Below are 114895 nucleotides of genomic sequence, written 5' to 3' on the forward strand. Positions count from 1 at the left end.
GCATTCGGCGTTAAAGGCAGCCACTCTCGCAAAGCAACCTGCCTGGATAACGCATGCATCGAATCCTTCTTTTCGCATCTCAAAACAGAGAAGTTGTACCTCAAACAGTGTAATTCAGGAGCGGAAATTCAGCAAGCGGTGGAAGAATATATTTACGATTACAACTACCACCGTTTTCAAGCCAAATTAAAACAACGCGCACCGATTGAATATCGATGCGCGTTGGCAGCTTAGCTTTTTTCATCTGTCTACTTGACAGGGGTATGACCAGTGCAGTACCATCAAGGGCTTTTTTTCTATTTGGCGTGCTTAGAAAATCACGTATCTTCTAGTCATTGAAAATTCGGTCGCAGGAAGGACTGAGTTCTCCGAGTTAGGACTACTTACCTATGGTGAAATCCGTACATAAAAGCGTATCGAAAAAAGTACCTGTCGGAGACAGGGTGAAATGCCAGACCTAACATAAAGTGAATCCTACCACGTCATTAAAAAGCCTCGCCAGAGGGAACAGAGGAAGTTGATCCCCATATCGACGAACTAGGGAAGCTACAAATTAGTTGGGGCGGAAGCGAAGAATCCACCGGCTTAAGGAGAATCAACCATTATTAAACTAGTCCAAACTATTAGTGTGTTCCAAAAATATTTTTCAAGCTGATATCAGACTTTGAAGGCCTAGTTTGATAAGGGAATAGCCTTTTTTCCGGCTTGGAAGAAGTGCAAAATCAAACTGTCTTTTTCAGCGTTTCTATCAATGTCTTCATATGGGGGGAATTCTGGTTTTTCATCTGGTACGCCAAGTACAGGTTGTTATAAACGGTACAAGCCGGGTACATTATCTTTACCTTGTTCCTAAATAAATGGTCATCCAACATGAATGTAGGAAGCAAGCTGATTCCTGCGCCGTGCTCGATGGCCTTTAGCACGCTGTGCAAATCGGGCACGGCGTGTGTTGGATGCGTTTGTGGACGCTTATGGAAATGCTCCCGCCAAAAGCGGCGGATGATGGGTAAATCCAAGTCATAACTGATCCATGGCTGGGAGCATAACCACGCTTCATAAGACTCCTTGTCGTCAAAGACTGGTTCCGCGTAATCAGGAGGTGCCACTAACGCAAACTCCTCTTGCATGTACGGGATATATTCAATTCCAGGGGCAGTAAGCTTTTTCGACATGATGATGATGTCTACCTTTTCCTCAAGCAGCCATTCAAGCAGCTTGGAAGCGACTCCGAGATAGGCAATGACACGCATCTGGTAGCTGCCGATATGCGGAGCGATATGTTCCCGAAAAAACTCATGCGCAGACCCAATTCGAAGTATGGGTAAAGAAGTGAACGTGTTCGTCTTGAGGGTTTGCGAGGTTTCCTCCAACGCTTCGATAAGCGGAACCACCTGTGTGTATAGTGCTTTGCCTCTCTCCGTCGGAATCATTTTCCGGGGAGCTCGTGTAAACAAAGGTTCACCCACCTCTGCTTCCAGGGAAGCCAGATGCTGACTCATGGCTGGCTGGGTCATCATCCTTGTTCTTGCGGCTTCCGACACGGAGCTATGCTTGTAAATGCTTATAAAGCTTCGATACCATTCAAAGTCCACCATGTGCGCGATCCTCTCTTAACTGTAACGTTTCTGTTGCTTTCCACCCCATATCGTAAACAAAATTCCTATGACTGTCACGAGCGAGGCAACCCAAGGTACGGCAGGGAGCCCTTCAGCAAAGCCTGAATCAATGACGATACCCCCGATATACGCTCCAAGTGCATTACCCAGATTAAAAGCCGCAATGTTCAATGTCGAAGCCAGTGTAGGGGCTTCCTTCGCAGTGTTCAGCATGTGGAGCTGCAGACCAGGGACGGTGCCGAATGCTGCGACTCCCAATATGAAAACAGTGATCAAGGTAAGGATCTTATTTTGATCCGTGAAACTAAATATGGCCAGTATAATCGCCAGCGCGACAAGTGTCCCAATCAGAGAGGGGAACAGGCGGCGGTCGGCCAATTTGCCTCCATAAATATTCCCGATGGTAATCCCGACGCCGAACAGGACGAGGATGTATGAAACAGAGCTAGGTGAGAAGCCCGTGACATCTGTCAGGATTGGCGAAATGTAAGTAAAAGCTGTAAATACGCCACCAAACCCGAATACGGTCATCAGCAATGCGACATGAACCGCCGGACGTTTGAGCACTCCGAGCTCTTTTCGCAGATTGGAGGTTGCACTGGCGACCTTCGGAACGAGTAAGACAATCCCGACCAGTGCAACGATCCCAATGATCGTGATTGCCCAGAAAGTAGAGCGCCAGCCGTATGCTTGTCCCAGAAACGTTCCCAACGGTACACCCAATATATTAGCCAGTGTCAGTCCGGTAAACATGATAGCGATGGCACCTGCGCGTTTTTCCTGGGGAACCAGCTCAGCAGCAATGACCGAGCCAACTCCGAAGAACGATCCGTGGGTAAGTGCAGCCAAGATGCGAGCCAGCATCAAAACCGTATAATTCGGTGCGAGAGCGGCAAGCGCATTTCCCGCGATAAATAAAATCATGAGGAATAATAAAAGTGCTTTGCGCGGCATTCGGTGGGTAGCGATCGTGATAAAGGGGGCACCGATGGCAACTCCCAACGCATAGCCCGTAATAAGGAAACCGGCCATGGGAATAGAGACATTCAGACTGGTTGCCACTTCAGAGAGCAGCCCCATAATGATGAATTCGGTCATCCCGATAGCAAATGCCCCAAGTGTAAGCGCGTATAAGGCGAGATTTGATCCTTTGCGATCGGCCTGTACTTGTTCAGAATGAAAGGCCCTATTTTCTGTTATCATGGTATTCAATAGCCCTCCTTTTGTATAAAGAAAATAATAATTGAATATGGAAGGATGCTGATAGACTTCATCTATCAGCATCGAGTAATTTTAATTACCTAATTTGTTCAATACTGCTTTTGTGACAGCGAGCGTAGATTGAGGATTTTGTCCGGTAATCAGGTTGCCGTCGACTTCTACATGTGTGTTCCAGTTTGGCGCCGCTACAAAAATGGCACCCAGATCACGGATTTTGCTCTCCAAGAGGAATGGTAGGTTAGAGCCCAAGCCTGTCGCTGCTTCTTCTCTGTCAGTGAAAGCATTCACGCGCTTGCCTGCGATTAGCGGCTGTCCATTGGACAAAGTCGCGCCAACGAGACCGGCAGGACCATGGCAAACAGCGGCGACGGTTTTTCCAGCTTCGTAAAATTCACGAAGCAATTGCTGGAGCTTTTGGTTTTCTGGCAGATCGAACATTGTGCCATGACCGCCAGGAAGGAAAATCACCTGAAATCCTTCCGCCGTTACATCATCCAGCTTTTTGGTGTTTTCCAGATGCTTGGCAGCGTCCGAGATTTCTTGCGGTGTTTGGTCATCCACGCCGCTTGGGTCGATCGGGGCAGTTCCTCCCTTTGGGCTTGCTACTGTGACTTCATAGCCGTTTTCTTGGAAAGCCAAATAAGCCTCCGCGAACTCCGATAGCCAGATTCCTGTCTTCTTGTCTTCCTGCATATCTGAATGACTGGTGACAACCATTAAGATTTGTTTTCCCATTTATATTGCCTCCTATTCTTTTGAACTTTGGTTACAGGTGTTATTCTACGACCGTAGTATCGATAAAACAAATTATGTTTTATGTGTATATATATAAATAAATTTATATCGTGGATGCGGAATAAAAGAAGTGGCGTTAGGAGACAATGCGAAACTAGCTGTCAAGGAGCTTTGGATACCAACTAACTGAAGTTTCAGCAGCTACAGCTGACGCATTGTATCGGAAAACGAAGGATCTAGTCTCACAGTGGCAGAATGAAGAGTGGCATTGTGTTCGACATGCAAAGGACATTGGGAGAACTTACTTCAGAAAGAAAGCTGTTTCATTCAGAAGCGGACTTTCAGCACGCCTTGGCCATGAAAATAGACCAATTATACCCTACTGCGGCTATCCGGTTCGAAATTCCATTGGAAATAGAACATTCACGGATTCACCTGGACATTCGAGTTGCATTAGAGGATCAGATTATCGCTATAGAGTTGAAGTACGGTACTACAAAGCTTGCGTTGATAGATAATAAAGAAAAATATGACCTTCGGGATCAGAGTGCTGACGATAATACGAGGTATGGTTTTTGCAATGATATAGAACGAGTAGAAAAGATGATTGACCTTAAGCATTGTACTGAAGGCTATGCAGTTATCCTAACCAACTATTCGGCGTTTTGGAAGACTTGGAAACCTAATTTAAGCAGAAAGGTAAACGATGAGGATTTTCGTATCCACGAAGGAAGAAGATTGCATGGCGAACTCAAGTGGGGTCCTAACACAAAGCCACTTTAACAGCTGGGTTTTTCTTTTTTTTCCTACCGTTTAGCTAATCGACAAGCTCCGGCTCATGTACCTGCAGCCGCTTTTTGCGAAACTCGGACGGCGTGCATCCGTTGTACCGTTTGAAAATGCGTATGAATTGGGTGACGTTCTGAAAACCAGATTGAACGCCAATGTCCGCAATGCTAAGCGACTTGGTCAGCATCAAACGCTCGGATGCTTTAATCCGCCTCACGTGCAAATAATCGACGAAGGTCATGCCGATATGCTTCTGGAAATATTTGATAAAGTAATGGTACTCCAAATGGACAAGAGGGAGCACATCCTGAATGCGAATCGGCTCGGAGTAATGGGCCTCCACATAATCCAGCACCGGCTTCAGTCGTTGCCAATCCGGCGGCGACATAGGCGCGGAGGAGACCGTGTGGCGTACGATCAGGGCAAGCAGCTGCTTGAACGCTCCGCTGACCGCCAGCTCATACCCCATTCCCATTTCGCTGGCTTCCTCGTAAATGCCGAGCAGTAGACGATACATCGTCTCCTTCACCACCGTATTGCCGCACAAAATCTTGTTTAAACGATCGAGCGGCTCCGATAGCTCCAATAAGACAGGCGCAAATTCCTTCGTGTACGAATCCATCTGCGCCAGCATGTCGAATTGTAGAACTATTTGCTTGACATGCGAATTTCGTTTGGTACGATGCAACCGTGACGAACCGAGCAACAGCAAATCCGGACCTTTTAGCTCATACACTTGATCGACTGTTTCAACCAGCATCGAGCCCTCCAATAAGAGTAAAATTTCCACCTCTTTATGATAATGCCAAGTGTTCCATGGAGCTGACGGAAAAGTCGGAAACTCCAGGTCCCATATTTTGTAGCGCAGCAGCGGATGGTGGTAATTTACTTGTTCATTCCGAGCTCTTCCTTCCACAGTCAGTCTCCCTCCATGTCCTTAGAGACAGTTTTGTACGATTATAAGACAGTTCTGTATCTGGAGCTTCGGCTGGGGTGGGGCTTACAATGAAGAAGTACGAAAGCGCTATCATTATAGGCTTTCATTGGCATGACCTACTTAAAGGGGGAAGAGTTGTGATTAAAATAGGTTTAATGGGATGCGGGGTCGTAGCCTCCTACGGACATATTCCTGTCATTACGGCATCGAACGAATTTGAACTGACAGCGATTTATGAACCCGATCCCGCCCGAACGGAATCGTTGCAGTTGAAATACAACATCCCGGTTTTTACGGATGCGGAGGCTTTTTTTCGGGCTGATTTTGAAGCAGTTGTTATAACTTCTCCAGCCCCATGCCATTACGATAATGTTATGCGTGCGGCCCGTTACGGCAAACATGTTTTGTGCGAAAAGCCGCTGGCTACGAATGAGCGTGAAGCCGCCGAAATGATCAATGTCATGAAACAAAACGGCCTGCTGTTATTTACCGCGTTCGACTACCGTTTCAGCCCGGCTGCCCAAACGATCAAAAGAATTGTAAAAGACGGCCTTATCGGCGAAGTCCGCTCCATGAGATTGAGCTACATATGGAACCTTCACGGCAAGTATACCAACTCGGAGGAGCCGCTCCAGCTGAATATGAGACGGTCCAACCGAATGCTGGAGGGGGGGCCGATGGTGGATTGCGGCGTACATCAGATCGACCTGGCCAGATGGTGGCTCGATTCCGAAGTGACAAGCTATCGTTCGGAAGGCGCTTGGGTCGATGAATATGAAGCCTCGGATCATATGTATCTCCATATGAAGCATGCAAATGGAGCCCATACCATGGTGGAAATCAGCTACTCCTATTGCTTTACAGCCAAAGAGCCTGTATCCCATTTTACCTATCATCTAATCGGTACGGAAGGCATCGTGTATTACAATCGAGAAGCAAAAATATTTGAAATGAGAAATTCTACAGGCACTACCCCGTTTCCTTTTGCCAAGGAAAAAAATTTCCCCGGCATGTACGAAGCTTTTGCCAAAGCTCTAGAAAGCGGTTCGCCGAAAGATGTCCCTACCGGTACAGACGGACTGATCGCAACCTGGATTGCGCGGACGGCAACGGAGGATTTGATCGGAAGGCGCGGCATGCCTGAAAGAAGCCTTACCGCTATCAATGACCCTATGCTCCAAAACCAAAACCAATCGTAGGAGGATCTCTATGAACAAAAGAAAAGTGCTGGTGCCCTTCCTAAGCTTGTTAATGATCCTCTCCGGCTGTTCGGGAAAAGAGACGAACTCTTCGCAGCAGGAGTCTCCCAAATCGAAGGACATACCGGCATCCGTCACGAAAGACCCGGTAACGATTAAGATGTATCATAAGGGGGGGACAATCTCCGACGAAGAATTTAAAAATTATTTCGTTGAGCCGGTCTCCAAAAAATATCCGAACATTACTCTCGAATTGGTTCGAGACAGCGCGAAAGGAAACAGCCCGGAAGAGCTGCTGACCAGCGGCAATTTTCCCGATCTTATTTATACCAGCAATCCCAGCATTCCAATCTATCAGGACCTGGACATTATTGAGGATTTGAATCCACTGATCAAAAAGAACGGATTTGATTTGAGCAGGTTCCAGGATACGGGTTTGGAAATGATGAAAGGATATGACTCCAAAATTTTGGTCGGATTGCCCTTAACGATGAATATGGCGGCGATGATTTACAATAAAGACATTTTTGATAAATTCGGCATCCCTTACCCGAAAGATATGATGTCCTGGGATGACGCGATCGCGATCGCCAAAAAAATGACGGTCGTTGACAACGGAACAAGTTATATCGGGATCGACCCGTGGAGGGTGGAATCCGTCGGAAGCCAAATGACGCTCCCGATTGTCGATCCGAAGACGAATAAGGCAACAATTAATATCGAAGGCTGGGGCCATGTGCTGAATCTATTCAAGCAAGTGACGGATATGCCCGGATACGTGAACAACGGTAAGTTCGACTACGATTTCTTTAAAGATAATTTGGCGATGGCTCCGATGTGGGCTACGGATTTGGTAGGCAAACTAACGGATCCGACCATCGCCAAGCTGAAAAACTGGGAGCTCGTTTCCATTCCGTATGTGAATGGCTATGAAGGAAAAGGAAGGAACGTGGATACCCACATGCTGATGATAGCCAAAGTGAGCAAACATAAGGACGAAGCGTTCGCCGTCATGAAGGAAGTACTTTCCGACGAAGTGCAGATGGCGATGGCCAAAGCAGGAAGAATCAGCCCGCTTAAGGATGAATCGTTCAAGAAAAATTACTTGCAATCCAACGCATCCTTCAGTGGCAAAAACTTAGAGGCCTTATTCAAACTGACGCCGACTCAGCTTCCAGCGCATTCCAAATATGAGAATCAGGTACGAATCATCATAAGAGGGGCTAAACAAAAGCTGGCGGTAGACCGCAAGGATATCAATACGATATTAAGAGAGCTTCAGGAAGAGGCCGACAAGTGGATCGAATCGCATCCATAAAATAAAACGCGGTGAACCAGTGTGTCGAAGGGAGCAACAAACGATGATATTCGATGTTGTACAGTTCGGAGCCAAAGGGAACGGCACCGAGCTCTCGCATGAAAACATACAAAAAGCGATGGACGCGTGCGCTGAAGCGGGCGGCGGAATGGTCTATGTTCCGGCAGGCACTTACTTATGCGGCACGCTTCACCTAAGGTCCAATGTAAACCTGCATCTGGAGCAAGGGGCAGTCATTCTCGGAGCGGATGATGAAGAGCTCTATCCTGAAATTTGCAAAACGCCCTACGGCAATCTGCCCGGGCAAATTCAGGCGCTGCTTTGGGCTGACAATGTTTCGAACGTGACGATTACGGGTCAAGGCATCATTGACGGAGGGGGTAACTCGCCGCTAGCCCCGAAGGATGCGGTTCACGTTCGGTTCCGGCCGGCGCTGGTCTTTTACCGCAATTGCGAAAAAGTCAAATTTTTGGACGTTACGCTGCAGTATTCCTGCTTTTGGACGCTTCATTTGCTGCGCTGCAGCGATGTTCTCATCCACGGAGTAACCATCTTGGCACATCAGGATCGGACCAATACGGACGGGATTGACCCGGACGGCTGCCGCAATGTCATTATCAGCGACTGTCATATTAAGACCGGGGATGACTGCATCGTAATCAAGAGCACTGAGGGTGACACATGCGAGAATACGACGATTACGAATTGTATCCTAAGCTCAAGACACGCAGCCTTAAAGCTAGGTACCGAGGCCATCGGAGCGATTCGCAATATAACGTTCAACAACTGCATTATCGACCATACCAATGTAGCGCTAGCTCTCTACATGAAGGACGGAAGCGCCTATGAAAATATTATTTTCAGCAACATGGTCGTCGAAGCCTATAATGAATTCCCGATCATCATAGACGTGACACCACGTTACTACAAAGAGCCCACGATCGGAAAAATCCGCAGTATCACATTTGATAATATTATCGTAACCGGAAAAGGCAGGCTGTATATCGAAGGTACCAAGGATGTGCCGGTATCCGATATATCACTTCGCAACATGACTTGGAACATTACCGGTAAGTGTAAGGCAGACAATATCAAGAAGCCGGACGGGGCACGCCGGATCGAAATGGACCCGAACCGGGCCAATTATGCTGTAAATCCGTATCAATTGATCGCCGTACATGTAGACGGACTTCTCGTCAGCAATTGGAAGGTGTTTAACCGAAGCGGCGAAATTTTGTGTGACCGCGGGCAGTTTTATTTGCAATCGGTTGATCACCTTACCCTGGAAAACATCCGGCATCCGAAAATCGCGTCCGGACTCGAACCGGTGAAGCTGATTGACTGTATTATGCAAGAATAGGCTTCATATCGCAGCCCTCTCATTCAGACCTTGGCAATGGAAAGGCCGTATTCTTTTTCCAACAATTGACCGAAGACGGCAAACCACCCGCAAATCAAATGTGGGTGGTTTGCTTATCGGCCATCTCGGGCATATTCAGCGAGTTAGCTGGGTCAACATAATCCATTTTAATGGCATCCGTTTGGTGTTCCATTGTCATAACAGTCACCTCAATTCAAGCAAAGCGTATTGTATTTTAATTCAATAAAGCATGATATCTGTATAATGAGTAAAATAAAAAGCAGCCCCTGGTAAAGGTGAATGAGTAATTTATTTTCAAAACGTACTAAGCCGTAGTTCATAAAAATACTGCACAATTGGATGCTTTAACTTCATCTTCTCGGTCATATTTAAAATTCGCTTTTTTCCAACTCGTCTGTCCACCAAAGCTAGAATATTCAATAAGATATCATTGCTCTCTATGCTTTCCTCTATAGAAATGGATAAAAACTTATTAGCTATAACGATAAAATCTGATTTGCTTAATGATGACTGTGCCGACAAAAGCTCCTTTGCATATTCTGATTTTTTTCTACTTCTTGCAATTACTACTAGACGATCCTCCGGAACGATCCCCTTGGTATCTTTTCTGACTACTTCAATTTCTTCATCGTTGATAGGAATTTGGATATCTGAATCATTCTTAATTTCCAGCTCCGTCTGATACCATCTGATTAAGCTTGTATCACTCATATTAAATACGTTCTTTTTATCTACTGCAATATAACAATGCCCTGCTTTATCGGGTAAATAACGGTAGCTCGTTGCACGGTATTCGACCCTTCCATTTAACGCAGGACAGAGAAAACTCTCCAGATTTTGTTTCAATTTGCTCCAGGTCATGTACTACTCCTTGTTCTATATTAATAACTACCTAATGAGGCAGTTGTCCCATTACTCATAATACTATAACCAGCACCCCATTCTCTATGTTCCAATGAAAATAACTCCACCGCTGAGGGGAAAGCTCAACATAATGCTTGCTATCAACGTGGTTACCCTTCAACACTTTGTCCTATTCTGGTGTCGTAAATAAATTCAACTTCTTTCATTTTAACTACTAACTATTCGATATCCCAAAATCGCGGTCCACAATTCATCGAATTCAGGTCAAAAATGACCATCTCCCCATTCGTATTAAATCCAATATTGCCTTTATGAAAATCATCATGGATGAGACCAAAATTAAGGCTTTTAGGTTAATGCTTTAAGCAATGATCAGTCGCCAAACACCGACAAGTCGATCTGGCGTATGCGTATAGGGTCGGAAATCAAGTCTACCTCGGCGATCTTTCCGCTCCTTATTGTAAATTTGAGCACATAGAGCAATCTTCCACGAGGAGCCGCAATGACTCCTACTGATCCGTCCACAATGGCTGATTGCGCAGCCTGTGCACGTCCCGAAACTTGTTCGGCCAGTGCTCTCGCGCCTCGTGTTACCCTTGAGACTCCTGTCTGACGATCGTCTCGCAGCACAACGTCAGGATCGAGCGCCGCCACCAGCGTATCGAAATCGCCGGCGTATGCCGCTGCAAGGAAAGCGTCGACAAGTTCGCGTTGACGAGCAAGATCGGCTTCTGGCATTGCCCCCGCCCCGTGCACACGTTGGCGTGCCCGGCTAGCAAGTTGTCTGGCTGCGATCTCGGACCTTCCTACAATGGGGGCAATTTCGGTGAAAGGCATAGCGAATATGTCATGTAAAATGAACGTGATGCGTTCTGAAGGATTCAGTTTGCTGAGCACGACTAGCAGCGCAAGACCGACAGAATCAGCCAATATGGCTTCTTGTTCGGGGTCACTTCTATCCTCAAGACTAGCAACCGTTTCGGATAAATACGTTTCGATCGATTCCTCTCTTCTTGATTTTCGTGACCGCAACATATCGAGGCACACTCGCGAGACAACAGTGGTTAGCCATCCCCCCAGGTTCTCGATAACGCTCGTATCCGTACGGCTAAGACGTAGCCAAGACTCCTGTACAGCGTCCTCCGCTTCACTCAATGATCCAAGCATTCGATAAGCCACCGCCTGCAGGTGATTCCGATGCGCTTCGAATTTCCTCACCAACCAATCATGTTCGCTCATCATTCAACTTCCTTCTTAAAATAAAATTAGTCTCTATAAGTAATGACGAACGAAATCCAGTCAATGTGACAAGATGCTAAAGATTCGTTATTTCCCCGCTTCTCTTGCATACCAGTCACATACCCGAGATTCGATCCGTCAATGTAGTGAAGGGGGAATATTGGGCTTCGATCAAAAAATGAAGGAGTGTTTCACTATGTAATCAAACGTTCAGAAAAAACAGACGCCCCTGAGCCGGACGCTATTCCATGCCTATCTTCAGGCTAGGCCGGCTGGGGCAATAATATTCGGCGCTTTCTCCCTTCCAAACTTTTTTGCTATTCAACAAAAAAAATTGAAAGTAGGTAAGTTAATTATGGCAACAGTATTATATATAACAGCAAATCCGAACGATCATGAAAAATCTTATAGCCTGGCAGTAGGTAAAGAATTTATACAGGTTTACCGCTCCGCAAATCCGTATGATGAAATTATTCATCTGGATCTGTATAAAATGGATATTCCGCAGCTTGATGCCGATGTTTTTAGTGGTTGGGGCAAGCTCGGTGCAGGCACTGTTTTTGAACAATTGACCAATGCAGAGAAAGCGAAAGTAAGTCGTCTCAGTGAACTGGTGGATCAATTTGCTGCTGCAGATAAATATGTATTTGTAACACCGATATGGAATTTTTCATATCCGCCCGTTATGAAAGCATACATCGACTCCGTTTGCGTTGCAGGCAAAACTTTCCGATATCTTCCAGATATAGGTCCGGTAGGCTTATTAGGTGATAAAAAAGCCGTTCACATTCAAGCTAGCGGAAGCGTTTTGTCTTCAGGTTCACCTTATGCAAACTCTGAAATGGGTCATCGCCACCTGGGTGCCATTATGAAGTTCTTAGGGATACTTAGCTTTGAAGGAATTTTTGTTGAAGGTATTGCCGCGACTCCTGACCAAGCACCAGCGATTAAAGAAAATGCGGTTCTACGTGCGCACGAAGTTGCCCAGAGCTTCTAACGACTCTACAATTCTATAAAAATAGCCGCAGCCGGAACATGATTCCCATGTACCGGCTGCATCGGTTCTGTATAAGCAGACCGCCCCGGGCAGTCTGCTCAATTAAACTATCGTACCCGATAGTTTAATTTCATTGCTGATTAATCTATAGTTGAAAAGTTACGGTACAAAAGTAAAATAGTTATTATTTGCTAAAAAAGAACTCCAATATTACAATTAAGTGCCAGTCTATCTTGTTTTAATACGGTCAAACTTATGATTATGCCTATAATCTCTGAAAAGAATCCTATAAAACCAGGAAGAATAATGGTGCTCACAAAAGAGAAAGTAGCTAAAATTTATTCGTTCTGTTATCACCTCACGATTCTCTTCACTCAGATGATAAGGTATTATCCCAGATAGTTCCTTTATTTTATCAATGCTCGGATGGCTGTCCACACAAATTGTCCCTAAAATAATATGTTTAGAACTTGAAATTACTTCATGGATCATTGTTTCAAATGGAGCGGATAACATTTGCATGAAGCCGATCTCATCAATAACTGTAATCTTCTTTGTATTTAACGATAAGTTCACTGCCTTTAAAGCAATATTTTCAAAAGCATCTATATCAATCCCGTATCTCCCTACTCGAACTGAACTTTCACTATCAACACTTGCAATGCATACAGTCTCGCCTTTAAGTGTGATGCAATTAAATCCAGTACGATTTGTGGAATTGCGTATTTCTTCAGTGTAAAAACCACCAAAATATTCAGGACCAATTTGTTGAATAATTCGCTTTATCGCTTTTGATTTTCCTACTCGAGGTTTCCCGGTTAACAAGAAACATGTTTCCACCCTCATCACTCTCCCTGTATCTAAATAAAAAAAGCATTCGTTAAATGGCTAAATTATCCTGCCAGTTAGTTGAGAAAAGGTAACCGACACTAAGCCAGCTATTTTTACAGAGTACTAAATTGAGCTATCATACCCATTCGTTGAATACACGAAAATTGGATGAAGTGGGTTGTTTTTGAAATAGTTATTTATGATACAATAATATTGACTCTTTAAAAAGGATTGGATCTAATGAAGAAAGCAGACAAGTCAGCCTCCTAAATTCACTTTAGACAAAAATTTAGGAGGCATATCAAATGAACTTTAATAAAATTGATTTTGACAATTGGAAGAGAAAAGAGATATTTAATCATTATTTGAACCAACATACGACTTTTAGCATAACCACAGAAATTGATATTAGTGTTTTATATCGAATCATAAAACAAAAAGAATATAAATTTTATCCTGCATTTATTTTCTTAATGACAAGTGTGATAAACTCAAATACAGCTTTTAGAACTGGTTACAATAGTGAGGGAGATTTAGGTTATTGGGATAAGCTAGTCCCACTTTATACGATTTTTGATAGTGTATCTGAATCATTCTCTGGTATTTGGACTACTGGAAAGAATGATTTCAAAGAGTTTTATGGTTTTTATCTTTCTGATGTAGAAAACTATAATGGTTCGGGGAAATTGTTTCCCAAAACACCTATACCAGAAAATACTTTTTCTATTTCTATTATCCCATGGACTTCATTTACTGGATTTAACTTAAATATCAATAATAACAGTAATTATCTTCTGCCTATTATTACAGCAGGAAAATTCATTAATAAAGGTAATTCAATATACTTACCGTTATCTTTACAAGTCCATCACTCTGTTTGTGATGGTTATCATGCAGGATTGTTTATGAACTCTGTTCAGGAATTGGCAGATAGGCCTATTGGTTGGATTTTATAAATTTTATAATAATAGACAAAACCGACTGTACTTTTTACAGTCGGTTTTCTAATGTCACTAAACTGCCTGTTCGTATAATGAAGTCACCAGATCTTTCTGGTCGACCTCTATTTTGTACGGTCGTAAGATAGCGGTTAGCCGGGGATCGAACGTTTCTGCCTGTGGGATTTGGATCTCGAGAGCTATTCAGTTCATCCCCCCACTTGTTTAACCATGGTTAGGCTACTCGGGACATGAATCCCCTATACCTTAAAGACGATAGCCGTTTTTATAATAACTTTATTATTTTTAGTTCTTAAAACGACAAGTTATAATCAATTTTTAAATTCTTTTTTTAAAGCTGAACGATAACTGTGCCATAACACTATCATTTCAATTATATTTACTCAGAATATAAAGAAAGCCCGTTCCATCAAGGAACGAGCCTACGACATTTATGTTCAAACCAGCGATATTTTTAATTACAACTCACAAAATTGTGTCGCGAAAAGAAAGAGAGGTCTCCCCTCTCTTTTCTCTTAACTACATCTGCTATAACCGCAGTTGCTGCAGTTTTTGCAGCCTTCACTGTTGATCAGCGAGGCGCTGCCGCAAGATGGGCACAAGTCGAGCGAAGTAGCCGACTGGCGGTTCACTGCGTACTGAGCCGTCGTCTCCATGACGACTTCTTGTGTAGCCGTGACGTAAGCATCCGCTTCGTCGGAGAAATCACCGTGCATCTCCAACGCTTTGGCAACGGCATCCGCAATCGATTCGACTCGGTTAGCGCCAAATCCAATTGCACCGGAGCCTCCAATTCCTTTGAGGTGCTTCGTCAGAAGCTGTACTTTATTTCCGTGGTCACCATAACGCAGGAACAAGGAAATAACTCGACCTAACGCTTCGGACATTGCGAACACATCGGAGCCTGCTTTGCCTACGTTCAAGAAAATCTCACTCGGTGTACCATTCATATCATTGATCGTAATATAAGCCATTCCGAACGGTGTGTTGAATTTATAAGTAGCGCCACGTAATATTTGCGGACGGCGTTTGTATTCTTTGTCGAGTACTGGGCTCGGCTTCACATCGGATGAAACGGCCATCGATTGAAGCACACTGCTCACGGCTGTAATTTCTTCACTGATCTTAGCCGTTTCCGGCTGAGCTTCCGCTTTTAATGTCTCGGCGGCAGCGGGAGAAGCGGATTTATCTTCTTTCTTCTCCGTGGAAAGCACCTGCACATCGCGGCTGCCGTCGCGATAGATCGTAACCCCTTTGCAGCCAAGGTCGAAGGCAAGTTCATACAAACGTTTCGTCTCGTCAACCGTGAAATCGGAAGGACAATTTGCCGTCTTCGAGATGGAGCTGTCTACCCATTTCTGAATGGCCGCTTGAGCCCGAATATGATCCTCGGCCGACAAGTCCATTGCTGTCACAAAGTGCTCCGGAAGCTCTTCATTAGGATGTGCATCCTTCCATTCCTGTGCAATCGGAACATACTGCTTATCGAAGCCTAGTCGGCTTTGACGGTAGTACTCAAATGCGAAGTAAGGCTCGATACCTGTCGAGGTTCCTACCATCGTTCCGGTGCTGCCTGTCGGCGCTTGGGTAATAACAGTGACGTTGCGCATGCCATTCTTCTGAATGGCTGCTCCAACCTCAGGATATACGCTAGTCATGTTCTTCATGAATCCGCTTTGCAAGAACGGCTCCGCTTCGAATTTTTGGAAGCTGCCCTTTTCAGCTGCAATATCAGCAGATGCCAAATAAGCTTCTTTCGCCATAAATCCGTACAGCTGGTCAAGGAATACTAGCGATTCCGGGCTTCCATAACGGATCTCCAGCTTGATCATCAGCTCCGCCAGACCCATGGTACCTAACCCTACTCGGCGCTCACCTTGTTGATTAACCCGGTTTTCTTCGAAATGATAAGGTGTTTTGTCAATAACATTATCAAGAAAACGTGTAGAATAGCGAACGACTTTACCGAGTTCATCCCAAGCCACATCGTGCTTTTCCTCATCGTAAAAACGAGACAAATTAACGGCAGACAGATTACACACGCCCCAAGCCGGCAACCCTTGCTCCCCGCAAGGGTTAGTGCAAATGATTGGATTGAAGTACCAGCTGTTGGACATCTGGTTGTAATATTCCATAAAGACGACGCCGGGCTCCGCCGATTTCCAAGCCGACTCAATGATTGTATGCCACACCTCACGCGCCTTCACCGTGCGGTACACGTTCACTTGCTTGCCAAGCTTCTTCCACTTGTCCAGATCTCCGTCCCACAGCTCATCGTACTCCGAGTCTGTCGTATCCGGATATACAAGCTCCCAGTCCAGGTCTTCCTTGACGGCCTTCATAAACCCGTTGCTTACGCAAACGGATAAGTTGGCATTCGTGATTTGTCCCATGCTTTGCTTAACTGTAATAAAATCGACAACGTCCGGATGCCAGTCGTTCATCATCAGCATTAATGCGCCGCGACGACTTCCTCCCTGTTCGATCAAACCGGTCGTATAGCTGAACAATCCTCCCCAAGATACAGCACCGCTTGAAGAGCCGTTCACTCCTTTAACAACCGCTCTACGCGGACGCAAAGAAGACAGATTAATGCCGACGCCTCCACCACGCGCCATAATTTCCGTCATCTCGGAGAGCGTGCTCATTATACCGCCACGACTATCATGCGGGGACGGGATAACATAACAGTTAAACAGTGTCAGCTCATCGCTCGCATCAGCCCCTGCAGCAATCCGCCCACCTGGAACAAGCTTCCAATCATCCAATATATATCTGAATTTTTGAGTCCATTCTTCCTTTTTCTCGGGTGTTGCTTCTACTGATGCCATGGCTCCAGCTAACCGGTCCCAAAGCTGCTCAGGTGTTTTTTCCAATGTTAAAGTAAGCTTCTCTACTGCAGATTCAACAATGTCTCCACTGCGGAGCTTGACGCGTACCTGTTTTCCATCCCTCGATACTACCTCGCCGACTTCCTTGGCAGGGAATTTGGGATCATCCTTCGTTAATACCAATACGGTATCCCCAACTTTTGTATGGCTCGTGTCTGCGTTTTTCATCGCATAACGGTCAAGAAATATTTTTTCACTTAATCCATCGAGTTTATTGCCGTTTACCGTGTTCAATACAACAACCTCCCGAAATTAAACTACAACAAGTATCACAACATCTGGTATGCGATTTCCATTATACAATACAATATATAGTGTTTCTAATAGGTGAGTAGCGGAATTTGGTAATTAGGACAAGACGGTATGCCGAATGCTCTTATTTGCTCCAGAAATCGCTTTATTTCGTTAACAGCAGCTTCACTTTTTTCGACAAAAAACAGTACTTTCAAGCAGGCGAAATAGTGTAATTAGAGACTTGAGACCTATTGGCATCAGTCTCGAAAACGTAACCCTATCCTCGGACAAACCATCGGTTTTTTGACATCCATCCTTTTCATTGTTAACCTAGTTGAGTAGCTAGTGAACCATCTGCCGGACATCCGCTGTCTAAAGATATTATATCATAATCAAAACAAAAATAACAAACATATGTTCTTGTTTTTGTCCAACAAAAGGAGGCCACTTACATGTATTTATATCAGAATGAATTTGTTCCTAAGGATCAGGTTCATATTTCACCCGACGATCGTGGCTACTACTTCGGAGACGGTGTGTATGAGGTCTTTCGCGTCTACAACGGCACCTTGTTCGAAGCCGAAGGACACTATGATAGACTGGAGAAAAGTGCGCGCGAAGTTCGGATTCCACTCCCCTATTCCATCGAGCATTTGGATGAACAGCTGCGGAAATTAATTAGACTTAATGAGCTGACGGAAGGTACGGTTTACATGCAGATAACCCGTGGCGCCGCACTCCGTTCACATCCTTTTCCCAACCAAGCAGAGCCGGTTCTTATGGCATACTGCACCGAGATGGCAAGACCTTTGCAGAATATGAAGCAAGGCATAACCGCTATTACTGTGGACGATATCCGTTGGCTTCGCTGTGATTTGAAGACATTGAACCTGCTGCCGAACGTTATGGCCAAACAGCATGCACTGGACCAAGGAGCTCATGAGGTCATTCTCCACCGTAACGGAACGGTTACCGAATGCAGTGCTTCCAATATCATGATAGTTATAAACGGTGAATTGCACACCCATCCCGCCAACCATCTCATCCTGCATGGTATTACACGTGCTGTGGTGTTGAGTCTGGCACGAAATCTTAACATCCCTGTAAGGGAAGAAGCCTTCACTCTTGACGATCTACGAAGAGCGGATGAAGTCTTCATCACCGGAACAACTACAGAGATCACGCCAATCATCTCCATTAACAAGGAGGCCGTAGGGCAAGGCACACGAGGAATGGTAACTGAGAAGCTGCAAGCAGCATTTGAAGAGCATCTCCTTCAGCCCTAGTCATAGCTTCCTTCTTCATCAAAAAAACCTTCGGAGAATTATCTCCGAAGGTTCCATGTATCATTAGCGTATTTATCCGCAATCAGCTGTTCCACAAGCGTCTGCTCATACTCGGTCAGTCCACTTTCCTCGAACTCCACGTTCAAGCCTTCCGCCATTCCCTCCCGGAATGCGTGTTCCACTTCGGACAATACCACAGTCGACCTGCCCAATTGACGGCAAATATCATTGATCGCCACTGCTTTTTGCGAAAATTGCTGTTTGAGTCTCTCTTGTATCCGTTCATTCTTGAACTTCAACACTCGAAACAATTGATCCGTATCCATATCGAGGAGAATGGACCCATGCTGCAGTACAACCTGCTTCTGCCTGGTTTGCGCACTCCCCGCAATTTTACGTCCTTCCACTACAAGCTCATACCATGATGGGGAATCAAAGCAGGCCGAAGAACCCATTGATGCATATTTGCTTTTATCTTCTTCGCTGGCAAGCTGTACCATTTGCGCGTCCAACCCTAACTTTTGAAATCCTAACAATAGCCCTTCGCTAAGGACTCGGTAAGCTTCCGTCACTCCGCTTGGAATACCGGGATAGCTCTCAGAGACAATGATGCTGTAAGTCAATTCCTTGTCATGCAGCACGGCACGCCCCCCCGTAGGTCTGCGAACAAAGCCGAGTTGTTCTTCACGGAGCTGTTCAAAATCAACTTCCTCGGATTTTTGAAAATAACCTATCGATAAAGTCGGAGGGTTCCATCCATAAAAACGGACTGTAGGGACCGACTTCCCTTCACTATGTGCTATAAGAATCGCTTCATCAACCGCCATATTATAGGAGGGATCATGCAATCCCGATGAAATAAACCGCCAAGTTGGCTTCATGCTGTCTTCCCGCCTTTCATCTTTTACCGCATATTTCTTTGCCTGCTGTTATTTCTTCAATTTTAAATTCACGCAGCGGCTTGTCCGAAGCATCGATCCCAACTAAAGCAATGGTACCGTCCTCGGAAAGAACAGCAAATTGATCTCCGAGCGGCGTGATGTCCACCGGACGGTGATCCCAAGCCAACTGCATTTGCTTGTGGCTTTTTAAATCAAGCAGTGCCAAGGGCTTCTCAATGTCCAACGCGTTGTTCGTCACATCGTAACGATCAATGAGCATTTTACCTTGTAACGCAGACATTGTATAGGAATAGGGTCTTGTATTGGAAACAAAATTGCTTGTTAATTCGTATGGCACCTGCTGGGGATCAAACTTGAATATTTTATTGGACCATTCCGTCTTGTTCCGCTGTGAAATCATCATATACACATCACCGTTGGAGTCAATGCTGACTTGATCGAGAGGATATCGTCTAGCTTCCTGAATCAATTTGCCCCAATCCCCGCTTTGCAAATCGGCTTTATACACATTAGAGCTTGTCTCCGCATTGTTGGAGGTTACGAAGAATACATCCTTGCCTACGCCTTTTACATCCTCCACGCCACCGGGTACGAGCCATTCCTTTACCCATTTATGATCCTTCAGCTGGTAAATACCTACCTTCGTCATGTCGACGCCTTTTTGTGCCGTTTTTTCTGCTGATGAGACGAACATCAGGTCGCCGTATACGTAACTAAATTTAGGAGACAGCTGAGGAGTTGCATACTGTGCAAACTTATCCGATTGCTTGTCCCTTATATAAAAGCCCTTGAATGCTTTAGTATCCTCTGGGTTGTACACCGTAACAACCGTATGCTCCGAGGTGTAATTCACGCTGCTGATTGGCTGGGACGTTTGCAATATCAGCTTACTGTGCTGTGTTTTGCTGTTCACGGTAAACACCTGAGTGTCATCGGTGACCAACAAATCTCCAAGCTCATCGATAGCTAGAGTAGCCTCGGCATCAATTGCCGTCAGCTTCGGTTTTGCATCCTTACTCACGTAATGGAATATACCCAGGCTCATCAGGATTAGCGCAACAAGCGCCGTAAGCCATACCTTCAATACCCATCTTCCTTTCACACCATGTATTTAATCATCATATAGCATTCATGCGGGTTATGAAAGTAGTTCTTTTCGTCCATACTAATATTTAACGTTTTACCTTACGTTTGCCAGCTTTCCTTTCCTTAGGAGGGCGCAAAAAGGAGTGGCATGCCATGCAACCAACAGAGAAACAAGAACACGTGCGGCCTTTTAACGAACATGTGCAGCTGCATTTTGACAGGGAATGGTTCGAGCAATTAAACGATAAAGCGCTGCGTAACGGTCCATGGGACGATTGGACATTGTATCAGCTTGCCTATGAAGCGGAGCAGGCCAGCTTGATTTCCAGCTTTGATCAGCTCCAATCACTGGTCCATATTCAACATGTGACTCCAATGCCTCATCAAATTGACACGGCTAAAAGAGTTTTGACCGAAATGCGCGGAAGAGCAATATTGGCCGACGAGGTAGGTCTAGGCAAAACCATTGAAGCCGGACTTATTTTAAAAGAATATATGATTCGGGGTTTGGTCAAAAAAGTGCTGATCCTCGTCCCCGCCTCCCTTGTGCTGCAATGGGTACGGGAGCTGAATCAGAAATTCGGCATCTCCGCCGTAGCCCAAAAAAAAGAATACATGTGGGCTCAGTACGATATTATCGTCGCTTCCATGGACACCGCCAAGCGCGATCCTCACCGGGACATTGTCCTCGGAATGGAGTATGACATGCTGATCGTCGATGAAGCCCATAAGCTCAAGAACAAAAAGACAACTAACTATCAGTTCATCAACGAACTTCGCAAAAAATACTGCCTGCTCCTAACTGCAACGCCGGTTCAGAATGACTTGAGCGAACTATACAATCTCATCACCCTGCTCAAACCAGGCCAACTCGGGGGCCAGGGCAGCTTTCAAGCTAATTTTGTGGTCGACAAGCGTATTCCGAAAAACGAAGAGCAGCTGCAGCAGGAGCTGTCCAAAGTTATGATCCGCAATCGTCGGAGTGATGGCAACGTAAATTTCACAAAGCGGATCGTACGCAACATTCCTCTTACCCTTTCACCAGAGGAGCAAGCGCTTTATGACGGAGTGACCAATTTCGTGAAAGGCCGATATGAAGAGGCAGGCGGAGATCTTAGCAGTATTTTATCGCTAGTCACCTTGCAGCGTGAAGTATGCAGCAGCCGCGACGCCGTATTTATCACACTGGTCAACATGTTTAAGAAGACCGCAGAGGACTCCCCCGTCCGCCCACGGATATGGCAGCTGGTTGAGCTTATTCGAAGCATCAAAGCCAACACAAAAGCCGAGAAGGTAATGGAGCTTGTACAGGAGATCAATGATAAGGTCATCATTTTCACGGAATATCGAGCTTCTCAGGAATATTTGATTCAGTATTTGAAGGAGCATAAAATTTCAGCCGTCCCTTATCGCGGTGGGATGAACCGGGGTAAAAAGGATTGGATGATGGATTTATTCCGTAATCGCGCACAGGTGCTAGTTGCAACAGAAGCCGGTGGCGAAGGGATTAACCTTCAGTTTTGTCATAACATGATCAACTTCGATCTGCCTTGGAATCCGATGAGGGTAGAGCAGCGCATCGGTCGCGTTCACCGTCTCGGGCAGCAGGACGACGTGAAAATATACAATTTATCCACCAACGGAACGATAGAAGAATACATTCTGTCCCTGCTGCATGAAAAAATCAACATGTTCGAGCTGGTCATCGGAGAACTGGATACGATACTGGAGCGCTTTGAGCAATCCAATTCATTAGAGAAGCATTTGGCTCAAATGATCCTCTCTTCATCCGGTGAGGAGGATATCCGACGTCGGATGGATGATCTTGGACGCTCTTTCTCTTCCATTCGTTCCGAAGTAGAAAGAGACAGCAGAACGCACGAAGAAGCTCGATTAACTTCCATGCTGGATGCAGTTGGCCAATCGATACCAATCTCAGGGGAAACAGAGGTGTCTCCATGAAGACGGATCAAATACAGAGCTTTGTCATGAGATATCTCGAAGCTGAGAAATGCGACATATTGGAGAAGCATCCGGCATATGTCACCGTTAAGCTTTCTCCCTCGGCCGATAGAGAGCTCACTTATCGGCCCTACTACTGGACCTTAGTGGAACGCACTGGGGCGACTCCCGAAACCATGACCTGTACCTTTGTCTTCGATCCCGAAGCGCACAAGGCATCCTTGACATCGGCAAATTCCACTGCGACTTCACCCGTATCTAGTGACCTGCAAGCAGCCGGTTCAACCGCAGCGCAGACTACGGCCAATCCCACAGGGACGACGGCTCCAGCAGCTCCCGGAGCTCCTGCACAGCAAGACAGTATACTAGGGCGGTACTTCGGGTTTGTACCGACCCAAATGACAGCCCGCGTTCCCAAGGACGAGGTGACCTTCGGCAGCAGACGGCTGGAGCAAATTTTCCAGGCTGTTCGCAATAAAGGCCGATTCGTTCATCTATACGAGCATTATAAGCCTGAGCACCAGCCGAGATCTTCTCCTATGTCCACTACTGCGTATGAGACCTGGTTGCAGGTTAACTTTAAAGTAGAGTTTGCCTGTGATATGAAGCGAAGTGAAATTCACTCCCTAGGGTTTCATATGGTTACCGGTGAAATTTGCGAGAATTTTCAGGAGCGGCTGCTTAACAAACGGTTATCGCCAAGGATTCCCGCCCAGGTCTATATGATACCCGACAAGTTTACGTTGCCTCGGGCAGTTATTTACCTGGAGCAGTATTTGGAGACTATTCTTAGAAACTATGATCACTCTTGGGCGGCGGAAGCCAAGCTTCGTCTTGAGGATGAGCTTCAACGCATACGTTCCTATTACGAGCCATTAATTCTTCATGCCGAATTAGAAAAAAAGCATGAAATCGATACACAATATTCGAAACGCCGGCAAGAAATCGATTGGCAGTTCCGCCCGCGCATCCAAATATCCGTCATCAATTGCGGACTGTTTCATCTTCACACGGGAAATCCGGCTATGAACTGACGAAATCTGCTAAAAATAGAAGCTAACTTTTTTTTGCTGCGCTACAGGTTCTAACAAACTTTTCAAGGCATATTTTATACAATAAGGGCATAGCAATTCCTTCAAGCGACAACATCCGTGCCCGATACCCAAGACAAGCAGGTGAATGGATGAAAAGATCGATTGTATGGCTTTCCTGCCTTTTTCTATGGACAAGCCTGCTGGTTGCACGGCCACTTAGTTCGGCCGCCGTTCCTGACAACCCGCCGATTCCGGCACAAGCACTTGCACCCGCTTCGACAGATCTTACAGTCACTACACCGACCTTCATGGATGCAGTGAACCAATGGATGAAGCGGATCAGTAGTGAACAAGGGTTTGAAGCCTGGAAGCAAGCCTCTTGGACAAGCTATCCGCTGGGTCCAGGCACTCACGGTTGGATCGTTTTGCTCAAAGCAGGCGGAGCCGAAGTAGGCTACATGGTCATTTATGCCGAGGATCCCAAGGATCCGAACAAGTATCGCCTTGCCGAGTATGGCAGAGGCAGCACCCCCCTCTTCAGCTTAAACACTCTGTACCACTCGCTGGTGCAGCTTGAACTCATTCATTCGTCTTACACGGCTGAACGGTGGTATTCCGGCCCTCTCTATGCGGTCTGGAAAGTCACCTCCGGTACGGAGCAGTATTACATCGATGCAAAGAGCGGAGAAGTGCTCCCTCTGAGCTCCGCTGCACAGCTTGAAGCTGTCCATGCGGAAGAAGAATACTCGTCATCCGTGCTTCCCAAGCATTCTATTACTTCCAGCCTTCAGCTTGGCACATTCGACCCCTATGACCGTCTACCATGGGTCAAGGGCACTCCGGTTTCCTTGGAAACGTTCGAGAAGCTTGCAACCGCTCTCAACGATCAGAGCAGGCTAACTTACGTGGCAGAGCTATATCATGGTTCCGTCACTGTACCGCTTGCCGTTACCGGATACCAGCTATGGTCGAATGAGGAAGCTTTCCTGCTATTAGAGCAGGACGGTATAAGGGCCATCCCCTATTCCGCTGCTTTCAAGCAAGGCAAACTATTCCCTTAGGTTTTTCTCCTCCTCTCCCTATATAGAAAAGCTTCCCATCTCTTAAGCACGAATCATTTCGCGGCTAAGGAGAGAAGCTTTTCATTTTTTTTTGCGCCAATGCAGTCCCCCCATCCACATTCGGATGGCCAGCGGCAGCATACCGAACCAGCGATATTGCCAATGCTCCCGCACCTCTCTTTGACTTGCTCTAGTCTGTTTGCGTACTTCCCTTGGTGTTTCCATATATCTCACAAATTGCTCGGTAACGTATTTAACGAGCTCATCTCCTTTCGCAATAAGCTCCCCACCTCCCAACATTCTATGTTATCATTGTTGCCAACTTCCACCATGTCCAATCGTTCATGTTCACCTGTCTTAAGAAATCCATCAGCATTGAACCTATTGCACAGCCGACTTCACAATAATGCTGTGAGACAATCCCTTCATCCTAGCGTCTCATGCTTCGAACAAAGACCCGCAAGTATTGACGCCGTTTCCGGCAAACAAGTGTATAAGATGACCTTCTGATCAACCTCACCAGGAACTTGGAGAGTGACATGTTCAAACTCAAGAATGCCCAGCTCTTCATGCTCCATCCGTTTGTGCCCATCAAGTACGCTCTTTACATCGTGGAGGGACCACCATAAATTGAACTCCTCGCTCAGCAGTTTAAGTTCCTCTATTAATTCTCCGAACCATGGATCGCCGGGATAACGAGCGCTATCTGCACGAAATTGGGCTGTAAGGCTTTGTGCCAGCAGCGACCAATTACGATGCTTGCGCAATGCCGGATTCGTAAAGCTCCTCCATATGAAGTTCTTAGAATGTGGGGGATGAATCCTCGAAAAAGAAAAAACAAGCTCCGCTGCCTGATTCCATGTCAGTAAATCCCAGCGTCTGCCCAATACATAGGCAGGATGGGGATTAAGAGCCTGCACTGCCAGTTCAAGAGAAGGGCTCACCTGCTCTTCGGGTCCTTTCTGCTGGTGAACCATCGCATGAGGCTGGGCCAACAAAAAAAGATGTCGACGTTCAGCAGAAGTCAATCGGAGAGCCTGTGACAGACTTTCCAGCACTTGCTCAGAAGGATTCACATCTCTCCCCTGCTCCAGTGACACATACCAGGATGTGCCGATATTGGCCAACTGGGCAATTTCCTCACGCCTGAGTCCAGGCGTACGACGACGGCTCCCTGTTGGAAGCTGCACATCGGATGGGGAAAGACGAGCCCTGCGCGTCCGCAAAAAATCAGCTAAAGCCTGCCGGCGTTCGGCATCATTCATTTCATTGCCTCCTTATCCTGACACTCTCCATCCTACGATAAACGAAATCTGGTTCCCCGTTCCAAAAAATATCATACTGAGATTGTATCACGCGAACCGCTTGGTTCAAATCACGAATAAATGAGAGGTGTATCATATGAACATTTTGGTTACAGGAGCTACTGGGCGCGTAGGAAGTCGTCTTGTTCCCCGTTTGCTGCAGCGCGGCCATTCAGTTAAAGCACTTGTCCGTCAACCGGAAAACGCTCAATTTTTGATAAATCAGGGAGTAACCCTAGTCCAGGGTGACCTGCTGCAATCGGAATCGTTAACTGAGGCCATCGCCAATGCAGATGCCGTCATTCATTTAGCCGCTTTCTTCCGAGGTGCAACCCCGGAAGAAACGCATGCGGTCAATCTGGAAGGTACACTTGCATTAGCTTCCGCCGCTATTCGCGAAGGTGTTTCCAGGTTTATTTTCGCTAGTACAAATTTGGTATACGGTCCAGGTAAGGACAAACCTTTCAATGAGGAGGATCTGCCGAAGTCGGAAGCACCTTATCCGCAAACCAAAGCTGCTGCGGAGCAGGCTCTGTTGGAACTACACCGATCCCACGGACTTGGCTTACATATTCTTCGATTTGCTTTCGTATATGGTGAGGGCGATCCCCATTTGTCCGAAGGGCTGCAATGGTTTCGTAAATGGAATCCTGAGCAGACCATTCATATGGTACACCATGCAGATGTTGCACAAGCGATAATACTATCAGTAGAAACTCCACATGGCAGCGGACAAATATATAATGTTGCCGATAATGAACCGGTAACCGCTGCCGAAATTATGAATAGGCTTAATGAACCTATACCAGAAAATGCGGATCGTCGTCCGATAGACGCTTCATGGCTACAGATTGTAGATACGCATAAAATTCAAGAGCAGCTTGGATTCAAGCCTACATATCCTACATTACGACATGCAGCATCAGCCGGTGTGCTTTAATAGCTCCTACCTTTGCTGCCTAATCAGACAATCTGATATATAAAAAAATCACCCGATATCTCTCATGCCATGAGGACATCGGGTGATTCCAATATTACATTTTTTCCGGTGCTTCCAGCCCGATTAAAGCCAAGCCGTTGCGAATGGTAATTTGCGCACTCTTCACTAATGCCAAGCGGGCTTGGCGAAGCGCTGCATCATCAACCAGGATAGGACATTCGTGATAGAAACGGTTGAAGCTTTGGGCAAGATCCACCAAATACCGGCTTACAATCGATGGCTCCAGCTTGTACATAGCCTGCTCAACTCTCTCCTTGAACAAATACAATTGCTTCAGGAGTCCTTGAGATTCAGCATTTGCCAGCAACGAAGCATCCACTTGCTCCGCCTTCACATCGAAATCGATGGAAGTGCCTCCGTTTGCTTTACGCAATACGCTGCATGCGCGTGTATGGGTATATTGCACATAAGGACCTGTTTCGCCCTCGAAGTTCAAAGCAACATCCCATGAGAACACGATGTCCTTAATGCGGTTATTGCTCAAATCATTGAAAATGATAGCTCCCACGCCGACTTGGCGGGCAACTTCATCTTTATTTTCCAAATTCGGGTTCTTCTCGTCGATAATCGCTTTCGTTTTCTCAATCGATTGTGTGAGAAGCTCTTCAAGACGAATAACATTCCCTTTTCGTGTCGACAGCTTAGCCCCTTCCAGGCTCACTTTACCGAACGGCACATGCACAAGGCGGTCCGCCCAATCATAGCCCATCAGTTCAATTACTTTGAACCACTGTTGGAAATGCAGGCTCTGTCCCGCATCCGTAACGTAGACGCATTTGTCAAAATCGTATTTGTTCTTCCGGTAGATCGCAGCCGTCACGTCACGTGTATGATACAGCGTGCCGCCATCCTTCTTAATCATCAAGGCAGGAGGCATATTGTAATCGTCCAAGCGAACGAGCATCGCTCCTTGATCCTCTTCCAGCAGGTTCTTCTGCTTTAGCTCGTCCACTACAGCCGCCATTTTATCGTTGTAGAAGCTCTCGCCGGCATAAGAATCAAAATGAACGCCGAGCAAGTCATAAATTTTTTGGAACTCCTTCAAGCTGATTTCCACGAACCATTTCCATAATTGCAGCGCTTCTTCATCGCCCTGCTCCAACTTCACGAACCAAGAGCGAGCTTCATCTTCAAGCTCCGGTTTAATATCCGCCTCATCATGGAACTTCACGTACAGCCGCTGCAGCTCGTCGATTCCGTCGGCTTCTACTACGCTTTTATCTCCCCACAGCTTATACGCTACGATAAGCTTGCCGAATTGGGTTCCCCAATCGCCCAAATGGTTGATTCCAACACAGTTATAACCTAGAAATTCATAAATTTTGTAAATGGCATTCCCGATCATCGTTGTACGTAAATGTCCGATATGGAATGCTTTGGCAATGTTAGGCGAAGAGAAATCCAGCGCAATGTTCCGACCTTGACCAATATTTTGCGAGCCATAGCGGTCGCCCTTCTCCAGAACCTCGCCAATCACACTGGATGCGAAGCTGGAAGGCTCCAGAAATACGTTGAAATAACCGGAAACTGCCTCAACCCGCTGGAATGCAGGATGATCCTTCCATTGCTGCTTCAGCTCCTCTGCAATAGCTTGAGGTGCTTTGCGAAGCTGCTTACTTAGTTTGAAGCATGGTAAAGACAGATCTCCCATTTGCGGATTAGGAGGGTATTCAACTAACTCTGCAAGCGATTCCTCTGTCACTCCTTCCAATTGGGAAGCAAGCTTGGCTGCTAATATATTCTTATAATTCATCATCATAGACCCCTTTCAATCCGACCAATAATCCTACTATTCGTTTCCGTATATTCAAGCAACAAAGCACCCCAAGCGGGGTGCTCGCCATACGTTCAGTGAGTTTGCCATCATTTACATATGTCCATATTATATCTATCATGAAAAATCGAGTCAAGCGCCATAACCCGGCAATTCCTTACGAAATTCGAAATCTTCGCACAAGCATGTTCAACTCCTGGCACATCTCCTCAATCGTATGTACCGATTCTGTAATTTGACGCATAGATTCAAGCTGACCTAGCGATAATCCCGCCGCATGAGCCGATTGCTCCGACGAATTTTTCGCTATGGAAGCCGTTTCCAATACGGAAGCGGACACCTCTTGCGATCCTGCTGATATTTGCTCGGAAATGGCGGAAATTTCGGTAATTTGTTCATTCGTCTTTTGAGCCTTATCTACGATGCTATGGAAGCCTCCAGCCATCTGATTGACATAGCTCTTCCCTAATTCCATTTCCTTGATTTCTCTCTCCATAGCCGTAACCATGTGGGCCACTTTACCTTGGACCGCTTCAATTAACTCGGTGATATGCTCCGAGGACATTCTCGATTGCTCCGCCAGCTTGCGGATTTCTCCTGCTACAACAGCGAAGCCGCGTCCTTCTTCTCCTGCTCTCGATGCTTCAATGGAAGCGTTAAGCGCAAGGAGGTTGGTTTGTGCCGAGATATCCCGCATTACCTTCACAATTTCACCGATTTCCTCCGAGTAAGCCGACAGCTCGCGCACTGCTCCCGAAGATAATTCGACTGATTCATGGATGGAATCCATTTGCATCAGCACTTTATCCAAAGTCTCGCTTCCTTGTTCTGCCGCTTTTAATGTGTCGTACATCATTTCCGCCATAGCCATCGAGGAGTCGGCAATTTCACTCATTCCTTCTGATATTTCTTCCATCGCTTTCGCACTCTCATCCGTTCCTTTCTCCTGCGCTTCAGCTCCGGATGCAATTTGCTGCATAGTGGATGTCATCGTATGGATCGAGGTAACCGTGCGGTCTGCGTCACCTGCCAACAATTGGGTCGTCTTGCTTACTTCCCGTGATGTTTCGTCTATTGTATGAATCATTTCTTTAAGATGCGATGTCATTTGGTTCACCGATTGCACCAAGCTGCCGATTTCATCCTTGCTTTTTACAACGATAGGCTCTCCGGTCAAATCCCCGTCGGCAATACTCTTCACTCTGGCACTAATCGCTTCAATCGGTTTAATCATTCGGCTGATCAGCAGAAATGCGATAAATGCAGCCACAACAGGGAAAATCCCGCCTGTTTGCAGCGTAAACATCAGCATGTTCCAGGTACGTTCTTTCATAATGCCAGCGTCAAAATCTATAGCCATCAGCGCAACAATCTTCTGAGAAGAATCATGATCCGCATAGATTGGAGCGTATCCTGTTTTTCTTTCCCCGTCTCCGAACGTATAGGTGGAAGAAGCCATCGGATGCTTCTTGTCAACCAACATATCAATGGCTTCACGATCTATGTAAAAGGAATCCCCTGCTTTAAAGCCTTCCTTCTCCAAACGCTTATCAGGTACGAGGAGCTTCCCGTCAAGACTCATAATCGATGCGTTTTTAAAAATGGGCTTGTGATCCACAATCCAGTTCACTTTATCCTTTAAGGCTTGGCTTGCTTGTCCGTTGGCCAACTCTTTGATTTCAGCTACCGTAAGCAGCCCGGATGTAATGCTTGCGCAGCCTATCAACTCATCGCCTGCGGCCTCATCAATTTGCTTGTAATTGACATAATAACCGATGACGAGTAAGGACAGTACACTTGTTAAAACAGCGATAACAACGAGCCAAGTTACTTTTCCTACGATTCCCAATCTCATAGAAGACCCCTCTTTTCTTTTTAGCCAAGATGTATGTGTGATATCATAGTAGCCTTAACATATAGAGCCTACTGTGATTTTTATCACACCGGCCATTTTTTCCATAACCTTCCTATCAAAATGTAATGAGTTTGTTACGCTTTGTCAATTCATTAGCTGATATAATCGAATAAATTAGAATAACTATAAGGTGAACCATTACATGATAAAGGTAAGTTGCAGAAAGTAGGCGATAGTATTTTGTTAGTCAAATCTTGGTTTCCCCTTCTTCTATTCATCCTAATTTCCGTTATAGTTAGCGGATGTTCTTTATCCAACGATCCGCAATCCTATATGCGAGTGCCCAAACTTCCCGACGAGAAGGAAAGCTTGAAACAGTTGATCCAGCAAGCGATGCCGAGCGGAGCATCAGTTATACACCCCAAAAACTCAACTGATTCCGGTTCCATCTATTTGAAGGATCTGAACAATGACGGCACTCCTGAAGCTATTGTTTTCTACCAGACTCCGGATAAGGAAGTCCGTATCAAAGGCATGCTCTGGCAAAAAAGCGGCGATAGCTGGGTGCTTCTGAGCGAGATCGAAGGGGAAGGCTACGAGCTGGAAACGCTTCTGTTCGAGGATGTAACCAACGACGGCAGCACCGATATATTAGCCGGTTATTCCGGTGGACCCAAAATAAATAAAGGACTTGTCATTTATCATCTGGATGGGCAAAAGCTGAACAAATTATTTCAAGCTCCTTATACCGAATTGGTCGTTGATGATTTAAATCAAGACCAGATAAAAGATATTACTCTCTTGACGCTAGACCGTAACGTTTCCGCCAAAATATCGACAATCCAGTATAAGACGGAATTTCAAACTATCGGGACCACCACATTGGATCCATACGTTAACGCTTATTACAATCTTGCTGCGGGCTATGTCACCGAATCCAAAAGAGGCTTGCTTCTGGATGCCAGTGTCGGCGCCCATTCCTCGAACACGCAGTTGATCTATTTTGACGGGGGAAAGCTTGTCAAAGCATTTCCGGATGATAAGTTGCCTTTCAATCCGGGTTCTACTAAGAGCGGGGACTTCAATGGCGACGGTATTCTAGAAATTGGGATCTCCGTGGCCCCGAAGGGGTCGGAAGAGGAGGCCTACGCCTACACACCATGGATTACGCAATATTATCGCTGGGACGGCAAACAAGGTTTGGCGAGTCAACCGATATACAAGAGATATTACGACTATACCAATGGCTTCTATTTCGATATTCCTTCCGAATGGAATGATTCCTTCCGAGTCATAAGAGATATTGAAGGAAATGCCATTCATTTCTTAGCGTTGGATCAAGATGAGACGCTCGTTGAATGGAGGACGATACCGATCGAAAGCCGGGATGCTGCCGATACTGAATGGAAAGAAATCGGTCGTACCGATAAAACGATCACTGTCCTGCACATGACCGAGATGAGCCGTGAATATGCCAATCAGTTTCATTCCATAATGGAGCTTGAACAGAAGGAGGATTCCCATGAATAAGGTACTCATTCTTGAAGACGAGGAATCCATTCGTAGTTTTATCGTTGTTAATTTGAAAAGAGAAGGATTTCATATCATTGAAGCGGCTACGGGGGATGAAGCGCTGCAGCAGTTCCAACAGCACCCTGACATAGGCGTCGCACTGCTGGATGTCATGGTTCCGGGCATTGACGGATTCGAGGTCTGCAGACAAATCCGTGAAGCTAACGAACGCATCGGAATTATTTTTTTAACGGCCAAGGTTCAGGAGAAAGATAAAATTTTTGGACTTTCCCTGGGTGCCGATGATTACATTAGTAAACCGTTCAGTCCCGGCGAGCTTATGGCCAGAGTGCATTCTCTGCTGCGCCGGGTTCAGCTTCAAACTACAGCACCTGTTCACAGTCCGGTGCTTCGTTCTGGCCCTTTCGAGCTTCATACGGAGCTGCGAGAGTTCAGAAAAAATGGTTCGGCTATTGATGTTACACCAACGGAGCTCGCTTTGCTCCACCTGTTTTTAGAGCATCCCGGAGTACCGTTAAGCCGCGACAAGCTGCTGGATGAAGTATGGGGAGAGAACTATATCGGCGACCCGAAGATGGTTGACGTTAATATGCGACGCGTTAGACAAAAAATTGAACAGGATCCTTCCAAACCGGTCTATATCGAAACGGTATGGGGTTTCGGCTACAAGTGGAAGGACTCCGACCAATGATGCGTAAAGGTATTAAAAGACTCGTCGTCTCCCACTACGTTCTCGTCGTTTTGTTAACCTTGATCCTCGCCGAAAGTGTATTTCTGTACTCGGTCCGGACCTTTTATTACAACAGTATAGCGAGCAATTTGAGCAATCATGCTCAAGTCTCTGCATCCTTTTATAACAAGTTCCACAACAATTTGAACGTCTTGATGTTCGACAGCCAGCTGCCTGAAGTGGTCGAATCGTTCGCCCATGATAACGCGGAGCTTCAAATCATTAACAATCAGGGTACGGTGCTCGCAAGTACTAGCGGATTCGCCGTCCACGAGCTGATTAAAACCAAAGATGTGAAGACCGCAGCACAGGGCGGCACCAGTCGTTGGATCGGCACCAATGCAACTACCGGTGAAAGAGTGATGGCCATTTCCACTCCTCTTGAGTGGAACGGACAGCCCATCGCCTTGCTCCGCTATGTTACTTCATTGGAGGAAGTCGACCGTGCCATTAGCAATTTGGCTAACATCGCCCTTCTAGTCGGCTTGATTATCTTAGCTACCGTGTCGCTGATCAGCCTGGGACTCGCCAATTCGATCGTCAAGCCGATTAACCGCATTACAGCTGCTTCTGCAATGATGGCTAAAGGCCGACTGGATACTCGTGTAGACGAGGGCTTCCGTTACGAATTGGGCGATCTGGCCAAGACACTGAATTATATGGCGCAAGAAATCGTAAAAAGCGATCAATTGAAAAGTGACTTTATCTCTTCGATCTCCCATGAGCTTCGCACCCCGTTAACGAGCATCAAGGGCTGGAGCGAGACGATCCTGCTTGGCAATATGCAGGATAAGGAAGAAACCAGGATGGGATTGAAAGTGATTTCGAAAGAAACCGATCGCTTGGTTGGGCTGGTGGAGGAGCTGCTCGATTTTTCCCGGCTTGAGCAGAAGCAGCTTGCTTTAGACATCCGGCAGGTTGATCTCCCTCAGCTCCTTAACGAAGTTGTTCTACAACTGGCAGCCAAAGCCAAGACCAAAGGGATTTCATTCCTTTATGACCAACAGGGAGCAAAAGAACCGATCATGATTCCAGGAGATGAAAATCGTCTAAAACAGGTATTTCTGAACATCGCCGACAACGCGGTTAAGTTTGCACGTCAAGACACTACTATAGATGTGAGAGTGACGGAAGATTCGGACTTCCTCTCTGTAAGCATACATGACGAGGGCATAACCATTCCCCAAGTGCATTTATCGAGGGTAACGGAGAAGTTTTATCAAGTGAATCCACAAGGTGAAGGAACCGGTCTTGGACTCGCGATATGCACTGAAATTATCGAGCTTCATTCAGGAACACTTACCATTAACTCAAATGAGCTGGGAACCGAGGTTATTGTGCTGCTTCCGTTAGAGCGCCCCGGTAAGGAAGAATGCATATAAAAAAGCCACCTTGCGGTGGCTTTTTTGCTAAAGCATCTTCTGCATAACGATGACGTCCAGCATTTTATCAAATTTGAAGCCTACTTCACGCATAACGCCGATATAGTCGAATCCGAATGTGCGATGAATATAGATGCTGCTGTCATTGCCTTCTACTATACGTGATAATACGGTATGAAGCCCGGCATTTTTGCCCGCCTCTAGTATCCGTTCCATCAGCTGCTTCCCGATACCCTGACCGCGAAAATCATGATGGATATATAAAGATAACTCCGTTGTGCGCTCATAAGCCAACCGATCCGAGTAGGCATTCAGAGAAGCCCATCCAACCACAGCTCCACCAAGCTCTGCAACCAGTATGGGATTGCGCTCACCATGCTGCTTAAACCAAGACTCCTGCTGCTCCAATGTACGCGGGACCGTGTCAAAGGTAGCCACCGTATTTAGAATAGCTTCATTATAAATCTTTAAAATCGAGGGAACATCTTCAATAGCTGCTGTCCGGATGATCATCTAAAGTCACTCTGCCTCTCCAAATGAAAAACCATCTGGTATCATTAGATATCAGATGGTAGTTGTTATATAGGTTTGGTGCGGTCAAGAGGACTCGAACCTCCACGGGGGGTTAGCCCACACGGACCTGAACCGTGCGCGTCTGCCAATTCCGCCATGACCGCATAATGAATGTCTCTTTCATTTTTGAAGGGGACAAGAAGTATATTATCACCTGTTTTATATGGATGTCAAACAAATTTTTCAGACTGACAGCACTTTCATGAACACTGTATATTTATAACTTGGATTGGACATTAATTGAACAATGCTCCACAGCAATATCGACAAAATAAATGTGCAACCAGTCCATCGGAGGCGATATCCATGCTCAAATCTTCCTCGATTATGTTACTGATTACGATCGCTATAATCTTCATCACAGGCTGCGGCAATCCCGGTAAATCCGCCGCACAAGCCACGCCAACCCCTGCTCCTTTAGCTACGATCACCAAAGACAAATACGACAAAATTAATACGGGCATGACTTATGACGAGGTCAAAGCCATTGTAGGTGGCGAAGGCAAGCTCATCACTGAATCAGGAGATAAATCAACTCCCGATTATACGGCAACCTATCAGTATGCTGCAGAAGGAAACCCGAACGGGCTAGCCAAAATTACGTTCCGTTCCAACAAATGCACTTCCAAATCAGAAACGAATTTGTAAGACGAGCTTGTTGCAATTAGGTGAGTATCTCCTTGTGGGAGCATCCGCACTCCTGGAGGTACCCACCTATCTCCTATCTTTAATCCAAACATTCATAAACTACCCAAGCAATAACACCCCATATTGGAAGCGTAAACAAAATGCCGTATACCGTTCCTTTCAAAGCGGAACCTTCTCTGGACATCTTATCTCCTCCCGTCATTCGAATATAATCGAATACGTGCTGCCTGCAGCCGGATTACATCGTATGCTGGGAATACCACCGTTATTCCCGTATTTTCGAACAGCTTGCATCATTTTCTCCCGTTTATGTCCATATACATAGGTCGAGGGGGGATTGTAATGATCTTTATGCAATTAGCCATGGGAGTTATTGCCGCTTTATTTGTCTGGGGGTTCATCAAACTAACTTTTCAAGCCATGCTGTGGGTCATCGGAATCATTCTGGTTATCAGTTTTATTATTCCGGGAGCGCTTTTGTTCATTAGCGGCCTTATGTTTATTATGATCGGTATGCTGGCAACCTTAGGACTGCTTTATGTCATAGGAGTATTCCGAGCATAATTAGCTGCTTAAGCTATCCTTCCCGATATGCTTGTAGAGCCCGAACAGCCCAATCCCTCAAATCCTGTATGTCTGCATAAACAGGAGAGTCGAACAGATGAGTCGCCGGGTGCTGCGGGTCCACGCTTAGTCTAATGATTTCGCCGCTGACTCCCCCTTTTCCTCCCGTATGAACCTTCATGGCATAAAAATCGTCCAGACGAACTACGTCATGATCTTCCACCATAAATCCCTCCAATCCAGCTTACATTCGATATACCTGGTCTTAGTGTTTCTGCACCGTCCATTATTATACGCCTCTTTCCAACGGATAAATTTCATCATAGAAGAGACCCTATTTCGTGGAGGTGATTCGAATGACAGGCAGAAACAGCAAACCGGATAATACCGGACCAGCAGGGCACCCATCCCGTTTGGACCAATTTGGCGACAAGATGGCAGACAGCAAACCGCAACCGAAGAAATCGGGCGACTGCTGCTGCGGTTCTGATTCGAAGTAGACGATAAATAGTTCACCGCACTTTATTTTAAACGTCTTGCAGAGAAGCTGGAGCCCGTTCAGGCCAAAAAGGGCTCCAGTTTCAATTTCGTTTGGATTGCTGCCAAGCCTCATAACATTTAAGGGAGAATTGAACAGCATCATAGACCGTTTTGCCGATACAATAACCAAGCTGTGTGGCTGTCCCCGCATACCGGTATGACGGTCCTTTTTGTGTTGCCGCGATCAAAACTGCATCCGTTGTTGTTCCTGTTGCTAGCTCTTCACTGTCATGCAAACGGATATTGGCATCCTGGAGTGCAGCCGCCTTGGCTTCCGTTGCAGTAATGACCGCATTGACCATCGCCGCATCCGTAAGCGTCCCGTCAATGATCGTAATCAAATTAATCGTCCCGGGAAACAGCTCGTCCACATTCCGTACAGATCCAGCTCTTGCTTTATTGCTTAATCCAACCGTAGCCCACGTGCAAACGGTTAGTCCTGAAGCAGAGCATTGCTTCGAGTAACCTCTATCCTGCACCCTCGCAGCCGTTAACAATGCAGCTGTATCTTCTACTCCAATGCCCCTCTCACGCATAAAATCATGCATCTCAGCCAGCGGATCATCGCACAAGTAGTTTCGATCCACCTGCCTGTTCATCAAGCGAGAATGCCATCCCAAGCCTTCTCCCCACATAGAGGAATTTATCGTTCGCAGCGGCCTGCTGCTCTCTATAACATAAAAGCTGTTCAGCTCATCTTCCACATCATGGAAGGTAATATTTGCTATGGATGTAATGGGTATCTTAGCCGGTAAAGCATCAGTCATTCCTCATTTGCACTCCATCCAGCATAACGCTCTTCAATGAAAGGCTGATAATGATAGCTTCTATCCAGCTTCACGATTCTTCGATTTTGCTTACGGATCATGACTGTCTTATCGTCCCATGCAACAACAATGCCCTTCACGTCATTCACAGGATCCGCATCTCTTACTACCCTGAGCTTCGTCCCCTCTACTCGATAATGGTCCAACTGTTCTTCGCTGATCATAATACCGCCCTCCTTTGGACAAACTTAGTTTAAGAATAGAATACACCATTCATGGTTCACAATAAACATTAAGCCTACATGAGCCACAAATGCACCATTCCCATTAAGCCTTATACTCTATGCAACAACCTTACCCGAAAGGAGCTTATCATTCCATTATGGAGAAAAAAACATACTATATCGCTGTAGCATCCGGCGAAATACTGGAGCCTGAAGATATGAACGGGAATTTTGAATTTGAAATCTTGGCGAGTGAAGAGGAGATCGATCAGCTTCAAGAGCTGTTCGAGGAATCTGCTGATGCCCAGGATGACACAGCTGCGAGAGCTATGATTCCATACCGTAATTATCATAACGACAAAGAAAACGATGCAGCCGACTATTATCTCAGAGAAATATATAGGAAGCTGCATGATCTGGGAACACCCGCAACAAAAGAACATATCGAAAGTATGAACATTTTACAGTAATTCAACCCAACGCTTTCCCTCTCTAAATGCACAAAAAAACCTATAGCCCTCGGGGTCCATAGGTTTTTTGTATCTATGCTTAGGTCGATATAATTGCGATGTCCAATCCTATTAGCTGACATGCTCCTTCGAATCATTGGTTTCAAACCAATAATCCAACACTTTACTGGACATAACTCTTTTCTTAATATAATCAACTTGCTGCTGCGAAAACTGCTGCTGCCACTCAACGTTCAGATCCTCACACAACTTCACGATTGTCAGCAGCTCAGACCATGCCACATACCTTTTGTACCAAAAAAATTGAGGATGTTCAATCATATAGGGATACAGGTCGTCAAACTCTGTATGTTTACAATCGAGGGCACGTTCAAAGTGAATTTTGGCTTCGCTCAACTTAGTTACAAAAAAATCAGTTGGAATCTCATTCCCCATAGCAATGCCTCCTCTCTTTCGCTTGAGTCCATTATAAAGGAAAAACACAATGGAGGGAATACTTAATAACTTTGAAAATAATTCTTGAATAGTCGCCTATTCAAACACAATCTCGCCTTGGCTGAGCGATGCAATCTTGGCTAGGGACTCAACACGAATCCCTGATTCACGAATGGTCCGTCCGCCTGCTTGAAATGATTTCTCAACTGCAATCCCTACTCCGACCAGCTCCGCACCTGAGCGGCGAATAATCCGAATCAAGCCTCTCGCAGCATCTCCATTGGCGATAAAATCATCGATTAACAATATGCGATCCGACTCGGTCAGCCATTCTCTCGAGACCATAATGTCGGTCACCAAACCTTTCGTAAAAGAAGGAACCCGCTCGCTGTACATTTCAGTATTATCCGTGTTCAAGCTTTTTTTACGTCTCGCAAAAACCATCGGTACGTTCAGTTCCTGCGCTGCAGCAAAAGCAATGGGGATTCCGGAAGATTCAATTGTGAGTACCTTGGTTACTCGATCTTCTCTGAACAACCGGGCAAACTCCTTGCCCATAGCTGTTGTTAGTACAGGATCCACCGCGTGATTCAGTATAGCATCCAGCTTAATAACGTCGTCGGAGATCACCACTCCGACTTCTCTAATTTTTTGCTTTAATAATTCCATTCGGTAGCCTCCATCCGAAAAACCTTTTCCGTTAACTTATCACAACGGGAAACCGGGTTTCAAGTCCTAACGTATAAACTTTTCTAAAGTTTATGCAACTTTTCCTTCAGTAAAGTCGTCTATTAATATAGAATGCGAGAAATAACGAACTAATCCATGAAAAGCGTGTTTTGAAAATAATAACTAACTATTTTCATTCAATTCGCCGATATTTGTCTGTAAACGATCTTTGATGATTCAAAAGGTACAGAGTATGATTAATAATGCTTAATAACCAACCTTTAATACATTTTCCAGAAAGGAAGACTGGGATGATTAACACACCTACATACGCCGCGCGTTGGCTCGTTCCTTTCATCCTCATTATGCTGATAACTGGATGTAAACATACGTCCGAGGCGTTAAACCCTGCTCCTACCGTCACACCAACACCATCACCTGCAGGTACAGCACCGCAAGCCAGCAAGGATTCAATCAACGAACAAGCCAGTGCAACTCCACAGCCGCTAGTAAATCCTAATGACAAGGTTTCTCTGGCAAGTGCAGAAACTGGGTCGAAGCCAGAAGAACAGCAAGAGACTGTCAAACCGACTGCAACACCTAAACCGAAGATTGACATTCAGGAAGCATACAATCAAACCAAACCGACATTGCTCGGTCTGACTTTGAAAACATCTCCTGACGCCGTAACGAGCAAATACGGCAAACCGAAAGAACAATTTCAAATGGAAGACGATGTCGATCCTATTACTGTTTATGACTACACCGATTTTATGGTCGGTTATAACAAGCAAAACCAACTGCAGTTTATCGACATCCGAAGCAGCGAGATCAATCCGGGATTGAACGGACTCAAGCTGGGGCAATCGACGAGCGATATTTATAAGGCTTTAGGCAAGCCGGACTCCAACACGAGCTACGTGCTTATCTATAAATCAAAGGATGCCGTACTTAAGCTCGATATCGATCCTAAGACAGATAAGCTTAACTCTATAAAGCTGTTCTCCGAGTAAGCTTCCTAGTTATCCAATCCAAAAAAGCTTGAATCAGGACTTTTCCTGACTCAAGCTTTTTTTTGGTCTTTTAACCTGTTTTTTTCTGTTTGGACGCCCCACGTTTTCTAAGCCACATAAACAATGCGATACCTACTGCTGCTAGAATAACAATCACAATTGCGCTAATTCCCATGTAATGATGAATAAGATTCATAATCTTCGGTGCATTTACACCGATAAAATGACCCAATGTCAGGAAAGAAGCACACCAGATAAGCGCCCCGGTGCCTGCGTACAACAAATACCTCCATAGTGAAACAGCGCTTACTCCTGCTAAGTAACAGGTGAAATGCCGAACTCCCGGCACATAATAACCAAAAGCTACTGTCCACAAGCCGTATTTCTTAAACCATCCCTCAGCTAAATCCAGTCGTTGCGGTGTCAGCTTCACCCATTTGCCGTAACGGTATAAAAAAGGCTTACCTACCGTCTTGCCCAAAAAGTAGCTGACCATCATTCCCGTCATCGTTCCGGCGTAGCTGACCAATAATGATTTGGAAAACGATAATGGCCCCCCATTAGAGGTCAGTGAACCTACCGTCGTCATTAAGATTTCATCAGGGACCGGAAGTCCCACAATCCCTACAGCCAACAAGCCGAACAGGGCGATGTATCCGTAATGTTCAATCAGCAGCAAAATATCATCCAGCACACAGACACGCTCCTGCAAAAAAATATATAAACGGTTTATAAAGCCTATTCTATTTTAACAGAAACCCGTCGTTTTCCCAAGTTCATGTCATGTGTTCGTCCCCCGTTTCATACCTTGTACTATATTGGAGGAACAAGCCGTACGAAAGGTGGACCTGTCATGTTGAGAAAGTTCGGCAGCATTATGCAAGTTTGCTTCACCTATGTCGGCACCGTTGTGGGAGCCGGGTTCGCTACCGGTCAAGAAATTCTCACCTTTTTTACAAGATATGGGTGGATGGCAACCCTGACGATCGGTATCGCCAGCATGCTTTTCGTCTGGCTCGGTATTAAGTTAATGTTTATTGCGCATGAAGTCAAGGCCCACTCGTATGAAGATTTGAATAAGCTCCTCTTCGGCCCCAAAGTAGGAGGCTGGATCAGTTTATTTACACTGGTAACGCTATTTGGCGTCACTACCGTCATGCTTGCCGGGGCAGGCTCGGTGTTTGAAGAACAGTTCCACTTGCCTTATCAATCCGGGCTGTTGGTAACGCTCCTGCTCGCTTATGCCGTATTAAACAAAGGAATGGAGGCCATCGTTGCCGTCAATTCCGTCGTTGTGCCCTTAATGCTGAGCTTCAGCGCCCTTGTCGTCTGGTATTCCCGGGACCTGCCTGGCTCAGGCAATTGGCTCCATCTGACTTCCGACTATCCTCTGGAAAGAATTTGGTTCGCACCGTTTCTGTACGCTGCTTTTAACCTGAGCATGGCTCAAGGGGTGCTTGTCCCACTGGGCGCTCAAATCCGGGATCGATCCGTACTTTTCTGGGGCGGCATTTGGGGAGGGGCTGCCATCGGCTTGATGCTTTTAGCCGGTCATTTCGCTCTATCAGCTCAAATGCCAGGCATTTCTCAATTCGAAATTCCAATGGGGCAATTGATTCAAAAGGTAGGACCGACGGTTCAACTGATGTTCATCTTCGTCATTTACGGGGAAATATTCACAACGTTTATTGCAGACGTATATGGTCTTTCCCTACAGCTTGAACAGCGTACCAAGATTTCCCGTTCATGGATTCTTTGGATCGTTCTGCTGCTAAGCTATCTGGTTAGTCAGCTAGGATTTAAAGCACTGCTTTCAACCCTGTATCCTTTATTCGGGCTGATCAGCATGGCTTGGATGATGATGATGATCTGGCGAAGAAACAGGCCCGCGGGTACGAACTAGCGAAAGCACGACCGCCAATCGAGCAATCATAAACAGCATGCCAAACAGCGTAAATACAAAGCCGCATAGCAAATATCCGTAATGATAAAGAGGATAGCTGTCAGCATCACGTATCACAGCCAATACATCGGTGAACAAAAATAAGCTCCCGATCGCAAATACGCCGATTAAAGCGTAATCAAAAAAGGTCCATTGAAGGAGTAAGGACGCTACTGCGGGCAGTTGTCCGCTATGGGTGTTTTCCTGCTCCTTATTACTCCTCAGTTGATAAACGAACCATATCAGCAGGACTGCCGAAGCCGTAACGATTAAACCGACGCCCCCGGCTAGTATCGCTAATATCATTTTCAATTCGGTAACCCCCTGACGAAGCTCATAGCTTCTTTTTCCATTTAGTAAGGTTGAATGGCCAATCGATAAACTAGCCATAACGAGAGGGCAAATACGAGCAGTGGCAAAATAGGCAATACGATCCACAGCATCCGCTCGTTAACGGTGCCCGCTCTCCTCCATAAATACCGCAAATTCAAGCCAAACACATCTGCTCCTGCGATGCTGTCATTAACGTCATGCGTTATGTCTGCGGACAGATGCTTGCCCTGGTTCGGCGTGATTTTACCTCGCTTCCAGCCTACATGATATGTAATTTCGCGCTCGGTACGTTGTACGGGCTCCATGCATTGCGCCTCCGATCGTTATCCTATATACTATAGTATTTATATACTGTAAAAAAAGCAATGAGTTTCTACAAAAGGAGGCTCCTGAATGAATAAGGTTGCTGCAATAACGGGCGGTGCGCAGGGCATTGGTAAAGCGGTATCACTCGCCTTTGCAAAGGCAGGCTATGAGGTATCCATAGCTGACACAGACAAAGAGGCAGGTCTCGAAACCGTACAGGAGATTCGCCAGGCTGGCGGAAAATCGCTCTTTATGCGCGTAGATGTTGCCAAAGAGGATGATATTTCGCGGTGGATGAAGGTTACACTTGCAGAGCTCGGACGACTTGATGTACTGGTCAACAATGCAGGGATCAGCCGCGGCGGCTCCATGCTGGAACTCCCTGTCACTCAATTTGACGAAGTAATCGGCGTTAATTTGCGCGGAGCCTTCATGTGCTCTCAGCAGGCGGCAGCCATCATGAAGCGTCAAGGCAGTGGTGTGATCCTCAATATGGCCTCCACAAGGGCGCTTATGTCCGAGGCGGATACGGAAGCTTACTCAGCATCCAAGGGCGGCTTGCTCGCGCTTACCCATGCAATGGCAGTCAGCTTGGGCGGCTACGGTATTCGCGTCAATGCCATAAGTCCAGGCTGGATTGAAACCAGTGACTGGCAAAAGGCATCACGCCGGCAAACTCCTGTACATAGCGAACGGGACCGTCTTCAACACCCTGTAGGGCGTGTCGGCAATCCTGACGATATAGCAAGCGCATGTCTTTATCTTGCGGGCAATCAAGCCGGCTTTATAACAGGACAGAACCTGGTCATCGATGGCGGTATGACCGTGAAAATGATCTACGATTAAATCAGTCAGCGAGGAGTTATTGTTAATCATGTGGTTTATGTTTGCAGCAGCCTCTGCCATCTGTTTCGGGTTAAGAGGCGTATTGTACCAATGGACGTCCCAGCGGCCTATAGACCGTAACCTGCTCTTGCTGGGCGTTTATTTATCCGGAACCGTAATAGCAGCTGTCGTGAACCTATTTGTAGGCCAGCCCTGGTCTGACGGCTGCTGGGTAGGTGTTTTGATGGGATTGTTCTCATTTATATCAAACGCCTCCATGTACAAGGGATTCGCCGTGGGAAAAGCTTCACTAATTGCTATGTTTACGGGTCTCCCTCCCGTAGTCGTTGTCATTCTAGCTTATTTCTTATGGGATGAGAAGCTGAATATGTGGCAATCCTTGTCCTTTCTCATCATTGTTTTCGGCATCCTTATGATTCGGTATTCTAACGATATCTCGCTGCGCAATCTGCAGGGCGCTCAGTGGGGGGCTATCACGATGATCGCCTTTGGGATCACCGACCTTTCTTCCAAAAAAGCAACGATGCTAGGGGCAGCAACCTTGCCTACCCTGCTTATGATGTATGTGACCGGTTCCCTCTTTTTCGGAATTTCCTGGTACATGGGTAGACGAAAATTAGATTCTGCAAAGGCTATGGTCGCCGCAGCCTCTGAGGAGACTCCTGTGACGGCTCCCGGAACAACCGTAACGGAAGAACATCCTCTCCCGAAGCCAAACTGGAGCGATTCGAGAACCCTATTATGGGGAATGTTCGTTGGGTTAACCAATATCTCCGGCATGATGCTGGTCATGCCTGCTTTCAAGCTTGGAGTGACCGGGCTCGTTTCTGTCGTCATCGCCATGAACGTAGTCTTCGTTCTGCTCTATGCCCGGTTCGTGCTGAAAGAACGATTCAGCCGACTGGAAGTAAGCGGCCTTACCTTCGCACTTATAGGTATCCTTATTCTTCGACTTGCAGCATAAAAAGACCCTAGAGAGACTTCCGTCATCTCTACGGTCTTTCCGTTTTTTTAGCCCTTGCGCAGCCTATCTTATTCACTTTTGCGGTAGGTGCGATACACGCCCTTCAATTGCTGTACGACCCGTGACATCGAATAGGCGTTTTGCGCTTTATCCCAAGCTACGCGTCCTAAATTATAACGGTAAATCGGATCGCCGATGACCTTCTCCAGTGCTCCTGCCAGCGCATCCACATCCTCAACAGGGACAAGCAGCCCGTTCTGCCCATGAGAAATTTGCTCAGGAATGCCTCCGACATTCGTACCGACAAGCGCTAAACCGCATAGAGCCGCTTCAGCAAAAACGGAACCGAACGCTTCTGCACGGGATGGCAGGACGAACACATCGAAGAAAGGCATGAAATCCTCCGGATGCAGCATATACCCGTAAAAGATAATTTCCTCATAAATGTTCAGCTCGATCGCCATCTGCTCCAGCTCTTGACGTATCGGCCCATCACCAATCAGATGAAGCACGAACGGGTTCCCCCGTTTTTTCAGCTCGGCGCAGGCCAGCAATAGAATATCAAGCCCTTTTGCAGGCACAAGACGGCATACGGTAATCAGCTGTGGAATTTTATTTTCGTGAGGAACCGGACGGAACCGTTTTTCATCAAAGCCGTTAGGAATGACCCCGATTTTTTCAGGCTCTTGCACGTACTCGGACAAGTACTGCTTAAAGGAGCTTGATACTGTGATCAATTGATCAACCCGCTCCTCCAATTCCCGATATATCGATGTCAGAAAAAGATGCTCCGGCCCATTCACACTAATTTTGCCATTAAGAATCAGCTCTCGCTCATAGCTTGAGTGAACCGTCATTATTACCGGTGTATCCGGAAACAGCTGCTTCATGACCAGACCTGCAATCGGATGATGGGCATGAATGATGTCGTACTTGGTCTGAAGCCGCATCTTGGTCCACCAGACATAATCTTTATACGTTTGAATGTATTTATCCACGACAGGATTCCCCGCATAGGGCTCCCAATCGAAAGTTGTGAAGCTTACCGGCTCCGTACCTTTGCTCCGCACCCGTTTAGGCAAGGAAAACAGTTCCATCTCCCAGCCGCGTTTGTTAAAGCGATCCAGCATAAAGGGAATCATAGAAGACACACCGCCAGGCTGTTCCGGGGGAAAAAATAATGCTTGTAAAATTTTCATGATAGCCCTCCGTGATCGATCCTGTTATTGTTCTTTAAAGCCACCAGTTGTATGAGGTGAAAAGGACGCGCTCTCCGAACTATCCCTTACCTACATCGTATCAGCATTAGGAAGTCACTACAAGAGTACGAAGGAAAAGAAAAAGTTACAAATCCAGGACAAAAATAGACATTTTTTTCACCATAACGAATATACGTTTGCTATAATATACCTAATCTTTATATTGAATGCGAGGGCTCTTACTCTTGATGAACGATTTGACTGATTTGTGGACAGGTACTTCAGGTACCGTCTTCTCCTGCACGATTATTTTAAGCATTCTGCTCGTGACGCTTCTCGCCTCAGTCCGTCTGCTTCTAAGCCGTCGGAAGATCGGCTACTTCTCAATCATGCTATCGCTGCTGATTCTAATGATTCAATACGGGCAGCTCATCGTCTTCGAGCTTACACAAACCCAGAGCGACCTTGCTAATTTCATAGCGCTTTTGTTAAAAGTGCTCTCCTTTCTATTAGTCAATACCGGTATTTATCAGTTATATAATCCTACCAAATGGAAAGACGCCATTGTTTTCATCCTAGGTATAGTCGTTACTATTTTCGTATCACTAACCTATTGGTACATGCCAGGCTGGCTGCAGGGAAGCAGCGAACAGGTACATTTGATGCAGCCATTGGGTATGGAGCTTTACTTGTTCCTGCTCATTTTCGTCAGCTTCCTGCTCATTAACCCGCGTATAGGACAAAACGGCAAGTATCAGGTCATGCTAACCTTGTACTTTTGTTCTCACATGATACATATGGCGAATATGTATTTGTTCAACAACAATCAATTCATCCTGAACAAGTTTGAGCAAATCATACCGATGGCGTTTCATCTCGTATTATTCCTGTTCATCTTTGAACGGATCATTGAAATTATGCAGGCCATTTACAACTCTTCCATAACTGACGGGTTAACAAGACTCTATAATCGTAAATATTTTTATAATCGGGTGTCGCAGCATATTGCTCAGCGGGTAGGGGTATCCGTTATTTTCAGCGATATCGATAATTTCAAGAAGCTTAATGATACGAAAGGACATCATATGGGTGATTTGGTTTTGAAGCAGGTAGCGCAAATCGTGAAAGAGGAAGCCGAAGAAATTGGAATATGCGGGAGATACGGCGGAGAGGAAATGGTCGTAATGGTGACCGACAGCGACGTGGATACCAGTGAGCTGGCTGAGCGAATCCGAGCGCGGGTTGAGGCTGAAACCATTGTTACTGTGAGTATGGGATATAGCCATTATAAGAAAAATGTGACGGCTGATGAGCTTATTAAACAAGCGGACGAAGCGATGTATAAGGCTAAAACTAGCGGTAAGAACAAGGTGGTCGGCTTTTGACATAAGCTGAATTGTGAGATGAACCCCTCACCTTGCCGCATGAACTGCATTATATACTGACTTGAAACAAAGAAAAAGACCGGCTATTCAATCGCAAATAGCGTGTCCAAAGGCTGTTCTAGCAGCTCGCTTAGCTTTTTGGCGGTAGCCGGTCCCACTGTTTTAACGGAACGTTCCAATAAACTAATATAAGATGGACTTAGTCCGGATTGCTTGGCGAGTTCCCGCTGTGACATCCCTTTAACGATTCGGGCTCTTACAAAAGCTTCTGACTTTGTTCTAATCTTCATTGATGAATCTTCCCCTCTTTTATTTCCGGTTACCTCAAAAATATTATACTTACTTTATTTTACTTTAGCAATGTTTTTTGTTTACTTTTGTATCCATCCCAACCCTTGATTTTCCATTTTTTGTGCAATCGCCAACCGTTGAAATTACCTATGTTTACTGATATCATTAAAAAGCTAAACTATTGTTTACTTCTGGTAAATGCAGGTGTCATACATGAACTTTTACGAACAGCTGCGCGATATGCGCAAACTAAAAGGCTTCACGATTCGAGAACTAGCCGACCGATCAGGTGTTTCCGCAGCCTACATATCCCAACTCGAAAATGGAAACCGAGGCGTACCTTCTCCTGACGTGCTGATGAAGCTTTCCGAAGGATTAAACACCCCCTATTCCGAGTTGATGGAAGTCGCAGGATATTTGGAGAAAGCGGACATGGATCGCGAAGGACCCTATTCCAGACCAAGGGTCAATTTACGCCGTTTTATAAGAGAAAATGAACTGAGTTTTGATGGAATTGAACTGACTGAGCAGGATAAGGAATGGATCGAGCGTATGCTAACAGCATTATTTTGGCGGGATAAAAAGAAATCCGAGATGGCAGCCTCAGACCTTAAGCTTGATCAGGAGTAGTACGGTAGCTTTCCTTACCTCTATCAAAAAATAAAAATCCCACTGATTCTCCGCTTCTTGAGCTGAAAATCAGTGGGATTTTATTATTCTTGGATATAAGGGATAGGGTCCTGTTCACCGGCTTCGGCGAAGCCTTTCAGGCGAAGACGGCAGCTGTCGCACACTCCGCAGGCTTCCTTTTGCCCATTATAGCACGATGTGGTCAAATGATACGGTACATTCAAGCGCATCCCCTCACGAATGATTTCGGCTTTGGTCCACTCGCTAAGAGGTGTTTCAATACGCATAGGTACGCCTTCTACACCAACCCGTGTAGCCAGCGCCATCACTTCTTCCACTTTACGGATGAATTCAGGACGGCAATCCGGATAACCGCTATAATCCAAGGCGTTTACCCCAATATAGACAGCTTCCGCTCCTGTCACTTCCGCATAGGAAGTAGCAATCGAGAGAAACAGCAGGTTACGGCCGGGAACATAAGTAACCGGAATATCCGATTCGCTGGCCTCCTGCTCCTTCGTCATATCCGGCACGTCGATCGATTCGTCCGTCAACGCACTTCCGCCGAATTCCTTCAAGAACCCAAGGGAAATCACTTTATGACGATCCGCCACACCGTAATGTGAGGCGACCTGCCGAGCGTTCTCTAATTCCACTTTATGACGTTGTCCATAATCGAACGTGATCGGGAACAATTCATAGCCCTGCGCTTGCGCAATGCCCATACAAGTCGTACTATCCAATCCACCGCTCAAAATGATAACCGCTCTTTTTGCTTGATTCGTTTGCATAGTTGTTTCACACCTTTATATCGATATACTTCTGCAAGATTAAACGCCGCGCATTGCGGGGTCCCAGATGATTTTGTGCAGCTGCATATTCAGCTTAACATGGGATAATCCATGATCCAGCATACGCTGTACCAGCTTGGCCGGAGGCATTGTCTCCCATACAGGACTGAACATCGGAAGCGCTTCAGTTGGATATTCCTCAAGAATTCGTACAGCCTCTTCGAAATCACGATCGCTGCCGATAACGAATTTCAACTCGTCCTGCTTGCGCAGCTTAGCAAAATTACTGACGATCATCGCATCCGATTCTCCGGAGTCAGGAAGCTTATAATCCATAATATAACGTACCTTTGGAGAGTGGATACGATCCATAAACATCGTCAAATCAATGGCTCCGTTCGTTTCGATATGAAGATCCGTCAATCTCTCGATATCAAGTAGCGCCTCAATCAAAGCAGCTGATTTCTCACCATACAAAAGCGGCTCTCCTCCGGTCAGGCACACATGAGTAGAGCGATATGTTCTCACTTGCTCTACAATCTCGTCAATCGTCATCACACTCTCCGCCTCTTCTGGCGGGTAGCTGTACTTCGTATCACACCAGCTGCACCTCAAGTTGCAGCCGAACAACCTTACAAATACGGTCGGAAAGCCAGCACGCGTACCTTCTCCCTCTACCGTCTCAAAAATCTCGACCATTGGTATTTTCGTATTATTCACCTGCTGTATCTCCCATCATAGCCGCCGTAACCGCCGCATAGCTGGTCGGAGTCTCCCACAGCCTTACTTCCTCAAGCTTGATCTTAGGGTACAAACCTTCTGCCCTCAAAGCGTCGATTAATTGTTCATACATCCAAACAACCATATTTTCTGCTGTTGTATTCATGAGCGGCAGCACATCATTTAAGTAACGATGATCGAGGCGATCCATAATCCGTTCTTTGGCAATTCGTTTGATATCCGAGAAATCAATCGTGATTCCTCGATGATCCACTTTTCCCCGCATTATGACCTGAAGCTTGTACGTATGACCGTGTAGGCTTTTGCATTTGCCTTCATAACAATGAAGATGATGTGCACTGTCAAACGTAAACTCTTTGGAGACAAGAACTTCTCTATCATGATATTTGAGCTGATCGGCTTGGATGTCCGAGCCCAGCTTTTGCACTTTAGTTGGAATTTCGTATTCCATATTCATTCACCTCTTCCCTGATCCCCCATCGTCAAACCAAGTCATCGAAGAAGTCCTTAGCAGCAAGGCTTCAATGGAGGTTGGAGCATGCCTCTGGGAGAACCTGCTATATCTAAAGCTATGTGCTCCGCATCATTCCTAATTACAAAAAAACACCCCCAATTATACCACGTGCGGCTCACTTCTCACAATAAGGAGAAACTTGTATAATAGGTCTGATACGATTACTAAAAGAACGAATTCCCTGCTTGAGTTAAGGCTACATCAAGCCAAGGACAGTATAAGGAGCAATGACTGCAAGATGATATCACTTCCCGAATCTTTCAAACAGCAAATGCGAGAGCAGTTAGGCGATGAAGCCGAACTATTTCTTGCCAGCTACGATATGCCGCGAACCCAAGGCTTACGTATAAATCCTTTGAAAGCAACTGCTGGAATCACCGAGCTTCTAACGAAGCAGTTCGGTTTAACACCAGTTCCGTGGTGTAAAGACGGATATTATTATGAGGATACAGCCAAGCCTGGCAAACATCCTTATCATGCCGCTGGATTGTACTATATACAGGAGCCTTCCGCCATGTCCGCCGTCGCGCTGCTTGATCCGCAGCCAGGCGATATCGTGTTGGATTTGGCTGCTGCACCTGGGGGCAAATCGACGCAAATTGCCGCGAAGCTTCAAGGACAAGGCTTGTTGATTACCAACGAGATTCATCCTGCTAGGGCCAAAATATTAGCTGAAAATATAGAGCGTATGGGCATTGCGAATGCCGTAGTGACCCAAATGGCTCCTGATCCGTTGGCAGCCAGGTTTCCGGTTTTTTTTGACAAGATGATGGTAGACGCTCCTTGCTCCGGTGAAGGCATGTTCCGCAAAGATCCGGAAGCCGTCAAGGAGTGGTCCCCTGATCATGTAACCATGTGTGCCGCGAGGCAGTGGGATATTTTGCAGGCTGCCGTCACGATGCTGAAGCCTGGAGGATCGCTAGCCTATTCGACATGCACCTTCAACAGGGCAGAAAACGAACGTACCGTCGAAGCGATCCTTGAGCGCTACCCGGAGTTCGAGCTGCTCCGCGTGGAGCGCATCTGGCCGCATCGCCATGCGGGCGAAGGGCATTTCGTCGCCTTGCTGCGCAAAGGCGGCGGTGAAGCTGCGGCGAACCCTATCGCCGCGCGCGGCAAAGCCGCTGGCAAAAGAGCCTCTTCCCCTAGACCTGAGGAGGAGGCGATGAAGCTCTTTCGCGCATTCGCCGCGGAGGCTTTACCCGGCTTCGAGCTCCCTCCGGGAGAAGCCGTTCTGTTCGGCGAGCAGCTGTACTGGCTGCCAGCTGCAGAGGGCTGTCCGTTCGAGCGGAGCTCTCTGAACGGACTGAAGGTGCTTCGGCCAGGCTTGCATCTGGCCGAAGTGAAGAAAGCGCGCATCGAGCCATCGCATGCGCTGGCACTTGCTCTGCCGAGGGGCTCTGCGCGACGAACGCTGGACTTCCCGGTGGATGCTCCCGAAATTGATCGGTACCTCCGCGGAGAGACGCTTGAAAGCTCCATGGAAGACAGCGGCTGGGTTCTCATTGCAGCCGACGGTTTGGCTCTTGGCTGGGGCAAGCTTAGCGGCGGACAAGTAAAAAATCATTATCCGAAAGGCTTGCGCCGAGTCGGCTCATAAAAAAACACTCCCCTGCTTCTATTAAGGAACCGCTCAATCGCCTAGGCGATTGACTATTCCGAGGAAGCTGGCGGGAGTGTTTTTAATATTTAGTGAAGCTGTTCACTTTCGAATAATAATTCTTCGAATGGCTTGTTCTTAAACAGCATCGTCACATTAAACGTTTCGAATTCTTTTTCCTTATCCAGCTCTTCCATTAGCAGCATGGAGATCTCCTCTCTGTCGTCAGAATCCCCTGGTTCTCTAAAATCAATAAAACCGGTAATTTGACGCTGGCTGATGTCTATGGTGGCAGTGCCAATAGGCAGCCCCCCGTGAGATTGCTGATAGATTTCATAAGTCAGCATATCTCCATCGTCTCTGGCAAGGATCACCGAGTAATCATCACTATTCCATGTATCCGCTAATTCATCATCGTCCATGGCTAACCTTACATCCGTGTCATCCAATAAATCCTCATGGGTCAATTCGATCGTTTCAATAATATCATGGTGCCACTCCATATGAAGCACGAAGGTATCTACGGCATCTTCGTCATAATCACTTACAAGTAGGTCGGTAATGACCTCAATTTCATCTTCCTCCGGCTCGAGCATCCAGCTTACCGTTCCGTTAACCTCTCTGCCGTTAATATGAACATCAGCTTCTGCGACCAGCTGCTGCTCACCATCATATATATGATATTCAACTCTATTGCGGTATTCAGCAACAATGACCAGTTCATAATATTCATCAACCCCGTCATCAATGTCGACTTCCTCTTGTAAGGAGCCGTCCCATGAAGGAGAATACATCCCATACTCGTTCTGTTCATTAAGACTTTCGTCTTCTAACCGATCATAATCTGACCAATCATGCTCGTAGTCATAGTCCTCCTCAATATTCTGAGTACTCAGATAGGAATCCAGGCGATCGGTTGCTATAACATGATCATACTCGCTGTAAGTGACCAGCACATCACAGCTTTGAACCGCCATAGCATCGATAAAAGCTTGAACGTGCTGCTGCAAATAGGTCATGACGTGCTGTTTCGCATGAGGAGGAAGCATGGCTTGCTCCAATTGAATTGCTCCGCTAATGCGGTCGTTCTCGCGGTATACCAGGGTCATACTGCCGACAAATTGATGGTCCCACAAAATATCGTTTACTTCTCCGCCAGCCGTTTTTAAATCCGGTCTAAGCATTACATGCGTCATGGTATTCGCCTCCAATGGGACTTTTATCGTCGTAGTGCCTTAAATAAACCACCACTTCTAGCGTGTCCTATTGAAGCCCAAAATATATCCTTAGTGACAGGAGTCCAAACAAACCGTGATGTATATCATACAATAAAGTATTCCGATGGCAAGTGAAGAAGTGTGACCAACAGGAGCTCGCGATATATGGATAGCCCAAATCTATCACTTGTTCATGCGGATGACATATCAAAGAATGAGGAGGAATCAGCATGTCCGGAGTTGGAGGAGTATTTACAAGTGTCGGTGTCATTCTGGTATTGTTTATTCTATTAGTCATTGTAACCCGCACTGGCTGGTTATAATTTAATAGGAGCTGCAGCAACCATTGAATTCAAGTCAGCATGATTTGCAGATAACATGGGCGAGGCTAGATTCCTTCTAAGGAATGAGCCTCTATTCCGAACAGATACGGTATGATGCAACTGTAGCTTATGTTACAGACAAAAAGACCGAACCCTGCTCATGCTGGTTTCGGTCTTTTGCCGTTTAATAAACACAATTGGAACGGAACTTTCTCTCAGAAGCGTCGTTATCCATTTGCCTCTCTTAGTTGAAGCAATTCATTCTCTGTAAGCTCGCGGTATTCCCCGGGCAATAAATGCTCATCCAGTAATAATGGCCCCATTGATATTCTTTTCAGAAATACAACTCGCTTTCCTACTGCTTGAAACATTCTTTTCACTTGATGGAACTTGCCTTCCATGATCGTTAATTCGATCTTCGATACGATCCCTAGATCTGGATCACCTGGCTTTAAAATAACTAGTTGTGCTGGCATAGTAACATAACCGTCATCCAATTGAACTCCTTGGGCGAACAGCTTGCCGTCTTCTTCTGTAACGGCTCCTTCAACTTCTGCAAAATAAGTCTTTGGAATGTGTTTTCGTGGCGACAGCAAATTATGAGCCAGTTTACCGTCATTAGTCAACAAAAGCAAGCCTTCTGTATCCTTGTCCAATCTGCCAACCGGAAACGGTTGAAAATGCGCGGACTCTTCGTCCAGCAAGTCGATAACCGTACGGTCTCTCGTATCCTCTGTAGCGGAAATGACCCCCTGAGGCTTGTTCAGCATTACATATATAAATTCGCGGTATCGGACTATATCTCCATCCACCGTAATCACATCGATCTGAGGATTAACTTGAATGCCGCTGTCTTTGGCAGGTCGATCGTTGACACGTATGGCCCCTCTTTTCACCATGATTTTAATTTCACTGCGTGAGCCGTATCCTGTATGTGCCAGCAGCTTGTCTAACCGCATCGTTTGCTTCATGCTATGTCCACCTCCAACCCGCAGGGTATTCATTTTTGAGCATACCGTCAAGCCATTTCCCCCAACCAAGTGCGTATCCATCGACGGTTATAAGACAGTACCCCTTCTTCTTCTCCAAATCTTCGGATAAATGAACTTGTTCATCCGCAATTTCCAATGTTTCTCCCTTTAAGTAACGGACAGTTGTTGCGTCTTTAATGGATAGTTCTATCCAGCGTCTCACATCGCTCTGCTTCAAGCCCATTGCCAATGCGTGAGAAGGCTCGAATCTCTGCTTTCGGACAGAGCCCATGTACCAACCCGGACGAATGACCCGAATGCCGCTTAGATCAGGCAGCCCCTCGGGTGAGACATATATATGCTCCCCATGCAAAACAACATGGGAGACAGGCACTTCAGGTGCAAGCTCCTGCATGAACGTATAGAACGGTTGAAGATCTACAGCCGGCTGCTTCTTGAACAAATATTTGTCCGTTCCGTAACGGTCGCGTCCTTTAGATTTCAACCTTTCTTTATCCGCCTTCAAGTACTTCGTTTCCGCTGCAATCCTCGCAGGCGACGCTAGCTCCTCTTGATACTCCAGCACGGCCACAAAATGACCTTCACCATTAAGATGGTGAGGCCATAGCCTTGCAGTTCCTGATACTTCACGGGCTGCCGCAGCCGCTTGCAATGAGCCCAGCTCCGTTATATCCAGCCAATCCGGATTTCCTGGACGGAATCCATGCTCCATCGGAATCGGTACAATCTTAAATTGAGGATGAGACGCAATAAATTGGGCTATCATCGCCTCATTTTCTTCTGGCGAAAATGTACAGGTAGAATAAACGATCCTACCCCCAGGACGGAGCATAATAGCCGCCTGCTTCAGTAAATCCCGCTGCATCCCAGCATAGCGAGTTACCCAGTCAGGATGCCATGCCTTGGCCATTTCCTCTTCCTTACGGAACATGCCTTCACCTGAGCAGGGGGCATCGATCAAAATTTTATCAAAAAACGCCCGAAACGGGTGCTGCAGCTTATCCGGCCGCTCATTCAACACCACCGCATTTCGAACGCCGTTCAGTTCAATGTTTTTGACTAGCGCCTTCACTCTATCGGGATGGATGTCGTTCGTAACCAAAAGACCTTGACCTGCCAGATTGGCTGCGATTTGGGTCGATTTACCGCCCGGTGCCGCACATAAATCGAGTACGCGATCACCGGGTTGAACATCAAGCAATTCTCCGGGCGCCATTGCGCTAGGCTCCTGGATATAGTACAAGCCAGCATGGTAATATGGATGCTTACCTGGCCGATCCTCTTCGTTATAATAATAGCCTGTCGGAGACCAAGGAATAGGCTCCAACTTTAGCGGCATCATGGACTGAAATTCGGTCACACTGCATTTTAATGTATTGACTCGGAGGCCATACCTTCTGTTTTCCTTGTAGGAAGCTATAAATGCGGGAAATTCTGTTCCCAGCAATGATTTCATTTTAGTAGTAAATGCTTCAGGCAACTGACTGCCCATACCTGTTGTCCAACTTTCCGCAACTATGCACTAATTAATTTGAAAAAAGAATATTTTATCTCCCTCCGGCTGTGTCTGATACCGAGCCATCCAATGTCCCTTCATCCAACCGAAGTCTTGATTGTCCCAATTATATTTCTTATAGCTAAAGGCTGCAACTATGAGGTCCGGACGAGTAAAGGAGCTTGTAAAGACTCTCTTGTTCATTACATCCACGAACATAACGACATCCTCATCCTGATGCAGGGCTACTTGTCTCGTTTTCCAATGGCTCATATAATAGCTGTTTTCGGTAACATTGACAAATACTTGCGCCTCTGCCGCGGGAGAATAAGGCTCCATGCATATTTTACCGAATACGATGTCACTTTTATCCCAGCTATCCGGCACATCTACCTTCTTCAACACCGTCATAGCACCGGTAGACATATCGCCAATCAGCCAGTCCACCGTTTTTTTATAAGCTGCGCCCTTGCTGTTCGTAGCAACTGTATATTTATGAAGCAGCACCGCTTTCTTGCTTTCGCTATACCCTCCGAATTCAAGCCTTTCCTTCGAATCCTTTGGCAATACAAAGCGCTTCAACAAGTTCCCTTTGAAATCTACAAGCTGCACCCCGTAAGACAACAAAAGGGACTGACTATCACCCTGCAAAATATTGTCGGTAGCGCGATCATACGTAAAATTATAATACATCACCTTGCCTTTTGCATCCGTGCCAGGATCGACAAAACCCTGCTCTGAAACAAAAGGTTGTCGCATCGATCCCTCGTTCATATCTATCCAGGCCAAATCGCTTTGATACCGGTTTGCTCCGTAGATGGCAATGCCGCTGCTCCCGAGCAGCTCAAAATGCTCTCCAGAACGAATTTCATTGGAACCATTAATCATCCATTTCTTTGCACCGGTTTGCAGATCGTAGTTCGTAATGCCACTGACACTATCTCGAATAAATAGATGCTTCTTATCAGGAGTCAGCATGGCACTATAAATAACGGGAGTCGCGTTAGTATTGGATGGTATAGGCTCATATCGAAAAAGCTCCATAACCGGCGTGATGGTCTTCTGAGCTATGTTCATTTTATTGACTTGATAGACCCATTCCTGATCGGCATTGATAACCGTTGTGTATAGAAATTCATGGTCTGAGACAAAGCCGCACAGCTGCGTCGATTGTGAGAATGGCTCCACCGCCTGACCGAACGTATAAGCAATCGGTTCTTGAACCGGTTGTCCAGATTGAGGATCCATAGCTACCATATCTATCTGCGTCCATGCTTGTCCCTCTAGCCTTTGCTCCCTCTGTACAAAATACACCATTCGCTCCCCGTCTGGAGCTGCATACTGCTTAATCACATGCGCTTTTTTTACCGTAAGCCCTATTCCCCGCGTCACCTTCGACTTAGCTATTTGAAGCTTTCCGAAATCGAATTGCGGAAGTTCCGTATTCGTGCTTTTATAATCTTCCAGCACTTTGTATGGGGCAGCAGACTGAAATACCTTCACCTTGTCCTTGGTAGCCTCTGCCGCGCTAAGCTGCACAGCGTGTTTGCTCTTCGGCATACATACGGTGTATACCGTATAAAACAGACCACTTAGCAGAACTAACCCCATTGCAAGCCATAGGTAAGGGTGGATGGAAGGAAGCCGAACTTTGCGCAAAAAACATTCCCCGCAGTCTCTTCATTATGTAGGCATAAAGTATCAATCATTCGCCTATTGAACTATTCCACATTTTTGTCGAAATTCCTTCAAACTTGATCTGTGAATATCACAGGAAAACCATGCATTCACGGCGAAATAGGATGTTAATGTGAACCTATTTTTACTGGAAAGAGGGAATGTATGAAGAAGCTTGCTATTTATTTATCGATACTCATTGTCTTGTTCGCCGCAATTTACGTGGTGAATCAGCAGTCTGACAAAGCCAAGAACGGCAAGTACGCCGATAATCCATATGGCGTTTCACCGGACAAGCTGAATCCCGAAACTGTCAAGCTGCTTGATGATCCGAATTATCAGAATCTGATTATGCCTGCGGAGCTGGATAAGAAAATAAGCAATAAAGAGGACTTTTTCCTTTATTACTTCGCCTCCACTTGTCCTCATTGCAAGCGAACCACACCTGTTCTTTCACCTATGACCAAGGATTTGAACATTGACGTGAAGCAGTTCAATCTGGAGGAATTTAAGGATGGTTGGAGTAAATATCGCATTCAGTACACGCCGACACTTATTTATTACAAGGGCGGCAAAGAAGTGGAACGTCTTGAAGGCGGAATAGCGGCGGCTGGAGAACAAGGATACACTGCCGATTCTTATAAACAATTTTTATTAAAATATAAGGCGAATTAATTGTACATTGATCAAGAACACAAAAGGATTGCCCTCCATACCCGTTATTGCGGGAACTATGGAAGAGCAATCCTTTTTAACTATTTACGCAGTTTGTCTTCAATCAGTTTGTTCATTTCTTCATCAGCGGTACGAAGAGCCGTATTTAAATCAGTTTCATCCACGATATAGGCGTTGAAGGCTTTGCTTAAAATTTTATCCACATCCCCGTCCGGTAAATATTTAAACGGCGTCATGACTGCGAATTTCAATTTGGTCATCGAAGCCAAGTTTTTACCCTCGAACTCCTTCAAGCCCTTCCCGAACTCCGATTTCAGCTTTTCGTCCTTCAGTACCGTCATACGGCCGCCCCGCATCATATCGGTTTGAACCTCATCGGATAAAATGGTGTCCAGAACAAGGAAAGCCGCGTCCTTCACTTTACTTTGCTCGCTTATAGATAAAATAGGTGAATCCAGACGCTGTCCAATTCCTGGAGCTTTACGATGTTGAGGGTACGTCACCATATCCCAGTTGACTTGGGTTGCCGTTTTTAGCGTGTTAAGCAAATTGCTGTGGCTTGCAATCATAGCCAAGGTGCCATTAACAAATGCAGTCTGGTTTTTACCTGCGTTGGGGACTTTGAAATCCCCATCGGTTAAGCCCGGAATTTTAAACTGAGCTCCCCATATCTGAAAGGCTTCCTTCCATGAATCATTCAAAAGCAAAGATTTATTCGTGTTGAAGTCTGCAAACGGAATCGATAGCTGCTGTTGAATCCGGCCAATCCCGTCAGGGAAGATGCCTCGGTAGGCAATACCATTGTCCGCTCTTGTTAGCTTTTTAGCTAGTTCGGCCACTTCATCCCAGTACATTCCTTCCTTTGGGTAAGGAATTGCGAATTTATCGAATATGTCTTTGTTGTAAAAAAGCGCGAAAGAATTCGTATAAGCAGGCAAACCGGCCAAATAATCTTGACCTCCGGCAATCTTCAATGTCTGAAGCACCTCAGGTGAGAACCGACTCGTATCGAACCGGTATTTTTTAATCAAAGGTTCCATATTGAACAATAGCTTGTACTCTGACAGATTGCTTCCCATCGGACCCGGATAGTTCGCTACGATATCGGGAATTTCACCTGCAGATATTAGCTCAGGAAGCTTGGAGGCAGAAGCGTTAATCCGCTCTATCGTAATCTGGGGATATTTCTTGGCAACGGGATCGACGATGTATTTCTTTACCTCTTCATCCGAGAACATTCCACCGCTTGCTAATATTTTCACAGTAACTTTATCCTTGCTAAGCTCAGGGATCGTATCTGCCGGCTTATCTTGACGGGCCGATGGCTCTTCAGTAGGTTTTGTACTTCCATTACAACCAATTAGCGAAACAGTGCAGCAAAGCGCAAGCATGGTGACATACAACTTTTTCATGTTTATCCCCCTCTAGTTTACTTTCCTCATGTAAGCTAAAATAATAATAGCGATTACATTCAGCTTTATTTTATTACGAAACCGCTTTCATTTTAATGTCTATAACTCATCAGTTTATGTCTTATACTAATATAAAAAAAGACGCCACTTATGGCGTCATTGGAGAACGGACAGATGCATTTTCTTTAGCTTTTTGACGAACCGCTCTAACGATAAATACCCCAACGAGCATGATAATGGCAACTGTCATTGCACTTAGGAATAATCCGTTGAAGCCTCTACCTACTGTTTGATGTAATGTTTGCTGCACCAGTTCTCTGATTTGCGGCACAGGTATTTGATTGATCGCATTCTTCATAGTGGAGGCGTCCACCGTCTGCGGTAATTGGCTGATGGAACCCTGCTGCAGTTGAATTCCTGCCTTTTGGGCGTTGGCTTGCAAATCATTTCCGAATTGCTCGAAAGAGCGTGTCAGGAAACCTGCATAAATAGTTGGCGCGATTGTCATTCCCATTTGCCGCAGCAAGGAGGCGCCGGCCAAGGCAACGCCTTTATTCTCTTTGGAGTTCTCCGTCGCAAGAATATTGATCGGCGCTCCCAGCATGGAGCCAAAGCCTATACCGACCAAACAGCTCGCAATAACCATTTGCCATGTAGTTGTAACCCAAATAGGGAATAGTGCAAAGCCAACAATAGCTACCAAGCAAGACAAGGTTAGCGAAAACGTCGGACCTTTACGGTCAATAAGGGCCCCACCGCCTCCCGCTCCTATTCCAGAAGCAATCGCGAGCGGCGTAAACCAGTATCCAGCCAGCTTACTGTCTACTCCAAGAAACTGCTCGACATAGCTTGGGATAAAAATAACAGATGCCAGGATCGCCCCAGAGCAAGCTGCAAGCAGCAGCGTCCAGCGATAGGTTCTATTTTTAAGCAGCTCTATGGGCAGCACAGGCTCTACGCCTTTGGTTTCCGCATGCTTTTCAAGATAAATGAACAGGCCAAGCAAGGCCGCGCCCACGACAATAAACAGAACAAATGCAGCCGATGCTTTGAGCTGAGTAAGACCATACATCAAGGAAAGACTGGCACAGCTGAGAACGAGAATGCCGGCAATATCCAATCTCGATTCGACCAGTTCTTGTTCTTCCTTAATCGTTTTGGAGCCCATAATAAGCAGTAGAATGGCAATGGGAATGTTAATGATGAACAACCAATGCCAACTACCCGTTAGGTTCAAAATAAAAGAACCCAGATTCGGTCCGAGTATTGAAGCAATGCCGTTCATTCCCCCGATCATCCCGAGAGCCCTGCCCTGCTTCTCCTTCGGAAAAGTATTCAGGATATAAGAGCTAGCCAATATGAAAATACCTCCGCCGCCCATCGCTTGAACAAACCGTGATAGGAGCAGAAGAGTAAAGTTCGGGCTTAGCGCCACCAGAAGCGATCCGACCCCAAATAATCCAATCTCGATTAAAAATAGGAGCCTTCTCCCGTATCGATCCGACAACTTCCCAATAATCGGTACACTAATAGCCAGACCTAACGTGTATATAGTAATAATCCATGCTCCCCACGATGGAGAGACACCGAATGTATGAATTAACGTTGTCAATGATGATGTAACGATACCATTATCTAGAGCCCCCATAAAAACGCCGATAGCTAATGTGATCAATGACCATTTACCAGCTTTATTCATCATTATCCATCTCCTAAGTGCATCATAATGTTATTCTCATGATAGTTATATGCAATATAATCATATATATATAGTCATACATGATTAATAACACATGAGTAAGATTATCAGCTTTTGATCTTTTAGTCAAGAGTGACTATAATAATACCTAACGGAAGGAGGCTTTAAGATGGATGAACGCGAACTGCTTGTCTTAGGACTTTTAATGACCCAAAGTCAGCACGGATATCAGATCAATGAATTTATTGAAAAAAACTTAGGCCGCGTATCTGACATGAAAAAGGCTACCGCCTATTCTATATTGAAACGGTTGAATCAAAAAGGGTGCGTCGATGTTACCGTAGAACAAGAAGGCAACCGACCTCCTCGGCAAATCTATACGATTACCCCCACTGGAGAAGAGCAGTTCAATCAACTGCTCCGGGCAACACTCTCGAGCTTGGAGAACGTAACCCCTTCGGGAGATATCGGATTTATGTTTATCGACCATTTAAATAAGGATGAGGCTATAGCGTTATTGGAGCAAAAGGTAAAAAAAGCGGAGCAGCTTCTAGAAACATTATCTACTGTCCCTAATCACGGCCCCGGAACCGGCGTAGACTTGTCTATCAAACATCGTATCGCTTTGATACAATGCGATAGAGATTGGCTCCTCCAAACGATTCAGCAAATGAGGCAGCCTGTAAGTTAAAGTTGAAACAAAAAGAGACCGTTCTTAGCTTTAGGCTAAAACGGTCTTTTTCATACCTTAGACGATGACTTCCGCAATATGAAGCTGCTGCTGTTCACTCAAATTTACAAACGATTCGCCGATTCTGACCAACGGATGGATGTCGTCATGAGGATTAATATATACAACCTCTCCTACTTGTCCGTCTGTCAGCCTCACATTTCTGCCGATTAATGAGAGAATCATATTATCAAGAAACATAGCGGATATATGCGGATCTATCTGCCCGAAGGTTCCTTTACGCATTCGAGAGACGATTTCATGAAAGGACAATACATCGCGGTAGGGACGCTTCGAAGACATAGCGTGGAAAACATCAGCAACGGCGACGATCCTGCTGAACGAATCCAATCGTGTCCCCTTTAATCCTAAAGGATAGCCATTACCATCCGAACGCTCATGATGAAGCAGCGCTACTTTAGCCACTCGAGGACTAAGACCTATCGTATCCTTTAATAATTCGTAGCCATAGATAGTGTGGAGTTTTATTTCTGCAAACTCTTCGTCAGTTAATTTGCCGGGCTTTAACCATAAATCCTCGGAAATCTTCACCTTACCTACATCATGCAATACAGCAGCCAACGTTAGCAACGATAAGTCTGTCTTTTCCAAACCTATCCATCTGCCGATCAGTGTTGCCAGCACCCCCACACCAATATGATGATGATAGGTGTATGTATCTTCTTCGTCTCCCTTGACTGCCGCTAACATTTGGAACAAATCCGGGTACTCTGTTCGATAAGTCGAGCATTCGCTGCACCGCCAACGGAGCATTCCGGTTAGGAAAAGCTTGTGCATAAATGACGATGAATAGCGCCATGGAAAACGAGACAATTAAGCCAATGGCCAGAAACCTGCGGTACTTCAAAATCGTCACCCATTCAACCCTTCCCATTGGTCAATACTTGAATTTATTTTATCATTAAGCTCTCCCAAAAATCTCACAACCCATAAAAAAACCCCGCCATATCAGCGGGGCACTTGAAATATGCAATTCATTTAATTAGTCATTGGGTTCATTCATGCAAATCCTCGTCATGCGGGATAGGAGGATTCTCACGTAGCTCTTCAACAAGGTCGTTCAGCTCCGCATCAAGGATTCGAATATCCAGATCATAAAAAGTGAACGGTTCCTCCTCAAGTCGCTCCAATCGATGCAAGTACACTCTGCTTTCGGATACCAAGCGAGGAAGATCAATGCCTGGACCATTAGCTTGCCGCGGCTCCAGCTTCTCGAGTGCCGCTGTAAACAGCTTAATTGCCCCACTGACATTCCCGTTGCGATAATGGTAAAGGCCTACAGCTACCTGCAGCAGGCCTTGGTATAACGGAGCTCTGCCTTCCTCAAGCCAAAGCTCCTCCATGACCTCATGACATTCGAAATAATCCCGCGCGATATTAAAATAATAAATAAATTCCACATACAGCCGCTCATACGGTTTATAAGAAGCTGACATGCATGCACCCCCTTTATTCCTGGTGCCCTTTTTTAGCGCGGCCTATGGCTTCATCGATCTCACCTAACAGCTCTTTGAAATACCACATGTCCTCGATTTCCCAGTTTTCGTTAAACCGAAGCTGAAATTGCGCGGCTTCTCGCACACGACGATAAAAATACAGCTCTTGAATCCCGTTCAGCACTCGTGTAACGATATTGGATTTGTCTTCAAACATTTGCTGAGACTCAACGATCTCCTCGCGGATACTGCTCATTTCCTCGTCCAGTTGATAGGCAGCCTCAGCCGCCTTGCTGAGCCGTTTAATAACGTCCTCCGGCAAGCTCTCCCGGTATTTATAGTTCAGTGAATGCTCTATAGTAGCCCAAAAATTCATGGCCAAGGTGCGAATCTGCACTTCAGCCAGCACCCGCTTCATCCCAAGTGCGGTTTGTACAGGGTACTCTACTATCATATGATAGCTTCTGTAGCCGCTCGGCTTTTTATTGCGAATATAATCTTTCTCATAAACGAGAGTCATGTCTTCACGTTCTCGGATCAACTCGGCCAGCCGTTCAATATCCTCTACAAATTGACACATGATACGAATGCCCGCAATATCTTCTATTCCCGTTTCCAGCTGCTCCATCGGTACATTCAACCGTTTGGCCTTCTCCAGGATACTTGATATTTTCTTGACACGTCCTGTTACAAATTCTATAGGTGAATATTCATCACGGCTTTTTAATTCGCCACGAAGCGTCTTGAACTTAACTTTTAATTCCTCTACCGTCTGTTCATAAGGCAATAAAAATTTTTTCCAGTCGCGTCCATCCATCCGTGTTCCTCCATTCCAACTAGCGTCTGTGAGCCGACCCAACCGCTTCCGAAATGTCTTTAAAACCGTCTTTTCGAAGCAGCGTCCTGAGGCCTTCATTCAATTGTCTAATTAAACCTGGCCCTTCGTATATTAACGCTGTATACACTTCCACCAAACTTGCCCCTGCACAAATTTTTGCATAAGCGTCTTCAGCTGTGAAGATACCGCCGGACCCAATAATCGGTAGCTTACCCTCCGTTGCCGCATAGATGGTGTGAATAAGCTTAGTAGAGCGCTCCGTCAATGGCTTGCCGCTTAATCCACCCGTTTCTCCTTTATTCTTATGGGTTAACCCAGCTCTCGAAATCGTCGTATTGGATGCAATAATACCGGATACACCGCTGTTCACGATCGTTGCAACCATATAAGTAACTTCTTCTTGCTCCAAATCCGGCGCTATTTTAACCAATACTGGTTTCTCCGGACCTCCGTGCTTCTGATGCTGCAAATGCATCTCATCCTTAACTGCAGCCAGCAAGCGGGACAAATCATCTCCATGCTGCAAATTACGCAAATCCGGAGTATTCGGTGAGCTGATATTAACTACGAAAAAATCGCCGTAGGTGTATAAACCTCTTATACATAAGCGATAATCTTCCTCTGCCTGCTCGTTCGGAGTTGTTTTATTTTTGCCGATATTGACCGCAACAGGAATGGATCGCTTACCCGTTTGACGAAGATGCTCCGCCATCGTTTCGATTCCAACATTGTTAAATCCCATACGGTTAATCAGGGCATCATCCTCAGGTAATCGGAACAACCTTGGCTGCTCATTGCCCGCTTGCGGCTTTGGCGTTACCGTACCAACCTCCATGAATCCGAAGCCTATGTTGGAAAAGCCATGAACTGCCTTAGCATTCTTATCCAATCCAGCTGCCAAGCCGATCGGATTACTGAAACGGATTCCCCAAAGTGTTGTTGCCAGCTCCCTATATTCCGGAACTCCATACATTCCCTTCAACAGCGCCTTGCCTCCCGGCAGTTTCCCTACCGTATGTAGCCCGTCTATGGTCAAATGGTGCGCTTTCTCCGGATCCATCCGGAACAGCACCGGTTTTGCTATCTTCTTATAAAGCATGCATGTTTTCTCCCCTAACCGTTCTCTGTAAGTTGCTCTACTTGAACAGTTTATCGTTTTATGCACGAAAAATAAAGAGGACAGGCCATGCAAAATGTTGTTCTTATGCGGGTACATTATGTTAAAATATGCTTAAACTATGAAAAAAGGCAGGGCGGATTCCTATGCAACGTAAAAAACCGACTTATTTACAGCAGCGAAAACCCAAAGATGCGGTAAACAAAAAGCTCATCATAGGGACAAGCTCTGTTTTTGCCGCTATTGTTATTCTTATGATTCTACTCTTTATTTTTGTTAAGTAAGCGCTTTATTAAATAATGCTGTATAAAAAGAGCAATCCCTCCATCTAATGAAGGGGTTGCTCTTGTATTAATTTAACCACTTATACACTTTACCCGGATTTGTTTCCTCCGTATTCATAGGCAGCTCGAACACTGGTTTTCCCCGTTTCACCTCGGAAGGAAGCAATCCCTTTCCAATCGTAACCGGAGTCCCCATCGGAACCATATCGAACAGCTCCTCCACATCTTCCTTCAGCATCCGGATACAGCCTAATGACTGATCCTTCTCAATACTCGAAGGCTTATTCGTACCGTGAATGGCGTATTGGGTATCGGATAACGTCATGCCTCTGCTTCCGAATTCCCCGTTCGATTTGCCATTTGGATTGCGCACCTTCTCCGATATTTCGAACGTCCCCTCCGGCGTGCGCTCAGCACCCAGGCCAACCGGATAGCTTCTGACGATAAGCTGCCCGCTAACAAGCGCCAATCGATGGCTTGTCTTATCTACCACAATGCGCAGCGGCTCCGTTAACGGCTTCACCAATCCACCCGTACCTACTGGAGAAGTGTTATTGCCAGAAGGCTCGCTTGGGAGTACACCAGTGTCATTCGGTTGTGCCTTTCCTGGTTCCCCTGCAGCCGGCTCCGTTGCTTCTGCTGCCTTGCTCTGCTTATACAGCTCCTCCATGAATGGAGTTACTCCCGGTAGCATATTTTTGGGGTAAGGCTGACTTAATTCCTCCAGGCTTTCCGGCAGCTTGCTGTACTTTTGCTTATATGAGGTTAACGCGGAACGTAATACCAGCTCCTGCTCCCGTTGCTCTGCCCAAGCGCGGAATATTGCCTGGGGCTTAGTTGCATCCGATGGCTGACAGCTGCAGCTCTCCGCATCATGATACTGAATTTGCTGCGTTGCCGCATCTTCTTTCCCTTCAACGGAAAGAAGGATCTGAGGGGACTTGGACCAAGAGATCCATTTACCGTCCTCGGTCGGTTTCCCATAGGCCAGAATCGCATAACGATTCACCCGCTCCTTCAAGAGCATTTCCTGAAGCGCCGCGGCAGTATTTTCTTTGTTCCTAGAGCCTGTAACATAATATACTTTCGTTTCCTGAACCTGATCCTGAGTCATTCCCTCAGGAAGGGCAGCAACAGGCCTGTCCTTCTCTTTATTCAGCTCCGGCGTCAATAGAATGCCCAACACCATTAAGACAGTCAAGGCAGCCCAGCGAATCCGCTGCTGTAGCTTCTTTTTCTTGCCTAGCTGCTCCCATTGACGCAAAGACTGCTGAGATTCGGGTGAAACGGCGATGGTTTGGTTTTCAAATGCTTCATAGATTTCTCCTGCCTGCGTATAACAGTATAGAGCTTTACCTTGCTTACCTTGAGCGTCGTACTCCCGCCCGAGCAAATACCACGCCATTTTATTAGTCGGATGCTCACGAACATATTTTTTAAGATATTGTGGATTCTCTAATGGATGATGCTGAAAAAATTGGCGAAGCTGCTCATCATGGTCCTTTGATTTCATTACGACCCCTTCCTTCCACCTTCTCCCACTAATATCGGCAAGCCATCCTCTTTTTTAAAGGGGAATACAAAAACACCCGGTTACCTCAAAGAACCTAAGTGGCTTCCAGTGGGTAATCGGGCTTGTAAAGTACTAATGTCAATTTGATTCCGCTTGATCTGTCAGCTTTTGAAAACCATCCAAATAGTCACGATGCTCCATCACCTTCTCAAAAGCCTCCACCACCACAGGATCAAAGTGACTTCCTTTGCAACGGATAATTTCCTGTACACCTTCCCGGTAGCTCCTCCCCTTAGCGTAAGGCCGATCCGTCGTCATAGCATCAAACGCATCCGCTACAGCTACGATTCTCGCAAAGAAAGGAATATCCTCCCCACGAAGCCCGTCTGGATAACCGGAGCCGTCCATTTTCTCATGATGGTATTTGGCCACCTCAGTCGCTTGGAGCATTCGTTTCTCCGGCTCCATTCTCGATAAGATCCTAGCTCCGATTGTGGTATGAGATATCATAATGTGAAACTCATCATCATCCAGGCTGTCGGCTTTAAGGAGTACTTTATCCGGTACACCGATTTTTCCAATGTCATGCATAAGGGCGGCTCTGTAGAAATGCTTGCATTCCTCTTCCGGTATCTCCAGCTGTCTTGCAATCCATAAGGAATATAACGCTACTCTTGAAGAATGTCCTGCCGTATAAGGATCTCGGGAATCTAGGGCAAGAACAAGGGACCGTATAACGCTCATCGAGACAAGCTCATCCTTGTCGTTCAAACTGCTGTTCGCAAGTAATGCTGAATAAAGCAAGAAGGAGAGCTCATCATTCCTTTTCTCCAATTCAGCAATTTTTTCGTGAAGCTGCTGTAAGTCGGGCACCGACTTCTCCTCCCGTCTCATGACATATGAACTGCGATGGTTGACAATTGCGCTATCGAACTCAGTTTAAGATGAAGATCACAAGCTTTCAAAAAAACCTATGCTGCGAAAGTAAGCAATCCTTTCTATCAGTATAGGTCTATAAATCCCTTATTTATTTATTCGTCTGTTTTTCTCTTAGTATAACTGTCCTTGTCTCATTATCCCATTGTACATCCAAACCGACCTCTTCAGCAAAAAAACGTACAGGAACATAAGTACGATCCTGCTTGATATAAGGGGCCGTATCCGTCGCTTTAATCTCATCCGGCTTGCCCGCTTCGATTTTTTTAATTCCTGTCTTGTCGAGGTACAACTCAATAGTCACACCGTTCTTCGTCAGCTGAACGATACGATCATTATCCTGGTAGCTTACTTTATATCCAAGAGATTCTGTAATTGCTCGGACAGGAATCATGGTTCTGTCGTTCACAATTTCAGGCTGTGCATCAAATACAATAGCTTTTGATTCCAATACTACTTTGACGTTATCGTCTTTTGGCAGATCCGTAGGCAGACGATATACTTTTAACTGGCGAACTTTATTACTAAACGCATCCGCAATGTAGACGGTACCGTCCGCTGTTACAGCAACATCCGTTGGTTTTTGGAATTGGGCAGACCGTTCGATCCCGTCGGTTTCTCCAGCTAACAATTGAGAGTCCCCTGCCAAGGTAACGACCTTGCCATTATGCAAATAGCGGACAGAATGATTCAAGCTGTCTGCAATAAGCAGACCGCCTTCCTCTGTTAGCGCTATGCCCATAGGGTAGTTGAACTGTGCCTTCAGAGCATCCCCGTCTGCAAAATTACCTGCTGCATACAAATCGGTACGACCATATAAGGTTTCACCGTCTGATGAGCTGCTCCCGGCAACCGTAATTACTTTCCCGGTACCAAAATCCATATACCGAATTTTTTGATTACCCGAATCGCTTATAAATAAATTGCCTTTACTATCGATTGCCAAACCTGTCGGTTCGTTGAACTTGGACTTGGCCATATCGCCATCCAAATAGTCTCCACCCCAAACCGCTTGACCTGGCGTAACTTCAACTGCTCTTTTTGAAGGCGCGTTCAACGTAGTTACTGTTCCGTCAGCAGCAATTTTGCGGATCGTGTGGTTTAATGTGTCCGCCACATAAACGGTACCGTCAGGTGCTACAGCCACATCTTGAGGATGGTAAAAGGTCGCTTCCGTGCCCTTGGCATCTTTATTGCCAATCAAGCCGTTACCAGCAAGTGTTGTCACTATGCCGGAGGCATCTATTTTCCTAATGACATTATTACCGGCATCCGCTACATAAATATTGCCTGCGGCATCCTGAGCCAAGCCTGCCGGTTGCTGAAAAACAGAATTAGCTGCTTCAGCATCATAACGACCTCCAATGGGAAAGCCTTTACTATCCTTCCCGATTATAAGGCCAGCCGAAGTGCTGACCTTGGTATTGGAAATCCCGCGAAGCAAATGATTCTTCATATCCGACACGAGAAGTGTCCCGTCTTTTAATACTAATAATCCGTATGGACTACGAAACGTTGCTTGCAGCCTGTTCTCGTCGTTATGGCTTCCATCGTCGCCGAGACCTGCGTAAGTCGTAATATTGGTCATGATTTGACCAGCACTGTTTTTTAAACCATCCTTGGCAATACCGGAAGCCCAAGCACTTGTGCCTCCGCCAATCAAGCTTACAGCCATGACCGATACGGCCAACAGTTTAATTGATTTATTCATATAAATCCTGTTCCCTTCTATGGACGGTCTAGTTAACTGTCACTTCGACCGGATTATTCAGCAGATTGGCTTCCGCTACTACATTACCGTTTTGATCAACCACTTTGTAATACAGCATTTTTACCTTCAAGCCGGTTGTGTCCGAACCGGACAAGGTCAAAGGAATAGCGATTAACAGCTTCTCTCCGTCTATAGTGATCAGATTTGCACCTGAGCCTGCAGTATAGTTGGTAGCCGCATATAGCAGCTCCGTTTGATCGCTTCCCTTGGACTGCTTCAATAGCTCTACGCTTTGAGGAAGTGCGCCGAATACGGCGTTCGGATTTTTGGCGACTGTTCCATCACCGTTGTAACTAAGCCGATTATCGTAAGCAAGATGTACTTCAGCAGCATACAGCGCCTTAGCATTTACGAAATTTTTCATAGCAAGGGTAGCCATAACCGTATTATTCTGGTTAGTTGCGGATTTCAATAGAACTCCCATAGATCCATCGGTTGTAATCTTTGGAATCTGCACCTGAGCTGATTGCTTGCCATTCCGATCGCTTATCAGAGTGAGCTTATCATAGACTATCGTTTTGTCCGTTACCAAGCTATTTAACGGTATTGAAACCTCCTGGTCTCCTTTACCGTCTGCTTCTGCTATAAGATTGCCTTGATTCAACACCTTGAGCTTCGTATTGAGAGGTCCTTTGGCCACTACGACCGGTACGTTGGTAATCCAATCGGTCTTAGGACTGATCAATACAGGCGTATCCGAGATCGTTAGAGGCGGCAGTGAAAGCTGGATGCTATTAATCCCATTGCGCACGGCTTCTGCTTTAAAGTTGTAAGTTCCTTCAGGAAGAACCCCTAAGGTCATTGTCGTTTCCTCATTACCTTTCCCTTCTGCCGTGGCTACTAAATCGCTACCGTTATATAATTTGACAGTCACTCCAATAGGCGCCTTCCAACGAATAACCGCAGGATTGAAGGTTGTTATAGCTGCCGTTGGGCTTACCAAGGTAGGTTCAGCTGGGCGACTGACTCCTGAAGGTCTCCCGCCACTGCTGCTCCCCCCTGAAGTTGAACCGCTATTTCCCGTGTTAGTACTGCTATTATCACTGTTTCCAGAACCAAGCTGCTGTTTGGCCTTTTCTTTCGCTTCATCCTCAAGCTTCTTATTGGCCTCCGCCAGCCGCTCTTTTTCTTTTTGGATTCGAGCTAGGTTTTCTGCAAGCTTCTTTTGATTTTCTGCTAAGAGTGCGTTCTCTTCAGCGATCCGGTTAAGCTTTTCCTGCTGTAATTTCTTAAGTGCTTCGACAACAGGATCAATACCCGCCGTCTTGTCTAGAGTCGGGAGATGATTCAAATCTATCTTCTTGGCAGGATCAGCAATTTGTTCATTAACTTTGTCTATAAATTCCTTACTCAGCTTACCGGCATCTATCGCCGCTTTTGCAAGATTAGGGATCAAGGCTTCAAAATTGCTTATGACTTTATTCAAATCTTCCAAACTCATTATCTTTAGAATGCTATTATCCGTTTGTAACCCGTTTTGAAGTTCTGCCAGCAGTTTCTGTTTCAATTCTTCATTCTCTTTAGTAATTGCTGCAAAATCTTTTATTAATGCTTCTATTACTTTTGGAGAAGCTATTTCGACAATGCTTTTAATGTCTACATAGTCGACCTTCCCCCGCAGATCTTCTACTTGATCTCTCGAATCCAGGCTGATCTGCTGTGAAGGGTATACAAGGACACTATGTTCACCCTGTTGATTATTGCTTGTATCCGTGACGCTAGTCGTTGCATTAACAATTCCGGCAGCAACAACCATCGAGGTCCTGCCTGTCTGCGGATCTACTATAGTCAAGAATTGGGTCCCTCGCACGCCCATCACGGCTGTTGGCGTCTCAATCTCATATTCATCCTCGGAGCTGACCAGACTCTTCACCTTAGCCCATGCTGAACCCGCCCACATTTTGAATTTCGATGTTTTTCCGTCTCCTGAATCGAGTAGTTCCGTAATGGAAATCTCCGTATTGTCACCCAGTGTGAGCTCATCATTGTGATCGGCAATCTTCAATGTCAAAGATGAATTATTCCCGGTCGTTATGAAATCCCCCTGATTTAAAGTCATCTCTTTATACGCTGTAAAAGATTTCGAGCCGCCCGCTTTCCGTACGCTGACGTCGCCGATAACTTCGGTCACAATAGCCGCACGAGACGATTTCGCTTGTACAGTGGGCACCCACACAGAAGAAAGCATGGACAATAACATGCAAAATACAACAAAAACTGCAAAAAAAGATCTGCCGTTATGTGCCGCTATCCTTATCTTATTTCTCACAAAAAGTCTCCTCTCAACTAACGGTCGTTCTATGAAACTACGACTGTATCGCTACCTTGTTCTCTATTAATTGTAATTTAGCAGGCAGCAATTGGCAATGCAAAATATGGCGTTTTATGACACCTGAACCGCTTCTTTTCCCTCTTCTGGAGCCGACTTCCATTGTATGACTTCAAACAGCTTTAAAGGCATACTTTTCCCTTTCATCAGCTTCTCGCCTGCAAATTGATACTCGAAATATGACTTTGTACGCTCGTATGTCGATTCAGAAACGAGAATTTGATTCGGGCTAGTATTCGACTCAATTCTGGCAGCTGTATTGACGTTGTCACCAATTGCCGTATAATCCACCCGCAGATAGGAACCAATATTGCCAACGACCACATCACCCGTATTGATTCCTATGCCGACACTAATAGAAACACCGTATTTTTCCAATACGTCCGCGCGAACCTTCTCCATCCCCTTTTGAATCTCGTATGCCGTCTTAACTGCATAGTAGGGGTGATGTGCCACGTCCAGAGGTGCGTTATACAAAATCATTGCCGCATCTCCGATGAATTTATCGATCGTGCCGTGATTCTCCAGAGCTCTCTCCGTAATCAAGTTGAACATCATGTTCAAAAAATCAACAACCTCTTCAGGCTTCAGCTTCTCCGATAGGGGGGTGAATCCACGCACATCCAAGAAAAGGATCGTCAGCTCCTTACTGATGCCTCCAAGTTGAATCTCTGAATCACTACTTGCAATCTCTTTAACCAGATCAGGAGAAATGTAACGTCCGAACTGCTTGGTAATGTAATTTTTCTGTTTGGTTTCAAAGTACGTTTTCATGGCAATATTCGCTAAATAAGAAATAAGCCCGCTGACCACGGCACCAATCGTATCAATATAAAAATCACTGTAAGCAAATGTTACATACTGCCCGATAAGGAGAAGCAGAGATACAGCAAAAATCGCGACTACACCCGTAATAGGTTTAAGTCTCCAGGTAAGGAGGCCATACAAAAGAATCATCAGCACGGCTAACGCAACAGTCACGGCTCCATTAGCCGGTTGAATCCATTGCTGCTTTAAGATTTGATTCAAAATGTTCGCATGGGCGTAAACCAAATGCATATGCTCTTCGATTGGAGTGATGCCTTCATCCGATCCTGGAGCCGTATAGCCGATCAGGACGAGGCGATCCTTGAATGCATCTTGCGGAATCGTTCCGCTCAATACGCGTGAAACGGGAATCGTTTCAAAATCCAGCTCATTTGCATCCCATTTTATGTACATTTCCGATTTAGGGCGATTCTGCATGTTTGGAGCATTTAAGTACTTGCTTACATCGGCACCCGCCAGCTGTGCCATAGCTAAGCTCAATGAAGGGAATACGCCTTCGGGCGTGTTGATCTGCAGCCAGTTGGTGCGAATCGTTCCTCCTGTATCGAAGGCCGCATTGATATGGGCTCTATTTACATATTGGCGGAATATTGGGATTGGCTGCTCAACCTTTGGAGCATTAATCCACTCGCCTTCTTTGACCTTCATAGTACGGTCGAAATCACTTTCTACCTCCGCATGGGATGGAAGAACAATATTCTTATATTTGGACAATGCCTCGGCAAATCGTTTGTCGCTCTCCGGTTTGTTGCTCTCCGTGTAAAATTCTACATCAAAGCCGATAACTTTCGCTCCGGCTGTTTCTAGTCGATCAACCAGCTCCGCATAAACCTTCCTGTCCCATGGGTAAGGACCCACCGATTTAATAGATTCCGTATCGATCCCGACCACGACAATATCTTCATGCGGCTGCCCGGACATGGACTGCTTCAAGTTGAAATCAAAGGCTTGGTTAGCCAGCACCTTCCAAAGGCCTATAATAAGAAAAATGAAACAAATAAGTACAACAATCGTATTACCTATCGCAATAACCACAGATTTACTGACTGTTTTTTTCATTCATGCCCCTCCAGCCCTAAGTTTCGTACCTATATTAACACAAATTTTTCCTAGCAACCTAAACTTTATATAAAGAAACATACAAAAAAGACCCATCATTAGGAGAAAACACCTAATAACAGGTCTTGTAATTCGTCAAACCATAGATTCAACTAACTATTAGTTGAACGGGCTGTCAGCAACTTTGATGGAGTCAGTAGGGCAACCATCTTGTGCATCTTGCAAATCATCATAAAGATCTTCAGGGATTTCAGTTACCCCTTTGTTGCCGTCTCCGTCGAAGATTACTTCTGCCAAACCTTCATCATCATAATCATAGATGTCAGGAGCCGTCGCGCCACAGGCTCCACATGCGATACAGGTATCTTTTTCAACCCAAGTGTATTTTGCCATTTTAAAATTCCTCCCTATATTGAAAACCCTATTGTTTTTGTAGCCTTTACCACAAATATAATATAAAACGCGTGAAAGTTCAAATATAAAGTCTACCAACTGTGCTAACAGTCGCTATTCTTTATATGTAAAAGTATAAATTCGGCAATCAATACAATATCCTCCGGATCAAAAAACGGGATATTGGCCGATCGGTATACGCTAAGCTGCTCCGGTGCAATGATAGCAACTGGAGGCTTCGGCAACTGTTTGATAATGTCAGCTTGCTCCGGACTGCGGAATAACGCAATCTGGTCGTGGTTCCCTTTTTTAAAGCCTTCCACCAAAATAAGGTCCAGTTCATCGGATTGCAGATCATCCAACATTTGCTCAAGCGATTTGGATTCTCTGTGGTAGACGATATGAGACTCGGGAGATACGACGACAGCAGCAGCAGCTCCTGCCTGAATGTACTGAGAAGAATCCGATCCGACCGCTTCTTTATAATGCCCATGGGCATCGTGTTTAATTACACCCGTTCGTATTCCCTGCTCCTGGTAGTGCCGCACCAGCCTCGAAATCAGAGTGGTTTTTCCGCTGTCTGAATACCCGGCAAATCCAATGAACCCCGTCATCCTAATCTTCCTCCAAAGGGTGCCGCTTCAAATGATCCATTTGCAGCGAAGTTCCCCGTGCCTTATGGTTGCGAATTAAGGTGGACGGATCGTCCCCCAGCATACCCGCTGTTAATATGGCATGCTCACCGAACTTATCTCGAAGCGCATCCATAGCCTTATTCAGCTTTTCCTTCACGGGTTGCTTTTGATAATCGAACAAATCCAGCTGTACCGGTGCTTCGGTTTTATCAAGCAAATTTTGCAACGTAATGCCTAGCAGCCTAACCGGTTTGCCCTCACGCCAATGCTCCTCGAACAGTTTGCAGGCCATCTCATAAATATCCTCGCGGTTTTCCGTCGGGTTATTTAATTTGGATGCTCTTGTGATGGTCTTCATGTCGGGGTCGCGAATCGTAATTTGCACTGTTTGGGTTAGCAGCTTCTGCCTTCGCAGCCTCCGACCGACCTGATCAGCCAAATTAAGAAATACACGATGGATATCCGATTGTTCTGTGTAATTGCTCGGCAGTGTTGTCGTGTGACCAATGGATTTGCTCTGGTCCTGCTCGGATTGAACGGGCGAATCGTCCTCACCGTTCGCAGAGCGCTTCAAATGAGCGCCCAATACGCCGAACTGCTCGGATAGCAGCTTGTCGTTAGCTTGGGCAAGCTGGCCCAGCGTTTGAATATTCAACCGCTTCAGCTTATCCGCTGTTTTTCCGCCGATACCATACAAATAGGCGCATGGCTTCTCCCAAAGGACATGAGGTACATCCCGCTTCCGTAATACGGAGATCCCGTTCGGCTTCTTCATATCCGAAGCCATCTTCGCCAGCAATTTATTCGGCGCTACTCCTACCGAGCACGGAAGGTGAAGCTCATCGCGAATACGTCGCTGAATCAGCTCAGCTATTTCAAGCGGAGTCCCAAACTGCTTGGAGCCTGTAATGTCAATATAGCATTCATCTATGGACATAGCCTCCACAAGCGGCGAGTATTCGTACGCGATCTTCATAAAGCGCCTAGAAAATTGCCGGTATAAATCAAAATCCGGGCGAATGAGAATCAGCTCCGGACATATCTTCTGTGCCTGGCCGACCAACATGCCCGTCTTGATTCCTTTTGCCCTAGCCGCATAAGAGCAGGTGACAATAATACCTTTACGCAGTTCTACGCTGCCTGCTACCGCTGTTGGCTTCCCCTTATATTGATCAGGGTCCACTGCATCGTGCACAGAGCAGTAGAAAGCGTTCATATCGATATGAAGAATAACTCTTCCGTTTACAGGATATGCAGCATTATTTAGGTTGCTCATACTCGGCGCGAACCGTTGTGTAAATGCCGCCGCGCACGCTGAACTTACCGATGACTTGAAGCTTCCGCGGTTGAGCGAATTCCACAAAATCTTTCAGTATCCGATTGGTAACATCCTCATGAAAATGGCCTTCGTTACGGAAGCTCATTAAATAAAGCTTTAATGATTTCAACTCGATGATATATGGGCCCGGAATATATTTGAACGTAATCGTCGCAAAATCAGGCTGGCCCGTTACCGGACATAATGCCGTAAACTCCGGACATTCAATCTCAACTTCATAGTCGCGATCCGGGTGCGGGTTTGGTATAGGCTGTAAGGTTTTGTCAGACATGTTAGTACACCCCCATAATAAAATTAACCGTTCAAAACAGGTTTTGAACCGCATAGTCTCAGCATACAATTCCACGTAATAGAGGTCAAGCCAGACATTCCGTCTATTTTGTGAAAATAATATCCTTATACGGAAATCTTGTGATATAATATTACAATTATGTTTTCAGAAAGTTCAGTATGATCAGGAGGAAAATCCATGGCTAAACCCGTAAAAATTTTCGACACTACTTTAAGAGACGGCACCCAAGGTGAAGGCATAAGCTTATCTGTCGAGGACAAAATGAAAATTGCCCGCAAACTGGATTCTCTTGGCGTTCATTATATTGAAGGCGGTTGGCCGGGCAGTAACAATAAAGATATTGAATTTTTCAACCGTGTCAAGGAATTGGATTTGAAAAATGCCAAAGTTACTGCATTCGGAAGTACTCGCCGTAAAGATACGCTCCCGGAGAACGATTTGAACCTGAATCGGATTTTAGAGGTCGGAGTTCCTGTAGCAACGATTTTCGGCAAATCGTGGGATTTTCACGTTCATCAGGCGATCCAGACGACCTTAGAAGAGAACCTGGCTATGATATATGATTCCGTCAAATATTTAAAGAGTAAAGGTTTGGAAGTCATCTATGACGCGGAGCATTTCTTTGATGGTTACAAGAATAACTCGGAGTATGCACTGCAAACGATAAAAAAAGCCGAAGAAGCCGGAGCGGACTGGATTGTACTGTGCGATACAAACGGTGGGTCCCTACCTCATGAAATTACGGAAATTGTGACCGTTGTGACACAAACGGTTTCCTGTCCTGTCGGAATTCATGCTCATAATGACTGTGAGCTTGGTGTTGCCAACAGCTTGGCAGCCGTTATGGCAGGCGCTACTCAAGTGCAAGGTACCATTAATGGCTTCGGAGAAAGATGCGGCAACGCCAATCTGGTATCCATCATTCCGAATCTGCAGCTCAAGCTGAACTACCAATGTATCAGCAGCGAGCAGCTTGCTAGTCTTAGCACTGTAGCACGTTATGTAAGCGAAATTGCCAACATGCATTTGCCGATTAACCAAGCCTATGTTGGGTCAGCTGCATTTGCGCACAAAGGCGGTATCCACGTTTCGGCGATACTGCGTAATTCCAGCACTTATGAGCATATCGCTCCTGAGCTCGTGGGCAACAAGCAGCGTGTACTTGTATCGGAGCTGGCAGGTCAGAGCAACCTTGTATTTAAGGCACAGGAGCTCGGACTTGACTTTGATACCAATAACCAGCAAACCAAACAATTGATTGAGCAAATCAAAGATATGGAGCATCAAGGCTTTCAGTTCGAAGGGGCAGATGCTACGTTAGAGCTGCTTATTCGCAACGCATATGGTAAGATCGAGGAAGCATTTGCGCTTGAATCGTTCAAAATTATGGTTGTCAAAACAGCTAACGAACCGGTTGTAACCGAGGCCATTGTCAAGCTTAGGGTCAATGGTGAAACCGTATATAACGCTGCAGAAGGCAATGGTCCTGTGAACGCTCTAGACAATGCGCTTCGCAAATGCTTGCTTCAATACTACCCTGCCCTGCAAAACGTACATTTAAGTGACTATAAAGTACGCGTGTTGGATGAAAAGGACACTACGGCCGCGAAGGTTCGCGTGCTTATCGAATCCACTGATTTCTCTAATTCCTGGAGCACGGTCGGAGTTTCCGATAATGTCATTGAAGCCAGTTGGGACGCTCTTATAGATAGCATTCGTTATGCTCTTATTGGAAAAATAGCTATTGCGCATTCTGAGGACCTCAAAGAACGCGTTGGCATTGTGAATCATTAATAAATAACTATTAAAAAAACTGCCGTTAGCGCCAGAGTGCGCTAACGGCAGTTTTTTTAACTTTGTATCAAAGACTGAATCCTCTGCTCTAACTGGTACGGAGGAAGAACGTGAATTACTTCCCTCAGCGTCCCTTGACGGTCTATGAGAAAACTGGTCGGCACAAACAATATCCGGTACATCTCCGCCGTTTTCCCTTCTGTATCCAGCAGTACTGGGAAGGTGAAATCATTGCGCTCAACAAAGTTTTTCACATCCCCCATTCGATCCTCTCTGGTCACATTCACAGCATATAGATCAAAGCGATCCTTATACTTCTCGTAAACCCTTACCAAATCAGGCGCTTCTTCCTTACAAGGTCCACACCAGGATGCCCAGAAATTAATCATCAGAGGCTTGTCTCTCGGACCTCCCACCTGATAGCTTTTTCCATCCAAGCTTTGAAGTGTAAACGAAGGCACAGGCTTGTTATATTTCATCTCCTTAGGCGCATTAGCCGCAGAGCTTGCTTCCGCTTCCTTCTTCGTTTCGAACAATTGGTACGCTGCCAATATGACTAAACATAGAGCGATGCATACTGCAGGAACATTTCGTTTCATGGTTGTACTCCTTTACTGGTCAATAACGAATGCCTTACATTTGTTAATTATTCTGCCCAAAAAGATGTGCTTTTAGTTCGACCTGCCATGGATAATGATTGAAGAATGGTGTTCCCGAAGGAAGGGTACATTAGGATTACGTAAATAAGCAGCTGAAAGAGGAGAATTTCTGCAGATGCAAAAGACCAAATCACGGAAGTTATTGAACATTACATTTGAAAGTGATATCGACACGGATACGGCTGAACAAACCGAGAGTAAATCAGCCGATAAGAAGGCGGGCGGAGCCAAGGGAAGCATTTGGGAGTTCATCGCTATCGCTTCCGTTCCGCTTGTCCTTGTTCTAGGTAATTCGATGCTCGTTCCAATATTGCCACAAATGCAGGAGCAGCTTGGAATCAGCAAATTTCAGAGCAGTCTGGTTATTACTCTTTTCTCCGTAACTGCAGGGATCATCATTCCGATCTCAGGCTATTTATCCGATCGCTTTTCACGCAAAGGCATTATGATTCCTTCCTTAATAATATACGGAGCTGCTGGAGTGCTCGCAGGCTTTGGCGCGGTATGGAAATCGTATACGATTGTGATCGTCGCAAGAGCGATTCAAGGCTTAGGAGCAGCAGGCACAGCGTCTATTGCAATGGCTTTGGCCGGGGATCTTTACAAAGGCGCAACGGAGAGTAAGGTGCTAGGACTAACAGAGGCATCGAACGGAACAGGAAAGGTAGTCAGCCCTATAATAGGCTCTTTATTAGCGTTAATTGTTTGGTATGCAGCATTTTTTGCATTTCCTGTCTTTTGTTTGTTATCGCTGCTGGCCGTAATATTCTTTTTGAAAGAGCCGAAGAAAGAACAGCCGGCTCCTAAGTTAAAGCCATATTTGCATAAAATCGGAGCTATCCTTAAAGAAAAAGGACGCTGGCTCATCACCGCTTTTTTCTCAGGTTCATTGGCTCTGTTCATTTTATTCGGCGTTTTATTCTACTTGTCGGATATATTGGAGGATGAACCCTATAACGTTAAAGGGGTAATGAAGGGGCTTATCTTGGCCATTCCTCTCTTAGGTATGGTTATCACCTCCTACACAACTGGAGCCAATATTAAGAAAAACGGCACATTGATGAGATGGTTAATGAATATCGGAATGGCCTTAATGACACTCTCCTTAGGAGCTTGTATCTTTTTTCTTGGTAAAAGCATCTATTTCTTGATCGGATTACTAACCATAAGCAGTATTGGGACCGGCCTTCTGCTCCCCTGCCTGAATACGATGATTACCGGCTCCGTGCAGAAACAGGAGCGAGGTATGATTACTTCCATATATAACAGCTTACGGTTTCTAGGAGTAGCCTTCGGACCGCCGCTGTTCAGCTGGATGATGGATATGTCGCATCAAATTGTGTTCATTACCGTAACGACTCTGTCACTCATTACTTTGGGATTGGTGTTCTTCCTTATTAAACCACAGGGCAATATTGGTTGATACTTAATTAAAAAGCAAGCTATAATGACATCAACCTAAAGATAAAGGAAGATGTCATTTTGGCTTTTTCTGTTACAATTCCCCATACAGTAAAGCATGAAATATTAAAATACTGTAGGGAACAATACCCGTTAGAGGCATGCGGCTTCTTATTGGGCTCTGTGACTGATGAATTAGTAAAAGCAAAGTTCTTTGTACCAATACCCAATGCCGCTCACGATCCTTTGCATTCTTTTTCCATGGACCCGGCCTCCATGCTTCCATATATATATCCTATGAACGATGATGTTGGTACGATAATCGGGATCTTGCATTCCCATCCATGCACACCCGCAATTCCCTCCTTTGAAGATTTGCAGACAGCATGGCTCCATATTCCAACCCATTGGATCGTATCTCTTCTTAAAACGAATACCCCAGACGTACAAGTTTACAATTATGATAAATACGGGGAATCCTGCGTACCATTTCACTCGATCCCCTGGTCGGTTGATTCAGATTAAAAAACCTTCGGCACCAAGCTGCGCCGAAGGTTTTAATGATGATGACTAAGCTGTGAATACAAGTCGCCGAGATTATGAATACCTTTTAAACGGATTTCTTCCATAATCATCGCCCAAAGACGCGCTGTCATCTTTGCATCTTCCAGAGCATGGTGACGTTCGGTCACTTCAATTCCATACATATCCAGCAATGTATCCAGGTCGTGCTGTTTCAGCTTAGGATAAAGCCATTTGGCAAGCAGCATCGTATCCAGCATTCGGTGAGATAAATTAACCTTAGATGTTTTCCATAAAGCCGCATTCAAGAAATGCTTATCATGCCCCGTTCCATGGGCAACCAGCAGCTTCTGCTGAACAAACTCCAAAAAGGCGCGAAGCCCCCCGATTAAATCCTGCGCTTTTCCTGCCATTTCATTTGAAATCCCAGTTAAATCAACGACTTCTTCAGGAATAGACCGCTTCGGATTAACGATGCTATAAAAGGTCTGATCCTCCAAAATGGAGGTTCCATTGACAGCTACTGCACCAAAGGAGATAATCTCATCCCCGTTATACGGCGAAAAACCGGTTGTTTCCAAGTCGAAAACAACCAGCTCCACCGAATCCAAAGGGATATCATATAAAGAATTTTTCCGTTGCTCCTTCATGATGGATCGAATGAAAGCCATCTGCTGGGCACTCTGCACATCAAACATGGATGTAATCGCAGGTGTTATTCCACCCATTTTATATAGATGCCACATTCTCCCCGCAGGTCTCATGTCTTTCATGTTTATATCACCTCAGAGTTTTCGTAAGAAAACTAGCTTCGTAAGCGTTTGCTTAAAGTTTTCTTGTTAAAGAAAACTAGCTTCATAAGCGCTCTAACCTTGCTCTATCTCTTTATGCACGCTTTTCTTCACATACTTTTGAAGATCATTGCCGATTCTTAAGCAAAGCTTCAATTCACTCGTCCGTTCTTTCGTAAGTCGATCAGCCGGCAGCTTTCCTCTCGTTGAATAACGCCCTTCTTCTATTTGATAAGGGGTTAAAGAGCGTAATTTCAATGCGATGGACAAGGCTTCCAACCAATCATGAGCAATTTCTTCCTCTACAATCCCAGCTTCAAGTAAAGCTGCAATTCGTCCTTCCGTCGAAGTCGCCCGAACACCCGCTTCGATCCCGAGAAGGCGTACTCCATTTACGATAGGTATATAAGCGCCGTATTTAATATCCACTCCCCCGGCATCTTCCCCATATCTCTCTTTAATTAATTGTCCAAACACTCCAAGCGATATCTTATGATGCAGCGTATTGTGGAGCAAGTGTTCCAGAATGATGGGCTGTTTGTCAACATAGGAGGTTAATTCCTGCATCAAACGGGTCACCAACCCCGAATTACCGTAAACTGCACGCATATCCGCTAAGATCAACAAGTATCTCATATGCTCCCAATTCGGTACTTGAAGCCATTCATAAAGCATTGAACGATACTCGCTCCAGGACTTACGCCATCTATCATTCGTGCATATGACTCCACCTGAGCATAGAGGGTAACCAAGCTCCTGCAGCATGCTGCTAATCCGTTCCGATAATAATGTAAAATAAGTTGCCGCACGATCTGCTAACTCTTGGTTCGCTGAATCCTCATATATTAAACCATTATCTTGATCACTCCAAAGCGTCTGCTCCCCCCGTCCGCCACTTCCAAAAAGGCATAGTGCATAAGGGACCGGTGCTGCTCCTTCATCCTCCTGCTCTAACGATTCCTCCGCCATTCGAGCAACCCTTGAAATCATCAGGTCGTGAACTTGATTCAACTCACGATTCCAATCCAAGGAATGGGAAAGAAGGAGACGCTTCTCGAACTCCTCATGCAATTGATCCCGCAATGGTCGAAGCTGTTGGATACAGCCTGCCGATTGAATAAGCGATCGAATCATTTCCATTGAGTGCAGTCCCATGTAGCATCTCCTTCAGCAATTTCAGTGTAATGTCTGTTGGTTGGCTAGACCGTTTGAGCGCTGCCTGATCCTTGAGCCGATTTCTTCATTTGCTCAGGATAGCCATAGGTGCCGTGCTCGGAAAGGTCAAGACCGATAATTTCTTCTTCTTCGGTAACTCTCAAGCCTACAGTTACCTTAATAATGCCAAGGATAATGAAGGACACTACCAGAACGAAGACGAATGCCCCGAATACTCCCAACGCTTGCACCCCTAATTGCTCCAAACCGCCGCCATACAAAAGTCCTGCTTTACCGACGGCTACTTTCTCAGCCAATTCTGGTGTTGCGAAAATCCCTGTGGACAAAGTGCCCCAAATACCAGCGATACCATGTACGGAGAAAGCGTAGATCGGATCGTCGATACCTGCTTTTTCAAACCATTGAGCCGTGAAGAAGGTGATGATCCCTGCCAGAGCACCGATAATGATCGCATCTCTTGGAGTTACGAATGCGCAAGCTGCCGTAATAGCAACCAAAGCCGCAAGAACACCGTTCAACATGCTTGGAATGTCCGCTTTTCCGAAGTACATCCACGATACCACTAATGCTGCTACAGCACCAGCCGCTGCTGCGAGGTTCGTTGTCAGAGCCACATAGCCGAAGAACCCGTCGCCTGTTGCGCTTAATGTGGAGCCAGCGTTAAAGCCGAACCAGCCGATCCACAGAATGATAACACCTAACACAGATAATACTTGGTTGTGACCTGGAATCAAGTTTGGTGTCTTATCTTTATTGAACTTCCCGATCCGCGGCTTAAGAAGTATAGTAGCAACGAGTGCAGCTGTCGCACCTTGCAAGTGAACGACCGTTGAGCCCGCAAAATCTTGCATCCCCAATTGACCTAACCAGCCACCGCCCCATACCCAGTGGGCTACAACGGGATAAATCAGCACGGTGAACAAAATTCCAAATATAAAGTAAACAGGAAGCTTACCCCGTTCTGCGAAACCGCCCCAAGCAATTGCAAGTGATACTCCACAAAATGCTAATTGGAACAAGAACAAAATTCCGATTGGAATCGGTGATTCAGCAAAGAGTCTAATCGATGCAGTCGCTTGCTCTTGGGTTCCATCCAAGAAGAAACCGCCAGTTCCTATAAAGCTGTTGCCGTCACCAAAAGCGAAACCGAAGCCGATAGCCCAGAAGGCAATGGCGCAGATACCAAAAGTAAGAATAGTTTTACCAGCTACATGACCCGCATTTTTCATTCGAGTGGACCCAGCTTCCAGAAGTGCGAAACCCGCTTGCATAAAAATAACCAAAATTGCTGCGAGCATAACCCATACGGAGTCTATTGCGTTGGCTAGCTGTGCCGGTGTTTTATCATCTGCAGCAAAAGCCATTGTCGGTACCAGCATGGATAGGACACCTGTTGATAAAAGCAACTTCTTAAACATGGTTGACCACTTCCTCTTCAATGTTAATTTATATAACATATATTGAAAATCTTAATGTCATTATATACAGCATTTCTCAATTTGACAATAGGATTTTAATGAAAATACAGTAAAAAACGAAAAATAACCTTACATAAATTATGCATAATTCGGTTTTTAAGCATATATACTAGTGAATTTCATGTTTTAATGTCATATTAAGTGACAAATAGGTACAAACCTCTTACAATTACATACCTGGCCTATATCTTAATTGATGTAAGCTTTTGATAACATCATTTATTGTGTCGGATTCATCCCTTCATCTAAAGAAACAAAAAAAGCATAACGTTTGACTGTATGGTTTGGTTTCAGTTATCATGAATACTAAAGAGCTTCCGATGTACATACATACTAATTAATAATAATAATTGGAGGAGGGGATACCATGGGGATATGAAGCTGTATAAAATAGGTGAGTTAGCCCGCATAACCAACGTCAGCCCTAGAACTATCGACTATTATACGAAGATGGGACTCATTGAACCTGAAAAACGTTCAGACACAAATTATCGTTTGTACAGCGATGAAACCTTAACGCGGCTCAAACGTATTGAAAATATGAAAAGGGAAAAGTATACCTTAGAGGAAATCAAGGCGAGCTTAAAGTTGTGGACAAAGGTAAGTCATGATGAGATCGTTACAGATAAATTGACTAATATCCAGCTTCATCTGCAGCAACTGCAGAAGGAAGTGCAAGAGATCAGTCCGATTCTTGACAAGCTCAAACCGTCCCAACTGAAAAACTTCAACAAAATGCTTACACCGCACACAGCTGCGTGTATTGAAGCCTTGCTGCTGCTACTCGGTAAAAGCCCCTTTTCCTAATATATAAGGAGGTCTGCTGCCATGTTTTTTCACCCGATGGATTTTGTGATCATCATTGCTTTTCTGCTTTCTCTTTGGGCTCAATTCCGAGTCAAAAGCACGTTTAACAAATGGGCGGAAGTACCGACTTATTCCGGAATGACGGGGTATGAAGCAGCCCGCCGCATGTTGGATGCCAACGGTTTGTACGATATTCCTATCGAGCCGGTACAAGGACGTCTTAGCGACCATTACGACCCGATTCACCGAGTCGTGCGTTTGTCCGAGCCCGTGTATTACGAAAACTCGATTGCTGCCGTTTCTGTTGCTTGCCACGAAGTCGGCCACGCCATTCAACATAAGGTGTCTTATCCGATGCTTACTCTTCGGCACAAGATGTTCCCTGCCGTGAACTTTGCCTCTGGTGTAGCGCCATTGTTAATCATAGCTGGTCTAATCTTTCAACAATTCAGCTTCCTGCTCGGACTTGGTATTGTCTTCTTCTCCGCAGCCGTAGCTTTCCAACTAGTAACGCTGCCTGTAGAGTTCAACGCCAGTAACCGTGCCAGAGACCTGATGGTTGCAGAAGGCTTCATTACGAACGACGAAGAACGCGGAGTAGCTAAGGTTCTGAATGCTGCGGCATTAACTTATGTAGCTGCCGCATTGATCTCGCTCCTTGAGCTTGTGAAGTACATTATGATATTCACTAACCGCAACGACGACTAATAAATTGCAGCACAAAACGCCGCTCATGAGAGCGGCGTTTTTTATTTGAGTATTTTATTTTTTACAATTAAAAAATTCCAATAAAAATTGTTGAAACACTTCCGCTACAAGCGGCAGCTTCTCGCCCGATCTATGAATGAGACCGACGCTGCGAGTAACCTGCGGCTCAATAACCCTTACTTTTGCAGGCTGAAGTTGGCTAATCTCCGTCAGAGCCATTTCCGGCAGCAGACTGACCCCCATACCCGCAGCCACCAGGCCGCGGATAGTATCCGTCTCTTCTCCCTCGAACCCGATCCTCGGGACAAAGCCCGCCTTCGCACAGGCTTCGAGGACAATATTACGAAGCGAGTATTCCTCGCTGAACATAACGAATGCTTCATCCTTAAGCTGTTCCAGTCTAATAACGTTGTAATCGGCCAGTACATGGCCTTGAGGAACAATTGCATACATTTCCTCCTGCAGCAGCAGTTCGCCTATTACATGCTCGTTTCTGCTAGGCAGAGGCGATATGAATGCCAAGTCGATCTCCCCGTTCTTCACATCACGGATAAGACTGTTATAAGTTCCTTGACGCAGCCTGAATTTCACATTCGGATGGGACTGACGGAAGTTTGCCACAACCGTCGGCAATAAATAAATGCCTAAACTGTGAGGAAACCCGATTCGAATTTCTCCAACCTCCGGGTCCAAAAATTCGCGCACCTCGATAACCGCTCTTTCCAATTCGGTCAATACTGCTTCCGCACGGCTTAAAAACAATTTGCCAACCGGAGTCAGCTGCAAATTGCGTCCCTTTTGAACAAATAAGGATACGCCAAGCTCCTCTTCTAGTTGATGTATTTGCCGGCTTACTGCCGATTGAGCCACATGCAGCTCTTCGGCCGCCTGGGTAACATGTTGTTTTCGAGCTACCTTCACAAAGTATTGCAGCTGTCTAAGTTCCACTACGGTTCTCCTTCCGATTGGACAAGTTCCTTTTAAAAAGTTTATAATAATTAATGGTGAAATACCAATCATTCTTAATTGTATTTAAGGAGGCCCATTTACATGGCACAAGAACGTACCGGAGTAGCAACTTTTAAAAGCAATCCGATTACTTTAGTAGGACCTGAAATTAAGGTAGGAGACAAAGCTCCTGATTTTAAAGTTAACAAAAACTTGATGGAGCAAGTATCGTTGGCTGACTACGCAGGCAAAGTAAAATTGATCAGCGTGGTTCCTTCCCTTGATACAGGTGTTTGTGACGCTCAAACTCGCCGTTTCAACGAAGAAGCTGCTAAGCTTGGCGATAACGTAGTCGTATTAACTGTCAGCGTTGACCTTCCTTTCGCTCAATCCCGCTGGTGCGGTGCTGCAGGCATCGACAAAGTCGTTACTTTGTCCGATTACAAAAGCAAATCGTTCGGCGAAGCTTACGGCGTATTGATCAAAGAGATCCAATTGCTGATGAGATCCATCTTCGTTATCGATGCTAACGACACCGTTCAATACGTTGAGTACTTGGGCGAAATGACTGAGCATCCTAACTATGAAGCAGCAGTGGAAGCTGTTAAAAAATTAGTATAATTGTACATAACATCTGTCCAAGAAAAAACAGCGAGAGAAGTCCAGCTTCTCCCGCTGTTTTTATGTTTAATAAATCATTTAAGTAACTTTGTCATACTACTGATCTTTATAGGCAGCGAGTCTTTTATCCAATTGTTTGTATATCTCAAGGATAGTCCTATAATTTGAACCAAGATCACCTAACGACCCTCTGGAAGCCGAATAAATATCAATAGCTGATTTTAATGGATTAATAGCAAACAAAGTTAATGTGATATCCTGAGTACGACCCGTGATCGTTCTTTTCTCTACTACGATTTCCCCGACATTCTTCACCTCATGAAGCAGCTTATAGCCGTTCATTTTTTTAAACATATTGGTGACTTCATCCCAAACCTGATCCATCGAAAGTTTATAGTATCGGGTTTTCAAAGCCGGATCTTTCGCTCTCTCCCCTGTTGTTTCGTGGCTGCGAATAAGGCCGATTAAGGTGCGCTTTAACAAAGCCTTCCCTCCTCATAGAAGTACAATACAAAATCCGGTTTACACTGTCTTTTATCATATCATTGTTTGCTTGATTGAGAAAGAGTTATTTCACATTTTTGACAACTTTATGATAGGGAGATGAAGAAATATTACAGTTAGATGACAATAACTTCCTACTTCCTGCTATAGGAATAAGGTCTCATTGCTCTTGCTCGTCCATTAGAGCTATTAACCCTGCATTTTCTCACGAATCACCGCGGAAATGGCACCTAAAGCGCAGCAATCTTCTCCTAACCGGGAATAGGTGACTTGAACATTAAATGAGCTCAAATAAGAGAATCGGGAATCCAAAGACTCATGAATACTTTCATTTATCCAAGGTGCATATTGCCCCATTGCGTTACCAATGACAATCATTTGCGGGTTAAGCATATGCATCATATTGCCTATACCAACACCTAAATGAAGTCCAGCTCTGCGAACCACATCAATGGCCTCGGTATCTCCCCTGTTCAATCTCTCTAGTATTCGTGCAGTAAAACCGGGTGTGTAATCCATATGTAAATCATTCGCAATGGCACGTTCGGATGCGTAGGTCTCCCAACACCCCTGATTGCCGCAAGAGCAAGGTCGTCCATTCAATTCCATCGTTGTATGCCCTATTTCCCCAGCATATCCATTATTCCCTCTGAAAATTTCACCCTGCAGCACCAGTCCTGCCCCAATACCCGATGCCACACTTAAATACAGCATATTTGAGCAATCCGCCGCAGCACCGAACTCCAATTCACCTAATGCTGCCAAGTTCGCTTCGTTATCAATGAGCACAGGAATACCAAGCTCTTCCTCGACGGTGTCTTTCCAATTTAATTTTTTCCATCCTGTATGAGGTACAAACAAAATACGGCTGGATGGGTATTCCACAAATCCGTGAATCCCGATCCCTACACCGAGCAAACCAAGCGGGCTTTCTGGCAAGTCTGCTCGTTCTTGTCTCAATATGGTTAGCAACTGCTGCAGCACCTTATCCGCTTGTCCTGCTTGCTCATAAGGGTATAAGGATTTACGAACAATAGCTCCGCACATATCCGAAACGATTACCAGCATATTCGTCGACCTAAGATCAACCCCGATTATATAACCTGCTTCATTATGAATTTCCAGCATCATAGGCTTTCTGCCACCGCTTGATTCTCCGATTCCTGATTCCACTACCCAATATTCGGTTATCAGCTCCTCTACAAGAGCCGATACGGTTGCACGTGTAAGCTTGGTCCGTTTGGCAAGCTCCGCCCTTGATATAGGTGCATGCAGTTTGATCAGCCCCAATAAAGTCGATTTATTAATCGATTTCAATAGGGAGCTATCGCCTGACATTGTCCCTCGTTTCACAACACTCACCATCCGTTTCGCGTGACGACTAACTAATTTATTTTATATAACCTGGTTACAAAAGTCAGCAGGATTTTTCAATTTGCCTTAGAATATATTATATCACGCATTTGTTTATTTGATAAACAAAGTTAATTCATGTTTGAGGTGAAGATCATGTCTTATTTTCTCGGAATCGATTTAGGGACTTCCGCAGTTAAGTGTATTTTAGTTGATAACCAAGGCCAAGTAAAAGCAAGCCACAGCGTAGAGTATCCTCTATTACAGCCTCATCCAGGATGGGCTGAGCAGCATCCAGAGGATTGGTGGAACGGAACAGCAGCTTGCATACGCGCACTGTTGGACAAAGCAACTGTAAACGGCCAGGATGTAGCAGGAATAGGCTTGTCCGGGCAAATGCATGGCTCCGTGTTTCTGGATAACGAGCTAAAGGTAGTCCGCCCTGCCCTATTGTGGTGCGATCAGCGGACAGCCACACAATGTGAATGGATAGAACAGACGATCGGAGCGAAGGAACTCGGAAGGCTAACTGGCAACAAAGCATTGACGGGCTTCACTGCACCGAAAGTGATTTGGCTTCGCAACGAGGAGCCGAATAACTATAATCGCACAGCCCATCTCATGCTCCCTAAGGATTATGTCCGTCTGCAGCTGACTGGGGCATTCGGTATGGATATGGCGGACGCCAGTGGCACGCTGCTGCTGGATGTGGCAAACCGCAGATGGTCCTCTGAAGTGGTCGAGCAGCTTGGCATCCCCATGGAATGGCTGCCGCCGCTCTTCGAGAGCAATGAGATAGCTGGTCATCTGCTCCCGACTGCTGCCAAACTGACTGGCTTGGCTGTTGGCACCCCTGTCGTTGCTGGCGGTGGTGACCAAGCATGCGGCGCGGTTGGCGTCGGTGTCGTGCAGCAGGGCATCGCTTCTGTTGCCCTAGGAACCTCGGGTGTCGTCTTCGTTCATGACGATACTTATCAAGCAGACGAAGAATGCAGACTGCATTCCTTTTGTCATGGCGTACCAGGCAAATGGCATCGTATGGGTGTTATGCTAGCAGCCGGCGGTTCGTTCCAATGGTGGAGAAATCACCTCGCACAGGAAGAACAAAAACTTGCTGAAGCGCAAGGGCGCGATGTATATGAGCTGCTGACAGAGCTAGCGGCTACAGCACCTTTAGGAAGTGAGGGATTGCTTTTCATGCCTTACTTGACCGGTGAACGCACTCCTCATCCAGACCCTAAAGCACGCGGCGGTTTTATCGGCTTAAACTTGCGTCATGATAAAGCACACCTTACTCGAGCGGTTCTCGAAGGTATTACCTTCGGACTGAGGGATTCTATGGAATTAATCAAAGCTTCCGGTATCGAAATTAAGGAACTGCGAGTCAACGGAGGAGGAGCCCGCAGCTTGTTCTGGAGACAAATGATTGCAGACATTTTCGGTTATCCTGTCGTAACAGTCAATTCGACGGATGGTCCAGCCTACGGTGCTGCTGTAATGGCGGCTTCAGGCGTTCTAAAACAGGATATAAGCGATTTATGCGAACGATGGATACAAGTCGTCGACCGGGTAGAGCCAAAGCCTGAGAATCAAGAACTGTACGAAAAATATTACACCGTGTTCCGCTCATTATATCCAACCTTAAAATCAACCTTACATCAACTAACAGACCTTGCATCATCATGAATAAAAACGAGTATTGCCTGTCTAGGCAATGCTCGTTTTTATTTCGTGGCATATACCCTACACTCGCTCTCACAAATATACCCATATAAAAAAGCCTGTTCAGATATCTGAACGGGCTTTTTTATATGTACCGAAATTAAAACTGGCTTAATTTCGCGCCTTCCCAGTCTGCAAGGAAACGTTCGATTCCTGCATCAGTCAAAGGATGCTTAGCCATGGATTGAATAACTTTATAAGGAACTGTTGCAATATCCGAACCCGCCAATGCCGCTTCAATTACGTGTGCGGAGTGACGAACGCTTGCTGCAATAATTTCCGAGGAAATATTGTGCACTTTGAAGATTTGACCGATTTCTTTAATCAGGTTCATACCGACTTGGTTGATGTCATCCAAACGGCCGATGAACGGAGAAACATAAGTAGCTCCCGCACGTGCTGCAAGCAATGCTTGAGTGGAGCTAAAGATCAAAGTTACGTTAGTTTTGATGCCTTCTTGAGTGAAAATTTTAGTTGCTTTCAGACCTTCTTCAGTCATAGGCACTTTAACTACGATGCCTTCGCCCAAAGCTGCAAGCTTACGGCCTTGTTCAACCATTTCGTTAGCTTCAAGACTAATAACTTCTGCACTGATTGGAATATTTCCAACTATGGAAACAATCTCCTTAACCGTTTCAAAGAAGTCTCTGCCTTCTTTAGCGATTAGAGAAGGATTCGTTGTTACCCCAGCAATAACTCCAAGATCGTGTGCTTTACGAATTTCTTCCACATTGGCTGTGTCGATAAACAATTTCAAAATCAGTCACCCTTTCATATCTTTTCCTTCAATCCTGTTTATACACCGCTTCTTGTAAAGAAGGTAAGATACCAGAGAGCTTGTCCCCTTTTTAATCTGAATTCGAAAGTATTTAGGTCATAGCAAGAATATAAAAGAATTCATCAGGAACGCTTTTGGCACTTGCTTCATTACATGAATATGGTAATAACAGTAAATGACACAAAAAACCCGCATATGCCGTCCGATTTAGCGTTTCAAACCCGCTCTCGCAGGTGGGTGTCCGCAGAAGCGTCTTTGAGGTCCCTTTTCGGGGGCATGTCAGCAACGCTACAATGTAGGTCTCCCAAGAAACAGTCATTGGTTCAAAACAACTTAAAACCGAAACGAACATCGCAGGATTTTGTTGTACATTCATTATATGATCTTCTGGCTCGAATGTAAACCTAGGACACTACATAACTTGCTACCATCATTGAAACTTTATGGTTTGTCCGGTTTAGTATGCCCTTCGAGCTCTTGTTGATTCATTCGCTGTTCTTGCTTGTCCGTTCTATCGCTCTCAGCTCTATCCATGATCGGTACTAGCTCAGGCTCTTCGCTTGAAGTTTCAGCCTCCGCTTCCTTCTCAGCCATCTCCTGCTGCTTCATTTGCAGTTGTCCAAAGATATGGTTAAAATGCCAGAAGGAAATAACTGCAATAATGCTACCCATGAAAAATGGAATTAAGAAAGTAAATTTGGCAAAGCTGAAATAAATAACGACTCCATTAAGAACTATCATCGAGATCGAACGGACAGGATGTCCAATCGAAATTAATACGGCATTTTTAATTATTTGAAAAAGCTTCATATGAAGATGAGACAGGATGGAGAAAAAATGGAACAACGAAACCGAAAGCAGAACGGTTAGCGTTAGAACTAAATATTTCAATAGACTGAGGTTACCCGTCTCCATGTTATAAAAGTAAAAATTAACAGCAATGATAATACCAAACACCAGATAAACGAGACCGCCCAGCATAGCTTGTTTATAGTTATCTTTATAACCCCGAAAATAGGTTTTGAACAAGGGGACATCTTCTTCTCCGGTAAGCCATTTGCGGGCAACAGAGAACATAGCCGCAGTAGCTGGAAACAGTGTAAACGGTGACAAAATGCCAATGATTATTAACATCTGGTATAAAGAAGCAAGGGATTCGTCAAATTGAAGTGACATTAACCCCATCATTCCTGCAATAAACACAGGCAGCGAGCAAAGTGCCCATAACACATTTATAACGGATAACCGCATGATCCATTCCGATATACGGTAAAATCCCCCCATTAACCCTCTAAACTCCAATATAAAACCCTCCTTAGCGATCTACATTTGCTGCAACAACTATATAAGCTATATTATAGCCTATTTTTCATGAACTAGGTAGCTGTCTATGCGCTTTTCGTCTATAGACATATGTTATATTAGCACCCGGCAAAGACACAAGTAAAGGAGGTTAGCAACCATGTCATGCGGAGCTAATTTGTGGACTTCTACCGGAATAATCCTCGTACTGTTTATTCTGCTTGTTATCATCCTTCAAAGCTGCTTCATCTAATAATTGCAAATATGAGAAAAACCTCTTCCGAGGTACTTTCACAGATAACGGACCACGATTATAGGGAATTTTAAATGGGAAACACACTTCATTTTTAGCTTAACCGCTTTAATGGACTTAACCATTCCTATAGGGTAAAAAAAGGTGGGGCTTTCTTTAACAGAAAGCCCCACCTTTTTTATTAATTTTTCACTAATTCTTCATTGGAACGAGAAGAAGTGGAACGATTGAAGCCACGGTCGCGATTATATTCGCGTCCTTCACTACGGCCTCCGCGGTTATCGCGGTTGTAGTCTCTTCCGCCACCGTCTCTGCTTCCACCATCTCTGCGAGGTGGTCTGGAGGCAGAACCGGAACGATCACGATCATACGGTCTGCCGCCTTCGCTGCGACGAGCACCGCCTGCTGTTCCGTAAGGACCGGAAGGTCTACGACCGGAGCTGCGAACGTCTGGTCTTCTTTTCTTAGCACGAAGCGGCTCTTCTGGAGTCAATTCGATTTCGATTTCCTTCTTGTCGCCAGTCAACAATTTCAACGCGGATGCAAGCAAGTGTACAGAATCATGCTGCTCCAGCAGTTGAATTGCCAAACCTTTATATTCGTTGTGCTCATCCTTCTGAAGAACTTCCAGGATGCGCTCAGCTGTCATTTTTTGTTTACCTTCGATAGCCTCAGCCAAACTAGGCATAGGCTTTCTTGTGATTTTATGACGAGTGATTTTCTCGATAAAATACAAGTGATCGATTTCTCTTGGTGTTACGAACGTATAAGCTGCGCCTTCTTTACCTGCACGACCGGTACGGCCGATACGGTGAACATAGCTCTCAGGATCCTGAGGCAAGTCGAAGTTAATTACGTGAGTAACGCCGGATACGTCCAAACCGCGAGCCGCAACGTCTGTAGCTACCAATACATCAATGCTGCCGTCACGGAATTTGCGCATAACGTTATCGCGTTGATTTTGAGACAAGTCACCGTGAAGACCTTCTGCTGTATAGCCACGTTTTTGCAACGCTTCTGCCAACTCATCAACGCGGCGCTTCGTACGTCCGAAGATAATAGCCAGCTCAGGAGCTTCCATGTCAATCAACCGGCACAAAGCTTCGAATTTTTGTCTTTCGTGAAGCTCGATGTACGATTGGTCGATCAATGGTGCGCTAACTTGCTTTGGAATTACGGAAACATGCTCAGGGTTGCGCAAGAATTGATGAGCCAGCTTTTGAATGTTAGCTGGCATTGTAGCGGAGAACAGCATCGTTTGACGCTCTTCCGGTACCAGCTTCAAGATAGATTGAATATCCTCCATGAAGCCCATATCCAGCATTTCGTCCGCCTCGTCCAAAATAACGGTTTGAACATCGTCCAATTTGATGGTTTTACGGTTGATGTGATCAAGCAAGCGTCCTGGAGTACCGATAATGATTTGAGGTCTTTTTTTCAAAGCGCGAATTTGCTTCACGATATCTTGACCGCCATAGATCGGCAGGGAACGGATTCCTTTGAATCTTCCGAGTTTCTCGATCTCCTCAGCTACTTGAATTGCCAATTCACGGGTAGGGCACATAATCAAAGCGACGATTTTTTCTTCCTTCACGTCGATTTTGTTAACGAGCGGAATACCGAATGCCGCTGTTTTACCTGTACCGGTTTGTGCTTGCCCGATCAAATCGCGATTGTCCATTGCGATTGGCATTGCTTTTTCCTGAATCGGTGTGGATTCTTCAAAGCCCATCTCCGTAATGGCTCGAAGTACCTTTGGCTCTAATCCGAATTCATTAAATGTTTTCAAATGATTTAATCTCCTTTTAATTTAGGGTTCTTATTTGTATTTACCCTTAAGTGCGACTCCTATATCCTTATATTGTATCTGCAAAATGCGTCCGAAGCATTCGAATTTAAATACGCAAGGCCGTACTTAAGAATATCTTTAGTATTATACCACAAACGGAAATGATATTCCAGAAATTTCACCGTGAAACCTTAAGTTCCGCTTTATCGTATATAATATGTATAATAGTCATCAGAAGATCTTTTTTTAGGATATATACAAAGGAGAAATGGCCATGTCGATTTGGAAAAGAGTCGGTTCCATTATTAAAAGCAACAAAGAAGAGCCCCCTGTTAAAGCAGCTAATCCTGTCGAAGAAACACAGGTCGGAGATATTATTAACGTGGATCTAGAGGAATATGTCGTTTCGGGAAAGCTTACTTACTTTGACCGCGGCTTCCCACCTCACCGATACGCCTATTATTTACAAAACGGGAACCAATTTGCATGTCTGCTCGTTGAAAAAGGACGCACATATGAATGTTTTCTCTGCCAGTTTGTGGAAGGCTCTTTGGATAGCCCCCACGATGTGCCGACTGAGCTCGATTTGGACGGCGAAGCGACCTTCACTTTGGAAAATCATCGCAGTGACATGGTTCGAGCAGACGGAAATACCGATTTTCGCGGTAACGACGAGCTCATGATCTGGCGTTATTTCGGACCTGAAGGACGTTATTTCTTCCTCCAATGGCAGGATGGCAAGTTCGTTGCAATGGAAGGAAGCAAAACGCTGGTAGGACAAATTAAGTTCATTAAAGGCAGCCGATAATACTTGTTCATTTTGCCATCCGCTGTGCGGTTGCATTCTTGTATGGAGGTGATTCTGCTATGAAAAAGCGTTCGGTGCAGTGGCTTGCGATCCTATTGGTTTTTGCCCTGCTCACAGCATGCGGTAACGCCGGCAATTATATTAAAGACAATTATTCCTTAATTGATGTGCAGGGTCAGGGTAAAAATACAGCCAAAATCTATTCCGTCGAAGGCAAAGATGTTCCTACTGTTGCAAAGGAACTTGCCAGTCAGGAAAAACCGAAGGAAACGAGCAAGGAATCTGCGGATCAGATGTTCCTTGTTTACGATAACAAGATTGTGAACGTTCAAAAGGATCCTGATAATGCAAGCAATTCGCTCGTAGAGTTAGATTCTATAGAATATGCAAAGCAAAACTATGACTCATCCTTTTTACAGGGTTACGTAGCTGCTTCATTGCTGCAATCGTTATTCGGTGGAGGATGGCTCAACAGTAACCGGGGCAGCAGCGACTATCGAGGGTACACTTCAAGCAAACGATATGAGGATTACGGAAAATATCAGGCTGCTCCTAATTCATCCACTCCAAAATCAGGCAGCAGCGATACAACGCCGTCAACGACCGAGCGAAAAGGAAGCTTCAGCACCGGTTCGAAGGCAACGACGCCAAATTCTTCGGGCACCACAGGCAGCAATAGCTCGAGTTCTAAATCTGGAAGCAGCAGCTCAAGCAGCAGCATCCGTAAGAACGACGGTTCAACTCCTACCTACAAAGCGCCAAGCTCGAGCTCCAAGTCTTCACCAAGCACAAGCACCCGCTCGGGTTCCTTCAAAAGAAAATAGAATACCAAAGCCCTGCAACGGAATCGTTGTTCAGGGCTTTTCTTTTGCCTCCCTCCAACCTTACCAACAAATGATTGAAATCAGAGTTCCAGCCCATACTGTATATAGATCAACAATGACATTATGGAGGAACCCTCACATGCTTTACCAATGGACCCGCTCAATCATTGTTATTATTATCGGCTCTGCACTCGTCTCGATCAGCTTTAACTTGTTTCTCATCCCACATCAGCTGCTAAGCGGCGGTATTTCCGGAATCTCGATGATCGTCGGCTATTTGACCGGTTGGAATATTGCGCTGCTCTACTTTATAAGCAACCTTCCCGTTGTCATATGGGGTTTAATGAAGATAGGACGCAAGTTCATCATTCTGAGCGTTATTTCCGTCATCGTCACATCCTGGTTCATGGATATCATTCCTAAGCACGCCATCGCACAAGATGAGATTCTGGCAGCCGTAACCGGCGGTGTCCTCGTAGGCATCGGCGCCGGCATATGTATGCGCGTAGGTGGCTCCACCGGCGGATTTGACATTATTGGATCGATTATTACGCAGAAACGGGATTTTCCGCTTGGAACCTCCCTTTTTGTCTTGAATGGAGTCGTCATTATCGCTCTTGGGTATCTCAAAGAAAACTGGGACTTGGCTCTGTACTCTATGCTCTCCATATTCATATCCGGCAAAATCATTGATACGATCCATACCAGGCATTTGAAGATTACGGTGTTCATTGTGACCCGTAATAAGGATGCACTGCTGGAGCAATTAATGAAAATACAACGAGGGGTAACGGTACTCAGTACCGAAGGAGCCTATACTAAACATACACAGCATATGCTAATGACGGTGACAACGCGTTATGAGCTTGTCGAATTGCAACAACTGATCCGTACAACGGCTCCGGATGCCTTCGTGAATGTTGTGGAGACCATCTCGATTTTGGGTCAATTTAGGCGCGGATAAGCCCATTTAAAGAAAATATTAGAAACATATCCCATACTTTTAATCATAAAATATGTTATAATGAGGTCAGTAATTTCATAATCCCCTCATGCTTTACCGGTTCTGCTCTCGTAAGTTTTTGCCTGATCTTCTCCAACAGATGATGAGAAAGGGTGATGCTTGTGGAAACAGTAAAGTTATCGACGATTGTGATGAGATTGACTCCCGAGTTGTATCCTTTTCTGAAGCGGTCCGAACTCGATTTTGAGATTGTGCTGCGTAACGGGCTTGAAGCGTTGGAAGCGGAGGATGCAATGGAAATCATTCAATACAGCATTTCCGAACATCAAAAAGACGCCTTGCTCCATTGAGGGCGTCTTTATTTTGGACTAAATCCAAAAAAAATTTATGTTTTCGTAATAATTTATACTTATAATTACCTTAATTAATGGTATGATAGATTCAAGACTATAAAACGGAGGTTGATCGCATGGGCGCCCTATCACCTTGGCACATCATATTAATTGCTCTCGTCGCTTTGCTGCTGTTCGGACCGAATAAATTGCCTGAGCTTGGACGCGGTTTCGGTAAAATGTTCCGTGAGTTTAAAGATGCTACAACAGGTAACGGAAACGCAGGATCTAACGATGATCCGCCTGCTCAGAAGAAAGAATTGGTATCTGCTGCTGAAACACAATCACATGACAACGTACAGCACAATACGAATAAATAGCCCCACACTCATCCGCCATCAAGGCTGGATGTTTTTTTTTGCCTAAGGTAAGCATGAGTCCCCAGTATAAGAACGGAAGCAACCGCTGTCATCACAGCTCCAAAGCTGTACATGGCATGCCCTCCCCATTCATCCTTAATATAACCTCCTACAAATCCCCCCGTAATTCCAGCCATTCCAAGAAAAACGGCAGACAGCATCGCTTGCCCTGTAGAACGCATCGATTCAGGCACAAGACGAACCGCATACTGAACAGCGACGATCCAGAAGACGGCGAACGTCACGGAGTGGGTCATCTGGAGCCAAATCAATACAGTCGGGTCCGTAATCCATGCATACAACAGCCAACGAATCGTGTACAGTACAGCAACAATTCCTAATAGAGCGAGTTCATGAAATCGGTGCATCACCCTACTGAACAATGCAAAGGTCGGAACCTCACTAAGTGCAGCTAGCGCCCATGCCCAGCCTGCCATCGAATCGGTCGCCCCCAGATCCTTTAAATACAAGACAAAAAGCCCGTCGTTCATCCGATGAGGCACCATCAATATAAACACGAGAAACAAAAACCACAAGAATAAACGATTATTCAATACGCTTGTAAAAGCGCTGAACGATATCCGCTGACCGCCGCCTTTATCGTCCTTAAGAAACAATAAAAGTACAAAAGGCAGAATCCATATGGACCAATACAAGCCAGGGATATGCTGTACCCCTCCCATAGCGGTAAGCACAATGCCGGCTGTCATGGCGATAAGAGTATATCCCATGGATCCCCACATCCGAACAGACCCATAAGCAAGCCCCTCCAGCAGTGTAGCCTTGATCGTAAGACTATCCAGGAGCGGAACGGAGGACAGCATAAAGAAATAAATGAGAAGCATAAAGACAAAAGCCCATACATAACCGCTCGTATAAAAAATACCTACGCTAGAAATTACAGTCAGCAGCCAGAGAACGCATATAATCAGCTTCGATGTATTGTAGCGATCACTTAAATACCCCCATAAAGGCTGAGCAAATATAGCTACAAATGGACCAAACATCATTAACAAGCCGATCTGTGAGGAAGAGTACCCTTTAAGACCAAAATAAATGGGAAGAAAAGGCATGAGAACTGCTGTCGTCGCGTAATAAGAGAAATTAAGTCCTCGCAAGGTCCATATTTGTTTTTTCATAGCACCGGTCCTCTTTTGGGTAATATAAATAAACACACAGAAATTCTACAAAATGCGCCAAAGTTCTCTATCAACCTACCGACTCTTTTATTATAATTAAACATATCATTCTGGCAAGGAGAGATCGACTAACATGGAATTATTATTAGCATCGCTATTAATGGTGATGGGCCAGGTTCAAACCGATCATCCCGATGTAAGCTTTGACCAGCTTGTACAAGCATCGCTTGATTCGAAAAATGCCGTCGTTCAGCAAGTGTCTGGCTCAAACAGCACAAACGGCAACTACCTGAGACCCCTAGACAAGCAAGACCCTCAAAAGGACGCTCCCAAAGTAAAAGGCGTTTACGTTACCGCTCATAGTGCAGGCGGATCGAGAATGAATACATTGATGAAGCTAATGGACGAAACCGAGCTCAATTCTATGGTCATCGATATAAAGGACGACTGGGGCTACATAACTTACGATACAGGAAACGCTGAGCTTGCAGCGATGGAAACGACTCAAAAAATTATTACCGATATGCCGAAGCTTATAAGCACGCTCCAGGAGCATCAGGTTTATCCGATTGCGCGAATTGTCGTTTTTAAAGATACCGTATTAGCCAAAAAACACCCGGAGCTTTCTTTCGTCAATCCGGATGGTACGCTTTGGGGGAATGGAAAAGCGAACCCTGACAGTTTTGTTAATCCTTATAAAAAAGAAGTGTGGGATTATAACATCGCAATAGCAAAAGAAGCCGCTAAAGCTGGTTTTAAAGAGATCCAGTTTGACTACGTTCGCTTCCCGGAAGGCTTCGAGAAACGGGCGGATACACTAAAGTATGACAAAGACGAGCGTTCCAGAATTGATGCAGTAGCCGAATTTGTGAAATATGCCCGCGAACAAATGTCACCTCTAGGTGTCCGAGTATCGGTAGACATCTTCGGTTACGCAGCTTCGGTTCCAGCCGCAGAAGGAATCGGACAGGATTTCGAAAAAATATCGGAAAATGTAGATGTCATTTGCCCGATGATTTATCCAAGCCATTACAGCACCGGCTGGTTTGGCGCCAAAATTCCAGATGCTGAGCCTTATGTAACGATCAACGGTGCGATAAAAGATACGCAAAAAAAGCTGGAACCCATCAGTAATATTCAGCCTATCGTCCGTCCATGGATTCAAGATTTCACTGCCTCTTGGGTACAAGGCTACATCAAATACGGCAAACATGAGATTGAAGAGCAAATCAGGGCGCTTAAGGATAACGGCGTTGATGAATTTTTACTTTGGAACGCAGTCAATACGTATACGGCAAACGTAGAATACAAGTAACCTCACAAAAAGACCTCATTGGAAATAAATTCCAAAGAGGTCTTTTTTGCATCTTATGAAGGTTATGGTTATAAGTTCGGAATTTGCCAATCGATTTCAGTGGAACCGATGCTCTTAAGAAACTCGTTCGTCCTTGAATAAGGCTTGCTGCCGAAAAATCCACGATACGACGATAATGGGCTCGGATGCACTGAACGCAGCACCAGATGGTGACGGTTCGTTATGAGCTGCATTTTCTGCTGGGCGTGGCTGCCCCATAAAATGAACACAATCGGCTGTTCTCTTTGATTCAGATGATAAATCACACGGTCCGTGAATTTTTCCCAGCCCATTCCTTTATGGGAATTAGGCGTTGCCTCGCGTACGGTCATCACCGTGTTCATCAGCAGAACGCCCTGCTCTGCCCAACGTACCAGATATCCGTTATTCGGTATGGTACAGCCCAGGTCATCGTGAAGCTCTTTGAACATATTTTGCAGCGACGGAGGTGCAGGCACTCCCGGTTTAACGGAAAAGCTTAATCCATGCGCCTGGCCTGCCCCATGGTAGGGGTCCTGGCCTAAGATGACCACTTTTACGGAAGCATATGGGGTCAAATGCAGCGCATTGAAAATATCATACATATCAGGGTAGATAGTTCGCGAACTGTACTCTTCCTTCAAAAACTGGCGAAGCTCCTTGTAATAAGGCTGCTCGAATTCAGGAGCAAGCAGGTCTCCCCAATCATTGTTCAAAATCATACCTAATTTCACTCCAACTCATCCTTACTTGCGAAACGTGCTCACCATATGGACAAAATACTGCAGCGTGCGGTGAACCCGTTCCTTGGTCTTCAAGTTAGCCGGTTCCCCTTCAGGGCTGAATAGCCTCTGCTCTCCCCCGATGGAGATCCATTCCGGGCAGTTAATGCCATGTACGTTGCGTACGATCGTTTGCAGCTGCTGCAAGGAACTGACGCCAACCGCACCACCTGTAGAGCTGACCGACAACACTACTTTGCCGTCAAAATGATCGAAGCCGACATGATCCAGCGCATTTTTCAATACGCCGCTTGGCGCTCCGTGATATTCCGGTGTCGCGAGCACAATACCGTCCGCTTCCTTCAGTTGTTTCTTCATATAATGCAAATTGGCATCGTCAGACTCTATGTCCGGGCTGAAGAAAGGAACAGTTAACTCATTCAAATCAATCAAAGATACAGTGCAGTCATGACCTTCCAGAACAGTTTGAATATATCGGCATAATTGAGTGCTTGTAGAATGCTTGCGATTACTTCCTGCTAAAATCGTTATTTTCATATGGTTAGCTCCTTTTTATCACTTTACATACATTTTAGTATAATATGTATTATTAGTCAATAAGAGGAATATGACTATTTCGATGTCACTTCTTACTGTTGCTTCGTTTCTATTACATAGCCAGCGCCTTTCACAGCACGTTTCTTCTCAATAATGCTTGCTTCCACAACCTCTGGTGTGCTTACAAAATGACGCACCAGCTGTTCTTCCAAATAATCGAAGGCTTGAGCGTCATTCTCCGCAAGCGTCGTAATGTAAACCGTCTGATCCTTCAACTCGACTTCCAGCTTGTACAAATACACAGGTGTTCCTCCTAGTATTAAGTCATGCTCTTTATGGTATCAGAATCAGTCCCAGCTTGCATGTGTTTTCTGCTTTTCGTTACAATGGAACTAGCTAATTCATAAAAGGAGCTGAACTCCATGCTTTCTATAGGCCTACCCGCTCCTGCTTTTGAGGCAGAGAGCACCCTCGGACCTGTCCGACTAAGCGATTCGTTAGGAAAGCAGCCGATTGTTCTCATCTTCTATCCTAAGGACGAAACGCCGATATGCACGAAGCAGCTGTGCGCTGTTCGAGATTCCAAGTCTCAATACGCTCAGTTTAATGCCCTTGTACTAGGAATCAATCCAGGGACAGTAGCGGAGCATCAACGATTTTCACAGAAATTTGCTTACGACTTCCCGCTTATATCCGATCAAGATGAACGCATAAAAGATCTGTACGATGTCGGGAATTTTTTATTTCTCGGTCAGCAGCGCATTGTTTATGTTATTAATCAAGCTGGTACCATTGTTTACGCCAAAAAAGGAAACCGTCCAACAAAAGAAATCCTGGCTGCTCTCTCCACCTGATTATGCAGCGACAAAAACCCGCTTGAGCCTCCTTCAAAGGATGCTTCAACCGGGTTTTATACTTGCCATAAAGCTTATTGGGACAAGCGCTTCGTCAGCTCATACAGGTCCATGTTAAACTCTTTTTTCGTATTGACTACGAGATCAATATCCGTTGCTACCAGCTCACCTTTGATTACACCGCAGGATTTGCCGGAATCGCCTTCGATCAGCTTGCGCACGGCAAAATCGCCCAGCTTCCCACCTAAAATACGGTCGTTATGCGTAGGAGCACCTCCACGCTGAATATGACCCAATACCGTTACGCGAGGCTCGATGCCGTTACGTTTCATAATTTCATTGGCGATGTCTTCGCCTTTGCCAACACCTTCGGCAACGACAATAATACTGTGACGTTTACCTTGTCCGAAGTTAACCTTCATCCGCTGAGCCATTTCATCCAGATCGTAAGGAACTTCAGGAACAAGAATCGTTTCCGCACCGCTTGCCAGTCCTGCGTACAAGGCGATATCTCCGCAATGTCTGCCCATAACCTCAACAACGGAGGAACGCTCATGCGAGCTCATTGTATCACGCAGCTTGTTGATGGCATCGACAACAATGCTTACCGCCGTATCGAATCCAATGGTGAAGTCCGTAAAAGGAATATCGTTATCGATTGTTCCAGGCAAGCCCATCGTTTTAATACCCAGCTTGCTCAGCTTGTTAGCCCCTTGATAAGAACCGTCGCCACCAATAACGACGAGCCCATCGATGCCTCTTCTCCGTAGATTCTCAGCACCCAACTGCTGCCCTTCCGGAGTGGTGAACTCCTTACAGCGAGCCGTTTGCAGGATCGTTCCTCCACGTTGAATAATATCGCCTACACTCCGCAAATCCATCTCACGAATATCGTCATTGATCAAGCCGGCGTAGCCGCGTTGTACCGCATACACCTCAAGTCCGTGAAACAATCCGCTGCGCACTACCGCGCGTACTGCTGCATTCATACCTTGCGAATCTCCGCCGCTCGTCAAGACGGCTATTTTTTTAATAGACATGTACGGTTCCTCCCAAACTGATGCACTTTCTGTGCTTAGCCATTAAGATGTTTTGCGAATCCAAACGCTGTTTATAAAGAAAAAGAGTCGGGTCAGCGGGCTTCCCTTCATCAATTCTCGTGAAATTTGTTTGACCTGCTTTTGCTCCTTAACCTTTGGATCGGATAAATAGAGAGCTAACAAGCCTTCAATAATCATACGGTGAAAAGCCGGATGGTCCAGTCGATTGGCTTTGTTCCGTGCCTCAATGACGATCAAAGCAATCCGCTCGATCGTTTGATCCATATTCTCATAATAGCTGCAAAAGTTTAAATCGCCGCCAAGTTCGTCCTCTTCTTGGTCAATTAAATAATCAAGCAAAATATGCAAGCCGCAAATATACGGGAAATAAGCGGCATGAATGATATTTACTGTATCCGTATCAAGCTCTGGGTCTGAAGCAGCTAAAAACAGCATGAACATCCCGAGCGTAGATCCTGTTGCAGCGGCGAACTCATTCCAGCTTATGGTTGGATATTGCGATTCGTGCTTGCTCCACCAGGTCTGAAGCGCTTCTTCCCTTAATTCATGGCGAATATGCTTGTACACCTGCAAATCACAATATAAGCCCACCAGATGGCTGACTTGCTTCGCGACAAGCGAATAGGAGGGCAGCATCCGAATGCTGGCTTGACAGGTTTTGACCAATTGATTTAAATAGTCTCCGTCTTCCTTCTCCACGCGGTATGCATAGTAGTCATGTAAAGGCTCGGCCGGATCCACTGCATCAAGCATCGCTTGATGCAGCATGCGGAAATCATCGGGATCCATGGAAGTGCTCCTGTCGCACAAATTATCCAAGTAATCGCTGATGGTCTGAAGGGCCACAATGAGCGGAATTAGTACGTGACGCATCGGCAAATTGGCGACGGCATAGACAGCCCCGCCTTGACAATGAAACTGCTTGCTGGTCATGCTGGCAATGGCTTGTTTTTGCAGTTCCTCATCTGGAATGCGTTCTGCAATCTCGCGCCAATAATTCAGCTGCTCACGTACCTCCGGCAATACATAACGATATACACGCAGCATGAGATGCAAGGAATTGTTAGGGACTCGAGAAATATGACGGAACTCAAAGCTCAAGCGAGTTCCCCCCGCTCTGTTGATACGAATACTGAATTAATAGCTTGATTTCAATCCACTGCAGTTCGGTCAGCAGCTCTTCAGCCAAATCGTCTTGAACGACAGTGACTTGCTGCTCCACAATATCAGCGAACAAATAAGCATCCCAGGAAGCCCCGGATACCAAAGCTTCAAGCTTGTTCTTTAACGTCGGGCTCTCTATCGAGTCCAAATCAAAGTTCTTATATGCCTCTAGTGCAGCTGCAAGCATCGAAGCTTGGACAGGATGAAGCCCTGCTTGTCGAAACCAATACTTTGCGTTACTGTAGTCCCCTTCCATCCTGTGCATAATTCCGTGCCAGTAGCTGCCCGTGGAATTATGAATCTCCTGAGACAACGAATGGGATTTATCGAGACTCTCATTTAATAAATACAGTCCCGCTTTAACCGCCAAAGCATAGGGAAAACTGCTTGATTCCACTCCATCTGTCGACAGTTTGCTTACGCGAATATCATGCAGCTCATCCCATTCCTCCATAGGATATAGCGATGGCTTATGATCCTTCAATATATTCCATACTCTGCTTACCGCTTCCGTCCATGCCAAGGTGCTTTTCACCTCTTTTCCTATCAAACTCATAACCTTTATTATATTACAAAGATTCGACAATGCCCACCAAAATTCACTGGATGATTTTAAGGTTTTATATAAATAAATTTGAAAAGTGCTACTTTTTATACATCATGTAAGGATTAATGGTGAGCCGCTGAAGCCGTAATATCCTGATTGACCCTAAACCACAGGTGCAGCTCGTTAATTGTCCCCGCCAACTCAGCAATCTCACTGTTCAGCTCGCAGGATATTTTAAAGTTATCTTCAACATCCAACTGGTTTTGTTTACGGATAATGATGCGCTCCAGACGTTTTACATGGTCAGGTATCGTTCCGCGAATTTCTTCCCAGCGAAGCAGGATCTCGGCTCTCTCTTCCTCCGTATATTCTTCCCATTCTTTCTCCAGTTCCGGAAGCGGGATACCAAGACGTTCGTCTTGTACAAAAGTCCATGTCATGGAAGTTCCGCCTTTCTTGTCTGCGTTCGTTTTTATCTTCATTACTGTACCATGAAGCCGCAGCCTTCTGCCAGTAGTTGCAGAAATTTTCCGCCCTTATTGCAATAAATGTATGCTATACTGTTTAGCGTGCTTTGTTCACGTTAAACTACTTGTAGGAGCCCCTTTTATGAACAACATCCAAGAACAGAGAGTAACGTTCCGACAGCTTCTGGCTTTTTTCATTCCGCTCGGCATTTCAGCAAGCTTGGTTACCATTTCACACGTTATCATCAACAGTACGCTTGCTCGCTCAGCACAGCCTGAAGTCATTATTGCCAGCTACGCCTTGCCGCTTAGTATATTAGGTCTTACCGAAAAGCCCGCTGTCTTGATGAGACAAACCTGCTCTGCTTTGGTCCGCGACCGGATATCGTTCAGAGCTATGTCCGTCATCAGCTGGTACATATTAGCCTGTATCATGCTTCTAGGCGCCCTGATTTGCTACACCCCGATCGGTAAATGGGTGTTTTTGCATTTTTTCGGAGCCGAACCATCCATGGTACAGCCAATGATAGAAGTGTACCAGATTCTCATGTTCGTCAGCATTTTTTCAGGTCTGAGATGCTTATACCATGGCATTATCATTTTCAACATGCGCACGAAATGGCTGACGATCGGGATGGTCATTCGTCTTGTGGCTATGTACCTGCTCTCGCTTTACTTCATTCATACGAACCAAGTGGACAGCGGACGTGTAGGAGCCATTCTATTTCTTACAGGAATGATCGTCGAGGCTGCAGTAAGCATTTGGGAAGGCAGATCGCTGCTGAGACAAATACCGGAGAAAAAACCGGATCATCCTATCGAGAAGCCGAAGCAAATATTTCAGTTTTACAGACCGCTGCTCTACTCTTCTGTCATCGCCGTTATAGTAGGTCCTTCTGTAAATGCATTTTTAGGAAAAACGATGGATTTTCAGCTTGCCGTCGCATCGTTTGCGATCGCGAGCAGCCTGACGAATCTGGTGCAAAGCTTTTTCTCCTATATTCATCAAATTGTTTTGAACTTTTATCGTAAAGATGCTAAATCCGTCATGCGGTTTACTCTAACGCTTGCCTTTATTCCGAGCATTCTCATTGCGCTCTTATCTTATACCCCAATCGGACCATGGTTTATGGAAAATGTGATGGGTGTCAACGAACGGCTAATGCACGCGAGCCTCGATACGCTTCGAGTGTTCATGATTACGACGCTTGTGTTTCCTTGGCTGGACTTTGCCAACGGGATGATCATGCTGCGCGGTGAAACGAAGGTCATGGTCTGGTCGCAGGCAGCGAATGTGTCCGTCACACTCCTCTCCCTTGTGCTGACCATCGTGATGACCCCAGGCTGGAACGGGATGGTCGGAGCATTAGCTCAATCACTAGGGCTAGCCGCCGAAGCGGCCGTTGTATGGTTTGTCCTGCGGCAAGTCCTTAAGAGTAATGATAAGCCGCCGTTTCAGATGACATTAAAAACATAGAATCGAGTGAGTGATCAAGTGGACAGCAGCATTCAGTTGAATAAAACGAATTTCGGAGTTCAGCGCGGATTTACGTTTTCATTCTATATGACAATGGCTATTATTGTTTCTTATTTTCCTTTGTACTTCCAATCGATTGGCTATTCAACAATCCAAATCGGTCTCTTGTACTCCATCGGACCGATGATCGGGATCGTTTCCAATTTATTTTGGGGCATCGTCAGTGACAAGCTTCGGACCGTCAAAAAAATATTGATCTGCATCCTTGCAGGTCAATTGATTATGGCGTTTATAGTGTTTCACACAGGACATTTCGGTCTGCTGATGTTCTTCATGGCCATCTTTTTCTTTTTCCAGTCTCCTACCAGTTCATTGAACGACAGCTTGACGCTCCTAAGCATCAGCGGTACGAATAAAAGCTACGCCTCCTTTCGTATATGGGGCTCCATCGGCTTTGCCGTAGCCTCTCTTGTGTTCGGTATGCTGCTAAAGCAGCAGGGCTCCAGCTTGACTGCGGTACTCAGTCTCAGCACGATCAGCATTTCCTTTCTGCTCTCCCTAATGCTGACGGATGCCCGAAGCCATTCCCGTAAAAAGCTTGAATTCGCCGGCCTGGTGCAGATCGTAGCCTCCAGAAGGCTCTTGCTTTTTTTGCTGACGATTACTATCGTCTCGGTTGCGCACCGATTTAATGACGGGTTCTTGGCTTTGTTCTTGAAGCAGCTTGGGGCGGATCAATCCATTGTCGGATGGTCTTGGATGGTATCGGCAACAAGTGAAATACCGATCTTCTTCCTGCTCAGTAAATACGGACATCGGTACAAAGAGCTTCCGTTACTTGCAGTGTGCGGAATCGTGTACGCCGTACGATTCCTGTTGATGAGCCAAGTCGATAACCCGCTCTGGGTTATCGCGATCCAAGCGATGCACAGCATTTCCTTCGGTATTTTCTTCTTCACCGTCATTCGTTATATCCAACGAAATGTTCCTGATGAATTCCGTTCGACTGGGCAAGCGATATTTGCCGTCTGCTGGTCGGGATTAGCCGGACTGATCAGCGGTACGCTCGGAGGCTGGCTGTTCCGCGACTGGGGTCCCCACTGGATGTATGGGATAGGGGCGCTGCTTTCCTTAGTCGGCGTTATCGGGTTCTTGATCCTTCATTATGTGTACAGAGAAGATGAGTAATCTTCTCTGATTGATGAGAGAAACCCATAAAACTTGAAATATTGCTAGTATACTCCGGTGGGGTATGCCACTCCAGCCGCTATTGTTCTTGGGAAATTTTCATTTTATTCGCTTTACGGAGGGGATTTCCCAAGAACAAAGGCGGCCGCTTCGCTCTTCCAGGGGATACCCCACCTACCCATATAGCAAATTTTCTCGAAGAAACAAGTTTCTCGACAAAACTCAGAAGATGAATAATCATCTTCTTTTCCCCTATTTTCAAAAAACATTCATATTTACTCACATTTTTTTGCAAAATGTGCAAGAAAATGTCCAATCACAACGTCTATATAGTGAAGGCATCGTGTGAGTAAAGCTAAGCCCTGCTGCATGACCTGCAATCAGGGCTTTTTTATGCCCGCAAAGATGCTTGTGAACCATGAATTGACGGAGGGGTTATGTGCTTGCAGTTGAACATCTATCACACCGTTTCCGCAATGGAAACGAAGAAACGCCGGTTCTGCATGACATCGATTTTTCCGTTGCCAAAGGAGAAATTGTTGCATTGCTGGGCAGCTCCGGGTCAGGCAAATCTACGCTGTTGAATTTAATGGCAGGCTTAATGAAGCCGACCCAAGGAAGCATTCTGATCAGCGGTCACGCGATTGATCGAATGTCCGAAAACCAGCTGGCGGAATTCCGTAGAACCCACATCGGATTTATATTTCAATCCTATGAATTGATACCGCACTTGACCGTACGGGAGAATGTGGAGCTTCCCCTTGTTTTCCAAGGCGCGAAGGCCAAAATCCGCAAAGAAAAAGCGATGGCTTTATTGACTAAGGTCGGACTTGGCGAGAAAACCGAAATGTTCCCATCCCAGCTGTCAGGGGGTCAACAGCAGCGTGTCAGTATCGCACGTTCATTGGTTACCGAGCCTGCTATCGTGTTCGCCGATGAGCCTACAGGCAATCTGGACACGAAGACGGAGAAAGAAATCATCGACCTGCTGATCGAGCTCAACCATACTTTACAGATTACCTTTGTCATTGTTACCCATGAGCTTGAAGTAGCCCGACGAACCCGTCGAGTTATCCAACTAAGAGATGGTTACTTGGTTGAAGACAATTTATGGGCTGGTGATAGCCAATGAAAACATTCGATTATTTACGGCTCGGATGGGAGCAGCTTCGGAGAAGAATGGTCGTAACCGCTCTGTGTGCTATGGGCATTGCAATCGGCTCAGCATCCATCATTGTGGCTCTTTCCTTCGGAGAATCCATTAATCATTACAGCCGTGCTCAAATGAGCTACTATATGAAATCGGATGAAATAACGGTCCGCAGCGGTCAAGCACCCAACGCCGACTCGGCAGACACGAATGCCAACAAACCTTACGAGCTTAACAAAGCGAAGATCGATATTTTGCGTACGCTGCCGAACGTTAAGGCAATCGCCACTTATCAAACGTTCAATCAATTTCAATTTGAAGTGGACAGCAAGAAGGGCTACATTAACAACCTGTACGCGACCGAGCTTGATACGCTAGAAGCCTTTGGGTACGAGCTCCAACAAGGTGGCGCAGCCGATCTCGATAATACGATTATCTTAAGCTACGGCGCTACAATGGGATTGTTCGATGCCCAAATATCGCGTTCCAGAAGCCAAATGCTGCAAAATCAACTCGACAGTCGTGAAGCATCCGATAATTGGCGAAGGCAAATGCTCATTTCGTATCCGATTTACCAAAAACAGATTGTATTAAAGCCGCAAATTTTTCGTTCCGACGGTATTGAAATCTCCAATCTGAGTTTCCCGCTTCGTGTCGTCGGCATCTTGAAAAAGCCGGAAGGAGTTCCCGACGATGCGGTCATGAATATGAAGACGGCCTTCATCTCCCCTGCTATGGGCAAAAAGCTTCGCGATGCCATGAACGCTGCCAATGCAAACGATAATAAAAAATCCGGCGGCAGCGGGAACAGTGCGATAAAGGTCGAGCCCGAATTTAATGAAGTAAAAATGAAGGTCGATAACAGCTCCCACGTAAAAGAGCTGGAGGAGTTAATCAAGAAGCTGAAGCTGTCGGCTGAAACCAACATCCATCGAGAAGAACAGATGCAAGGCGAATTAGTCATTTTACGTCTAGTGTTCGGCGGAGTCGGCCTCTTCATCCTCTTCGTTGCTTCCATCTCCATTATCGTCGCCATGACGATGTCCACCTACCAGCGAAGACGTCAAATCGGGATTATGAAGGTGCTCGGTGCGAACCTCAGGCAAATTCGCAATATGTTTATGGTGGAATCCGCCTTACTTGGGGTGCTCGGAGGGGCTTGCGGCATTTTATTGTCCTATTGGGTCATCTGGGGAATCAATATCGCTGTCCAGCGTTTTTCTCCACCTCGTCCCGGAGCCGAGCAGGAGATACTGTTCATCAGTGGCTGGATACTGCCAGTAGGGCTATTCTTCGCGGTACTGACCGGTGTCCTGTCAGGAATTTATCCTGCCGTCAAAGCATCGCGAACCGACGCGTTAACCGCAATCAAACGAGACTAGGGGAGTCATACAATGAAAAAGAAAACATGGATTTCGGCCATCGCCGGCATTCTCGTCATAGGCATTTCAGGAACTTTATACATTCAAAGTCATAAATCGCCGCCTCGGCAGCCAACAACCAACGCTGCTTTATCAGCGCTTAGCTTCAAAGTTTCCCGTGAGGATTTGACCAACTCGGTTGAGGTAAAGGGCAAAACCTCTTATCAAAAAGAAACCTATGTCAACGCTCCGTTTACGGCCGACGTCAAAACATGGTCAGTCAGCGACGGTGCCCAGATCAACAAAGGCGATGTGATGTTTCAACTCGATGACACTACCCTAAATGACGAAATTGCGACCCTTCAAGCGAATATGAAGAAGCAAGAGCTTGAGCTACAGCTTGCGCAATTTCAAAAGGATCTGCCCAGTGAGCAAACCACATCAAGCGCTGAGGGCTTATCGGAGAAAGATGCTAAGCAGCGTTATGCCGAATCCAAGAGCAAGGAAGTTACGGAAGAGATCAACCGTTTAAATCTTCAACATATGCAATCACAGTTATCCCAAAAAACGGACAAGCGCAAATCCGCTCAGTTCACTGCTCCAGAAACCGGCATTTTTCTGTTCGACAGCACGAAGCAGCCCCAATCCGTTAAAGAAAATGAACGAATCGGAAAAATCGTCGATCTTACCAAGCTGCAGCTTCTTTGCTATATCGGTGAATATGATTTGTTTCATTTGAAGGTTGGTATGCCAGTAGAAGTTCGCGTGGATGCACTCAAAAATACGAAGCTGCAGGGGAAAATAGATAATATCTCCAAATTCGCCAAAAGCAGCGGCTCCAGCAGCGATACAGTCAACACGACGGCTGCCCAGTTTGAAGTCGTCATCTCCCTAGAGCCTAATGAGCAGCTTATCGCGGACCTTAGCCTGACAGCAACGATTGTAACGGACATGAAGCCCAACGCTCTTGTCGTCTCCACTCTGGCCATCCAACGGGATAAAGATCAATATTACGTGATGCTGCAAAACGGTCAAGCCGTGGAGAAGCGCGAGGTCAAGCTCGGCCTGGAAACTCCGGAGAAAACAGAGATTGTTAGCGGACTAAACGAAGGGGATACGGTTGTCATTCAATAATACGCTGTAACAGGTTGTCATTCCTCAACAAACCCGATATAATTGAACGGTAGCTCATAGTACCAAGTCACAAACCATGCTTAGGCGAGCTTGAAGGGATGGAATAACCATGCATTATGATGATTTTAAAACGATCCTCCACGAACGAAGAAGCGTTCGCAAATACACAGATCAAGAAGTAGCTATTGAAGATATAAAAGAACTTATCGATTGCGCCCGTTACGCCCCAAGCGATACCAATTCCCAAACATGGGAATTCATCGCCATAGTCAACCGCGAAAAAATCAAGCACATCGAGCAGCTCACATGGGACCAGCTTCATAAAAAAGCGGCCGAAGCCGAACAACGCGGACTGAGTAAAGAAGGACGCTTGCTTGTAAAATCATTCGGACCTTACGCTACCGCTTTTTCCGATGCGCCTGTCCTGATCGTATGTTTGGCGACTCCTTACACGTCCAAATTTAGAGACCGCATCTTTGAACCTGTACAGTTGGTTCCCGAGTCTGTCTGGGAAGAAGAAGGCATCAAGAGCAGCTGTCTGGCTGCCCAGAACCTGATGCTAGCCGCTCATGCTCGTGGAATGGCTACTTGCCCAATGACTGGCCCTGTGCTGCTAGCTTCAGAGCAGTTGAGAGAATATCTTGATATCCCATCCCACTGCCAGATTAATATGGTCATTGCCTTAGGATATCCGTCAGAACGCCCAGGCAAGCTTCCTCGCAAAGAAGTAGACGATATATTGCGCATCGTGAACTAATTATTTGATAGAGAGAACTATAAAAAATCCCGTCCCCCTTTAAAGGGACGGGATTTTTTGGTAAACCCATACTTATGGTCTCCGCATCCTGCATCAAGGCTGCAATAAAAAAAAGCATTCTCTCAAAAACCGAAATTTTCAAGAGACGCTTTTCCTTATGGATGCTATGACACTAATATATAAGAAAAACCGACGCAATACCAAGATGTAGATCCATCTGCAACAGATGGGTTTATTCGTGTCTCACGCCGTCGTTTTTAGATCTTATAGCTTAATGACGTTAGCTGCTTGAGGACCACGGTTTCCTTGAGTGATTTCGAACTCAACGGATTGGCCTTCTTCAAGAGTTTTGAAACCGTCGCCTTGGATTGCGGAGAAGTGAACGAATACATCGTCGCCACCTTCAACTTGGATAAATCCGTAGCCTTTTTCTGCGTTAAACCATTTAACTGTACCTTTCAATGAAAACAACCTCCTAGAAGTATCGCCATCTAAGGGCGAATACGTTAATTATACCATCACAATTATTATAAATCAACCTACAAAAAAGAATCAAGCCTTATGTAGAGCTATTTTTTTAGACTTAGAAATTCCTTCGACCCAGGTATAAAGACTAGCTCCGATGTACCCATTTCTGCCATAACTCCATCTGATTCCAAAGCCGTCAATAAGGAATCCAGGTTCGGATAACGATCCCAGCGTAAGGAAAACAGTGGATAAATCAACACTCTGCCACCTTTACGGCACACGCGAAGCAGCTCACGAATGGCTCTCAGATGGAACTCCTCGTCAAACTGCTCTTGATACAAGAACAAAAAATGACTGCACAACACTAAAGAAAACGTATCACTCTCAAAAGGCAGCTCAGGCAACCTCGCGGCCCTGTAGATATCCGTTCCTTCAGAACGTTTGAAGTCTTCAACGAACCGCTGAATCGACTGTTCTCTTAATCCACGATGACGTTCCAAATCCCCGTAATAGCTCCAGTCATATACCTCTTTAATTCCATTTAGCTTTTGGGTCGATACTTCGATCTCCCGCTCTCCATGCTCTTGTATGGACGCCGCGTCCATCGAATATAGCGGATCTGCCGCTTGCGCCGAATAGCCTCTAGCATTCGCTTCCGCGACGAAAGACGACGCGCCCGAAGCTACATCCAATATCCGACCTTCCTGTAGTATAGATGGTTCCAAGGCAAACATACGTTCATACTCGGCAAAAGATCTGCACGTCATTGCGACGCCAACCTGCTCATAATGGCGTTTACTCATACTCATCTCATCTCTCCTATTCTATTCTCCGCTTCTCTCATCACAGTGGATCCACCGTAAGCTTGCCTACGCTAAGCTTATTGGGATTTTATCACGTTCAGCCATTTTATGGCAACGCCTATTTTATGGCTATTTTACAAAACCCAAGCTTGATTTCCTCCCCCCGTTGAGGTATGATTCAGC

The 114895-nt window shown here is 45.6% G+C and carries 118 protein-coding genes, 1 tRNA gene, 1 other RNA gene and 1 pseudogene; 51 read left to right on the top strand and 70 right to left on the bottom strand.

Annotation, left to right across the window (positions count from 1 at the left end):
- On the top strand, window positions 1-234 hold a 234-nt coding region (locus tag BP97_RS0103065; RefSeq protein WP_028547792.1), incomplete at its 5' end, for an IS3 family transposase.
- Window positions 235-722: 488 nt separating this feature from the next.
- Here BP97_RS0103065 and BP97_RS0103070 read toward each other — a convergent pair.
- The 3 genes from BP97_RS0103070 to BP97_RS0103080 all read right to left on the bottom strand — a co-directional run bounded on the left by BP97_RS0103070 (window position 723) and on the right by BP97_RS0103080 (window position 3572).
- Entirely contained in the window at window positions 723-1595 is an 873-nt protein-coding gene (locus BP97_RS0103070; protein ID WP_028547793.1) for a LysR family transcriptional regulator, read from the bottom strand.
- Window positions 1596-1610: 15 nt separating this feature from the next.
- On the bottom strand, window positions 1611-2819 hold the full coding sequence (locus BP97_RS0103075) for an MFS transporter (RefSeq protein WP_028547794.1): 1209 nt from the start codon (window positions 2817-2819) through the stop codon (window positions 1611-1613).
- A gap of 90 nt (window positions 2820-2909) precedes the next feature.
- Window positions 2910-3572, bottom strand: a complete 663-nt coding sequence (locus tag BP97_RS0103080) for a type 1 glutamine amidotransferase domain-containing protein (protein WP_028547795.1) — start codon at window positions 3570-3572, stop codon at window positions 2910-2912.
- A gap of 270 nt (window positions 3573-3842) precedes the next feature.
- On the opposite strand from BP97_RS0103080, the gene BP97_RS38620 reads away from it, so the two are divergent.
- Window positions 3843-4355 carry a hypothetical protein gene (locus BP97_RS38620; RefSeq protein WP_051620327.1) on the top strand — a complete coding sequence of 171 codons (513 nt, stop codon included), beginning with the start codon at window positions 3843-3845 and terminating at the stop codon, window positions 4353-4355.
- A 34-nt stretch (window positions 4356-4389) separates the two neighbouring features.
- On the opposite strand, the gene BP97_RS35080 is transcribed toward BP97_RS38620, so the two are convergent.
- Window positions 4390-5277: an AraC family transcriptional regulator gene (locus BP97_RS35080; RefSeq protein WP_051620328.1), complete on the bottom strand. Its 888-nt coding sequence runs from the start codon at window positions 5275-5277 to the stop codon at window positions 4390-4392.
- Between the two features lie 89 nt (window positions 5278-5366).
- Here BP97_RS35080 and BP97_RS0103095 point away from each other — a divergent pair, with 89 nt between their 5' ends.
- Genes BP97_RS0103095 through BP97_RS0103105 form a run of 3 tightly spaced genes read left to right on the top strand, consistent with a single transcriptional unit; the run spans window position 5367 to window position 9175 of the window.
- Entirely contained in the window at window positions 5367-6497 is a 1131-nt protein-coding gene (locus BP97_RS0103095) for a Gfo/Idh/MocA family protein (protein WP_028547796.1), read from the top strand.
- Window positions 6498-6507: 10 nt separating this feature from the next.
- A complete protein-coding gene (locus BP97_RS0103100) occupies window positions 6508-7815 on the top strand; it encodes an ABC transporter substrate-binding protein (RefSeq protein ID WP_028547797.1) in 1308 nt (435 codons plus the stop codon).
- Window positions 7816-7858: 43 nt separating this feature from the next.
- Window positions 7859-9175 (top strand): glycoside hydrolase family 28 protein, encoded by a 1317-nt coding sequence (locus BP97_RS0103105; protein ID WP_028547798.1) that lies wholly within the window; start codon window positions 7859-7861, stop codon window positions 9173-9175.
- A 315-nt stretch (window positions 9176-9490) separates the two neighbouring features.
- Here BP97_RS0103105 and BP97_RS0103115 read toward each other — a convergent pair whose 3' ends face one another.
- From BP97_RS0103115 to BP97_RS0103120, 3 genes and pseudogenes are all read right to left on the bottom strand, one after another.
- Window positions 9491-10057: an SF0329 family protein gene (locus BP97_RS0103115; protein ID WP_028547799.1), complete on the bottom strand. Its 567-nt coding sequence runs from the start codon at window positions 10055-10057 to the stop codon at window positions 9491-9493.
- Window positions 10058-10278: 221 nt separating this feature from the next.
- A pseudogene (locus tag BP97_RS41650) lies at window positions 10279-10398 on the bottom strand (phosphotransferase); the annotation flags it as partial.
- Window positions 10399-10432: 34 nt separating this feature from the next.
- Window positions 10433-11299 (bottom strand): sigma-70 family RNA polymerase sigma factor, encoded by an 867-nt coding sequence (locus BP97_RS0103120; RefSeq protein WP_028547800.1) that lies wholly within the window; start codon window positions 11297-11299, stop codon window positions 10433-10435.
- 355 nt (window positions 11300-11654) lie between these two features.
- On the opposite strand from BP97_RS0103120, the gene BP97_RS0103125 reads away from it, so the two are divergent.
- Window positions 11655-12296 carry an NAD(P)H-dependent oxidoreductase gene (locus BP97_RS0103125; protein ID WP_028547801.1) on the top strand — a complete coding sequence of 214 codons (642 nt, stop codon included), beginning with the start codon at window positions 11655-11657 and terminating at the stop codon, window positions 12294-12296.
- A gap of 228 nt (window positions 12297-12524) precedes the next feature.
- Here BP97_RS0103125 and BP97_RS35085 read toward each other — a convergent pair whose 3' ends face one another.
- Window positions 12525-13136: a nucleoside-triphosphatase gene (locus BP97_RS35085; protein WP_051620329.1), complete on the bottom strand. Its 612-nt coding sequence runs from the start codon at window positions 13134-13136 to the stop codon at window positions 12525-12527.
- A gap of 296 nt (window positions 13137-13432) precedes the next feature.
- Here BP97_RS35085 and catA point away from each other — a divergent pair, with 296 nt between their 5' ends.
- On the top strand, window positions 13433-14083 hold the full coding sequence (gene catA / locus BP97_RS0103135; RefSeq protein WP_028547802.1) for a type A chloramphenicol O-acetyltransferase: 651 nt from the start codon (window positions 13433-13435) through the stop codon (window positions 14081-14083).
- A 518-nt stretch (window positions 14084-14601) separates the two neighbouring features.
- On the opposite strand, the gene BP97_RS0103140 is transcribed toward catA, so the two are convergent.
- Window positions 14602-17145 carry an adenosylcobalamin-dependent ribonucleoside-diphosphate reductase gene (locus BP97_RS0103140; protein WP_156043147.1) on the bottom strand — a complete coding sequence of 848 codons (2544 nt, stop codon included), beginning with the start codon at window positions 17143-17145 and terminating at the stop codon, window positions 14602-14604.
- A gap of 518 nt (window positions 17146-17663) precedes the next feature.
- Between BP97_RS0103140 and dat the strand changes: the two genes are divergently transcribed.
- Window positions 17664-18497, top strand: a complete 834-nt coding sequence (dat, locus tag BP97_RS0103145) for a D-amino-acid transaminase (protein WP_028547804.1) — start codon at window positions 17664-17666, stop codon at window positions 18495-18497.
- Window positions 18498-18535: 38 nt separating this feature from the next.
- On the opposite strand, the gene BP97_RS0103150 is transcribed toward dat, so the two are convergent.
- Both BP97_RS0103150 and BP97_RS0103155 read right to left on the bottom strand, forming a co-directional pair.
- Complete coding sequence (locus BP97_RS0103150; protein ID WP_028547805.1) at window positions 18536-19378, bottom strand: lipoate--protein ligase family protein; 843 nt, start codon at window positions 19376-19378, stop codon at window positions 18536-18538.
- 16 nt (window positions 19379-19394) lie between these two features.
- Window positions 19395-20483, bottom strand: a complete 1089-nt coding sequence (locus BP97_RS0103155) for a hypothetical protein (RefSeq protein ID WP_028547806.1) — start codon at window positions 20481-20483, stop codon at window positions 19395-19397.
- Window positions 20484-20638: 155 nt separating this feature from the next.
- On the opposite strand from BP97_RS0103155, the gene BP97_RS0103160 reads away from it, so the two are divergent.
- The 3 genes from BP97_RS0103160 to BP97_RS35090 all read left to right on the top strand — a co-directional run bounded on the left by BP97_RS0103160 (window position 20639) and on the right by BP97_RS35090 (window position 24542).
- Entirely contained in the window at window positions 20639-22447 is a 1809-nt protein-coding gene (locus BP97_RS0103160) for a DEAD/DEAH box helicase (protein WP_028547807.1), read from the top strand.
- Window positions 22444-23481: a YqhG family protein gene (locus BP97_RS0103165; protein ID WP_028547808.1), complete on the top strand. Its 1038-nt coding sequence runs from the start codon at window positions 22444-22446 to the stop codon at window positions 23479-23481. The genes BP97_RS0103160 and BP97_RS0103165 overlap by 4 nt, the downstream gene beginning before the upstream one ends.
- 149 nt (window positions 23482-23630) lie before the next feature.
- Window positions 23631-24542: a hypothetical protein gene (locus tag BP97_RS35090; RefSeq protein WP_051620330.1), complete on the top strand. Its 912-nt coding sequence runs from the start codon at window positions 23631-23633 to the stop codon at window positions 24540-24542.
- Between the two features lie 81 nt (window positions 24543-24623).
- Here BP97_RS35090 and BP97_RS0103175 read toward each other — a convergent pair whose 3' ends face one another.
- Together BP97_RS0103175 and BP97_RS0103180 are read right to left on the bottom strand one after the other, a co-directional pair.
- A complete protein-coding gene (locus BP97_RS0103175; RefSeq protein ID WP_028547809.1) occupies window positions 24624-24821 on the bottom strand; it encodes a YqzE family protein in 198 nt (65 codons plus the stop codon).
- Between the two features lie 146 nt (window positions 24822-24967).
- Window positions 24968-25807, bottom strand: a complete 840-nt coding sequence (locus BP97_RS0103180) for a helix-turn-helix transcriptional regulator (protein ID WP_028547810.1) — start codon at window positions 25805-25807, stop codon at window positions 24968-24970.
- Between the two features lie 136 nt (window positions 25808-25943).
- Between BP97_RS0103180 and BP97_RS0103185 the strand changes: the two genes are divergently transcribed.
- Complete coding sequence (locus BP97_RS0103185; RefSeq protein ID WP_028547811.1) at window positions 25944-26786, top strand: NAD-dependent epimerase/dehydratase family protein; 843 nt, start codon at window positions 25944-25946, stop codon at window positions 26784-26786.
- Between the two features lie 94 nt (window positions 26787-26880).
- On the opposite strand, the gene argS is transcribed toward BP97_RS0103185, so the two are convergent.
- Window positions 26881-28599 (bottom strand): arginine--tRNA ligase, encoded by a 1719-nt coding sequence (argS, locus tag BP97_RS0103190; RefSeq protein WP_028547812.1) that lies wholly within the window; start codon window positions 28597-28599, stop codon window positions 26881-26883.
- 178 nt (window positions 28600-28777) lie between these two features.
- Window positions 28778-30475, bottom strand: a complete 1698-nt coding sequence (locus tag BP97_RS0103195) for a methyl-accepting chemotaxis protein (RefSeq protein WP_028547813.1) — start codon at window positions 30473-30475, stop codon at window positions 28778-28780.
- A gap of 369 nt (window positions 30476-30844) precedes the next feature.
- On the opposite strand from BP97_RS0103195, the gene BP97_RS35095 reads away from it, so the two are divergent.
- The 3 genes from BP97_RS35095 to BP97_RS0103210 are packed head-to-tail and all read left to right on the top strand — an operon-like array spanning window position 30845 to window position 34120.
- Complete coding sequence (locus tag BP97_RS35095; RefSeq protein ID WP_051620331.1) at window positions 30845-32005, top strand: hypothetical protein; 1161 nt, start codon at window positions 30845-30847, stop codon at window positions 32003-32005.
- Window positions 31998-32699, top strand: a complete 702-nt coding sequence (locus tag BP97_RS0103205) for a response regulator transcription factor (protein ID WP_028547814.1) — start codon at window positions 31998-32000, stop codon at window positions 32697-32699. The genes BP97_RS35095 and BP97_RS0103205 overlap by 8 nt, the downstream gene beginning before the upstream one ends.
- Window positions 32696-34120, top strand: a complete 1425-nt coding sequence (locus BP97_RS0103210; protein WP_028547815.1) for a sensor histidine kinase — start codon at window positions 32696-32698, stop codon at window positions 34118-34120. Before BP97_RS0103205 ends, BP97_RS0103210 begins: the two co-directional genes overlap by 4 nt.
- A gap of 27 nt (window positions 34121-34147) precedes the next feature.
- Here the strand turns inward: BP97_RS0103210 and BP97_RS0103215 are convergent, their stop codons facing one another.
- Window positions 34148-34633 carry a GNAT family N-acetyltransferase gene (locus tag BP97_RS0103215; RefSeq protein ID WP_028547816.1) on the bottom strand — a complete coding sequence of 162 codons (486 nt, stop codon included), beginning with the start codon at window positions 34631-34633 and terminating at the stop codon, window positions 34148-34150.
- A 76-nt stretch (window positions 34634-34709) separates the two neighbouring features.
- A tRNA-Leu gene (locus tag BP97_RS0103220) sits at window positions 34710-34797 on the bottom strand.
- Window positions 34798-34999: 202 nt separating this feature from the next.
- Here BP97_RS0103220 and BP97_RS39505 point away from each other — a divergent pair.
- The gene (locus BP97_RS39505) at window positions 35000-35341 is read left to right on the top strand and encodes a hypothetical protein (RefSeq protein ID WP_051620332.1); all 342 of its coding nucleotides are present in this window, start codon (window positions 35000-35002) and stop codon (window positions 35339-35341) included.
- Window positions 35342-35683: 342 nt separating this feature from the next.
- A complete protein-coding gene (locus BP97_RS0103235) occupies window positions 35684-35905 on the top strand; it encodes a hypothetical protein (protein WP_028547817.1) in 222 nt (73 codons plus the stop codon).
- Between the two features lie 13 nt (window positions 35906-35918).
- On the opposite strand, the gene BP97_RS0103240 is transcribed toward BP97_RS0103235, so the two are convergent.
- Window positions 35919-36131 carry a hypothetical protein gene (locus BP97_RS0103240; protein ID WP_028547818.1) on the bottom strand — a complete coding sequence of 71 codons (213 nt, stop codon included), beginning with the start codon at window positions 36129-36131 and terminating at the stop codon, window positions 35919-35921.
- A 130-nt stretch (window positions 36132-36261) separates the two neighbouring features.
- Between BP97_RS0103240 and BP97_RS40570 the strand changes: the two genes are divergently transcribed.
- Entirely contained in the window at window positions 36262-36405 is a 144-nt protein-coding gene (locus tag BP97_RS40570; RefSeq protein WP_197035405.1) for a hypothetical protein, read from the top strand.
- 81 nt (window positions 36406-36486) lie between these two features.
- Here BP97_RS40570 and BP97_RS35105 read toward each other — a convergent pair whose 3' ends face one another.
- Window positions 36487-37212: an adenosylcobinamide amidohydrolase gene (locus BP97_RS35105; protein ID WP_051620333.1), complete on the bottom strand. Its 726-nt coding sequence runs from the start codon at window positions 37210-37212 to the stop codon at window positions 36487-36489.
- Window positions 37209-37436, bottom strand: a complete 228-nt coding sequence (locus BP97_RS0103255) for a hypothetical protein (protein WP_028547819.1) — start codon at window positions 37434-37436, stop codon at window positions 37209-37211. The genes BP97_RS35105 and BP97_RS0103255 overlap by 4 nt, the downstream gene beginning before the upstream one ends.
- Window positions 37437-37594: 158 nt before the next feature.
- Between BP97_RS0103255 and BP97_RS0103260 the strand changes: the two genes are divergently transcribed.
- Complete coding sequence (locus BP97_RS0103260; protein ID WP_028547820.1) at window positions 37595-37906, top strand: hypothetical protein; 312 nt, start codon at window positions 37595-37597, stop codon at window positions 37904-37906.
- A 111-nt stretch (window positions 37907-38017) separates the two neighbouring features.
- On the opposite strand, the gene BP97_RS0103265 is transcribed toward BP97_RS0103260, so the two are convergent.
- Both BP97_RS0103265 and BP97_RS0103270 read right to left on the bottom strand, forming a co-directional pair.
- Complete coding sequence (locus BP97_RS0103265; protein WP_028547821.1) at window positions 38018-38341, bottom strand: hypothetical protein; 324 nt, start codon at window positions 38339-38341, stop codon at window positions 38018-38020.
- A 96-nt stretch (window positions 38342-38437) separates the two neighbouring features.
- A complete protein-coding gene (locus tag BP97_RS0103270; RefSeq protein WP_028547822.1) occupies window positions 38438-39010 on the bottom strand; it encodes a xanthine phosphoribosyltransferase in 573 nt (190 codons plus the stop codon).
- Window positions 39011-39321: 311 nt separating this feature from the next.
- Between BP97_RS0103270 and BP97_RS35110 the strand changes: the two genes are divergently transcribed.
- A complete protein-coding gene (locus BP97_RS35110) occupies window positions 39322-40023 on the top strand; it encodes a DUF4309 domain-containing protein (protein ID WP_051620334.1) in 702 nt (233 codons plus the stop codon).
- A gap of 70 nt (window positions 40024-40093) precedes the next feature.
- Here BP97_RS35110 and BP97_RS0103280 read toward each other — a convergent pair whose 3' ends face one another.
- Complete coding sequence (locus tag BP97_RS0103280; RefSeq protein ID WP_231506201.1) at window positions 40094-40717, bottom strand: DedA family protein; 624 nt, start codon at window positions 40715-40717, stop codon at window positions 40094-40096.
- Window positions 40718-40879: 162 nt separating this feature from the next.
- Here BP97_RS0103280 and BP97_RS0103285 point away from each other — a divergent pair, with 162 nt between their 5' ends.
- Window positions 40880-41926: a YkvI family membrane protein gene (locus BP97_RS0103285; protein WP_028547824.1), complete on the top strand. Its 1047-nt coding sequence runs from the start codon at window positions 40880-40882 to the stop codon at window positions 41924-41926.
- Here BP97_RS0103285 and BP97_RS40090 read toward each other — a convergent pair.
- Together BP97_RS40090 and BP97_RS0103290 are read right to left on the bottom strand one after the other, a co-directional pair.
- Entirely contained in the window at window positions 41852-42277 is a 426-nt protein-coding gene (locus BP97_RS40090; protein ID WP_156043134.1) for a hypothetical protein, read from the bottom strand. The genes BP97_RS0103285 and BP97_RS40090 overlap by 75 nt on opposite strands.
- Before the next feature lie 41 nt (window positions 42278-42318).
- Complete coding sequence (locus BP97_RS0103290) at window positions 42319-42603, bottom strand: hypothetical protein (RefSeq protein WP_028547825.1); 285 nt, start codon at window positions 42601-42603, stop codon at window positions 42319-42321.
- Window positions 42604-42691: 88 nt separating this feature from the next.
- Here BP97_RS0103290 and BP97_RS0103295 point away from each other — a divergent pair, with 88 nt between their 5' ends.
- On the top strand, window positions 42692-43450 hold the full coding sequence (locus tag BP97_RS0103295; protein WP_028547826.1) for a glucose 1-dehydrogenase: 759 nt from the start codon (window positions 42692-42694) through the stop codon (window positions 43448-43450).
- Between the two features lie 28 nt (window positions 43451-43478).
- Window positions 43479-44414 (top strand): DMT family transporter, encoded by a 936-nt coding sequence (locus tag BP97_RS0103300; protein WP_028547827.1) that lies wholly within the window; start codon window positions 43479-43481, stop codon window positions 44412-44414.
- A 68-nt stretch (window positions 44415-44482) separates the two neighbouring features.
- Here the strand turns inward: BP97_RS0103300 and BP97_RS0103305 are convergent, their stop codons facing one another.
- Window positions 44483-45613, bottom strand: coding sequence for a glycosyltransferase family 4 protein (locus tag BP97_RS0103305; RefSeq protein WP_028547828.1), 1131 nt, complete (start codon window positions 45611-45613; stop codon window positions 44483-44485).
- A 248-nt stretch (window positions 45614-45861) separates the two neighbouring features.
- Between BP97_RS0103305 and BP97_RS0103310 the strand changes: the two genes are divergently transcribed.
- On the top strand, window positions 45862-46998 hold the full coding sequence (locus BP97_RS0103310) for a GGDEF domain-containing protein (protein WP_028547829.1): 1137 nt from the start codon (window positions 45862-45864) through the stop codon (window positions 46996-46998).
- Between the two features lie 83 nt (window positions 46999-47081).
- On the opposite strand, the gene BP97_RS0103315 is transcribed toward BP97_RS0103310, so the two are convergent.
- Entirely contained in the window at window positions 47082-47288 is a 207-nt protein-coding gene (locus BP97_RS0103315; protein ID WP_028547830.1) for a helix-turn-helix domain-containing protein, read from the bottom strand.
- Between the two features lie 214 nt (window positions 47289-47502).
- Between BP97_RS0103315 and BP97_RS35115 the strand changes: the two genes are divergently transcribed.
- Complete coding sequence (locus BP97_RS35115) at window positions 47503-47919, top strand: helix-turn-helix domain-containing protein (RefSeq protein WP_051620335.1); 417 nt, start codon at window positions 47503-47505, stop codon at window positions 47917-47919.
- An 83-nt stretch (window positions 47920-48002) separates the two neighbouring features.
- Here the strand turns inward: BP97_RS35115 and queC are convergent, their stop codons facing one another.
- The 3 genes from queC to queD are packed head-to-tail and all read right to left on the bottom strand — an operon-like array spanning window position 48003 to window position 49902.
- Entirely contained in the window at window positions 48003-48710 is a 708-nt protein-coding gene (queC, locus tag BP97_RS0103325) for a 7-cyano-7-deazaguanine synthase QueC (RefSeq protein WP_028547831.1), read from the bottom strand.
- Window positions 48711-48749: 39 nt separating this feature from the next.
- Window positions 48750-49409: a 7-carboxy-7-deazaguanine synthase QueE gene (locus BP97_RS0103330; RefSeq protein ID WP_051620387.1), complete on the bottom strand. Its 660-nt coding sequence runs from the start codon at window positions 49407-49409 to the stop codon at window positions 48750-48752.
- A gap of 13 nt (window positions 49410-49422) precedes the next feature.
- Entirely contained in the window at window positions 49423-49902 is a 480-nt protein-coding gene (gene queD, locus BP97_RS0103335) for a 6-carboxytetrahydropterin synthase QueD (RefSeq protein WP_028547833.1), read from the bottom strand.
- 301 nt (window positions 49903-50203) lie between these two features.
- Between queD and BP97_RS0103340 the strand changes: the two genes are divergently transcribed.
- Window positions 50204-51565 (top strand): RsmF rRNA methyltransferase first C-terminal domain-containing protein, encoded by a 1362-nt coding sequence (locus tag BP97_RS0103340; protein WP_028547834.1) that lies wholly within the window; start codon window positions 50204-50206, stop codon window positions 51563-51565.
- A gap of 89 nt (window positions 51566-51654) precedes the next feature.
- Here BP97_RS0103340 and BP97_RS0103345 read toward each other — a convergent pair whose 3' ends face one another.
- Window positions 51655-52761, bottom strand: coding sequence for a hypothetical protein (locus tag BP97_RS0103345; protein WP_028547835.1), 1107 nt, complete (start codon window positions 52759-52761; stop codon window positions 51655-51657).
- Between the two features lie 251 nt (window positions 52762-53012).
- On the opposite strand from BP97_RS0103345, the gene BP97_RS39510 reads away from it, so the two are divergent.
- On the top strand, window positions 53013-53105 hold the full coding sequence (locus BP97_RS39510) for a sporulation protein YjcZ (protein ID WP_081823913.1): 93 nt from the start codon (window positions 53013-53015) through the stop codon (window positions 53103-53105).
- A 227-nt stretch (window positions 53106-53332) separates the two neighbouring features.
- On the opposite strand, the gene BP97_RS0103355 is transcribed toward BP97_RS39510, so the two are convergent.
- From BP97_RS0103355 to BP97_RS0103365, 3 genes are read right to left on the bottom strand one after another with little or no spacing between them, the layout of a single operon-like run.
- Complete coding sequence (locus tag BP97_RS0103355) at window positions 53333-54076, bottom strand: pseudouridine synthase (RefSeq protein ID WP_028547836.1); 744 nt, start codon at window positions 54074-54076, stop codon at window positions 53333-53335.
- Between the two features lies 1 nt (window position 54077).
- The gene (locus tag BP97_RS0103360; protein ID WP_028547837.1) at window positions 54078-55589 is read right to left on the bottom strand and encodes an RsmF rRNA methyltransferase first C-terminal domain-containing protein; all 1512 of its coding nucleotides are present in this window, start codon (window positions 55587-55589) and stop codon (window positions 54078-54080) included.
- A 30-nt stretch (window positions 55590-55619) separates the two neighbouring features.
- On the bottom strand, window positions 55620-57251 hold the full coding sequence (locus BP97_RS0103365; protein ID WP_028547838.1) for a hypothetical protein: 1632 nt from the start codon (window positions 57249-57251) through the stop codon (window positions 55620-55622).
- Between the two features lie 183 nt (window positions 57252-57434).
- Between BP97_RS0103365 and BP97_RS0103370 the strand changes: the two genes are divergently transcribed.
- Window positions 57435-57944 carry a thioredoxin family protein gene (locus BP97_RS0103370; protein WP_028547839.1) on the top strand — a complete coding sequence of 170 codons (510 nt, stop codon included), beginning with the start codon at window positions 57435-57437 and terminating at the stop codon, window positions 57942-57944.
- An 80-nt stretch (window positions 57945-58024) separates the two neighbouring features.
- Here BP97_RS0103370 and BP97_RS0103375 read toward each other — a convergent pair whose 3' ends face one another.
- Together BP97_RS0103375 and BP97_RS0103380 are read right to left on the bottom strand one after the other, a co-directional pair.
- Window positions 58025-59356, bottom strand: coding sequence for an ABC transporter substrate-binding protein (locus BP97_RS0103375; RefSeq protein WP_028547840.1), 1332 nt, complete (start codon window positions 59354-59356; stop codon window positions 58025-58027).
- A gap of 148 nt (window positions 59357-59504) precedes the next feature.
- A complete protein-coding gene (locus tag BP97_RS0103380; RefSeq protein ID WP_028547841.1) occupies window positions 59505-61055 on the bottom strand; it encodes an MFS transporter in 1551 nt (516 codons plus the stop codon).
- A gap of 169 nt (window positions 61056-61224) precedes the next feature.
- On the opposite strand from BP97_RS0103380, the gene BP97_RS0103385 reads away from it, so the two are divergent.
- Window positions 61225-61746, top strand: coding sequence for a PadR family transcriptional regulator (locus tag BP97_RS0103385; RefSeq protein ID WP_028547842.1), 522 nt, complete (start codon window positions 61225-61227; stop codon window positions 61744-61746).
- 57 nt (window positions 61747-61803) lie between these two features.
- Here BP97_RS0103385 and BP97_RS35120 read toward each other — a convergent pair whose 3' ends face one another.
- The 4 genes from BP97_RS35120 to BP97_RS0103405 all read right to left on the bottom strand — a co-directional run bounded on the left by BP97_RS35120 (window position 61804) and on the right by BP97_RS0103405 (window position 65179).
- The gene (locus BP97_RS35120) at window positions 61804-62496 is read right to left on the bottom strand and encodes an HD-GYP domain-containing protein (protein WP_051620336.1); all 693 of its coding nucleotides are present in this window, start codon (window positions 62494-62496) and stop codon (window positions 61804-61806) included.
- Between the two features lie 305 nt (window positions 62497-62801).
- Entirely contained in the window at window positions 62802-63242 is a 441-nt protein-coding gene (locus tag BP97_RS0103395) for a DUF309 domain-containing protein (protein WP_028547843.1), read from the bottom strand.
- Window positions 63243-63255: 13 nt separating this feature from the next.
- On the bottom strand, window positions 63256-64059 hold the full coding sequence (locus BP97_RS0103400; RefSeq protein WP_028547844.1) for a GTP diphosphokinase: 804 nt from the start codon (window positions 64057-64059) through the stop codon (window positions 63256-63258).
- A gap of 19 nt (window positions 64060-64078) precedes the next feature.
- Window positions 64079-65179, bottom strand: a complete 1101-nt coding sequence (locus tag BP97_RS0103405; RefSeq protein ID WP_028547845.1) for a quinone-dependent dihydroorotate dehydrogenase — start codon at window positions 65177-65179, stop codon at window positions 64079-64081.
- A gap of 164 nt (window positions 65180-65343) precedes the next feature.
- On the opposite strand from BP97_RS0103405, the gene BP97_RS40575 reads away from it, so the two are divergent.
- Window positions 65344-65481: a hypothetical protein gene (locus BP97_RS40575; protein WP_197035406.1), complete on the top strand. Its 138-nt coding sequence runs from the start codon at window positions 65344-65346 to the stop codon at window positions 65479-65481.
- Between the two features lie 67 nt (window positions 65482-65548).
- Here the strand turns inward: BP97_RS40575 and BP97_RS0103415 are convergent, their stop codons facing one another.
- The 9 genes from BP97_RS0103415 to queF all read right to left on the bottom strand — a co-directional run bounded on the left by BP97_RS0103415 (window position 65549) and on the right by queF (window position 76555).
- Window positions 65549-66994: a L,D-transpeptidase family protein gene (locus BP97_RS0103415; RefSeq protein WP_028547846.1), complete on the bottom strand. Its 1446-nt coding sequence runs from the start codon at window positions 66992-66994 to the stop codon at window positions 65549-65551.
- Between the two features lie 138 nt (window positions 66995-67132).
- Window positions 67133-67867, bottom strand: a complete 735-nt coding sequence (locus BP97_RS35125; protein ID WP_051620337.1) for an HD-GYP domain-containing protein — start codon at window positions 67865-67867, stop codon at window positions 67133-67135.
- Window positions 67868-68021: 154 nt separating this feature from the next.
- Window positions 68022-69641 carry a stalk domain-containing protein gene (locus BP97_RS0103425; RefSeq protein WP_028547847.1) on the bottom strand — a complete coding sequence of 540 codons (1620 nt, stop codon included), beginning with the start codon at window positions 69639-69641 and terminating at the stop codon, window positions 68022-68024.
- A 28-nt stretch (window positions 69642-69669) separates the two neighbouring features.
- Window positions 69670-71970 carry a FecR family protein gene (locus BP97_RS38625; protein WP_051620338.1) on the bottom strand — a complete coding sequence of 767 codons (2301 nt, stop codon included), beginning with the start codon at window positions 71968-71970 and terminating at the stop codon, window positions 69670-69672.
- Window positions 71971-72084: 114 nt separating this feature from the next.
- Entirely contained in the window at window positions 72085-73917 is a 1833-nt protein-coding gene (locus BP97_RS0103435) for a CHASE2 domain-containing protein (RefSeq protein WP_028547848.1), read from the bottom strand.
- 159 nt (window positions 73918-74076) lie between these two features.
- On the bottom strand, window positions 74077-74310 hold the full coding sequence (locus BP97_RS0103440) for a ferredoxin (protein WP_028547849.1): 234 nt from the start codon (window positions 74308-74310) through the stop codon (window positions 74077-74079).
- A gap of 104 nt (window positions 74311-74414) precedes the next feature.
- Entirely contained in the window at window positions 74415-74924 is a 510-nt protein-coding gene (gene mobB / locus BP97_RS0103445) for a molybdopterin-guanine dinucleotide biosynthesis protein B (protein WP_051620339.1), read from the bottom strand.
- 1 nt (window position 74925) lies between these two features.
- Window positions 74926-76221, bottom strand: coding sequence for a DNA polymerase IV (locus tag BP97_RS0103450; protein ID WP_028547851.1), 1296 nt, complete (start codon window positions 76219-76221; stop codon window positions 74926-74928).
- Window positions 76205-76555, bottom strand: coding sequence for a preQ(1) synthase (queF, locus tag BP97_RS0103455; RefSeq protein WP_036745458.1), 351 nt, complete (start codon window positions 76553-76555; stop codon window positions 76205-76207). The genes BP97_RS0103450 and queF overlap by 17 nt, the downstream gene beginning before the upstream one ends.
- Window positions 76556-76753: 198 nt before the next feature.
- Here queF and cimA point away from each other — a divergent pair, with 198 nt between their 5' ends.
- Entirely contained in the window at window positions 76754-78370 is a 1617-nt protein-coding gene (cimA, locus tag BP97_RS0103460; RefSeq protein ID WP_028547853.1) for a citramalate synthase, read from the top strand.
- A 56-nt stretch (window positions 78371-78426) separates the two neighbouring features.
- On the opposite strand, the gene BP97_RS0103465 is transcribed toward cimA, so the two are convergent.
- On the bottom strand, window positions 78427-78969 hold the full coding sequence (locus BP97_RS0103465; protein ID WP_028547854.1) for a TlpA family protein disulfide reductase: 543 nt from the start codon (window positions 78967-78969) through the stop codon (window positions 78427-78429).
- Between the two features lie 175 nt (window positions 78970-79144).
- On the opposite strand from BP97_RS0103465, the gene BP97_RS0103470 reads away from it, so the two are divergent.
- Together BP97_RS0103470 and BP97_RS41655 are read left to right on the top strand one after the other, a co-directional pair.
- Window positions 79145-80452 carry an MFS transporter gene (locus tag BP97_RS0103470; RefSeq protein WP_028547855.1) on the top strand — a complete coding sequence of 436 codons (1308 nt, stop codon included), beginning with the start codon at window positions 79145-79147 and terminating at the stop codon, window positions 80450-80452.
- 59 nt (window positions 80453-80511) lie between these two features.
- Window positions 80512-80955 carry a M67 family metallopeptidase gene (locus tag BP97_RS41655; protein WP_028547856.1) on the top strand — a complete coding sequence of 148 codons (444 nt, stop codon included), beginning with the start codon at window positions 80512-80514 and terminating at the stop codon, window positions 80953-80955.
- A 32-nt stretch (window positions 80956-80987) separates the two neighbouring features.
- On the opposite strand, the gene BP97_RS0103480 is transcribed toward BP97_RS41655, so the two are convergent.
- From BP97_RS0103480 to BP97_RS0103490, 3 genes are all read right to left on the bottom strand, one after another.
- Window positions 80988-81725: an exonuclease domain-containing protein gene (locus tag BP97_RS0103480; RefSeq protein ID WP_028547857.1), complete on the bottom strand. Its 738-nt coding sequence runs from the start codon at window positions 81723-81725 to the stop codon at window positions 80988-80990.
- A gap of 93 nt (window positions 81726-81818) precedes the next feature.
- The gene (locus BP97_RS0103485) at window positions 81819-82898 is read right to left on the bottom strand and encodes a DUF294 nucleotidyltransferase-like domain-containing protein (RefSeq protein WP_028547858.1); all 1080 of its coding nucleotides are present in this window, start codon (window positions 82896-82898) and stop codon (window positions 81819-81821) included.
- A 44-nt stretch (window positions 82899-82942) separates the two neighbouring features.
- Window positions 82943-84337, bottom strand: a complete 1395-nt coding sequence (locus BP97_RS0103490; protein WP_028547859.1) for an ammonium transporter — start codon at window positions 84335-84337, stop codon at window positions 82943-82945.
- A gap of 435 nt (window positions 84338-84772) precedes the next feature.
- Between BP97_RS0103490 and BP97_RS0103495 the strand changes: the two genes are divergently transcribed.
- A complete protein-coding gene (locus BP97_RS0103495) occupies window positions 84773-85204 on the top strand; it encodes a helix-turn-helix domain-containing protein (RefSeq protein WP_028547860.1) in 432 nt (143 codons plus the stop codon).
- Window positions 85205-85225: 21 nt separating this feature from the next.
- Window positions 85226-85912: a zinc metallopeptidase gene (locus tag BP97_RS0103500; RefSeq protein WP_028547861.1), complete on the top strand. Its 687-nt coding sequence runs from the start codon at window positions 85226-85228 to the stop codon at window positions 85910-85912.
- Window positions 85913-85966: 54 nt separating this feature from the next.
- On the opposite strand, the gene BP97_RS0103505 is transcribed toward BP97_RS0103500, so the two are convergent.
- Window positions 85967-86860: a glutamate biosynthesis transcriptional regulator GltC gene (locus tag BP97_RS0103505; RefSeq protein ID WP_028547862.1), complete on the bottom strand. Its 894-nt coding sequence runs from the start codon at window positions 86858-86860 to the stop codon at window positions 85967-85969.
- Window positions 86861-86962: 102 nt separating this feature from the next.
- Here BP97_RS0103505 and tpx point away from each other — a divergent pair, with 102 nt between their 5' ends.
- Window positions 86963-87481, top strand: a complete 519-nt coding sequence (gene tpx / locus BP97_RS0103510; protein ID WP_028547863.1) for a thiol peroxidase — start codon at window positions 86963-86965, stop codon at window positions 87479-87481.
- A 96-nt stretch (window positions 87482-87577) separates the two neighbouring features.
- On the opposite strand, the gene BP97_RS0103515 is transcribed toward tpx, so the two are convergent.
- Window positions 87578-87964 carry a DUF1499 domain-containing protein gene (locus BP97_RS0103515; protein ID WP_028547864.1) on the bottom strand — a complete coding sequence of 129 codons (387 nt, stop codon included), beginning with the start codon at window positions 87962-87964 and terminating at the stop codon, window positions 87578-87580.
- 210 nt (window positions 87965-88174) lie between these two features.
- On the bottom strand, window positions 88175-89338 hold the full coding sequence (locus BP97_RS35140; RefSeq protein ID WP_081823917.1) for an ROK family transcriptional regulator: 1164 nt from the start codon (window positions 89336-89338) through the stop codon (window positions 88175-88177).
- Between the two features lie 156 nt (window positions 89339-89494).
- Between BP97_RS35140 and xylB the strand changes: the two genes are divergently transcribed.
- Window positions 89495-91024 (top strand): xylulokinase, encoded by a 1530-nt coding sequence (xylB, locus tag BP97_RS0103525; protein ID WP_028547865.1) that lies wholly within the window; start codon window positions 89495-89497, stop codon window positions 91022-91024.
- Between the two features lie 136 nt (window positions 91025-91160).
- Here the strand turns inward: xylB and fsa are convergent, their stop codons facing one another.
- The 3 genes from fsa to BP97_RS35145 all read right to left on the bottom strand — a co-directional run bounded on the left by fsa (window position 91161) and on the right by BP97_RS35145 (window position 93140).
- On the bottom strand, window positions 91161-91817 hold the full coding sequence (gene fsa, locus BP97_RS0103530; RefSeq protein WP_028547866.1) for a fructose-6-phosphate aldolase: 657 nt from the start codon (window positions 91815-91817) through the stop codon (window positions 91161-91163).
- Window positions 91818-92020: 203 nt separating this feature from the next.
- A non-coding RNA gene (gene ssrS / locus BP97_RS39365) (6S RNA) lies at window positions 92021-92201 on the bottom strand.
- Window positions 92202-92279: 78 nt separating this feature from the next.
- Window positions 92280-93140 (bottom strand): YesL family protein, encoded by an 861-nt coding sequence (locus tag BP97_RS35145; RefSeq protein WP_051620341.1) that lies wholly within the window; start codon window positions 93138-93140, stop codon window positions 92280-92282.
- Window positions 93141-93300: 160 nt separating this feature from the next.
- Between BP97_RS35145 and BP97_RS40905 the strand changes: the two genes are divergently transcribed.
- Complete coding sequence (locus BP97_RS40905; protein ID WP_231506202.1) at window positions 93301-93393, top strand: YjcZ family sporulation protein; 93 nt, start codon at window positions 93301-93303, stop codon at window positions 93391-93393.
- Between the two features lie 181 nt (window positions 93394-93574).
- On the opposite strand, the gene BP97_RS0103545 is transcribed toward BP97_RS40905, so the two are convergent.
- Window positions 93575-95182: a degradosome RNA helicase CshA gene (locus BP97_RS0103545; protein WP_028547867.1), complete on the bottom strand. Its 1608-nt coding sequence runs from the start codon at window positions 95180-95182 to the stop codon at window positions 93575-93577.
- Window positions 95183-95456: 274 nt separating this feature from the next.
- Between BP97_RS0103545 and BP97_RS0103550 the strand changes: the two genes are divergently transcribed.
- From BP97_RS0103550 to tatA, 5 genes are all read left to right on the top strand, one after another.
- Window positions 95457-95990, top strand: coding sequence for a DUF4178 domain-containing protein (locus BP97_RS0103550; RefSeq protein WP_028547868.1), 534 nt, complete (start codon window positions 95457-95459; stop codon window positions 95988-95990).
- A gap of 59 nt (window positions 95991-96049) precedes the next feature.
- The gene (locus BP97_RS0103555; protein WP_028547869.1) at window positions 96050-96814 is read left to right on the top strand and encodes a DUF4247 domain-containing protein; all 765 of its coding nucleotides are present in this window, start codon (window positions 96050-96052) and stop codon (window positions 96812-96814) included.
- 139 nt (window positions 96815-96953) lie between these two features.
- On the top strand, window positions 96954-97778 hold the full coding sequence (locus BP97_RS0103560) for a YitT family protein (protein ID WP_028547870.1): 825 nt from the start codon (window positions 96954-96956) through the stop codon (window positions 97776-97778).
- Window positions 97779-97933: 155 nt separating this feature from the next.
- Entirely contained in the window at window positions 97934-98128 is a 195-nt protein-coding gene (locus tag BP97_RS0103565; RefSeq protein ID WP_028547871.1) for a hypothetical protein, read from the top strand.
- Window positions 98129-98247: 119 nt separating this feature from the next.
- Window positions 98248-98490 carry a twin-arginine translocase TatA/TatE family subunit gene (gene tatA / locus BP97_RS0103570; RefSeq protein ID WP_028547872.1) on the top strand — a complete coding sequence of 81 codons (243 nt, stop codon included), beginning with the start codon at window positions 98248-98250 and terminating at the stop codon, window positions 98488-98490.
- Between the two features lie 8 nt (window positions 98491-98498).
- Here tatA and BP97_RS0103575 read toward each other — a convergent pair whose 3' ends face one another.
- Complete coding sequence (locus tag BP97_RS0103575) at window positions 98499-99668, bottom strand: MFS transporter (RefSeq protein WP_028547873.1); 1170 nt, start codon at window positions 99666-99668, stop codon at window positions 98499-98501.
- 133 nt (window positions 99669-99801) lie between these two features.
- Between BP97_RS0103575 and BP97_RS0103580 the strand changes: the two genes are divergently transcribed.
- Window positions 99802-100983: a putative glycoside hydrolase gene (locus BP97_RS0103580; protein WP_028547874.1), complete on the top strand. Its 1182-nt coding sequence runs from the start codon at window positions 99802-99804 to the stop codon at window positions 100981-100983.
- A 68-nt stretch (window positions 100984-101051) separates the two neighbouring features.
- Here the strand turns inward: BP97_RS0103580 and BP97_RS0103585 are convergent, their stop codons facing one another.
- From BP97_RS0103585 to BP97_RS0103595, 3 genes are all read right to left on the bottom strand, one after another.
- Window positions 101052-101723: a uracil-DNA glycosylase gene (locus BP97_RS0103585; RefSeq protein ID WP_036745460.1), complete on the bottom strand. Its 672-nt coding sequence runs from the start codon at window positions 101721-101723 to the stop codon at window positions 101052-101054.
- A gap of 24 nt (window positions 101724-101747) precedes the next feature.
- On the bottom strand, window positions 101748-102281 hold the full coding sequence (locus BP97_RS0103590) for an NADPH-dependent FMN reductase (RefSeq protein ID WP_028547876.1): 534 nt from the start codon (window positions 102279-102281) through the stop codon (window positions 101748-101750).
- A 92-nt stretch (window positions 102282-102373) separates the two neighbouring features.
- Window positions 102374-102583, bottom strand: a complete 210-nt coding sequence (locus tag BP97_RS0103595; protein WP_028547877.1) for a DUF3906 family protein — start codon at window positions 102581-102583, stop codon at window positions 102374-102376.
- 120 nt (window positions 102584-102703) lie between these two features.
- Here BP97_RS0103595 and BP97_RS0103600 point away from each other — a divergent pair, with 120 nt between their 5' ends.
- Window positions 102704-103135: a peroxiredoxin gene (locus tag BP97_RS0103600; RefSeq protein WP_028547878.1), complete on the top strand. Its 432-nt coding sequence runs from the start codon at window positions 102704-102706 to the stop codon at window positions 103133-103135.
- A 74-nt stretch (window positions 103136-103209) separates the two neighbouring features.
- Here the strand turns inward: BP97_RS0103600 and pfkA are convergent, their stop codons facing one another.
- The 4 genes from pfkA to BP97_RS0103620 form a co-directional block, all read right to left on the bottom strand.
- Window positions 103210-104175 carry a 6-phosphofructokinase gene (gene pfkA / locus BP97_RS0103605; protein ID WP_028547879.1) on the bottom strand — a complete coding sequence of 322 codons (966 nt, stop codon included), beginning with the start codon at window positions 104173-104175 and terminating at the stop codon, window positions 103210-103212.
- A gap of 42 nt (window positions 104176-104217) precedes the next feature.
- Window positions 104218-105243 carry a tetraprenyl-beta-curcumene synthase family protein gene (locus BP97_RS0103610; RefSeq protein ID WP_051620388.1) on the bottom strand — a complete coding sequence of 342 codons (1026 nt, stop codon included), beginning with the start codon at window positions 105241-105243 and terminating at the stop codon, window positions 104218-104220.
- Between the two features lie 43 nt (window positions 105244-105286).
- Window positions 105287-105883, bottom strand: a complete 597-nt coding sequence (locus tag BP97_RS35150) for a hypothetical protein (protein WP_036745462.1) — start codon at window positions 105881-105883, stop codon at window positions 105287-105289.
- A gap of 146 nt (window positions 105884-106029) precedes the next feature.
- Window positions 106030-106347, bottom strand: a complete 318-nt coding sequence (locus BP97_RS0103620) for a hypothetical protein (RefSeq protein ID WP_028547881.1) — start codon at window positions 106345-106347, stop codon at window positions 106030-106032.
- 169 nt (window positions 106348-106516) lie between these two features.
- On the opposite strand from BP97_RS0103620, the gene BP97_RS0103625 reads away from it, so the two are divergent.
- The 6 genes from BP97_RS0103625 (at window position 106517) to BP97_RS0103655 (ending at window position 113441) form a co-directional block, all read left to right on the top strand.
- Window positions 106517-107851, top strand: a complete 1335-nt coding sequence (locus BP97_RS0103625) for a polysaccharide biosynthesis protein (RefSeq protein WP_028547882.1) — start codon at window positions 106517-106519, stop codon at window positions 107849-107851.
- Between the two features lie 18 nt (window positions 107852-107869).
- Window positions 107870-109039 carry an MFS transporter gene (locus BP97_RS0103630; RefSeq protein WP_231506203.1) on the top strand — a complete coding sequence of 390 codons (1170 nt, stop codon included), beginning with the start codon at window positions 107870-107872 and terminating at the stop codon, window positions 109037-109039.
- 439 nt (window positions 109040-109478) lie between these two features.
- Window positions 109479-110171 (top strand): ABC transporter ATP-binding protein, encoded by a 693-nt coding sequence (locus tag BP97_RS0103640; protein ID WP_028547884.1) that lies wholly within the window; start codon window positions 109479-109481, stop codon window positions 110169-110171.
- On the top strand, window positions 110168-111571 hold the full coding sequence (locus BP97_RS0103645) for an ABC transporter permease (protein WP_028547885.1): 1404 nt from the start codon (window positions 110168-110170) through the stop codon (window positions 111569-111571). Before BP97_RS0103640 ends, BP97_RS0103645 begins: the two co-directional genes overlap by 4 nt.
- A 12-nt stretch (window positions 111572-111583) precedes the next feature.
- Window positions 111584-112684 (top strand): efflux RND transporter periplasmic adaptor subunit, encoded by a 1101-nt coding sequence (locus tag BP97_RS0103650; RefSeq protein WP_028547886.1) that lies wholly within the window; start codon window positions 111584-111586, stop codon window positions 112682-112684.
- 109 nt (window positions 112685-112793) lie between these two features.
- A complete protein-coding gene (locus BP97_RS0103655) occupies window positions 112794-113441 on the top strand; it encodes a nitroreductase family protein (RefSeq protein ID WP_028547887.1) in 648 nt (215 codons plus the stop codon).
- Between the two features lie 264 nt (window positions 113442-113705).
- Here BP97_RS0103655 and BP97_RS0103660 read toward each other — a convergent pair whose 3' ends face one another.
- Both BP97_RS0103660 and BP97_RS0103665 read right to left on the bottom strand, forming a co-directional pair.
- Complete coding sequence (locus BP97_RS0103660) at window positions 113706-113903, bottom strand: cold shock domain-containing protein (protein WP_028547888.1); 198 nt, start codon at window positions 113901-113903, stop codon at window positions 113706-113708.
- A 107-nt stretch (window positions 113904-114010) separates the two neighbouring features.
- On the bottom strand, window positions 114011-114718 hold the full coding sequence (locus BP97_RS0103665; protein ID WP_028547889.1) for a class I SAM-dependent methyltransferase: 708 nt from the start codon (window positions 114716-114718) through the stop codon (window positions 114011-114013).
- Between the last annotated feature and the right edge of the window lie 177 nt (window positions 114719-114895).

Origin of the sequence: Paenibacillus sp. UNC451MF, assembly GCF_000686845.1 — a bacterium.
Taxonomy (GTDB): domain Bacteria; phylum Bacillota; class Bacilli; order Paenibacillales; family NBRC-103111; genus Paenibacillus_S.

Excerpts from the sequence above, each read along its gene's own strand:
- BP97_RS0103650 (WP_028547886.1), top strand. The coding sequence starts at position 111,584 with ATGAAAAAGAAAACATGGATTTCGGCCATCGCCGGCATTCTCGTCATA.
- BP97_RS0103480 (WP_028547857.1), bottom strand. The coding sequence starts at position 81,725 with ATGAAAGACATGAGACCTGCGGGGAGAATGTGGCATCTATATAAAATG.
- BP97_RS0103120 (WP_028547800.1), bottom strand. The coding sequence starts at position 11,299 with ATGAGCGAACATGATTGGTTGGTGAGGAAATTCGAAGCGCATCGGAAT.
- BP97_RS0103215 (WP_028547816.1), bottom strand. The coding sequence starts at position 34,633 with ATGATCATCCGGACAGCAGCTATTGAAGATGTTCCCTCGATTTTAAAG.
- BP97_RS0103380 (WP_028547841.1), bottom strand. The coding sequence starts at position 61,055 with ATGAATAAAGCTGGTAAATGGTCATTGATCACATTAGCTATCGGCGTT.
- BP97_RS0103150 (WP_028547805.1), bottom strand. The coding sequence starts at position 19,378 with ATGAAGCCAACTTGGCGGTTTATTTCATCGGGATTGCATGATCCCTCC.
- BP97_RS0103180 (WP_028547810.1), bottom strand. The coding sequence starts at position 25,807 with ATGAATGATGCCGAACGCCGGCAGGCTTTAGCTGATTTTTTGCGGACG.
- BP97_RS0103070 (WP_028547793.1), bottom strand. The coding sequence starts at position 1,595 with ATGGTGGACTTTGAATGGTATCGAAGCTTTATAAGCATTTACAAGCAT.
- BP97_RS0103100 (WP_028547797.1), top strand. The coding sequence starts at position 6,508 with ATGAACAAAAGAAAAGTGCTGGTGCCCTTCCTAAGCTTGTTAATGATC.
- tatA (WP_028547872.1), top strand. The coding sequence starts at position 98,248 with ATGGGCGCCCTATCACCTTGGCACATCATATTAATTGCTCTCGTCGCT.
- BP97_RS35110 (WP_051620334.1), top strand. The coding sequence starts at position 39,322 with ATGATTAACACACCTACATACGCCGCGCGTTGGCTCGTTCCTTTCATC.
- BP97_RS0103255 (WP_028547819.1), bottom strand. The coding sequence starts at position 37,436 with ATGATCAGCGAAGAACAGTTGGACCATTATCGAGTAGAGGGGACGAAG.
- BP97_RS0103165 (WP_028547808.1), top strand. The coding sequence starts at position 22,444 with ATGAAGACGGATCAAATACAGAGCTTTGTCATGAGATATCTCGAAGCT.
- BP97_RS40575 (WP_197035406.1), top strand. The coding sequence starts at position 65,344 with ATGCAACGTAAAAAACCGACTTATTTACAGCAGCGAAAACCCAAAGAT.
- BP97_RS0103310 (WP_028547829.1), top strand. The coding sequence starts at position 45,862 with ATGAACGATTTGACTGATTTGTGGACAGGTACTTCAGGTACCGTCTTC.
- BP97_RS0103450 (WP_028547851.1), bottom strand. The coding sequence starts at position 76,221 with ATGAGCAACCTAAATAATGCTGCATATCCTGTAAACGGAAGAGTTATT.
- BP97_RS40570 (WP_197035405.1), top strand. The coding sequence starts at position 36,262 with ATGACAGGCAGAAACAGCAAACCGGATAATACCGGACCAGCAGGGCAC.
- BP97_RS0103340 (WP_028547834.1), top strand. The coding sequence starts at position 50,204 with ATGATATCACTTCCCGAATCTTTCAAACAGCAAATGCGAGAGCAGTTA.
- BP97_RS0103440 (WP_028547849.1), bottom strand. The coding sequence starts at position 74,310 with ATGGCAAAATACACTTGGGTTGAAAAAGATACCTGTATCGCATGTGGA.
- BP97_RS0103560 (WP_028547870.1), top strand. The coding sequence starts at position 96,954 with ATGCTTTACCAATGGACCCGCTCAATCATTGTTATTATTATCGGCTCT.
- BP97_RS0103405 (WP_028547845.1), bottom strand. The coding sequence starts at position 65,179 with ATGCTTTATAAGAAGATAGCAAAACCGGTGCTGTTCCGGATGGATCCG.
- pfkA (WP_028547879.1), bottom strand. The coding sequence starts at position 104,175 with ATGTCTATTAAAAAAATAGCCGTCTTGACGAGCGGCGGAGATTCGCAA.
- BP97_RS40905 (WP_231506202.1), top strand. The coding sequence starts at position 93,301 with ATGTCATGCGGAGCTAATTTGTGGACTTCTACCGGAATAATCCTCGTA.
- BP97_RS0103590 (WP_028547876.1), bottom strand. The coding sequence starts at position 102,281 with ATGAAAATAACGATTTTAGCAGGAAGTAATCGCAAGCATTCTACAAGC.
- BP97_RS0103395 (WP_028547843.1), bottom strand. The coding sequence starts at position 63,242 with ATGTCAGCTTCTTATAAACCGTATGAGCGGCTGTATGTGGAATTTATT.
- BP97_RS0103655 (WP_028547887.1), top strand. The coding sequence starts at position 112,794 with ATGCATTATGATGATTTTAAAACGATCCTCCACGAACGAAGAAGCGTT.
- BP97_RS0103360 (WP_028547837.1), bottom strand. The coding sequence starts at position 55,589 with ATGGGCAGTCAGTTGCCTGAAGCATTTACTACTAAAATGAAATCATTG.
- BP97_RS0103140 (WP_156043147.1), bottom strand. The coding sequence starts at position 17,145 with ATGAAAAACGCAGACACGAGCCATACAAAAGTTGGGGATACCGTATTG.
- BP97_RS0103485 (WP_028547858.1), bottom strand. The coding sequence starts at position 82,898 with ATGGGACTGCACTCAATGGAAATGATTCGATCGCTTATTCAATCGGCA.
- BP97_RS0103235 (WP_028547817.1), top strand. The coding sequence starts at position 35,684 with ATGATCTTTATGCAATTAGCCATGGGAGTTATTGCCGCTTTATTTGTC.
- BP97_RS35120 (WP_051620336.1), bottom strand. The coding sequence starts at position 62,496 with ATGTTAGCGGCAGTCAAGGGAGACGAAGAAGATACATACACCTATCAT.
- BP97_RS0103375 (WP_028547840.1), bottom strand. The coding sequence starts at position 59,356 with ATGAAAAAGTTGTATGTCACCATGCTTGCGCTTTGCTGCACTGTTTCG.
- BP97_RS0103465 (WP_028547854.1), bottom strand. The coding sequence starts at position 78,969 with ATGAAACGAAATGTTCCTGCAGTATGCATCGCTCTATGTTTAGTCATA.
- BP97_RS0103550 (WP_028547868.1), top strand. The coding sequence starts at position 95,457 with ATGTCGATTTGGAAAAGAGTCGGTTCCATTATTAAAAGCAACAAAGAA.
- BP97_RS0103265 (WP_028547821.1), bottom strand. The coding sequence starts at position 38,341 with ATGGGGAATGAGATTCCAACTGATTTTTTTGTAACTAAGTTGAGCGAA.
- BP97_RS0103345 (WP_028547835.1), bottom strand. The coding sequence starts at position 52,761 with ATGACGCATGTAATGCTTAGACCGGATTTAAAAACGGCTGGCGGAGAA.
- BP97_RS0103495 (WP_028547860.1), top strand. The coding sequence starts at position 84,773 with ATGAAGCTGTATAAAATAGGTGAGTTAGCCCGCATAACCAACGTCAGC.
- BP97_RS0103370 (WP_028547839.1), top strand. The coding sequence starts at position 57,435 with ATGAAGAAGCTTGCTATTTATTTATCGATACTCATTGTCTTGTTCGCC.
- BP97_RS0103295 (WP_028547826.1), top strand. The coding sequence starts at position 42,692 with ATGAATAAGGTTGCTGCAATAACGGGCGGTGCGCAGGGCATTGGTAAA.
- BP97_RS0103355 (WP_028547836.1), bottom strand. The coding sequence starts at position 54,076 with ATGAAGCAAACGATGCGGTTAGACAAGCTGCTGGCACATACAGGATAC.
- dat (WP_028547804.1), top strand. The coding sequence starts at position 17,664 with ATGTATTTATATCAGAATGAATTTGTTCCTAAGGATCAGGTTCATATT.
- xylB (WP_028547865.1), top strand. The coding sequence starts at position 89,495 with ATGTCTTATTTTCTCGGAATCGATTTAGGGACTTCCGCAGTTAAGTGT.
- queC (WP_028547831.1), bottom strand. The coding sequence starts at position 48,710 with ATGCAAACGAATCAAGCAAAAAGAGCGGTTATCATTTTGAGCGGTGGA.
- BP97_RS0103300 (WP_028547827.1), top strand. The coding sequence starts at position 43,479 with ATGTGGTTTATGTTTGCAGCAGCCTCTGCCATCTGTTTCGGGTTAAGA.
- BP97_RS0103415 (WP_028547846.1), bottom strand. The coding sequence starts at position 66,994 with ATGAAATCAAAGGACCATGATGAGCAGCTTCGCCAATTTTTTCAGCAT.
- BP97_RS0103330 (WP_051620387.1), bottom strand. The coding sequence starts at position 49,409 with ATGGTCGAGATTTTTGAGACGGTAGAGGGAGAAGGTACGCGTGCTGGC.
- BP97_RS0103425 (WP_028547847.1), bottom strand. The coding sequence starts at position 69,641 with ATGAATAAATCAATTAAACTGTTGGCCGTATCGGTCATGGCTGTAAGC.
- catA (WP_028547802.1), top strand. The coding sequence starts at position 13,433 with ATGAACTTTAATAAAATTGATTTTGACAATTGGAAGAGAAAAGAGATA.
- BP97_RS0103270 (WP_028547822.1), bottom strand. The coding sequence starts at position 39,010 with ATGGAATTATTAAAGCAAAAAATTAGAGAAGTCGGAGTGGTGATCTCC.
- BP97_RS0103610 (WP_051620388.1), bottom strand. The coding sequence starts at position 105,243 with ATGCTGCGTGTATATCGTTATGTATTGCCGGAGGTACGTGAGCAGCTG.
- BP97_RS0103385 (WP_028547842.1), top strand. The coding sequence starts at position 61,225 with ATGGATGAACGCGAACTGCTTGTCTTAGGACTTTTAATGACCCAAAGT.
- BP97_RS0103260 (WP_028547820.1), top strand. The coding sequence starts at position 37,595 with ATGGAGAAAAAAACATACTATATCGCTGTAGCATCCGGCGAAATACTG.
- BP97_RS0103195 (WP_028547813.1), bottom strand. The coding sequence starts at position 30,475 with ATGAGATTGGGAATCGTAGGAAAAGTAACTTGGCTCGTTGTTATCGCT.
- BP97_RS0103470 (WP_028547855.1), top strand. The coding sequence starts at position 79,145 with ATGCAAAAGACCAAATCACGGAAGTTATTGAACATTACATTTGAAAGT.
- BP97_RS0103585 (WP_036745460.1), bottom strand. The coding sequence starts at position 101,723 with ATGATTTTGAACAATGATTGGGGAGACCTGCTTGCTCCTGAATTCGAG.
- BP97_RS0103645 (WP_028547885.1), top strand. The coding sequence starts at position 110,168 with ATGAAAACATTCGATTATTTACGGCTCGGATGGGAGCAGCTTCGGAGA.
- BP97_RS35105 (WP_051620333.1), bottom strand. The coding sequence starts at position 37,212 with ATGACTGATGCTTTACCGGCTAAGATACCCATTACATCCATAGCAAAT.
- BP97_RS0103580 (WP_028547874.1), top strand. The coding sequence starts at position 99,802 with ATGGAATTATTATTAGCATCGCTATTAATGGTGATGGGCCAGGTTCAA.
- BP97_RS0103125 (WP_028547801.1), top strand. The coding sequence starts at position 11,655 with ATGGCAACAGTATTATATATAACAGCAAATCCGAACGATCATGAAAAA.
- BP97_RS0103210 (WP_028547815.1), top strand. The coding sequence starts at position 32,696 with ATGATGCGTAAAGGTATTAAAAGACTCGTCGTCTCCCACTACGTTCTC.
- BP97_RS0103500 (WP_028547861.1), top strand. The coding sequence starts at position 85,226 with ATGTTTTTTCACCCGATGGATTTTGTGATCATCATTGCTTTTCTGCTT.
- BP97_RS0103115 (WP_028547799.1), bottom strand. The coding sequence starts at position 10,057 with ATGACCTGGAGCAAATTGAAACAAAATCTGGAGAGTTTTCTCTGTCCT.
- tpx (WP_028547863.1), top strand. The coding sequence starts at position 86,963 with ATGGCACAAGAACGTACCGGAGTAGCAACTTTTAAAAGCAATCCGATT.
- BP97_RS35115 (WP_051620335.1), top strand. The coding sequence starts at position 47,503 with ATGAACTTTTACGAACAGCTGCGCGATATGCGCAAACTAAAAGGCTTC.
- queF (WP_036745458.1), bottom strand. The coding sequence starts at position 76,555 with ATGTCTGACAAAACCTTACAGCCTATACCAAACCCGCACCCGGATCGC.
- BP97_RS35090 (WP_051620330.1), top strand. The coding sequence starts at position 23,631 with ATGAAAAGATCGATTGTATGGCTTTCCTGCCTTTTTCTATGGACAAGC.
- BP97_RS0103400 (WP_028547844.1), bottom strand. The coding sequence starts at position 64,059 with ATGGATGGACGCGACTGGAAAAAATTTTTATTGCCTTATGAACAGACG.
- argS (WP_028547812.1), bottom strand. The coding sequence starts at position 28,599 with ATGAATTATAAGAATATATTAGCAGCCAAGCTTGCTTCCCAATTGGAA.
- BP97_RS0103315 (WP_028547830.1), bottom strand. The coding sequence starts at position 47,288 with ATGAAGATTAGAACAAAGTCAGAAGCTTTTGTAAGAGCCCGAATCGTT.
- BP97_RS0103575 (WP_028547873.1), bottom strand. The coding sequence starts at position 99,668 with ATGAAAAAACAAATATGGACCTTGCGAGGACTTAATTTCTCTTATTAC.
- BP97_RS0103665 (WP_028547889.1), bottom strand. The coding sequence starts at position 114,718 with ATGAGTATGAGTAAACGCCATTATGAGCAGGTTGGCGTCGCAATGACG.
- BP97_RS0103600 (WP_028547878.1), top strand. The coding sequence starts at position 102,704 with ATGCTTTCTATAGGCCTACCCGCTCCTGCTTTTGAGGCAGAGAGCACC.
- BP97_RS0103080 (WP_028547795.1), bottom strand. The coding sequence starts at position 3,572 with ATGGGAAAACAAATCTTAATGGTTGTCACCAGTCATTCAGATATGCAG.
- BP97_RS0103435 (WP_028547848.1), bottom strand. The coding sequence starts at position 73,917 with ATGAAAAAAACAGTCAGTAAATCTGTGGTTATTGCGATAGGTAATACG.
- queD (WP_028547833.1), bottom strand. The coding sequence starts at position 49,902 with ATGGAATACGAAATTCCAACTAAAGTGCAAAAGCTGGGCTCGGACATC.
- BP97_RS0103160 (WP_028547807.1), top strand. The coding sequence starts at position 20,639 with ATGCAACCAACAGAGAAACAAGAACACGTGCGGCCTTTTAACGAACAT.
- BP97_RS0103075 (WP_028547794.1), bottom strand. The coding sequence starts at position 2,819 with ATGATAACAGAAAATAGGGCCTTTCATTCTGAACAAGTACAGGCCGAT.
- BP97_RS0103625 (WP_028547882.1), top strand. The coding sequence starts at position 106,517 with ATGAACAACATCCAAGAACAGAGAGTAACGTTCCGACAGCTTCTGGCT.
- mobB (WP_051620339.1), bottom strand. The coding sequence starts at position 74,924 with ATGACGGGGTTCATTGGATTTGCCGGGTATTCAGACAGCGGAAAAACC.
- BP97_RS0103095 (WP_028547796.1), top strand. The coding sequence starts at position 5,367 with ATGAAGAAGTACGAAAGCGCTATCATTATAGGCTTTCATTGGCATGAC.
- BP97_RS0103185 (WP_028547811.1), top strand. The coding sequence starts at position 25,944 with ATGAACATTTTGGTTACAGGAGCTACTGGGCGCGTAGGAAGTCGTCTT.
- BP97_RS0103205 (WP_028547814.1), top strand. The coding sequence starts at position 31,998 with ATGAATAAGGTACTCATTCTTGAAGACGAGGAATCCATTCGTAGTTTT.
- BP97_RS39505 (WP_051620332.1), top strand. The coding sequence starts at position 35,000 with ATGCTCAAATCTTCCTCGATTATGTTACTGATTACGATCGCTATAATC.
- BP97_RS0103240 (WP_028547818.1), bottom strand. The coding sequence starts at position 36,131 with ATGGTGGAAGATCATGACGTAGTTCGTCTGGACGATTTTTATGCCATG.
- BP97_RS0103105 (WP_028547798.1), top strand. The coding sequence starts at position 7,859 with ATGATATTCGATGTTGTACAGTTCGGAGCCAAAGGGAACGGCACCGAG.
- BP97_RS0103490 (WP_028547859.1), bottom strand. The coding sequence starts at position 84,337 with ATGTTTAAGAAGTTGCTTTTATCAACAGGTGTCCTATCCATGCTGGTA.
- BP97_RS0103305 (WP_028547828.1), bottom strand. The coding sequence starts at position 45,613 with ATGAAAATTTTACAAGCATTATTTTTTCCCCCGGAACAGCCTGGCGGT.
- BP97_RS0103565 (WP_028547871.1), top strand. The coding sequence starts at position 97,934 with ATGCTTGTGGAAACAGTAAAGTTATCGACGATTGTGATGAGATTGACT.
- BP97_RS0103620 (WP_028547881.1), bottom strand. The coding sequence starts at position 106,347 with ATGACATGGACTTTTGTACAAGACGAACGTCTTGGTATCCCGCTTCCG.
- cimA (WP_028547853.1), top strand. The coding sequence starts at position 76,754 with ATGGCTAAACCCGTAAAAATTTTCGACACTACTTTAAGAGACGGCACC.
- BP97_RS39510 (WP_081823913.1), top strand. The coding sequence starts at position 53,013 with ATGTCCGGAGTTGGAGGAGTATTTACAAGTGTCGGTGTCATTCTGGTA.
- BP97_RS0103290 (WP_028547825.1), bottom strand. The coding sequence starts at position 42,603 with ATGGAGCCCGTACAACGTACCGAGCGCGAAATTACATATCATGTAGGC.
- BP97_RS0103555 (WP_028547869.1), top strand. The coding sequence starts at position 96,050 with ATGAAAAAGCGTTCGGTGCAGTGGCTTGCGATCCTATTGGTTTTTGCC.